Genomic DNA, 115,343 nt, shown 5'->3' on the forward strand with positions numbered 1-115,343 from the left:
GATCATTGGTTTTCTCAGCTCAGGCTGAATCTTTGACTTGAAGATCTTTTCGATCACCAAAGGAACCGTCAGGATCAGGGAAGGTTTTACTTCTTGGAAAGCACTCAGGACAACTTGTGGAGAAGGTGTCTTGGTCAGTAGGGTGATATGACAGCCCAATGTCAATGGAAACAGGAATTCGAATGCGCAGCCGTAAGTGTGTGCCAAAGGCAGGAATGAGACAATCTTGTCTTTTGGCTGCAATGGCATATTGTTCTGTGCAAACACCACATTGCCACTAAGGCTTTTGTGTTGGATCATTACACCTTTGGAGAAGCCCGTAGTACCAGAGGTATAACTGATTACTGCCAGCGCTTCAGGGTCAGCATAATGGAACATCAGGTTGGCCGCATTGACCCCTCCGGAGAAATCCGAAGCAAAGCGTGTAGCCCCGATCTCGAAGATGGATTGCCCTAAGCCTTCTTTGGTGGATTCGAGTAAGCCAAAGTCCTTGATGGAGAAGATCACCTCGATATTGGTCATCTTTTCAGGACTAAGCCCTGCAAAGATATTCTTCTCAATAAACAGCACCTTAGCATCCGAATGGTTTACAATATGGTGGGTGTCGTCTGCCTTAAAGTCAGGCAATACAGGTACGATAACCGCTCCATAAGTGACTGTAGCCAAGTAAATGGTACACCAATTGGCTGAGTTTTTTCCCATTAGGGCAATTTTGTCGCCTTGCTCAACGCCAAGCTCCCTAAATGCACTGTGAATTTTGGTGATGGTTTCCCCAAGTTCCCCATATGTATAACTCTTGCCCTTATAGTCCTCCAATGCCTTGAATTCCCAGTTGCTTTTTACAGATTCTTCCAGCAACTGTGTAAGCCTCTTTGTCATTTTGTTTATGCTATTGTTTGACTACCAATTTAACCGTATGGTAGTAGAAGTTGTTACTTTATTCGATTAGTAGTTTGCTCCGTGTTTTGTACGGAAGTATGTGGTACTGAATCATTCAGCGCGGCAATTTACTATATTTTAGTCTGAGGATGCAAATGATCGTTCATTCACTTCGATTTGTCAAGGTTAAAACATTGACAATTGATCCTGTTCAAAAGTTGAATGTTATGGAGATAGGTTTGGTTGTAAGGAGATAAAGTGGAAGGTTGATTATGAAAGATGATCTCGTATCTTTGCGGACATTTTTTGTCTAAAAGACTGATTTAATTGAGTTAACAACTGTAAATCATGCAGTTGGCAAGACGAACAAAAACCAGCGGGAAGTGAGTGAAATCAAGGATCTAACACAAGGAAATATATTAAGGCAGCTGATGCAACTAGCTATGCCAATTATGGCAACCTCTTTTGTACAGATGGCTTACACCATGGCAGATATGGCATGGCTAGGCAGGGCAGGTAGTGAAGAAGTGGCGGCTGTCGGTACAGCCAGTTTCTTTATGTGGCTGGGCCTGTCCCTGTTGCTGATGACCAAGGTAGGGGCAGAGGTAACCATTGCACAGGCACTTGGAAAAAAAGATAGAAAGAAGGCTGGGCTATTTGCTGAAAATACCGTTGCGCTATCCTTTGTACTTTCTGTACTGTATGGCGCCATTCTGTTTGTATGGGCAGAGCCTATTATCAGTTTTTTCCAGCTGAATCACCCTTTGGTGGAGCAAAAGGCAGCCAGTTACCTGAAAGTGATTGGTGTCGGGATGGTATTTATTATGGGGAACCCAACCTTCTCGGGCATATTCAATGGCGTAGGAAATAGCCGGACGCCATTTGTATTCAATGCTGTCGGGTTGGTATTGAATATCCTGTTGGACCCTCTATTGATTTTTGGATGGGGAAATACGGTTCCTGCAATGGGCGCTGAGGGAGCTGCAATAGCAACAGTCCTGACACAGGTATTTGTCGGGGCATTGTTTGTGTATCGCCTGACGGGCAGCCGCAACCCATTTGGTGGAAAACTTTGGCGTATACCGGCCAAGGCTTTTGCCAAGCCTATCTTTGATATTGGCTTGCCAGTAGCATTGTATGCATCCCTGTTTGCCATTTTTGCCATGATTATCGCAAGGCAAGTAGCACAGTGGGGAGCTGAATCGGTTGCTGTACAAAGCGTTGGAACCCATATAGAATCTATCTCATGGATGACAGCACAGGGACTGGGTACAGCCTTGGCATCATTTGTAGGGCAGAATTTTGGAGCAGGTCGATTTGACCGTATCCGAAGAGGGTTCTTTATTACCATGACCGTCATGAGTACAATCGGGCTGGTAGTCACCATCGCCTTTGAATTTTTTGGTGTACCAATATTTGGACTGTTTATACCCGAAAAAGAAGCGCAGCTATTGGGAAGTCTTTACCTGCAAATCATAGGCGTGTCACAGTTGTTTATGATCTGGGAGATCGTGTGTGAAGGGTTATTTAGCGGACTTGGGAAAAGCCGAATTCCATCAATTATCGGAATTGTTTTTACCGGTTTGCGTGTACCGGTTGCCTTGTTGTTGGTAGAAGTATTTGGGATGGGCATTGAAAGCGTATGGTGGACCATCAGTATCTCTTCTCTATTTAAGGGCGGGATTATGGTAGCCTGGAGTGTGCTGGAGATGAGAAAGCCAGTAACGGAAGCCGCACCAATTCTCGAAGTTGCTTATACCTAATCAATATCATTGGGTAGATAAATAAACGTGAGTTATGGATTAAAACATCGCTATCTCGCCCTTTCAGGGCAAAGCCCCGAAGGGACGAAATATATTGGCGATGGACTTCAGTCCTTCGTCAGGCAAATGATATTTTCAGCTCTAAAAAGGAGGTCTAGTCCATCGTTCACGTTAAATAAAGAAAAGCAGGACACTACAGTGTCCTGCTTTTTTTATCCCACAGGTCGAAATAGAATAACGATGGAATTATTAAGTTTATCTCTTTTATATTAATGAATGGCTGGATCGAAGGGGTTAAATATATCAACGATTGTTGTCTGTTTAAGTAAAGACCTCATATTGAATCACTTTCTTTTCAAAATCGAGTAGAAAAGCGTTGTCTTCTGGGTAATATTTAGCGTTATCAAAATCTTCTCCAGCAAAATTCTTGATTACTTCTAAATTTTCCCAAAATGTAATTAAGGTGAAATGAGCCGTTTCGTTTTCAATTCTCCTTAAAAAAAGTCAAGTCAATAAAGCTTTCTGTGCTTTTATAGTCGGTATTGCTTTAGCCTTCAAAAAGGTTGTATAGGCTTCATAATCCTCTACTGTTGTTCGGCCATGCCAAATTCTTGCTATCATATTTTACATTTTTAATGTAAGTTACATCCAATAGGTTTTACCTTAATCGCTTTTGTTGCTCACTTACACGAATGGTTTTTTCAAGGCGTGAGATGCTGGTTTTTTCCTGTTTAGCACTCATTATCCAGTGTATAATACTTTTTTGATAGGATGGTGCTTGTCTGACAAAAAAGTCCCAAGCAACTTTCTGTTCCTTAAATTTCATCTCATAAGCAGGACTCAGGGTAATAAATTTCTTTTCATACGAATAGGTGCTGGAGTTACTTTCTTTTCTTAAACTAAATGCCTGAAGCCCTGCTTGCGTCATTAGTCCTGCTTTGCTAAGCTCTCTTCTACTTTGTTGATATTAACTGTACTCCAAGTGCTATTTTGTTTTCTAGGGGTAAAACGGATACAGTAGGAGTCTTTGTCGATGGATTTTCTGACACCATCTACCCAGCCAAAACACAGCGCTTGGTCTACAGATTGTGACCATGTCATAGAAGGTTTGCCACTCTTTATTTTATAAAAACCTACAATTAAAGCTGTTTCACTTTGATGGTGTTGTTTTAACCATTTTCTAAATTCTTCAGGTGAGGCAAAAAAGGTAGCTGTCATAGTTTTTTTATCTATTGTCAATGGTATTACCGCAATTAACACATAATTGTTAATCAAAGAATAATACCCTTTGATTAAATCTAAATACCACAAAGTCAAAGGCTTGGTGTAGCTTCCTTTCACTGATATAATAAGCGTATTTTGAATACAGCCTTACCGCATTTGATTTCCAAATATTGAAATGCCCCCAACACCCTGTAGTTTAACAGCACAATATTTTTTGGTTTTGATAAAAGATGATTGATCTGAAGGAAAATAAAACGGCTAGACAGTCGTATTTTTTGTGTAGGCACTTAATTACAAAACTAAACAACAAGCTATGATGTCTCTCCGAAAATCGAAGCACACAACCTTGACAGTTGAAATTGATAACAGTGTAGAGGCTGTATTTGCATACTTCAAGGATATGCGTCACCATGTGGACCTATATCCGTTGGTAACGGATATTGCTATTTTAGGTCAGGATACGGATAGTCAAGGAAATGACAAGTTGAAGGTGGGGATTACAGAAAAAATCTCTATCGGACCGTTTACTTTTCCAGCTTCTGTAATGGCAGAGCAGGTTATTGCTAAGGATGCCTACCAGTTTGATACATACGTCAAGGCATCTCCCAATATGGATGTACATATCACTTGCCGCTTTACTGAGTTGGGCGCAAATCGTATGAAACTGGAAGAGACTATCGAAATCGTTGCTTATGGTTTTATGGTCAATATGGCGATCAACAAGACAGCTGAGTCACATGAAACTGCTCTTCAAAACCTAAAGGCGAAGATGGAAGCAGAGAAGTTGATAACTGCTTGATTAGGTTAGTAACGATTGAATATACAAAAGGCAGCCCCTCTTTTTTTAAGGGGCTGCCTTTTATATTGATAGATCATCTTGTTATAAAATCAATTCTAATTAATGGGAGTGATGAATAAACACCTTAAACATATATAACCCTTGCAGGGCTAAATGATGAAAACTCACATTATGCTATTGATAGTATAGCCTAATGGTCTGACTCTTCTCCAAGGTGATTTTTTCTGAGTGCATCAGGTCATCTGCTGTAGGGTAAAATAGCTGTATCTCACTACCCTGATCTGCATAGAAAGTCAGGTAGTCATTCATATCCTGTTCAGGGCTTGGGGTTTTACCTTCATATAGCAGGTTACTGTTGTGGTAAGCCTTTACTTCTACAGAGATACGGTCATCTCCCATTGAGCAGCCTTTCTTTCTGAACATAATCAGCTGTATTTTTACCTTACCGTCTTTTGTCATTTGCTCTTCCAGCTGTTGTGCTTGGTAAAGCTCAAGGTAGCGGCTTGTCACGTTTTCAGCAGAGACATACTCAATATCCATATCCCATACTAGAGGAAAGTGGATGTCTGTCTTTTGGTATGAAGAAGCATAAATCCAGTTTTCAGGTTTACTAGGGTTTGCTTGTCCTGCATCAGGCAAAAACCAACCTTGGTTCAACCCACCACTTGGGTAATATTCCGTAAAGTACCATTTGCCATCAACCCATACCTCATTCCAGTTATGGTTGCCTTCCTTGGTAGTCCAGTTAGGAGTACCCGCTATACGTGAAGGGATCCCTACAGCTCGAAATGCATCTGTCAGCAATACAGAGAGTCCGGTGCAGGAAGCAAGTCCGCACTCCATAGACTCATAAGGACTTTGGTCAGGCTTGGGGCGTGCTGTTGAATATTTGACACCCACTTCCTCCATTATACTGTGATTGATAATCCTGATCGCCTCACGGATATCCTTGGCATCTTTAACCATTGGTGCAAAACGCTTATAGAAGTCTTTTCTCCAGTTGTCTCTACGTTCGTTCAAGGTCGCATATGGGAGCACCTCATTCAGGAATACCACTTTGGGAAGCTTGACCGCCCAGTCAAACTCTTTTCTTGCCTGATAAGCCAATGCTACATTTTCCAGCAAGTAGTCTGCTGTGAGTGTATCCAGATCATGTTGTGGCATAAAAGCAATCAGGAAAGACATACCTTCAAGCTGTTCTTCAGGGACTTTTTTCAAAGCTTTTTCCAGTTCATCCCTGTTGTCGCCAGCCTTGTCCAGCGCTGCTTCTACCTGTGGCCTATATTGTATAGGTGTTCTCGATTCAAAAGCAAGGTTACAGGAGAAAAGCCCTGTTAGCAGACACATAATTGCCAAAGAATTGATATATCCAGTTTTCATGATGATCATTCGTTTATCAGGAAAAAATTAGGTGAATACTATTGTTGATCGCCTATAAGATAGGCTGATATTAACCAGTGGTTGAACTCATTCTCTTTGGTAGGTTGAGACAGCGGCATACTGATTTTGAGGGTATGCTTGCCAGCCTTCAAATTACCTAACGGTATACTTACCGGTGTTACCACAGCTCCCGGACACCAGTTGGAACGAGACAGGTCAGAAGATGCTACACGCTCCTTGATGTTCCCTTTTACATATTTGCCTTGCTCCCAGTCAATCCATTGGGCACTGTCTACTTCCACCATCCAAACACCAGAACCTGGGTTGAATCGGCGGAATGAGGCACAGTCGTCTCTCCAAGGTGTCCAGTCAAGTACCAGTTTGTCGTCTACATATACCTGATTGGGGTTTTTGACAAACTCATCTCCTTTTGAATGCCCCCCATGTCCTGTAATCAGGTATTTGATGGTAGGGTTTTGGATACCTTCAGGAATCTCAAATTCAAAAGTGGCATCCTGACGGCTTAAGTAGTCAAAAGACTTTTGAGGGCCCATATATGCAATGCTGTTGAATAGGGGCTTGGCATATGTCTTAGGCATTACATCATTGGAGAGATAAGCCTCTTCAATGTGCAGTTGTGCAGACAGTTTATATCCTGAAGGAGTCCATGTATCTATCCAAACACCAATGTAGATGTCTTTACCCATCAAGGCTGGCAGTCTATCAGTGATATCCTGTTCCCAAACCACCTCATTTTCCCATTGGGCTATATAAGCAGGTTTCCTGCCTTTGGTGGTTTCCACGGTGTCTGTCGAATAATACCCTACGCCAAAAGGCGTCATAAAACGCATCAGTTCTATATTGGGGGTATAGTCTTTTGATGCCAATACTCCTTTAAAGTCTTCTTGCAGTTTATTAGGGTTTGGAAAGGTTGTTTTACCTTCTTTGATGTTTAGCAGGTTGATGGGCTGGTCGGCAGGGAACATAAAGATCGAGCCGGACTTGTCCCAGCGGTCACCATTGGACTGTAGGGTAACATGTAAGTTGGCTGTCGCTTTTCTTTGGTAGTTTGGAATGTTGATTTTTTTGAGAGCAATGCGTCCGTTGTCCAGCAGGATGATTTCTCCTTCTTTCTGGATGTCACCTATTTGGGTGTCAAAACGGATAAGCTGGTTATCGAATACCGATAAGCTAAGGTCCCCAACGGCAGGATATTCTTTTGGACCACAGCCTTGCAGAATAGCTGTTGTCAGTAGTAAAAAAGAGAGTAGGATACTGTAAAAAATCTTCATATGATACAATTTATTATTTCATAATACCAAAAGTACTCTTGGTTAGCCGATATTTAAAAACTCTTAACTACTGTTAAATATATTCTTGTAACATTGTGGCAAGCGTCTGGGCTTTTTAGTGTGGGGGAGCTTTGGTACAGTAGTAGGGAAAAAGAAAGGTTCTGAAGGGTAAGGCGTCGGTAATCAGTCTTTTACAGAGGTGTATTTTTTAGCGAGGTAATTTACCGTCTTATTGATGACCAAGACAAATACAGTCAGGCATACCGCAAGCAGGTACATTTTTATGGCTACACAAATTCCGATACCGGCAGAGTATAGTAGGGTAGCGGCAGTGGTAAGCCCTGTGATGGTTTGGTCTTCCCTTGACTTGATGATGGTACCAGCGCCAATAAAGCTAACCCCAATTACAATTGCCTGAACAATTCGGATTGGATCTATTTCCACCATCCCGCTGCTGTGTTGCGCTACCTTGAAATACTCTTGGAGGAAGTTAGTGAGTGGTTTGATAATGGCAACGACCAGACAGGTAAAGCCCCCGACTATCATGTTGGTACGGATACCGGCGGCTTTGTCTGCTCTTTCTCGTTCTATCCCGATCAGCATGGTGAGGATGGAGGCAATAAACACATCCATAAAAATGTAAAGCTCACTAATCATAAGGTCTATTTTTACTGAAACCATCAGTATCCTATAAACAATGATTAGGAGCTTGCCATTCAATCTGCTGTTACTGTATCCGCAATGTCGTAGCGGCTACTTGAGCATCCATCTTTTCTTTGTTGTTTTGGATATAGGTATTTTTTTGATCCTCATCCAGTAGTCGGGCTTTTACATTGTCCCTCAGTTGTAGGGAAGCATATTCAAGCAGGTACTGTTGGATGTGTGGCGCCAGTACAGGTGTGATGACCTCAATCCTGCGATCAAGGTTACGGGTCATCCAATCGGCAGACCCAATAAAGATTTTCTGTTCGTCTCCTTTGCCGAAGATATAGATGCGGGAATGCTCCAAAAACCGACCAACTATGCTGGAAGCTTTGATGTGCTCACTTTGTCCTTTAACACCTGCCTTGAGTCTGCATATTCCTCTTATGACCAATTCTATTTTTACACCATGGTTGTTGGCTTCATAGAGTTTTTCTATCATATCCTTGTCCTCAAGGCTGTTCATCTTGAGGAAGATATAACCCTCTTTTCCATCCTTTGCTTTGGCAATCTCTTTTTTAATCAGTTTCTCAAATGTACTGCGGGTGTTGAAAGGGGAGACGAGTAGGTGGTTGGTCTTAGGGATTATACGCTTTCTGCTCAGTACCTGAAATACTTGATTGACTTCCTTGGTTACTTCAGGGTTAGAGGTCATAATGCCTAAGTCCCCATAGATTCCAGCGTTTTTTTCATTGAAGTTACCAGTGGAAATATAGGCATATCGGTGGTGTGTATCCGCTTCTTTCTTATCGATCAGCAAGATTTTGGAGTGGACCTTTATGTCCGGAAAACTGTAAATCACTTCTGCACCATACTGTTCAAATACTTTTCCCCAACGGATATTGTTTTCTTCATCGAAGCGGGCTTGAGCCTCTACAAATATGGTTACCTGCTTTCCGTTTTGGCAGGCTTTGAGCAATGCATCAATCAGTCTGGATTGTTTGTCTACCCTGTACAGTGAGATCTTGATGGCTGTTACTTGCTTGTCCTCAGCAGCCTGTTCCACCAGTTGATTGACTGCCTCAAAAGAATGGTAAGGGAAATGTATCAGCCTGTCTTGTTGGTCAATGGCCTTGAATATATCAGCCGTGTCAAAGGGGGATTTTCTTGTAAGCTTGGGAAACTCCAACGATGCTCCAATTGGGTTTGGAAAGCCAAAAAAGTCCTTGAAATTATGGTATACACCACCTTTTACAATATCTACATCATGGATATCCAAGGTTTCTTTCAGTTGCTTTAGCAAAATGTCTGGCACGGTACTGTCAATCAAGACTCTGGTTGCTTCACCTGTGTTCCTGTTGTCCAGTGCCTGATAAATCTTGTCTACCAGTTTACCTGAGTACTCATCATCAATGTAGAGTTCAGCGTCACGGTTGATCTTGACGGCATATGTCCTTCGAATCGTTTTATGGGGAAATACTTGATGGAGGTTTGCCTTGATGATATCGTCAAGGAAAGTGATAAAGTGCATCCCTTCCTGAGATGGCAGGGTAACAAAACGTGATGGGTAGTCGGGGAATTTGATTAGTGTGAGTGGTGTTTTTTCTTCAAATTCAACTAACAATGCCATGGTTTCATTTTCCATAAATATGGCTTCATTTCCCTTCTCATATATTTTTAGCTGTTGAAAGTGTTGATCAAAGTATCCTGCTGAAAACTCAAGCTGCTGAGGGCTGAATTGTGCGTGATCAATGATATGAATGCCTTGATCTTTTAGGGCAGGGATGATTTGTTTCCTATAGATGCTGCCGAACTGTTCCTGTTGCTGACTTACCTGTTCCTTGATGGCTTTGAGTAAGCGGTTAGGCTTGGTGATCAGCTTCTTATTGAACTGCTTGTTGATGGTCTTGAGCTGTCTGATGGAGGAAACCCTTACTTCAAAAAATTCATCAAGGTTTGAAGAAAAAATGGCGAGGAACTTAATGCGTTCATACAATGGATTTTGGTTGTCGGCAGCTTCTTGCAATACCCTATGGTTGAATTGTAGCCAACTCAGATCGCGGTTGTAAAGAGATTTCTTGCTCAAAATAGTCGTGTTTTTACCTACTAAATTTAGGATGATCTTGAAATTTGACCTGTAACCTAATGTGTTGTTCTGCCTAAGTAAACAAGCAATTGGCTATTTGGTTACTGAGATAGGTATACAATGGTCAAGTTGCGTTATACTCCTTGCAAGGAACCTTATAACCAAAGACTTTATTGGTCATTGGAATCCTTTTTCAGTTTCTGAACATAGGCTGAGCTTTTTCCATTCCAAAAACAGTTAGTACAACGCCCATTTTCAAACTGATGGTCACATTTAGGGTACCCATACAGGTAATGAGCGCACTCAGGGCATAAGGACGCCATTTCAGTGGTATTGGAATAGTAGTCACTACCGCACTCTACACATTCCTTGGTTGCTTGTTTCATCATTTGCTTTCGTGCCAAAATGGAGAGGCAATATACCAAATAGTTGAGGTTACTCCTTAACGGGCGACCATTGTTCCTTATCATAAATTTCCATAAAAACTTCCTTTCCAACGCTGACAGTCTTACCTTCACTTAAACCATGTATTGATAGTAAATAACAAAGATGGTAGCCATGTTCAGATGATGCGGCATGGTTTTGAGGTGTATTTTAATAGGATACATTCCCTCAATTTTTAAGTGTCCAAAATCTAAAATTACTAGCCTATGAACCGATATTCCATACTGTGGGCAGATGATGAGATTGATCTGCTGAAACCACATATTCTGTTCCTGCAAAAAAAAGGGTATGATGTTACACCCGTTATCAGTGGTACGGATGCACTTGACAAATGTCAGGAAGAGTCATTTGACATTATCTTTCTGGACGAAAATATGCCGGGAATGACCGGACTTGAGACGTTGGAGGAAATCAAGCAGGTACGTCCGAGTATTCCTGTTGTGATGATTACGAAGAGTGAAGAGGAGTATATAATGGAGGAGGCAATCGGCTCCAAAATAGCGGATTACCTTATCAAGCCAATCAACCCGAATCAGGTATTGCTATCTGTAAAAAAACTGCTGGACAAGAAGCGTTTGGTGACTGAGAAAACCAATCACAGTTATCAGCGGGACTTTCAGAATATCAGTATGGCATTTGGAGACAGGCTGGACCATGAGGATTGGATAGAAATCTACAAGAAGTTGGTCTACTGGGACCTGGAGATTAACCAGACGGAGAACAAGAGCATGATGGATGTGCTGGAGATGCAGAAGTCTGAGGCAAACAACAACTTTGCAGATTTTATAGAGGATAATTACAAGTACTGGCTTTCTGGTGAAGAAGAAGGACCATTGCTTTCGCACCAGTTGATGAAAGAGAAGGTCTTCCCGCTGTTGAAGCAAGATGATAAGCCTGTCTTTTTCATATTGATTGATAACCTTAGACTGGATCAGTGGAAGGTATTGGAATCGACTTTTACGGAGTACTTTGTGAAGGAAGAGGAGTCTGCTTATTATTCTATTCTTCCTACCACGACGGCTTATGCCCGTAATGCCATATTCTCAGGCATGATGCCATTGGATATGAAAAAGCACTATCCTAACCTTTGGGTTGACGAGGATTCAGAAGATGGCAAAAACAACAACGAATTTGAGTTCTTGCAGGAGCAATTAAGTCGTAACAAGTTCAATATTAAATCTTCATATAACAAAGTAATACATGTGCATCAGGGCAGACAGGTGCTAGATAACTTACATAGCCTGCTGAATAACAAACTGAATGTGATTGTGTATAACTTTGTGGATATGTTGTCACATGCCCGTACCGATACGGAAATGGTAAGGGAGCTGGCTCCTGATGAAGCGGCTTACCGTTCTCTGACACATTCATGGTTCCTGCACTCACCATTGTTGGAGACATTGAAGATGCTGGCAGAAAAGGATGTACATGTGATCGTGACGACAGATCATGGTACAGTGAGAGTGAAGCGTCCGCACAAGATCATTGGAGATAGAAATACCAATACGAACCTTCGTTATAAGCAAGGTAAAAACCTGAGCTATGACCGAAAGAATGTATTGGCTGTGGCTAAGCCAGAAGAATACATGTTGCCTAAAGTAAATGTATCAACTTCCTATGCTTTTGCAACAGAGGATTATTTCTTTGCTTATCCCAACAACTACAATCACTATGTGAAGTATTACAAGGACACCTTCCAGCATGGTGGCATTTCCTTGGAGGAAGTGATTATTCCTTATATACAGTTGAGGAGCAAGTGATATAATAACCTTTAGATATCATGTAAATGAAAACCCCCAATAGCTTTGCAGCCATTGGGGGTTTCTTTTATCTCAAGAGCTAAGTCTTATGTCTAGATACTCAGGATGTTTACCATCTTGATCAGCTCCTTGTTCAATGGCTTTTTCTTGTGAATGGCATCAGCAAATGGTGTGTAAGCTACCTGATCATTGATAATACCTACCATTTCACTTTTTCTACCTGCCAATAGGCCTTCTACAGCAGCCATGCCCATTCGGCTAGCCAATATACGGTCAAGTGCAGTAGGGGCGCCACCACGTTGGATGTGACCAAGGTTCGTAACACGAATGTCCATATGAGGCAGGGCTTCTTTCGCTTTTTGTGCAATCACGTTGGCATTGCCAAGTTCTTCACCTTCTGCTACCACTACCATGGCAGATGTTTTCTTGTTTTCTCTACCGTTTTTCAGCGTGTCGATTACGCTTTCAAAGCTGTCAGGGTTTTCAGGAACCATTACCAGTTCGGCACCACCACCGATACCACACTGGATAGCGATATAACCGGCATCACGACCCATTACTTCTACGAAGAATACACGGTCGTGCGAGTCAGCAGTGTCACGAATCTTGTCAATGGCATCCAATGCTGTGTTTACAGCAGTATCGTAACCAATTGTATAATCAGTTCCGTAAAGGTCATTGTCAATGGTACCAGGACAACCGATTGTAGGAATATTGAAGTCCTGTAGGAAAAGGTCTGCACCCGTAAAGGTACCGTTACCACCGATGGCAACCATTCCTTCGATTCCGGCATCCATTACCTTATCATAGGCTACTTGTCTCCATTCTTTGCTTCGGAATTCGTCGCATCTTGCCGATTTCAGAATAGTACCGCCTTTCTGAATGATATTGCTGACCGAATAGGAATCAAGCTTTACAAAGTCGCCTTCAATCATGCCTTTGTAACCGCGGATGATACCCATTACTTCAACCCCGTTATAAATGGCTGTTCTAACTACGGCTCTGACGCAGGCGTTCATGCCTGGTGCGTCCCCTCCTGATGTGAATACAGCTATCTTTTTCAATGTCGTATATTATTTGGTAGTGTTAAATACTAATTAATGTACAAGTGGTAATTAAAAAAATACAATATTGTCCACTTGGGGTGAAAGATAAGCAATAACCTTTCAACCTTCAACCGGCTTTACCTTCCTTTTGAAAAAATATTAGGAACGGACCTAGCCTAAACTGAAAGCAATCAGTGAATTTTCAGATAAAGGACAAAATTTTTGTGAAAATTTAAATATTCTAAGTCAAACATAGGATAAAAATAAACCCAACTAATGTTCAGCTGGGTTTTGAATATCACTTTCAGGTGAAAACAGCCATTGGCTATTTACGCTCAAACTCCTCTGCTATTCCACTTATTTTGCCATGCGAAATCTTGATGCCTTTGATTAGAGACGAGCTGAAACCCTGATGTTCCATCTCATTAAGTCCGGCTATGGTACAGCCTTTTGGCGTGGTCACCCGATCTATTTCCTGTTCTGGGTGATTGCCTGTTTCCATCAGCAGGCTGGCAGCTCCCTTGACGGTTTGTACGGCAATCTGCTGAGAAACCTCCGAGCTAAATCCGATCTCGATTCCTCCTTGAATGGCAGCCCTGATAAAGCGCATGGTATAGGCTATGCCGCAGGCTCCCAATACCGTAGAGGCTGACATCAGTCCTTCATCAATCATGATGGCATCTCCAAGTTGCTTGAACAATTCCAGAATGGATTGTTGGCTTTCCTGGTCTGCATTATTGGTGGCAATGCAGGTCATGGATTCCCGAATGGCAATTGCAGTATTAGGCATAACGCGAAAGACTGAAACATCACTACCAATTACAGACTGCATATCCTCTAGTGTAACACCAGTCACTACAGAAGCCAGTACATGTTTATTGGGATCAAGTACGGGCTTGATCTCTTCAAGGATCTCCTTGATCTGGTAGGGCTTTACAGCCAAAATAATCAGGTTGCCTCTTAGGCATGATTTTGAGTTGTTGTCAGAAGTAATAACTCCTTTAGCTGCCAAGTGATCCAGTTTTTCGATCTGACGTCTAGTAATCGTTAAGTTGGCAGGCGCTATATATTTACTGGCAATAAGCCCTTCAGCAATGGCAACCCCTAGGTTACCGCCTCCAATAATCGTAATGTGATTTGGATTCATAAGTAGTATTATTCTAAAAGTAGTAATGTTTGGTTTAAGGGCTACTTGTCAGTACAAAAGAATCATTGCAGTTTTTGGATCTATCCTAACCAAGTTTTAAAGCCAGACTCTCAGGCTGTAAAGATAGTGACACCCTTGTCAAAGATAGAGATATACCAAAATTGTTACAACTGAATATTGATAGAATCTAATAGACTTTTAAGGATTGTTAATAGATAATTAACAGAGTAAATATAATTATTTGAAGGGGTCTTCAGTAAATTGCAACCAAATTAATGCTGTAAGATGATGAAAGACTTATCAGCAAGTTAACTTACAGATATATAGCTAAACTAAACCAACTTTGGTTCGAGGTCATGAACTTTAAGATTTCACTCAAACTAACTATACTTTGTCTGTTTCTGGTCCTGTTCACCAGTATGTCGCTGTTTTACTTTGATAACAGGGAGATACAGTTGACACTAAAGGAACAAATCATCAATGAACTTACGGATGGTTCGGATGAGGCTGTCAAGAATATTGACAGGTTCTTGAACGAGCGTCAGACGGATGTCAAGATGATTTCGAAAGACCCTGTCCTTACCAGTGGTGCCAGTGCCGAAACCATTATGAAGCGATTGAAAGAGTTGTCATCTATCAACGAGATGTACTATTCTTTTTCATTCTTTAACCCTAACCGAATCAGGATGGCAGACTCCAAAGGTTTGTCAGTAGGGAAGCAACATACATTGACCAAATACTGGATTCCACTGACAGATGGAGAACAGTTTGTCATGGATATTTCTAAATCTGAATCTGTAGGGCAGCCTGTTATTCACTTTGCTTCTAGAGTGGAGAATGACCACAATGAGTTGGTTGGGTTTGTGGTGGCAAGGGTATTGATTACCCGCTTGTATGAAGTGTTTGCTTCTCACCGTGAAGGTAGCATGTGGGATTCAGACAAGCTGCATGTTGATTTGGTGGATGCTAAAGGATTATTGCTTTACTCAAACCATAACCCGAAAGGCGTATTGGTAGAAAAGTATGCTTTTCCTGAAGTGGTCAAAGAAATCAGAAGAAAGGGAAGCAGAAGCATGGAAAAGGATGAGCAGCTGTTTCTGGTGACGGATGAAAAAGGGTATGACAATTTCAACGGAAACAACTGGGCAATGATGCTGTCCTTACCTTTGGAGGAAGCTTATAAGCCATTGGTGAAAGTAAGAGAGAAGATGTTGATTGTGATGTCTCCGATTGTGTTGGTTTGTATCCTGTTGGCAGTATTGGCAGCTCGCTATTTTTCTACACCGATCGTGCGTTTGAGTAGTGCTGCAGATAGAATTGGACATGGTGACTTTGAGACGCCAATTCGTGCTGTCAGAAGAAGGGATGAGTTGGGAGTGTTAGCAACGAACCTGAGCAAGATGGCTGCAAACTTGAGAAAGCGAGAAGAACAGCAGTTGCTGTTTCAGGAAGAATTGGAAGGGCTAAATAAGTCGCTTCATGAAAAGCTGAATCAGATCAATGAGCATAAAGAGGAGATTTCATCTCAGAATATGGCACTTGAGTATGCTTACAACGAGTTGGAGCGTAAGAGCAAACAGCAGACAGCCAGTATCAATTATGCCAAGAAAATACAGGAGTCGATGTTGCCAGATAAGCAGTTGCTATATGATGCATTGCCAGACTCCTTTATCTACTTCAAGCCAAGGGATATTGTAAGTGGAGATTTCTACTGGTACGAACGTATCCAGAAAGGGGGGAATGATTTCTTGGTAGTGGCGGCAGTTGACTGTACAGGTCATGGTGTGCCTGGTGCAATTATGGCAATGTTAGGAAGTAACCTATTGACCAGTATCGTGTGTTATGGTGGTTTTACTGATCCAGCAGAAATTCTGAAGCGTCTGAACAGAGATGTACGTAATGAACTGCATCAGGATAGGGAAGAGAGCCAGGACGGTATGGAAATCGCTGTATGTACCATTAACCTGAATACACGGGAGCTGTATTTTGCCGGAGCAGGCAGACCGCTTTATATCTTTCGTGATCAGGAGCTGATCGAGTTGCAGGCAAGTAAGGTGAATATTGGAGGTAGTGCAGCCCATCAGCGTAAACGAAACCCTGAAACGTTGATTTCCCAGTATTTTGAGCTGAAGGAAAATGACATTCTATACCTGTTCTCTGATGGTTATAAGGACCAGATTGGAGGACCTAAAAAGAGAATTTTCACTTCACGCAGACTAAGGGGAATGCTGAGTGAAATCCATACCAAGTCAGCCAATGATCAGGTAAATGACCTTGACCGTGTATTTGAAGGGTGGAAAGGAGATTTGGGACAAACAGATGATATGCTGATAGTATGTCTTAAGATGATATAATACCTTGTTTGAATAATTGATTTAAAGCCTCTATACGGTGTTGGTGACAGCACAGGATAGAGGCTTTTTTGATATGGATAAGTAACAAAGTGTGGAATGGTGTTTCAACTTTTTCTATGTGGTGTTATATTTGATTATCACTAGAATGCAATTTGTTAAAAACCCAAACATGATGACTAAAACTACACTAACACTGCTGTTACTTTATGTGACACTGCTTAACCCTCTATCTATTTTTGGGCAGGATGCAGACAAACCTTCAACTTACAAGACAGTCTCTGGTGACCCAGAAATGGAAGAAGCAATCGCTTCGGCTAAAGCTACATTTGATGAGTTTGTAAAAGCGCTGGAAGAAAAGGATGAAAAGAATACTTTTTTTTCGATAAAGCTCCCTTTTAAAACTTCTACAGGACATGAGCACATCTGGTTATCCTATATTGAAAAGCGAGAAGGAGCATTTTGGGGACTGATAGATAACCTGCCTAACCATATCAGTGGATTTGAAATTGGGGATCGGGTAAAAATAGACCCTGAAGCTATTTCTGATTGGTTTTATATCAATAGGGGAAAGCTGATTGGAGGATATACCATCAGAGTCATTCGAGATAGGATGTCGCCAAAAGAGCGTGAACAGTTTGATCAGGCATACGGCTTGGTTATTGACTGATGGGTGAAATATTTTCAAACACCTTGACTAAAACTCAAGGTGTTTTTTTATGCCTTGTAAATACCTTCTTTTTATGTATATGAATTAGGTATGAAGCCTTTGAAAATGAATTGTATTGATAATGTTTCATTGATGAAATACAGGTGATGGTGTGCAAAATGGGAGATGTTTGGAGTCGGCTGTTTTACTTGCAGTATTGATTTCTCGGTCAATTCAGGTTCATACTAAATGGGTTACTTGTACATGCTTGAAAAGCAATTGTTTACAATGTAAATCCAAAAACTGACATGAATTCGACTCTACAAACCCTGCTAAAAGTAGCTGGGTTACTTTTGCTTGTGACTTTTTCAGCACAGGCAAATACTGACAAATACCGTTTGATCTTGCGGGATGATCCTGCTACTACGGCAACAATTGGCTGGAACCAGATTTCAGGTTCAAGTCCCGTTGTGTATTATGGTACTACAGACCAAGGAACCAACTGGTCGGCTTACCCGATGAGTAAGTCGGTAGACAGGTCGGTGTCTGATAGGGGCATGAGTAACCACTTTGCCCGATTGACAGGCTTACAACCTAACACTGCTTACTATTTTGTGATTAAGGATAGTGAGGGAACTAGCCAACGTTTCTGGTTTAAGACTGCCCCTAATAGTTCGGATGCCCGCTTCTCTTTTATTGCAGGAGGTGACTCACGTAACAACCGCACTCCTCGTCAGAATGCCAATAGACTGGTAGCAAAACTGCGTCCTCATGCAGTTTTGTTTGGAGGAGATATGACTGACTCTGGAACCAATACCCAATGGCAAAACTGGTTTGATGATTGGCAGTTGACCACAGGAACTGATGGTCGCATGATTCAGATTGTGGCAACCAGAGGTAATCATGAGGGGAATAATTCAATCTTGGTGAACCTGTTTGATGTACCTTCATCAGAAGTGTATTATGCGTTGACCTTTGGGGGAAACCTGATTCGTACTTATACCTTGAATACAGAAATCTCAATCAGTGGCAATCAGACCACTTGGTTGCAGAATGACCTACAGGCCAATAATAACGTAGTGTGGAAAATGGCTCAATACCATAAGCCGATGCGTCCTCACGTTAGTGGTAAGTCAGAAGGAAACAACCAGTATAATTATTGGGCACAGTTATTCTATGATTACAAAGTGAAAATGGTGGTGGAATGTGATGCTCATACAGTTAAAACAACATGGCCTGTCCGTCCTTCAACAGGTAGTGGTAGTGATGAGGGGTTTATTAGGGATGATGAAACAGGTTCTGTATATGTGGGGGAAGGCTGTTGGGGAGCTCCTCTTCGCACAAACGATGATAGTAAGAATTGGACACGGAATACTGGGGTGTTTAATCAGTTCAAGTGGATATTTGTGGATAAGGCAAGAATTGAAGCTAGAACCATTCGCGTTGATAATGCTACTTCGGTAGGTCAGGTAAGTGACAATGATATTTTTACAGCACCAGTCAACTTGGATATATGGAACCCAAGCAATGGAGCAGTGGTAACGATTGAAAACGATAATGTATCGGTACCTGAAGTTTCCCTGACAGCTCCGATAGATGGCGCATATTATGATACACCTCAGGCAATTACACTGTCTGCAAATGCTTCCGATACTGATGGGAGTATATCAAAAGTGGAGTTTGTGGTCAATGGTCAAGTTATAGCGACTGATACATCTGCTCCTTATGCGGTAAGTTATAGTATACCTGCTGATGGTGTCTACTCAGTGACAGCAAAAGCAACGGATAATGATGGTTATAGTAGCACTTCATCTGTAGCTACTTTTAATGTAGGAGTAATACAAGAGCATATCAGTATTCGAATCAATTCGGGTAATGATGATGTGGAAGAGAATACAGATGGCTCAATGTATATGAATAGCTCTGATATTGAATTGGTAAGTGATGGTAGCAGAGGGAATCAGGTAATCGGTCTAAGGTTTACAGGCTTGGCTATTCCACAAGGAGCGGTGATCAATACTGCAAATATTCAGTTTACCGTTGATGAAACTGCCAATGAAAGTGGTACTAAATATATCTATGCACACGATACAGACAATGCAAGTGCATTTACCACTTCCGCAAGCAATGTTTCGTCAAGAAGTAAGACGACAGCTTCAGTATCTTGGAGTCCTGCTACTTGGTCTTCTGTAGGAGCTTCAGGAGCTGATCAGCGTACACCTGATTTGAAAGGGGTTGTACAGGAAGTAGTAAATCGTAGCGGTTGGAATGCTGGCAATGCGATGGCTTTTGTAATTGAAGGGTCGGGTAAGAGAACGGCTGAAGCTTATGAAGGCTCATCATCATTGGCAGCTTTGCTGAATGTTACTTATACTGTAGGGGAAGGGGTATCGACTTATACGCTTTCAACAGGCGCTTCAAATGGTTCAATTGGCCGTAGCCCTGATCAGTCTACATATGAGAGTGGTACTTCTGTAATGTTGACAGCAATACCTAATAGCGGTTATGAATTTGCAGGATGGAGTGGTGATAACTCAGGTATTGCCAACCCACTTACAGTTGTGATGAATGGTAATAAGAATATTACAGCAAGCTTTACCCCTATATCTACAGGTGGAGAAGAGTTTACGGTAAGCAGCAAAGTGAGTACAGGAAATGATGATGCCGAAGAAGCGGAGTCAGGGAAGATGTACCTTACAAGTTCTGATCTTGAGTTGGTGTATGACAGTTATCAGTCGGCAGGCAATCAGCAGGTAGGAATGAGATTCACGAATATAGAAGTGCCACAAGGAGCTGTGATTACCAATGCCTATATCCAGTTTACGGTAGATGAAACCAAGAATGACTCTGGAACACTAAATGTATATGGACAGGATGTGGATAACGCTGCTACTTTTACCTCATCCAATAATAATATCTCTTCAAGAAGTAAGACAACAGCTTCAGTGTCGTGGAGTCCTGCTACTTGGTCTTCAGTAGGAGCTTCAGGGACAGCACAACATACACCTGATTTGAAAAATATAGTGCAAGAAATCGTAAATCGTAGCGGGTGGCAACAAGGAAGTGCGATGGTTATGATAGTGATAGGAAACGGTAGAAGGATCGCAGAGTCTTACAATGGTTCTAGTAATGCAGCTCCTGAACTGTATATTACCTATCAGTCTGCGTCTGGTGCGCGGGTGGCGGCTACAAGTTCATCACTTTTAGAGGTAGTAGCGCCAAGAGTGTATCCGGTTCCTTTTGACAATACATTGAACTTTGAGGTGTCATTGGCAACAGATGGAAATATTCAGGTCACTTTCCGAAATGCTAATGGGCAAGTACTGGCAACAAGGTCTGTGTATGGTATAAAAGTAGGCAAGCAAGTGGTAGCTGTAGATACAGCGGATTTGCCAGCTGGTTTTTACCTCTGTGAATTGACAGGGATAGGAATAAATGAATCCTTTAGGGTGATTAAAAAATAGATTACCTGAGTCCTAAGTGTAATGGAAGGTTCCATCGTAAAGTTTGTTATAGCGTTACTTTGGAACCTTCTTTATTATGCATTTTCAAGTATAACCTCCTCTTTTGGTTTTATTGACCTTATGATGATAAAGGCAATCATAGGAAATACGGCATGAGGTACTCTATAGATGGTTTCATGTAGCCATTGTCCAAGTGTAGCTGTGAAAAGTTGCGCATCTATATGTGCTGTAATACGGGCTAATGAAGTCAATACCCCCCAAGCAACCATATACAATAACATAGGCTGTTGAATGGCAGGGATAAATATGCCAATAGCAACAATCATGTCTATTACTCCTGCAGCAAATAGCATTGACTTGGCAAATTCTTCACTAACCCCAAGTGTATTGATCGTCATATCTACAAAGTGCCCTGGCAAAGGATAATAACCCAAGGCATATAAGCCATGACCGATAAATGTCAGGGCTATAGCGACTTTGATTGCAGTAACAGGAACTCGTTTTGTTTCGCTTTTGCTGACCCACCATAAAAGTAAAGGAGCCCCAAACTGGCTGGAGTACTCAATGAGTTGACCTAGTTGATAATACTTTTCCTTACAGTAAAGTACCGCAAGCATAAATAGTCCGACACTTCCAAGCAACAGCAAAAAGCGACTGAACTTTTCCCACTTTTTAGAGAATACCAGCCATGTAGCGAAAATGCCTAATAGATATATTATGCCTGTACTTCTGATGAGTATCTGTATAACCAAGTCAGTGGTAGGACTAGTGACATATTCAAACCAAGTGACATCAAAGGTAGATTCCACAAAGCCTTTCAGAAGTCCTTCATCCCACAGAAGTGTTCGGAATGGAGCATCCCAGAGAAGATGTTGCCAAGCACGCCCTAAAAAAACAGCCATACAGCTAACTTGGAGCAAGCGAACTGGCAACGGTAGTTGATCAGTTTTCATAATAAAAAGTTTAAGCTGAGAAATAGATATAAGGTTAGGGTAAATTTGACTGTATCAAGGGTTTGAACCAATTCTTCAGTGGATTATTTCATTGCGATAAGTAAGACTTAAAATAGTGTTCATCCTTAGTTTATATATACCGGTTAGGTGGTGGGGCTTAATACTTTTGAACGGGGCTAAACAGCTGTATTGTCCTGAGTGTTTTCTTCTTAACTTTGAGGAAAATTTTTTATACGATGATAGAGAACAAGAGCAATAGAGAAATATTCAACGAGTATCAGGCGCCAACTTCACCATACCCGTTAGGCTTAGAGATAGATTATGCCAAAGGTGTTTTCATGTACGGTACAGATGGAAAGCGCTACATGGACATGATTTCAGCAATAGCAGTCAATAACTTGGGTCATTGCCATCCAAATGTGGTTAAGGCAGTTAAGGATCAGGTGGATAAGTATATGTTTGTAATGGTATATGGTGAGTTTGTTCAGAAACCTCAAACTGACTTAACCCGTAGGTTGGTATCTGTATTACCTGAACAACTGAACTGTACATACTTCGTGAATTCTGGTACAGAGGCAAACGAGGCTGCCGTTAAATTGGCAAAAAGATATACAGGTCGTGCTGAAATCGTTAGTTTCCGCCGTTCTTATCATGGAAATACACAGGGTTCTTTAAGTATCTCGGGAAACGAGATGAAGAAGAACGCCTTCCGTCCACTATTGCCAGGTGTCCGTTTTATTGATTTCAATAAGATGGAAGACCTTGAGCAGATTACTGAAAATACGGCAGGAGTAATTATGGAGCCGATTCAGGGAGATGCTGGGGTTCGTGTTCCTGATGTTGCTTATATGAAAGCCTTGCGTAAGCGATGTGATGATGTGGGAGCTGTTTTGATCTTTGATGAAATTCAGACAGGTTTCGGAAGAACAGGTAAACTGTTTGCCTTTGAGCATTTCGGAATTGTGCCAGATGTAATAACAGTAGCCAAAGGGATTGCCGGAGGTATGCCAATGGGTGCCTTCATTGGAGAAAGGGAAATGATGAAAACGCTTTCACATGACCCAATATTAGGGCATATTACAACATTTGGTGGACACCCAGTCTCTTGTGCCGCAGCAGATGCAACGCTTAAAACGCTGATTGAGGAAAACATCATTGAGGATGTGGAGCGTAAAGGGCAACTGATTGAGGATAGACTCAGTGTGCATCCTGCTGTTCAGGAGATCAGACGTAAAGGATTGATGTTCGCGATTGATATGAAAGATTTTGACTTAGTCAATCGTATAGTGATGAAGTGTATAGAAAGGGGAGTGATTACTTATTGGTTCTTGTCCACTCCTAATGCCTTCCGCCTTGCGCCACCATTGGTGATTACTGATGAGGAGATACATTATGCTTGTGATGTGATTCTGGAGGTGATTGAAGAAGAATATAAAAAGTAAGCATAATGACAGTCCTACTTTTTCCAGATAAGGATAACCCAATTTTTTTATCATGACAAAGCAACAAATGTTGATCATCTTAGATTTAGACGAAACGCTGGTTTTTGGGACAAAAGAGCTTTTAGATAGTATGCCAAACTTTACTGCGGGTGAGTATCATATTTATGTACGACCTCACTTTGAAAGTTTTATTCGTAGCTTGTCCTCTCAATTTAGATTGGCAATCTGGTCTTCAGCAACGGATGATTATGTATTTGATGTGGTCGAAAATTTAATCTCTGAAGATATTAACTTAGAGTTTGTATGGGCAAGAAGTAATTGTAAAGTCAAGTTTAAGGTCCAAGTTGACGAATACGGTTATTATGATGCTAACCCTCGTAATCATTATTACTATGTGAAGCCTCTCAAAAAAGTAAAGAGAAGAGGCTTTCCATTAGAAAGAGTCTTGATTGTTGATGATACAGTGTCAAAGTCAGAGGAAAATTATGGGAACGTAATTTATCCAAAGCCTTATTTTGGAGATAAAGAGGATAATGAACTATTAGCCTTGTTGGAATACCTTCAGATGTTGAAAGAGGTAGATAATGTGAGAGAAATTGAGAAACGTGGTTGGAGGAATTGCTTATAGAAATCAATCAATAGGGGGCAGGGAGTCGATTCTTTCTGTCCTTTATTTTATTAGTACAGTATATGGAAGCGTTGTTAAAGGAAGTCAGTGCTTGTACGGTTTGTGAAAAACATCTGCCATTTGGAGTCAGACCTGTTGTGTCATTACAACCCGATTGCAAGATCCTGTTAATTAGTCAGGCTCCGGGAATGCGTGTACACCAATCCGGTATTCCTTGGGATGATTTGAGTGGTAATAGGTTAAGGGAATGGTTGGATGTTTCAGATGACGTGTTTTATGATACGACCAATTTTGGTGTGTTACCAATGGGGTTTTGTTATCCGGGAAAAGGTAAATCGGGTGATTTGCCTCCAAGAAAGGAGTGTGCTCCCCTTTGGCATCCTCGCTTGCTTGAGTCTCTGAAACAAGTAAAGCTGACTGTTTTGATCGGACAATATGCTCAGAAGTATTACTTGAAAGGGGGCTTTAAGTCTAACCTGACCAAAACAGTGAAAGAGTTTGATACTTTTTTACCCAACTATTTCCCATTACCTCATCCTTCTCCCAGAAATGGAATTTGGCTGAGGAAAAACAGCTGGTTCGAAGAAGATGTAATACCTTGCCTTCAATCTTTGGTAAAAGAAATTCTTGCTGTAGACAAATAAAAAAGGAATACCCTAAGTATTCCTTTTTTCATGAACTGTATATTTTTAGTTGATCATCATTCTCCAAACTTGTGTAGTACTCCATCGATCACCTTACGAGTTTCCAACCAGTTTTTTCGGTGCTTCATATCCAGCACCTTAGTGAGTTTATAGTTGACCACTTCAGATAGAGGTACCAACTCTTTTACAAGCCATTTAGGATCATACATACTTACCTCCTTGAATTCTTGGGATCTGATACCATGCGATCGCATTATTTTTTCCCGCTTTTCAAATAGTTTGATGGCAAGGTAAACTTTACCAAATACTGAAGCATAAGCGGCATTCTCTTTCTGCTGATAGGCAACCACTTCTTCAAATACCTTATATAATGGACGAAGTTGTTCAGAAAAACTATCTCTTTCCTGATAGTAAATCAGCTTCGCATTTGCATAAGTTGCAAGAAGCTGTTCTTTCCCACCTAAGTATTGCATTTCCATTTCATAAAGAGAGAGTACAATATCCTGAAGTTGCGTTTTTGTGATCGGATCACGTTCAACCTTTTCTAGGTGACTGTAATAGCGGATAGCTTTTTCATAAAGCTCATTATGCAGGTAAGGCACCTCTGTAAGTATCCAATGTAGTTGGTTTCGGATTTGCATAGAAAGGGAGTCTGAATAAGTAACCTGCGTCATCCGGTTCCTTTTTTCAAACTCTTCAATCAAGCGGTTTAAGTTGGAGTAGGCTCTCATAGTTTTGTCAGGTGACTTACCCCAGCATGCTCCATCAGAAGCACAACCGTATTTTAAAGAACCGTCAACTGCTTTTTTGTCTTCTCCAGCTCCTTCAATGTTATTTTCAGCTTTATACTTAGTGATATAAATGCTTTGTGTTTCAGAAAGTTCAAGTTGTAATTGGGTAGTGTCGGTTTTTAGCCAATCAAGTTTACTTTGTGCAATCACATTATTTATGGTGAATGCAGCTATCAGTAACAGAAAGTATTTAGTTTTAGCCATTGTTAGTATCAACTTAGGGTTGTGGTTTTCTTAATTTCTAATATGAGTATTTAATTATTTGATTTCAAGAGAATTATGATTTAGGGTTGTGTACTCCTTCAAGGGTTGATTAAAATTCCTATCAATTATTTAACCATTCTGGTAAACTATCTTGGTAGTTTTATAAAATAATACTCTTCAAAGTCAACGAGGCATGGAAAGGCTTGGTATAGTGATATTAAGAAAAAATCACCTTATAGAAACCTTATGATTTACAGGTTTAGAGTTGGTAGTCTTTTTTCGTTCGGTCAGATTGTGTTGCTTATTACAGTGTTCTTATTCAATGTTGAAGTCATAAGCATTATTTAAACTGTACATAACGATCATATATAATTTCTTTCAGGTAGCTCTACGTTAACTTTCAAGTTGAGGTTCAATCATTCTAGAGGATGGGTATAGGTTAATATGCTATAATATATAGTTAGAATGTCAATTGCCTGAAGATGATAATGGAGTTATTTTGTTGAGGTTGATTAAATGTATCCGAATGAATAATTGTTTTATATATAAGGTGACAAAGTATGGTTCATGATATTTGATACCTGTGTGTTTTAATCAACTTGATTTGAGGTGAAATAATGGAGGTTTAATCATAAAGGTGTGATGATTAAAATAGTTCTTTAAAAAGAATTAGTTGTAATTCACTTTTAATCAGTGCGTTGTGGTTAGATTAACTTTCATTATTCCCAAAATGCAATTCTAGGTCTTGCACAGCAATAACTTTTTCCTACCTTTGCACTCCGCAAAACGGGAAACACCCGCAGCGGTCAGCCACTCCAACGGGAGCGGTGATAATGCTTCCTGACAGCGACAATGGATAAGTTAAAATTAATTCACAATGTTGCTTGCAAATAACGGGGAAAAGGTTTTACCTTTGCATCCGCTTCTTTCGGGAAGGTTTTCGGGCTAACGGCTTGAAAATAAAAAATAGCGAAAAGTGCTTGCAAACAAAAAAGGTTTTCTTACCTTTGCAGCCGCTTCAAGCGAAAAGGTTCCGGAAGGATCCACGGAAAAGTCCAAGAAGTTGGATTTTGAAAAGTTCTTTGAGAGGATTTAGGACAGTGGTAAGAGATAAAGCTTTAGGGTTTTATTTCGATCACGCAAAACAAGTACGACAAGACAAGCACAAGCGTCAATTCCAACAATTGAAAAGCAGGAGACAGGTCAGAAAACACGACGACAATTGGAGCTGTTCCTTTCAAGGGGCAGCCCAAGTCAACAATCTCTTACAATGGAGAGTTTGATCCTGGCTCAGGATGAACGCTAGCGGCAGGCCTAATACATGCAAGTCGCGGGGTAGGGTTTCCTTCGGGGAGCCTGAGACCGGCGCACGGGTGCGTAACGCGTATGCAACCTGCCCGCTGCAGGGGAATAGCCCGGAGAAATCCGGATTAATGCCCCGTAGCACTGTTTACCTGCATGGGTGAATAGTTAAAGGAGCGATCCGGCAGCGGATGGGCATGCGTCTGATTAGCTAGTTGGCGGGGTAACGGCCCACCAAGGCCACGATCAGTAGGGGTTCTGAGAGGATGATCCCCCACACTGGTACTGAGACACGGACCAGACTCCTACGGGAGGCAGCAGTAGGGAATATTGGGCAATGGGCGCAAGCCTGACCCAGCCATGCCGCGTGAGCGAAGAAGGCCCTCGGGTCGTAAAGCTCTTTTATAGGGGAAGAACAAGTGGGGTGCGCCCTGCTCTGACGGTACCCTATGAATAAGCACCGGCTAACTCCGTGCCAGCAGCCGCGGTAATACGGAGGGTGCAAGCGTTGTCCGGAATTATTGGGTTTAAAGGGTACGCAGGCGGTCTGTTAAGTCAGTGGTGAAAGTTCACAGCTCAACTGTGAAAGTGCCATTGATACTGGCAGACTTGAGTACCGGAGAGGTAGGCGGAATTCCCCATGTAGCGGTGAAATGCACAGATATGGGGAGGAACACCGAAAGCGAAGGCAGCCTACTGGCCGGTAACTGACGCTCAGGTACGAAAGCGCGGGGAGCGAACAGGATTAGATACCCTGGTAGTCCGCGCCGTAAACGATGAAGACTAGGTGTCTGCCCTTCGGGGTGGGTGCCCAAGCGAAAGTGATAAGTCTTCCACCTGGGGAGTACGCTGGCAACAGTGAAACTCAAAGGAATTGACGGGGGTCCGCACAAGCGGTGGAGCATGTGGTTTAATTCGATGATACGCGAGGAACCTTACCTGGGCTCGAATCCCATTCGACAGGTCTAGAGATAGATCTTTCTTCGGACGGATGGGAAGGTGCTGCATGGCCGTCGTCAGCTCGTGCCGTGAGGTGTTGGGTTAAGTCCCGCAACGAGCGCAACCCCTACCTTCAGTTACCATCGGGTAAAGCCGGGGACTCTGGAGGAACTGCCTGCGCAAGCAGAGAGGAAGGCGGGGACGACGTCAGGTCATCATGGCCCTTACGCCCAGGGCTACACACGTGCTACAATGGTAGGGACAGAGGGCAGCGACATGGCGACATGAAGCGAATCCCAAAAACCCTATCTCAGTTCGGATCGCAGCCTGCAACTCGGCTGCGTGAAGCTGGAATCGCTAGTAATCGCGTATCAGCAATGACGCGGTGAATACGTTCCCGGACCTTGTACACACCGCCCGTCAAGCCATGGGAGTTGGGTGGGCCTGAAGAGGGTGGCCGTAACAGGAGCTCTCAAGGGCAAAACCAGCGACTGGGGCTAAGTCGTAACAAGGTAGCCGTACCGGAAGGTGCGGCTGGAACACCTCCTTTCTGGAGACCGTCCCTGCAGTTGTAGGGGAAGGCGCCTGTGCCGTTGGTTGTACGGCGTGAACACTGTCCAAGTCACTCAAAACAATCCTTGAGATTAGATGACCGGGGGATTAGCTCAGCTGGCTAGAGCGCCTGCTTTGCACGCAGGAGGTCATCGGTTCGACTCCGATATCCTCCACCTCATTTTCCGGGTATTCCCTTCAAGTTTCAGACGAGAAACAGGACAAGGGAGACCGCAAGACGGAAAAGAAAGGTTCTTTGACATACTGCCAAATTAAAAAGCAACGAGGCCTGCCTGCCGCAGTTGATGCTGATTGTTCGGTATTGACGGCAGGCGGCAAGAAGAAAAGCAAGAGAAAGTAATAAAGGGCGTACAGTGGATGCCTGGGCTTCCAGAGGCTATGAAGGACGCGACAAGCTGCGAAAAACTTCGGGGAGGTGCACATGACCCTTGATCCGAAGGTATCCGAATGGGACAACCCACCATGCTGAAGGCATGGTTTTAGAGCCAACGCGGGGAACTGAAACATCTAAGTACCCGCAGGAAGAGAAAACAAGAGTGATTCCGCAAGTAGTGGCGAGCGAACGCGGAGAAGCCCAAACCGTCGGTGTTACGGCACTGTCGGGGTTGTAGGGCTTGCATAATGTGAAGACACGGAACTGGAAGGCGCTGGAAAGCGCCGCCGCAGAGGGTGAGAGTCCCGTACAGGCAATGTGTTGATCAGGCAAGTACCCTGAGTAGGGGGGAGCCGGTGAAACTCCCTCTGAAGCAGGCAGCACCATCTGCCAAGGCTAAATACTCCTGGAAGACCGATAGCGAACAAGTACCGTGAGGGAAAGGTGAAAAGCACCGTGAATAACGGGGTGAAACAGATCCTGAAACTGTACGCCTACAAGCGGTCGGAGCCCATCAGTTGGGTGACGGCGTGCCTTTTGCATAATGAGCCTACGAGTTGCACCTCACCAGCAAGGTTAAGTTCTTCAAGGGACGGAGCCGCAGCGAAAGCGAGTCTGAATAGGGCGCCATAGTTGGTGGGGGCAGACGCGAAACCGTGTGATCTACCCATGGCCAGGGTGAAGACGGGGTAACACCCGTTGGAGGCCCGAACCAGTTGACGTTGAAAAGTCTTTGGATGAGCTGTGGGTAGGGGTGAAAGGCCAATCAAACTCGGAAATAGCTCGTACTCCCCGAAATGCCTTTAGGGGCAGCGTGGGGTGTTTTCTTGCGGAGGTAGAGCTACCGATTGGACTAGGGGGCTTCACCGCCTACCGAATCCAGACGAACTCCGAATGCCGCAAGATTAAGCCCTGCAGTGAGGGCTGGGGTGCTAAGGTCCCAGTCCGAGAGGGAAAGAACCCAGACCGCCGGCTAAGGTCCCCAAATCTGTGTTAAGTTGAACAAAGGAAGTGCAGTCGCGGAGACAGCCAGGATGTTGGCTTGGAAGCAGCCATTCATTTAAAGAGTGCGTAACAGCTCACTGGTCGAGTGACAGCGCATCGATAATAATCGGGCATTAAACACAGTACCGAAGCCGCGGACTAGCAATAGTGGTAGGGGAGCATTCTACGGGCATCGAAGCCGCATGGTGATGTGTGGTGGAGCGCGTAGAAAAGCAAATGTAGGCATAAGTAACGATAAAGAGGGTGGGAACCCCTCTCGCCGAAAGACCAAGGTTTCCCGGGCAACGCTAATCGGCCCGGGGTCAGTCGGGACCTAAGGCTAAGCCGAAGGGCGATGCCGATGGCAAGCGGGCAAATATTCCCGCACCCGCATGGCAACGAAAGTGACGGAGTGTGTGACTCCTCGCGCAGTGACGGAATACTGCGTTGAAGGACTCGTCCGACAGTACTGCAAACCCTCGGGGGCGCAGATAGCAGGGGGAGCACGCTTCCAAGAAAAGCAAGCCATGCGGCCCGTACCGCAAACCGACACAGGTGGTTGGGTTGAGCATACTAAGGCGCTCGAGTGATTCATGGCTAAGGAACTAGGCAAAATGGTCCTGTAACTTCGGGAGAAAGGACGCCTCCTCCTTCGGGAGAGGCCGCAGTGAAAAGGCCCAGGCGACTGTTTAACAAAAACACATGGCTTTGCGAAGTTGAAAGACGATGTATAAGGCCTGACACCTGCCCGGTGCCGGAAGGTTAAGGGGGGACGTTAGCGTAAGCGAAGCGTTGAACCGAAGCCCCGGTAAACGGCGGCCGTAACTATAACGGTCCTAAGGTAGCGAAATTCCTTGTCGGGTAAGTTCCGACCTGCACGAATGGTGTAACGATCTGGGCACTGTCTCGGCCATGAGCTCGGTGAAATTGTAGTCGCGGTGAAGATGCCGCGTACCCGCAACGGGACGAAAAGACCCCATGAACCTTTACTGCAGCTTAGCATTGGCTCTGGGTAAGTGATGTGTAGGATAGGCGGGAGACTGTGAACCGGGTTCGCCAGGATCCGGGGAGTCGCCCTTGAAATACCGCCCTTTGCTTGCCTGGTGTCTAACCCTTAACGGGGGACATTGCTTGGCGGGTAGTTTGACTGGGGTGGTCGCCTCCAAAAGAGTAACGGAGGCTTTCAAAGGTCCCCTCCGTACGGTCGGCAACCGTGCAGAGAGCGCAATGGCACAAGGGGGCTTGACTGTGAGGCTGACAAGCCGAGCAGGTAGGAAACTAGGACATAGTGATCCGGTGGTTCCGCATGGAAGGGCCATCGCTCAAAGGATAAAAGGTACTCTGGGGATAACAGGCTGATCTCCCCCAAGAGCTCACATCGACGGGGAGGTTTGGCACCTCGATGTCGGCTCGTCACGTCCTGGGGCTGGAGAAGGTCCCAAGGGTTGGGCTGTTCGCCCATTAAAGTGGCACGCGAGCTGGGTTCAGAACGTCGTGAGACAGTTCGGTCTCTATCTGTTGTGGGCGTAGGAAGCCTGAGGAGTTCTGACTTTAGTACGAGAGGACCGAGTTGGACGAACCTCTGGTGCACCGGTTGTTCCGCCAGGAGCATTGCCGGGTAGCTATGTTCGGATGGGATAAGCGCTGAAAGCATCTAAGCGCGAAACCCGCTCCGAGATGAGGCTTCCCTTAAAGGGGTGTTGTAGATGACAACGTCGATAGGCTGCAGGTGAAAGGGTTGAGAGACCCGGGCCGAGCAGTACTAATCCCCCGTGACTTTCCTTCGCTTTTCTTCTGCCCGCAAGGCGGGCAGGCCTCCAGGCAGTATGGTACTATAAAAATCAAAGAAACAGAAAGCCTTTCAAAAGCCTTCATGGCGGTGAGAGCGCGGGTGAACACCTCTTCCCATTCCGAACAGAGCAGTTAAGCCCCGCAGCGCCGATGGTACTGGGATAACACCCGGGAGAGTAGGTCACTGCCAGTCTTATACAAGCACAAAGCCTTGCACATATCAATATGTCGCAAGGCTTTTTTTGTATTTAATAATTGCTACTTTTCAATATGGAAACTCAAGAGCTACTATTAATCTTAACCTTATTTAGTGCAGGTCTCTTTGCTGGAATAATTAACACATTAGCTGGTGGTGGATCAGTTTTCACACTGTCAGCAATGATATTTGCTGGAATACCGGCAAATATTGCGAATGCGACAAATAGAGTGGGTGTTTTACTTCAAGGAATGGTGTCTGTTAAGAAGTTTCATGATAAAAAACTATTAGAAACTTCAGAGTGGCCATATTTGATTCCAATTACATTAGGAGCTTTAGCCGGATCATGGTTTGCAGTGGATATTGATGAGGAAGTTTTAGAGAAAGTCATTGGAGGAATAATGGTAATTCTTCTTTTGGTCACTATTTTCAAAGTAAAACCAACATTGGATGAATCTCCAAAGTCAAAGTCCCTTATAAAACAGGTATTTGCTTACTTAATGTTATTTGTATCGGGCTTTTACGGAGGCTTTATTCAGGCAGGAGTAGGTATATTACTATTGGTAACATTATCTGTAACTACAAACTGGAGTATTCTTCAAGCAAATAGTTTTAAGTTATTGGCAGTGTTAGTGTTTACTATTCCTGCATTAGCAATATTTATATACAATGATTTAATCAACTGGTATTATGCATTAATACTGTCTTTAGGACAAATGTTAGGGGCTTATTTGGCTAGCGTATTTGGAACGACTCATCCTAAGGCTGGTATATGGGTAAAAAGGTTATTAGTAGTGGTGATTATATTTACTATTATCAAAACATTTTTATTTTAAAAATAGAAATAAAGTCCTTTGATAACATCATTAAAAATGAAATCAAAGGACTCTATCTAATTAAGGAATAGATGAAGTGATTAATAGCTCATCTCAACAATTTCCCTTACTTTTTCGGGTGTAATATCAGCTTTTTCTCCTAAGCCTTTCCAACCCCTATCTTCAAATCTTTTTACAATGATATCTGAAGTTTGCTGGTAATCATCAGTGTATTCAGAAATTTTGGTTTGTATACCTAGAGAATGGAAAAACTCAACAGTTTTGATAATAGCATTCTCTGCTCGCTCATCATCTGAACCTTCAGTAATACCCCAAATTCTTTCACCATATTGGATTAACTTGTCTTTCTTATTATCAAACATGACACGGTAGAGGTTTGGAGCTATAATTGCCAATGTTCTAGCGTGGTCAATACCGTAAAGCGCCGTTAATTCATGGCCAATCATATGTGTCGCCCAGTCTGTAGGGACACCAAGTCTCAGAATGCCATTTAAAGCCATTGTACATGACCACATAAAGTTCGATGCAGCATTATAATTATTGGGGTCTTTTAATACCTTAGGACCTTCCTCAATGAGTGTATGTAAGATTCCTTCTGCAATACGGTCCTGTAGTGGTGCATTTGCAGGGTAAGTCAGGTATTGCTCCATGACATGTGTAAAAGCATCGGTAACACCGTTCGCAATTTGTCGTTCAGGTAAGGAGCTGATAACTTGAGGATCTAAAATGGAGAATTTAGGGAAACACAAAGGACTTCCAAAAGCCAGTTTTTCTTGCGTTTCTACACGTGTTACGACAGAGCCTGAGTTCATTTCTGATCCTGTAGCAGGAAGTGTCAGTATAGTGCCAAATGGGATAGCCTCAGTAAGTTGTTTGCCTAACCCTTTGCTAAGAATATCCCAAGGATTGTCTCCTTTAAATGGAACGGCTGCAGAGATGAATTTAACACCGTCAATTACAGAGCCACCACCAACGGCAAGAATAAAATCAATCCCTTCTTCGCGGATGATTTTTACTGCTTTCATTAGTGTTTCGTAATGGGGGTTGGGTTCGATACCTCCAAACTCAGTGATCTTATATTCTTTGAGAGCATTTATTACCTGATCATATACTCCATTTTTTTTAATACTACCACCGCCGTATGCCAAAAGGACTTTACTGTTAGCAGGAATTTCATTAGGGATATTACTTATTTGGTCTTTACCAAAAATCAGTTTGGTAGGATTATGAAACTCAAAGTTATTCATCTGTTTACTTTTATATATGATGTTAATGTAGATACTTCTCTATAACCGAAAGAGAAAAATAAAGTTTTTGGTAAATAAAAATAACAAAGCACAGCTTTTAAGGCTGTGCTTTGTTGTATATAAGATGTAAAGGAATCTTAGAAAATATTGTAGCTAGGGGGTGGGCATTTCACTGTGTAGAAATGTCTACTGAATATAAGAGATAGAGCAAAGAAGTTATCTTTAGTTTTATCATCATAATACTCAAATTTAGGTGTAGTCAGAGCGTTTCCTGAACGATTCACGTCTCTTAGCCCTTCTGTATAGTCAGAGAAAGAATGGGTAATGTCCAATTCAATATTCATATCCCATTTTTTACTGATTCTAGTTTTAACTCCAACACCTAAAGGTGCTACAACAGCTAGGTGTTGTGGTTCTGAACCCCCAGAAACCATTTCAGGTCGTTTGGACCATATAAAATATCCTACTCCTAATGAGGCAAAAACATATGGTGTGATTTTATCCTGATGTTTTCGGTCTGTTCTGAAAGGAAGAAAGTTATACTCTACACCAGTTGAAAACTCAGGGAATATAGTACTGAAGCTATAGTTTCGTATGTTTTGGAAGTCATTGTTGACTTCTGCATCATCACCAGTTAGCCACCTGACCATTACCCTATTTCTCCAACTTACATAATTGTTGAAATGGTATCGTGCTAGAATTTGCCCGCTTACTCTTGTGTTGGATATGACAGGGTATTGAGCAAGATCTCCTATATACATGGACCCTCCTGCTCCTAGTCCTAATTCCCATTCTTGAGAAAAGCCAACAGTAGCAGAAAGTAAAAGAAAAGTGAGAATAGATATAATACGTTTAATCATGATTGAGCAACCTTAAAAAAGCTTAGTGAAATAGCTGGTATTTCTTACATGCAAGTGGTTTTAAAGGATTCTAATTTCAAAAACTCCTCCAAAATACATAATAGGTTAAGCTAAAGCTAAAAAAATCCAGTGACTATTGATACAATCACTGGATTTTAATCATGATATATTAATAACTATTATCTGAATTTAGGTGTCTTTACACCACTGCTAAAGATATAGTTCAAAAACACACCGAAACTCATATAAACATCTTTGTTGTCAGGGTCCCCTCGAATATCTACTTGGCTTTCCGCAAATTCCTGATAGGTACTGTAATCAGGGTTGCCACCATTGTAGATGTCAATAAAGTCAGGAACATCCCTAGGATCACCATCTGCTGTAGTTTTTTCATGACCTCTAAAAGCAAATTGGTAGGCATCCTCGCTTATATTTGGGTTGTAATACTTACCACTAACATCGTCAAGGTAGTCTGTGAGTGTATAGCGGACTAGTGCTTCAACCCCAATATCCATCTTGTTACTGATTTTATAACGGATACCGATACCTACAGGAAATGCAATTGAAATAGGAGAGTAGCTCTCACCTTCAGTTTCAAGCTTTCTTAGGTTAGTCCAATCTCCATTATTAGGGTCTTGTGCTTGAGGTGCATGATGAAATACAGCAACACCAACAGACAAATATGGAATAGGGATTTTCTTTCTACGATAATAGACACCTTCATTTTTAAATACATCAATAACAGCCATTGCTGAGAGCTCAGTAATAAAGTTTCTGAAATGAAGGTTACGGTAGTATCGACCTAAGTTTTCTGAGTTTTGTTTTGCATTTGCATCGTCACCTGCAATAATAATTTCAGATAGCATTAAACGGCCAGAGACCCTTGGAGTAAATCGTTTCATTACAAAACCTCCAAAGCTTGGACGTGTTTTATCCCAGTCAAAGCTACCTGTGTTAGATTTTGGAGTAACATCACCTAAATAATGGGAAACATTCATCGTTCCACCAACACTCCAGTATCGTTTTTTACGGGTAAATTTATACCTCTGGCCATATGAAGTATAGGCCATAGAGAGCCCTACCAATAAGAGAAGAAGAATACGCAGCTTTCTCATAAATAGTGTATTTAAGCCTTAAGGCTATAAATTTGGTCTTAATTTTCTTGGCTTATTAAAGAATTAAAGAAATTTGGAATAGTGTAGTTTATTAATCAGAAATAAAAATAGTAAAATCTTCAGTCCATTTGCAATGCATTTGTATTCAGTGCAAGTTTTGGAGTACCTTTTTGAAGATTTGAATATGAAAAACAGTATATATTAAGTTTTTTTTTCAATTTCGGGCATCAATCCCCCAATTAAGTTTTATTCTCAAAGTATTTAAAAAATTATCTCCGCTGAATTTGATTAGCCTTGCTGGGTAATCATTTTTTCTTACAGCTAATTTGATACTGGCATCTACAGCTCTAGAGCGCGTATCTAATGATACCAAAAAGTTCTTACTCCTGCCTTCTATCTCAAATGAGATGACACTGTTGTCAGAAACCACTAAAGGTCTGACATTTAGATTGTGAGGGCAGACAGGTGAAATAATAAAATTATTAGAGTCTGGAATGACCACAGGTCCGCCTACACTCAAAGAATACCCAGTAGATCCTGTAGGTGTAGACACAATTAGTCCATCAGCCCAATAAGTATTCAAATATTCACCATCCAAGTAAGTGTGTACTTGAATCATTGATGAGGTATCTCTTTTCGTTATTGTAAATTCATTTAGTCCAAAATTCAGGCCATTAAAAATATCCTGATTGGACTCAAGTTTTAACATAATGCGCTCATCAATGGTGTAGTTGCCGTTTAGCATTGCATCAATTGCGGCTTCTACATTCTCTTTTGGCGTAGTTGCTAAAAAACCAAGACGCCCTGCATTCACACCAAGTACAGGAATCGGTAGATCTTTAATATATGTTAAAGCTTGGAGTAATGTTCCATCACCACCAAAGCTAATCATATAGTGTACTTTTTCTAGATCCTTATGATCTTTAAAAACGTTGAAAACAGGTAGTTTAGTATTATTTAAAGTTGAGATAAAATCACTTAATTCTGCTGAAAGCAGTAAATCGACATTTGATCTTTTAGAAAGATTGTCAATTATCTTAAATAAGAATGGTACTTTTTCTGGATCAAGCTTTCTGCTATGAATTGCAATTCTAGTCATTTGAATGTATTACCTGTTTGTTAGATAGTGACAATATTATGGAATATTGTCGAACTGTCCTTCAATTTAGGCTTACAATTCCAAGTATTTCAATAACATCTGAATACGTTCTGAACGGTTGTTTCTAACGTCTTCATCACTGAACTGACTGATTATTTGGTAGTTAAATCGTTCGAAAGTGGCGATTATGTAGGATAAGTCCTTGGTATTCACTTTCAAAGTGACTAACATTTTTTGAGGATCATCTGGAATATGTTGGATATATGTGCTGAGAATGCGTGTGTTATTGGATTCTACAAGCCTACTGATCTCAGCCAAAGAATACTGAATGGCATCTACTTGAAGGACAACAATACCACCGGGCATTTGACTGGCAAACATACTGGCAACAGCCTTTACCAAGTCTTTAATGATAATACTTCCGATATAGTGCTTTTGATCATCAAGGACAGGAAGAATATCAGTGTCGTGTTCTTCAACAGCATAAAGAACTTCATATAAGTGCATATACTGTGTCACATAGACTTCCTGATGTTTGATGAGTGCATACTCCAAGGAATTAACACCATGCGTAAGGTCTAGGTCAAAAAGATCACTTTCGGAGATGATACCATAGTATTTTCCATTTTCTACTACGGGGAGCTGTTGGACGCCGAATTCATCCATCCAATCAAAGATTTTATCGGTGGGGTCGCCTTTTTGGACAGATGGGACGAGTTGGTTAATATATTCTTGTGCAATCATAGAGGTTCCTTCTGTTATCTGATGCATACCGTACAAAATACAAAAAGTACCGAAGAAAGGATGATTGTTTAGTTAATTCTCATTCTTCGGTACTTATGTAATGTTTAATTTTTATCTACGATAAAAGATAACTTAAATTCTGTTTTGCTCCAAGAAGGAATCCAAAATATGGTTAAATGCTTCAGGTTGCTCCATCATTGGCGCATGACAACATTTATCGATAAACTTTAGTTCACTGTTAGGAATCAGGCTATTGAACTCATGTGCTACTTGAGGAGGTGTAATTGTATCATTCAATCCCCAGATTAGCAATGTAGGTACTGTAATTGCCTTGATTTCATCACGCATATTGTGGCGTTGAGCAGACCTGGCAATATACACGATACGTAGACATTTGGCATTGGAGTTTGTGATCTCAAACACCTCATCTACGAGCTCCTTGCTGGCAACTTCAGGGTCATAGAAAGTATAGGCTACTTTTTCCTTGATGAATTCGTAGCTACCTCTTTTAGGATAAGAAGCACCCATGCTGTTTTCATATAGTCCAGAGCTTCCTGTCAAGATAAGTCTTTTAACCTTGTCTTGATTTCTTAAGGTATAGATTAACCCAACATGTCCACCAAGTGAGTTACCTAGCAAAGTCATATTTTCAAGCCCTTTGAGAGCTACAAACTCTTCTACATGAGAGGTCAAACCTTCTAGTCCAGCCTGTTTTAATGGAATCTCATAGATAGGTAGCATAGGGATGATTACCCTGTATTTCTTTGAAAAATGGTCAAGTACGCCCGACCAGTTGCTCAAAGCTCCGAAAAGTCCGTGCAGGAGTAAAAGCACTTCCCCTTCGCCCTCATCAATGTACTTAAAACCGTTTTCTTCTCTAATATTCAAGCTCATCCTCTGTAAGTTTATAAAATATGCGGCAAAAATACCATATAATATATTATGATACAATCAAAAGAGATTAACATAATGTTTTGTGTGAATAATTTTGCCTTAGTGAAAAAATTTAAGTTAGTGTGCTATTGCTCAGTGGCAAGAGCGGTTATATATTGTTGGGAGGCTCTTTGTAATTCTACCATTGGTAGCTCTCCCAACTTTAAAAGGTACAAGTGAAATGTCTGTTGATTGTAGTTTGACCCCATAAGCATTCGAGTATCTTCTTCCAGCCTTGACAGTATAAGTTTACCAGGTAAATAGGCTGTGGAGGCCCCTGGAAGTGCTATGCACTCCAATATAGAGTAATGTGCCGTTCGGTCGTATGCATATGTCTTTTCTTTAAAATAGGTCATGGCCTCTTCATAGTTCCAAAGCATATAATGAATCCCTAGATCACAAGCCATTTGGGCTGCTTTACGGAGAAATTCATACTGAATGGCAATCATGAGCGCCTTGTCATTCTGAAGCCCGTTATACTGCAAAGCTTTTTCAAGTGTATAGTATCGCCACCCTTCAGTAAAGTACAGAAAGTTGGTTACTTTACGGAAATGAGGCAGTTGCTTTTGCTGTCTTTGAATGCTTTTTTGTAAGTGGGTTCCTGGCAGTAGGTACATCAGGTCCCAAAGTTTTGAAGTTGCCTTTACAGTAGTTTCTTCAGGAATGGAGTCGGGAAGGTAAAGCGTACCTGCTCTTGAGTGAAAAAAGCCTCCAGGGTAGTATTTTGCAAATGTCATCGTATTGCGTAACACACTGATTGACTTCCGGACTTCTGGGAGTGGAAAGTTAGCTTCCCCTGTAAGCTCCTGTGTAAATTTATAGATTGGCGAGATGGTATCCAATGCCAAGTTTAGCATTGTAGAAGGGAGTAGCGCCTCCTTATGCTGTTGGACATCATCTTGGTATTTTTCCCATAAAACAGCAAACTCAGCTTCATCATGAAGTTCAAGTACATCTTGCAAGAGTGGAATCAAGCTGCTTTGGCGGATTTCAATCTCTTTTTCAGCCAGCCTCATAAGACTATCAGGAGTAAGTACAAGGTCAACTGTTTGTTGATCTGTACCTAAGTATCGGGTCAGGAGGTGCTGATAGTACATGTCACCAAGAGAGAATTGTGCAATTGTAACCTCATCAGGAGCAATATCCTTCATTCTTTGGACACACTGCTTTAGCGAGTGAAAAGAAGGAATTACACTTTCTTTTACAGCCCTTCCTAACTGGTAGTAGAGTTCACTTTTGGTGTCTTCATCCAGCGATTTTTCAATTTGCTTGAGTTTTCTGCTGAAGTCAACGTAAAAAACATTGCGTGTTGGAACTGTAGACAGTAATGCATCAATCTGTTTTTCGACAGTTTCAAGCACTAAGCGAGGAGGAATGGACAAGCCGTCCTTGTAATGGAATAGGTCAAGTGCTTCTTCCAAAGATTCATTTTCCCGCCTGTGAATAATTCCTGCGGTACTGACTTGCTGTATTTCAGGAGAGGGATTCAAAGCTTTGCCTGAAATGAGAGCTGAAATTTTATCCTGTACTTGGTATAGCCTTTCGATGTACCCTTTTGCATCTGACAAGTCCCCAATTTTATGGGAATTAACCATAAACAGAGGCAGTCGTATATGAATACCATTTATATGGTCAATTGGGTATTTCAAATTGGAATAGATCAGGTCGGAAGTGAGGCGATCCTCTGTGATATATCGAAATGTGTTCGAAGATCTTTTCTCTTCCTCATCCATCAGAAATGAACGGTATCCGTTGAGCATTTCCAATTGGTTTTGGATCATTTGTGAGTCTGCTTTCAATTGCATTTCTGAAAGGTCATTCAAGTACCAGTGGTGGTCACTCTGCATGTTGTCCTTTAGGAACTGCGTATGAAAATTGAGTGCCTGTGTATCAGTCAGCAATTCAGGGTGTTCGATGGCATATTCAAAGAACATTCTTTCAAAAAATAATGCGATACTAGAGGGCTTGAAGTAGTTCAGGTTGATACCCCATCCCACGGCCAGAAGTAGGCAAATGCCAAAACTCCAATACAGAATTTTGGATATTTGCTGGCTGAACATACGTTTCCCTTCAAGCAAATAATATCGTATGATAGGCTTGTTTAGTCTCACCTTGATTCTCCCTGTTTAGTTTTAGCAACAACAAATACAGGAAAGCCTACTGAAACACTTTCCTGTATGTATTTTGTATTATTGATAGTACTCTTTAAATATGTCCAATATTGTAGTGCCATTATTCAAATGGATTGTTTGTAATCCTGTTTTTTGAGCACCTTCAATATGTTGGACTGTATCATCAATAAACAGTGTCTTGGCAGGATCAAGTTTCTGCTCTTCTATAACTGTCTGGAAAATACTTGGGTGGGGTTTTCTATCGCCCATTTCATGTGAATAGTAAGCTTTTTCAAATACGTTGTCAATTCCTCCGTATTCAGCTCCCATAACAGTATCAAACGTTTTACAGAATTCTGTTTTATGTATTTCGTTTGTATTGCTGAGCAGGAAAACACGTTTATCTTTTCTGATTTGTTCAATCAGGTGAATACGCTCGGCAGGAAGGTCAAGTAGCATCGCATTCCATGCTTGATCAATTTGGTTGTCAGACAGGTCTGTCTCTAGTAGCTCACGTAGCCCCTGACGGAATTGTGCTGAAGTAGTTTTTCCAGTCTCATAATCATCGAACAAAGAGGTTTGATGATGCTGGGTATAAAGCGTCTGGACATCCTTTCCACTTAGTTTGCTTAAGGCTTCGATTGAGTTCTGGTAGCGAATGTTTAGGATGACTCCGCCAAGGTCAAATATAATATTGTCGATGTGCTTCATATTCAAGTTTGCTTTTTCCGAGCGCTAAGATAAATAATAAGACAATAGTTTACAGATTGCCGTCAGACATTTGAGAGAAGCTTATGTTATGTGCTCTAACGTGATAGGTCTTGATTTAGCAGTGATTGATCAGTAGAAATCATCATGATAAATGCTTACTTTTGCACACCTCTAGGAAACATTAACACTTTTCATAGCCAAAACCTTTTTCAGATCAGTTATATGATATAAGAAATAATACTGTTTTTGAGCCAGATTATCTTTTGATAAGACATATAGCATATATTTTAACTAAGCATATTTTATACTTTGAAGAAAGAATTTCAATATACAAGTGAGACCAAAGAACCTACCGCTGTATTGGTAGCTGTGTCTCCAAAAGCACAAACTACCCAAAAGGCTGAAGAGTATCTGGATGAGTTAGCGTTTTTGGCAGAAACGCTGGGAATCAAGACACTGAAAACTTTTGTTCAGCGACTGGACATGCCTGACCCTAAAACTTTTGTCGGAAAAGGAAAGTTGGAGGAGATTGTAGCCTATGTCAAGCACTATGATGTGGATATGATCATTTTTGATGATGACCTGACAATGGCACATTCCAGAAACCTTGACCGTGAACTTCAGGATGTGATGGTCATTGACCGAAGCTTACTGATTTTACAGATTTTTTCTAAGCGTGCGCAAACGGCACAATCTAAATTGCAGGTAGAGCTTGCTCAATATCAATACATGTTGCCAAGACTGACCAACCTTTGGTCTCACCACTCCAGACAGCGTGGTGGTATTGGTATGAAAGGTCCTGGTGAGACAGAACTTGAAACAGATAAGCGTATTATCCGAGACAAGATTGCCTTGTTGAAGCAGAAGCTTTCAAAGATTGATAAGCAGAGTACACTGAGGAGAAAGTCCCGAGACCGTCAGGTGCGTGTAGCATTGGTTGGTTATACCAACGTGGGTAAGTCTACAATCATGAATAGCATTGGTAAAGCGGATGTATTTGCTGAGAACAAGCTATTCGCAACGGTAGACTCTACAGTGAGAAAGATGGTGCTGAACAATGTACCTTTCTTGTTGACAGATACGGTAGGTTTTATCCGTAAGCTACCTCACATGCTGATTGAAGGTTTTAAGTCTACCTTGGATGATATTGTGGATGCGGACATCCTGCTTCATGTGGTGGATATTTCACATGAATCTTTTGAGGAGCATATTCAGGTAGTGAATGAAACCTTGAATGAGATTGGTGCTGGAGACAAGCCAACCTTATTGGTGTTCAATAAAATCGATACTTTCGAGGATAAAGAGTATCCTCCATTTGAGGAGCATCCACCGTCAACGATAGAAGAGTGGAAGCAAAGTTACTTTGCCAAAGGAACAAATTGTGTGTTTATTTCGGCAGCCAAAAAGCAGAACATAGAGGAGTTGCGTGAAAAGCTCTTCAAAATGGTCACAGACAAGTTCTATGCTATTTACCCAAACCATGAGAGCTATGATTACAATAAGCTTTGGTTGGAAAGTGGTGAAAACTTTGAAGCTGAATAATGAATAAATAGAAAAAGCCCTGTCGTCATGCAGGGCTTTTTTTATCAATATTGTCTAGGACTTTCATAGACATCAGACTCTTCCATGGGAACCAAATATCCGCTAAAGCGCAAACGACCACTTTTTGTTTGTTGTGCCACATGTGCCTGAGCAAGATTACTGCCTGCATTTAATGTGATGACTATTTGAGAGTTCACCATCGGTCCTATAACATTCATACTCATTGTCAAGGCTCCTTTTTTTGACTCTCGTATCTCAACAGCTGAAGCTTTTCCGGTTACTGTAATACCTCCTATACCATTTGGACCAATAACACCACCAGGAAAAGCGAGCTGAATCACTACATTTTCACCATTCATACCCACAAAGTTGGTATTGGGGCTGACATTTACAGGATACCCTCTTTTGTTGTAAAGGGTATGTGTTTCCAATATAAACTGTTTACTCTTTATCGCATTTACAGCATTGTTGTGCAACTCAGTGCTCTCATCACTCTTCTGTTTTTTTCGTTCGAGCTTTTGCTGCTTTTTCAGTTCCTTTTTTTCCTGCTTCGTCAGCTGCTTTTCGTCTTGTGTTTTGCCTTCATTCAACTCTTGTGCGTATAGCTGACTGAAGCACGTAAGGGTGAATAAACAGCTTACGAATACAATTAGTTTTTTCATATTACTGGTTTGGTAGTCAGTGAGTTGATTTGTACAGTGTCTTGAAAATATTATACGATATAGTGAAGGAGGAAGATGTTGTAATTAATGTTAAATACTTAGTGTATATATGTGTAGTTGAAGTTATAATGATAAAAGGAGTTGCTGAATCTGCTGAAAGGGAGAAGTGCAACAATAAATTATGTAAATTAGGATTAGCACTTCATTTATACTGCATTGCTTATGAATAAGCTTTTCTTCCATTTGATATTTCCACTATTAATTTGTCTGTCTTTAGCTTCTGAAACGGCAGCCCAAGGGGTACAAGTAGTATTACCTATGGGGGTTGAGTGTCGAAAGGTGTTGTTTACTCCTGACGGTGAATATGTAGGTGTATCCAGAAAAGATCAGATAACACTATGGCTTTCAGGTAGTAGAGGTAAGTACTTAGAGATCAATACTGAATTCAGTAAGGTTAATAGCTTCTCTTATACCCCTGACAGCAAGTATATTCTCTATACAGGAGAAACAAACCCATTAAAAAGATTTTTTAATAAACGGCCGGAATTCGCTCCGACAGAGTCTCATAATATTGTAATGAGGGACCTTGAAACCTTGAGTAAGGTTCTTGAATTTAAAGGGCATACCAATGATGTGACGGCAATTTTTGTATTGTGGAAAGGGGAGATAATGGCTAGTGGAGGAAAAGACAAAACGGTGAGGTTATGGGATATTAAGACAGGGAAACAACTGAAGGTATTCAAGGATCATGACCAGAAAGTGCTGGAAGTGGCCATTAGTCCTGACAGTAAATACTTGGTTAGCGCAGGTGCAGATAGAAAGATTGTAGTAAGAAAACTACCAGAGGGAGATTTACTGACCATAATACCCAATCATACAGACTGGGTGAGGGCTTTGGGATTCAGTCCTGATGGAAAGCTTTTGGCAACAGGGTCCGATGATGGTACTGTACTGCTTGTCAAATTCAATATTGGAAACCTTGAGTGGCAAAGTATGGAAGGAGGACACCATACTGGATGGGTGTATGACTTGTCGTTCAGCCCTGATGGACGTTTTCTGGCATCATGCAGTCAGGATGAAAGCTTTATTATTTGGGATGTTGAAAACAAGGTTTTTAAAAGTAGGAATGTGATTAAAAATGGAGGCTCGATTACCTCAATACATTTTGATCCCAAAGGGAAATATCTAGCCACAACACCTTTTATGAGTGAAGATATGTACCTATGGGAGGTTTCCAACCTTGATATTTCTCCTCCGATTCATTATCGAGATACGACCGATGTGAACCCTCCTATGATTACCATTATTTCTCCGGTAGTTCGGGGGGAAGGTTGCTGATAGCAGATGACCAGATTTTGATTAAAGGTGCAGTAGTGGATGAGTATGGTGTACAAGCAGTGTATATCAACGGGATTAAGATGAGGTTGAATGAAGGAAATGTGTTTGAGGTGTTACTCAATATTGCAATAGGAGAAAACAGGGTGAGGATAAAGGCGTCTGATATCAATGGAAATATTGCAGAGCGAGAACTGGTCATTACAAGGAGGGAGAATGATGAATTGATTGTCAAGGATGAGGAAGGTGTCAATTATTTATTGACGATAGGGATAGATAAATATGCGGAAGGAAACCGTTTTCCGGAATTGTTTAATGCCGTTTATGATGTACAGGCATTCTCTAAGTTGCTGGTAAAGAAATACCAGTTTGACAAGGAGAATGTGATAAGGCTTTATAACCAGCAAGCCACAAAAGAGTCTATTATAGAAACGCTTACCGGGTTGGTGGACAAACTGCAATGGAATGATAACCTGATCATCTATTATTCAGGACATGGTATTTATAACCAGATATTGAGGGAAGGTTTTTGGATTCCTTATGATGGTAAAAAGTCAACCAGTAACCAGTATCAATGGGATACTTATATCTCAAATAGTTTCTTGTTGAAGATTGTCAAGGAAATGAAGGCAAAGCACATTTTCATTATTGCTGATGCCTGTTTTGCAGGAACCATTTTCGAAGATTCATATAGGGGCGGAAGTTTTGAAGACGCTATCTCAAAATACCGTTCAAGATGGGGATTTACATCAGGTATGTTGGAACCAGTGTCTGATGGAATCATGGGGGCACACAGTCCATTCAATCAGGCAATGCTCAAATTCTTTAAAAATAATGAAGAGAATAAGGTAGCCATATCAGACTTGATACAGTTTGTGAAAAAGGATGTCGGGCGCCTCAATGGACAGATTCCGAGAGGAGCTCCCCTAAAGAATGTAGGGGATGAAGGTGGTGAGTTTATCTTTGAACTTAAGGACGACAATAAAAGTGAATCTGATAGTACACAGAAAATACAGGATGAAAAGCCTCAACCTGTAGAAGAAAAGAGTGAATCTGGAAATTGAATCATTTCACTTGTTTAATATTATGACGACTTAATGACTAGGTTCACTGACAATTTGAATTCTTTCCAATTGCCAATTGGTTGGAGTGGTAACCTCATCAGAAGCGCCTCGTGTGCCTATCAAATTGTTTTTAAATAGTTTGAGAAGGGGATTGTCTGTTGAAACAGTACGCATCTGTCTGTAATCTTCCAATATTTGAGGATCATCGATCGGTTCTGCACTACTCAAGAGAATATAGGTGTCGATACCAAAAGGAGGAGAAACCTGAAACGTTTTAACAGGACCAAGCTGTATCTCATCTAGAAATGACCTGTTTTGGTAAACCAGTGTTTTGGTGTTGTTTTCAATACTGGTATACCTTGGATAGAATAATTTCATATTCCCATCATTGTCAATTCCGAATACATATAAAAAGCGGTGTCGCCTGTTCCATTCATGGAAAAGAATACGATCCTTTTGCAGAACAAAACCATAAATATCTCCATCCTGTACTGCACCGCCATCTTCTACAATCTCACCAGTATCAGCATTTTTCAATGCAAGCTTGTATGGGAAGCTTGCAACATTTGGAGGAGACTCCAATGTAAGCCAAGCACTGATGCGGCTCAGGCGCTCAGCTTCAGCATATAGGTTCGCAAAAGTGATGTCAGTATCACCAAGTTGTTGCACCCAGCTGGTTCGAGGAGGGAATGGAGAGTCAGGAGATGATTCGGTCTGTACCCACGAGTAGTAGAGTTTCCCGTTGTCATCAGCTTTTCCTGCCAGTAAGTAATTTGCTCCTTTTGGAGACGATAACAGCTCTATAGTACTTGCTTCCATTGTTAGAGAGCGGGTCAGCAGTTGCTTAAGGTCACTTTCAGGAGGTAGGAAAATAAATAGCCCCGGCTTCTCATCAGCGCATTCCTTTTCCTGTTCAGATAGCAGTTTCCACTGGTTCTTGAATTCTGACTCTGTGAAATTATCGGGCAGTTCAATGATTTTACCACAGAAGCCCCTTAGCTTCCATGAGTCATTTGTATAGACCAATACGTGTGTAGTGGTTTCTGCTTTAGGGTCTTGAACAAATTCAACATCAATGTCCTTACAAGCCCTTTTGACCCTTTGGTATAGAGATAGTAACTCGTCTTTGGAAAAATCTCTTGTAGGGTACCACAATTGTAAATTGGGGGAGTTTTCTTCCGACCAACCATCCAGTCTGAAGAAGTTACCAATCTTGATATCTCCATCTGACCCTTGAATCACCTTGGCTATACTTCGGTTAACGGAGGGCATTTTGGTAACTTTAATTCTAACTTCACCTCTGCTACCATCTTTGTTTAGCATGACAAGCTCTGCCCCAACTCTGATGCCGTTCGCATAACCACCATCCAAGTAAATATCATCCTTACCATCTTTCTTAAAGACAATCACTTCCAAGTTCCTCATGGCAGGTCTGTTCACCTCTCCAAAAATAGGATTGCTCTTACGTTGCTCGTTTCCTTCAATGGTAGGGTTTTGCTTTGGAACATCATTATAAAGCATGATGGACTTAGCCTTCTTGAATATATTAAAGGCAGATTCTTCAGGAGAGGAGTTTCGGAGAGCTCTCAGTAGGCAGAAAGTAAAAGCACCATGTTTGTTGCCTTTGGAATCTGTATATTCTTTGGCTAATTGATAATCTTGAGCTGAGGAAATAAACAGTGCTCCTTCACCTGCCAAGTCGTGAATGTCTACCTCAGAGTATGGATCTCTTAGATCAATATCAAGCAAAGGCGAAACCATTCTGACTTTAGGAGAACTGAGGTTGAGGTCAGAACGAGTACCGGAACCACTATTACAACTATCAAAAATTACAGTGAGCTTGACACCTTTTTTGATAAACTGATTAAATATTTGGTTGAGTTCTTTGTCGCGAATATCGGGAGAACCATTGTAAGCGTCAGATGGAACAATGGTTTCGTCCCTCTTATCTGGTTCAGGAGAAAGGGAGTTTCTTATTTGGGATCCATGTCCTGCATAGTAGATAAAGACAATGTCTCCTTTTTCTGACTGTTGCAATAATTGATCGAAGTGAGACAGGATAGATGCTCGGGTAGTCTCATCTTTACTGATTAACATTCGGATATTTTCCGCTTCAAACCCATATCGGCTTTGAATGGCGTCCTTAATGCCCATGGCATCGTTTACTGTTCCATCCAGGTTTATCCAAACCCGTCCATTTTCGGCAATTTCCTCACCCTTACGAGGTTCATACTCGTTTATGCCTATCAACAAAGCTCTTTTTGTGACGGCTAATAAAGGAGAAGAAAGCAGGAGCAGTACAGAAAGTATAAATGCCAAAAGCCGCATACACGATGATGTTTTGGTTGAACGGAACCGATATTTTAGTATGCAATATCGGTAGGCAAAAGCTTTAAGAAGGCTTCTTGCCTATCATTCGTAACATCATACGTTTTTCAAAGTTCCAGAAAAAACGAAATTGTCCTAGTAAAGCTCCCCAAATCAATAAAAGTACCTGATAAACAGGCAAACCAATAAATACAAAGGCAATTATTCTTATGAATACGGAGCTGCTTTGGTCGATGCCAAAAATACTGTAGATAGGAGCTTTGACATATAAAAAGCTGGTGCCTGTCAAGGCAAAGGTGAGCAGGATGATTCCAACTTGCCAACCTGATTTTACTTGCCATCTATCCTTGAGTTTGTCTATCCAGTTCATAAGTATATTGTTTGGGCAGTCTAGTCTATCTTCTAACTTACATAAGAGATGAAGTCTTCCTGCAAATCATCCAAGCCATTCATTTTTAGGTATACCCTTGCCGTAGTGGCAACATCTTTATTGCAATAGTGTCCAATTCTGACAAGGTTGTCCTCTTCATAATAAACACTACTCACCTGACTTCCATCTATATCATCTTTTGGTGTAGGAATGTCAAATGCTGCTGAAAGTAAATCAAGGGATGTGAAACTTTTAAAGTCGCCAAATTTCCATAACTCCATTGTATCAATGTGCTGTATTTCCCAAGGCTTCTTACCTGAGAGTTGTAAGCTGGAAGGAATCTGTACCCCATTGATTAGCATACGTCGGCAGATGTAAGGAAAGTCAAATTCCTTTCCGTTGTGGGCTACGTACTTGAGTTTTCTTTCATCAAATTTATCAGTCACCAATGATTTGAACGTCTCCAACAATGCTTTTTCATCATCATTAGTAATTGCCTTGACCCTTAAGGCAAGCTGCTCACCTTTCAAATAAAAGACCCCTATACTGATACAAACGATCTTGCCAAACTCTGCATAAATACCCGCTTTGTCATAATAGAGTTCTTCAGCATTTACTTCATTGTTTAGCTGTAGCGCTTTCTTTTGCCAAAGCTGTTGCATTCGTTCACTCAATTCATTGAATGAGGCTTTACCTCGTACGGTTTCAATATCCAGAAATACAAGGTGTTTTAATGTATCGAAGTTCAATGGGGTAAATTGTTAGGTTGATGCTGTAAATTTTTTCTAAATTACTACGTATAATCCAATTCGGAAGGGAAGATATGAAATTTTAGAGAATCGACACATTTGCTGTCAGGCAGAAATTTTTTGATGAATATGGAAAACAAATTATATAAAGTAATAGGATTGATGTCGGGAACAAGTCTGGATGGCTTGGATTTGGCGTATTGTGAATTCAGATTTGAGAATGGTAAATGGCATTACAAGATGCCTTTTACTGAGACAATAGAATATGATATCCGTTGGCGAAAAAACCTTGAATCGGTGGAAGCGCAATCAGCACTGGCTTATGCGCTTCTGGATATGAATTTGGGTCGCTATATCGGCAATCAGATAAAAGAGTTTATAGCAAGACATCACCTGACGGTTGATTTTGTGAGCAGTCATGGACATACGATTTTCCATCAGCCTGATATTGGACTGACTGCACAGATAGGAAGTGGCGCTGCTATTGCAGCTGCTTGTGGACTTCCCGTGATCAATGATTTTAGAGCTGCTGATGTAGCGCTTGGAGGGCAGGGTGCACCATTAGTTCCAGCAGGAGACAGGTTATTGTTTGAGGAATTTGACTTTTGTCTGAACCTAGGCGGAATTGCAAATGTATCCTATGAAGAAGAAGGAAAAATGGCAGCCTTTGATATTTGTCCTGCCAATATGCCTCTGAATCACTTTATGCGTGAAAGGCTTGACAAGGAGTATGATGAGAATGGAGAAGTGGCACGTAGTGGTAAAGTCAATCAGGAGCTGTTCGAAGCTTTTAATAAGTTGCCATTCTTCAGTCAAGAAGGACCTAAATCACTTGGTAAGGAGTGGGTCTTTGAACAGATGATCGTCAAATTGCATCATTTGCCTGCAGTGGAAGACATCTTGGCAACTTCAATAGAACATACTGCTTATCAGATTGGACAACATATGAACCCAATAGCTGAAAAGAGAGGGGGGGCGAAAATGTTGTGTACCGGCGGGGGAGCATTTAATACTTTTCTGATGGAACGCATCAGGGCACATGCAAATGGTATTGAAGTTGTAGTACCTGATGAGCAAACTGTATCCTTCAAGGAGGCTTTGATTTTTGCTTTCCTTGGTGTTCTTAGGTTGGAATCAGAAGCCAATTGTCTCAGCTCGGTTACTGGGGCAAGAATAGACAATTGTGGTGGAGCGATTCATCATCCGTTTCCAGCAAAAGGAAATGAGCATCCGTCTTCAGACAGTGATGTCGATGCTGAAGGGTATAGTCCATTGGACAGTGGTAGCTTCAACAGGTTGATTGGTTGTGGAGGGTAAGTGATGAAGTGACTGACTTATTTGATTGTTTAAAATCTAATAAACTTATAAAGTGTCATTCAATAAATAAACGACTAATTAGCAATTATGAGATTACAGTATAATGCCCCTGTGGTACTTACATTTACACTATTGTGTACAGCAGTGATGGCAATGAAGAGCTTTTTGTTCATTGACCTGACACCCTATTTTTTCATAGGTGGAACAATGGACCCAACCAACATTATTGATTATTTCAGGCTAGTGTCTCACACGATTGGACATGGTAACTGGGAGCATCTGGTAGCGAATATGAGTTATATTCTGTTGTTGGGACCTATACTGGAAGAAAAGTACGGTTCAAAGCCATTGCTTATGATGATGCTGTTGACAGCATTGATTACAGGCTTACTGAATGTAATCGTATTTGATGATGGGTTGCTTGGTGCAAGTGGTATTGTATTCATGTTTATACTGCTAAGCTCAGTCGTAAATGTACAGAAGGGTAGAATTCCGATGACTTTTGTTTTGGTGTTGATGCTCTTCTTAGGACAAGAAATCATCAGCATTTTTAGGGATGACAATATTTCGCAGTTTGCTCATATCCTTGGAGGTATTTGCGGAGCCATTTTTGGATTCAATTCTTCTTTAGGAAAGCCAGGGAAAAAGCGTTCAAAAGTGAAGATCTTGAGCTGAGAAAAAATATGGTATATCAAACAAAAGAAAAGAGGTGTCCAAAGGATACCTCTTTTTTACTTAAAGCAAACTAATTAGTAGGGTAGTCAAAGTTTTTTCATAGGCTATTTTTCAATAACAATATGTACTTCACTTATAATTAACTAAAAAGAATTGATAAGTAGGTGACTTTCAATTTGGTAATGAGTTAATAATCTTTAATAAATATCTACTTATATAACAATCTAAATGGGCAGGTGGACAAAAAGAAAAGGCCAGCTAAAACAGCTGACCTCTCTAAATGAATTATGAAAATGAATATGCTCGAAATTCAATATTTAAAAACCAATACCATAAAAGCCTTTTTCACCATCAGCAGGGTATAAGCCTTCGATCAATACACCACCTTTTTTGCCTTTTAGAGCAGCACCCAAATCTTCAGGTGAAGCTATAGGAGATTTATCTACATGTGTAATGACAAAGCCTGGCTGCATACCACTATCACCCAACTTGCCTGAACCGATTTTGGTTACAATTACACCTCTACTTACTCCAAATTGAGACTTTTCTTCGTCTGTTAGGCTTCTTACCTCGGCGTTTAGAGCCTTAACAGCTTCGTTCATAGTCCTAGGGGCTTTGACAATAGCTGTTGTATTGTTGGTGTTTTTTAGTGTTATATTGTAGTCTTTGATACTGTTACCTCTTTTAATTTTTACTGTAACTTCTTCACCTGGACGTTTTCTGGCAATCATCTCCTGAAGCTCTGATACTGAGTTGACAGGAGTGTCTGATACACCCAAAATCACGTCACCTTTTTCAATACCTGCATCGTCAGCACCACCATTAGGGGCTATACCCGCAACGTATACACCTTCAATCGCATCCAGTCCTTCTTTTTCTTGTAAATCAGAATCAATGTCTGTGATTTGTACACCAATAACAGCCCTCTGTACTGTACCGTATTCTTTTAGGTCATCCGTTACCTTTTTAACCAAGTCAGCCGGTACAGCAAAAGAGTAACCTGCAAATGAGCCTGTATTGGAAGCGATTGCTGTATTGATCCCAACCAAGTTTCCTTGAAGGTCAACCAGTGCACCACCACTGTTTCCTGGATTTACAGCCGCATCTGTTTGAATGAAGGATTCAATAGCCAAGTTTGACTTTCTTCTAAGAATGTTGATGTTTCTGGCTTTAGCACTGACAATACCAGCCGTTACTGTTGATGTCAAGTCAAAAGGATTACCAACAGCCAATACCCATTGTCCGACTTTCACATTGTCAGAGTGACCAAATGGGATATATGACAGGTTCTTCTCTTTGATTTTCAACAGTGCAAGGTCTGTAGTAGGATCTGTTCCAATCAGTTCGGCTTCATAGGAACGCTTATCTTCCAATACAACCTCAATACTTTCTGAATTTTCCACTACGTGGTTATTAGTGGCAATATATCCATCAGGAGAAATAACTACACCTGAGCCAGATGCCATACTTTTACCATTTGGAGCTCCACCACCACCGTATGGCTCGCCGAAGAAGTCTCTAAAGAAATCAGGGTAGCGTTGTGTAGAACCTGCTCGTGAGATAGTCTTGATATGTACTACAGCAGGGGTAACCCTTTCAGCAGCAGTAATGAAATTAAGTCCCTCTGGAACGATAAAGTTTTTAGGTACCTCAACAGGTTTAGTGTAGTTGGTGGGGTATGCCACATTTGATTCAGATACTACAGCCTGATCAGGAGCCAGCATTTTAAAAGCTGAAACGGAGACCAATCCTCCCATCACAGCAGCTAGCAAAGCGGTTAGAATAAGTTTAGTGTTACTCATATCCTTTAAATGTTTGTTTTATTAATTTAACCTAGAAGCGTATAAGGGTTGTTAGTATATCAATCCTTATTCTTGAAATCTTTATATGAATTGATGATGATTGTACAAATTTCTTTGTGATTACAGTTCTAAAATACGAGAATAGCTTATTAGAAGGTACACTAAAGGTGCCCAATTTTATATTATTTAACGCATTTTAGAGTGTTTTAAAAACTTGAATGGAAATCGGGCGAGATTAATAAGAAAATGTTAAAATGAGAGTATTTAGTGCTGAAAAACAGCTACTTATTTGATAAATGAGAAAAGCACTTTGGATACTATATACAGTTTCCAAAGTGCTTTTAATGTATAGGACTAATACAGTCCAATGGGCAATCCTGACGATTTACAGGTTTGCTTTGATATAGTCTGTCATCATAGTAAACAGGTGCAGACGTGTGTTACCACCATAGATTCCGTGATTACGGTTAGGGTAGTAGAATACATCAAACTGCTTACCCGCTTTGATTAGGGCATCTTGCAGTTCAATAGCATTTTGAACGTGTACGTTATCGTCCCCTGTACCGTGGATCAATAGGAATTTACCATTCAGTCCTTCTACGTGAGAGATAGGAGAGTTGTCATCGTAACCTGCAGGGTTGTCCTGAGGACGCTTTAGGTAACGCTCAGTGTAGATAGAATCATAGAATCTCCATGTTGTCACTGGTGCTACAGCAATAGCCATTTTGAAGGCATCACCACCTGTAAACATACACAGTGAAGACATGTAGCCACCAAAGCTCCATCCCCAGATACCGATTCTGCCACCATCTACGTAATTCAGCGTCTTCAGGTATTTAGCTGTCTCAATTTGGTCAATTGACTCCAGTTTACCTAGTTGCGCATATGTTTGGTGCTTGAACTTGCGACCTCTGTTACCAGTACCTCTACCATCTACAACAACTACAATGTAGCCTTCCTGTGTCAGCATTTGGTGCCATGCATAGTTGCCACCACCCCAGCTGTTCGCTACTTGGTTTGAGCCAGGTCCACTGTATTGGAACATCAGTACAGGATACTGCTTGTTTTCATCAAAATCAGCAGGCTTCAACATGTAACCGAACAGCTCTACATCTTGATTAGTCTTGAATGTAAAGTGCTCTTTCTCTACAAAACCATAGTTGTTTACTTTCTCGGCGTATTCACCGTTTTCCTGAAGCTTTTTGATCAGCTTGTTGCCGTTAGTTTGGTAAAGGGCAACAGTAGGGACATGTGCAGAGCTGCTGAAGTTTTCAATGTAGTACTTGAAGTCATTACTCATATTGACACCCGTAGTACCTTTCTCGTGGCTCAGTTTCGTCTTGTTTTTGCCATCAACTCTTACTGAGTAGAAATCTTTGTCAAGAGGAGAAACTTCAGTAGAGATGTAGTAAAGAACAGGCTTTTTAGAAGACTCATCGATACCTACCAATTCTGTAACTTCCCAGTTACCTTTTGTGATTTGTCTTACCAATGAGCCATCCATTTTGTAAAGATAGATATGCTTGAAGCCATCTTTTTCTGAAGTATAGATAAACTCTTTACCGTTTTCTAGGTAAGTAAGGTCGTCACAATAATCGATATCAACATATGTTTGGCTCTCCTCTGTTAGCACTACATTGCTTTCTCCTGTAGTAGCATTGGCATGCAGGATCTCCAACTTGTTTTGCAGGCGGTTCAGTCTGATAACAGAGAGCAGGTTTGAGTCTTGAGTCCATTGTACACGAGGGATATAAATATCTCTGTTTTGACCAATGTTCACTGGCTGTACTTTAGCACCTGCTACATCATAAATAGAAATCTTGATTTCAGAATTGTCTTCACCAGCTTTAGGGTACTTGAAGCGGTAATCAAGCGGATATGGATCTGCACCATTCCACATTTGCATGTTGTATTCTTTTACATGCGCTTCATTGAAAGTGTAGAAGGCAATTTTTTTGCTGTCAGGTGACCAGAAGAAAGCTTTAGCCATTGAAAATTCTTCTTCGTAAACCCAGTCAGCACTACCATTGATAATGTGGTTGAACTGACCATCAGTAGTTACCTGAGTTTCGCTCATCGAAGCTAAGTCAACTACGAAAAGGTTGTTGTTACGTGCAAATGCCACTTTTGTGCCGTCAGGAGAGAAAGTAGCGTAAGACTGCTTACCGTTTTCTGACAGTTTCTTCAGAGACTTGTTTGCAAGGTCATAAACGTAGTAGTCTGCCTTGAATGATCTTCTGTAGATAGACTGCTTCTGCGTCATCAAAAGGATCTTTTGCTCATCCGCAGAGAAACTGTAATCTTCAATTTTGATGACAGGCTGGAGTGTATTGCCACTTAGGATAGTGCTAACAGCTTCTCCATTTGTTACATCATACTTAACGATGTTGTTCTCTGTAAGTGATGAATAGAACTGACCGTCTTTCATCCATCTGATACCATGAACAGATTTCGGATAAAATTTGTAGTCTTTCCAAATGTCTTCCAGTGTGATTTTTTCGGCAGATGGTTGTGCATAAAGCTGTGTCATCATGCCACAAAGCATCAGGATTAAGAATAAGGGTTTCTTCATAATTCCTCTAAAAGTTATTGAATGGTATATGTGATGTTTTTCTTTGAAATAAATACAGCACAGCCTACCTCATCAGTAGAAAATACTGACAACAGGAAAGTGCTAAGAAATTTATACAGGCCGCAAAATAAGGTAACTTGAAGATCATTTGAAGTTTTTAAAGAATTAATTTCATTATGATCAATTATTCATCTGATCTTCTAATAATTGGATACTCGCTACTCTCTTGTGGATTAGATATCGACCTTTCGCTATATTCTTTGTATATTTATATGTAAGGAAACAATCATTGACTGCTTAGATGTCATTTAGTCGGTGAATATATGTGAATGTTCCTATCGGTAATACTTATGTCCCCACGTTGCTTCAGCCCGAAGTTTTACACAGCTTACCTCAACCTTGCTGACTCAAAAATATCAACACATATGAAAAAAGTACTTTATGATTACCTGACAGACCGTTTTAAAAAACCTGCTGCAATTGGATTGGAGAAAGGACCTCTTGTGACGATTTCGCGTGAATTTGGTTGTCAGGCAAAAGATATAGCCCAAATATTGGTGGATGAATTGGCTCAGAAAAAGGCCTCACTAAAAAATCCTTTTCCATGGATAACGATTAATAAGGAAGTCTTAAGTGATGTAGCCAAGGAGCTTGAAATGGATCCTGAGTTTTTGAACCGTGTAGATACTGACAACCAACGAGGCATATTTGGAACATTGGTTTTTTCTTTCTCCCATACTTATAATGTGGTGGATATCAAGATGCATCGTATTTTGAGAGAAGTTATCACGACTTATGCAGAGCGTGGGAATGTGGTAATTGTTGGTAGGGGAGGAGCCATATTTGCCAAGGATTATCCAGATGCATTACATGTACAGCTTCAGGCACCCATTGAGTGGAGGATGAAACAGATTGCAAGCAGCAGAGGTATATCCAAGACAGAAGCTGAAAAATTGATAAAAGATATGGATGACAAAAGGCATAAGTTTATGCAATACCTGATGGGGCAACATCATCCATTTACCAACCATATATTTGATATAGTCATTAACAGGGCCACAATGTCAACGGGTGGGATTGTTCAGACAATAATGAAGGCATTGGAATGTAAAATGATTAATCATAACAATGATCACCATAATAAGTAAATACAAAAGCGGTTTGTGAGTTCTATACACAAACCGCTTTTTTGTAGCATTGATTTGATATCAGATTTCAAAGATGACTTCTTCGTTTGCCACTCTGAAACGCTCACTGTAAATACCTTCAGGAGCTGCTGGTCCGCATCCGATAATCATGGTGATTTCGGCTGCTGTTGGAAGCCCCAAAATATTTTTGACAATTTTGGAGTCAAACCCTTCCATTGGACAGGTATTATATCCTTCAGCTTGCATGCTGTACATAAAAGTCATGGCGGCCAACGAAACACTTTTGTGAATGGTGATGCGTACGTCATGTCTACCAACTTGCCTTACAACAGGTCGTTTTAAGCCTTCAAACCAGATATAAGCTTTTTTCCAAAGGTCTGAAAAACCGAAACGGTCACTTTTACCATAAAGCATAGGCATCAGTTTGGTATAATAGCTAATGGCCCGTTTAGCCTTTTTGTCTGTACGACCTTCGTAGACTTTTTTCATTTCATCCAGCAGTACCTTTTGCCTTTTTTTCCATAGGTCAGGACGAGCGACAAATACGACAAGTTCGTGAGCTGTACTAGCAGCCTGTTGACCTAAACAAGCCTTGGATAGTTGTTGGAGCGTTTGCTTATCCTTGATGCGGTAAAACTCCCATAGCTGCATATTGGAACTGTTAGGAGCTAATACAGCATTTTCAAGGCTTCTTTTGACTGCATTTTGGTCAAATTCGGCATTTTGGTCATAGATTCGGACAGAACGTCTTTCCCTTACGACATCTTCAAATACGGATGCCTTGCTTTTTGTTTCGATCATCTTGGTTACGGATTAGTTAGTGATAATAGCACAGGGTACAATAAACCATTAATAAGTTTGATTCTTTTTAGAAAGATTAATAGGAGGACAAATATCAATATTTATTAAGAGCATTTTACCGAAAAGAAGTGTAAATTTCAATTAAGCCAATCTCAAAAAAAGTTGATTAGACTAAAGCTCATCACACTTACAGTACAGTTTTAAAACCAAATATTAACCAGCATTTACTCAAACATAGTTTGTGATATAAAACACCTGTCGATGCAGTCGCGGGTGCAGCCAGCCGTTTCCGATTCTCTGTCATTGCACATGGTATACAAGGATAAAAGAACTATAGCCAGCTCAGTGGATCTATTGTGTATTTGAATGAGATTAACCGTCAATCATTTTATTCATACCGACTGTCATACCACACATGTAAACCAATTTCTTTTCTATGAAGTTTCTTCTGCTATTACTCTCATTACTATCATTTGTCGCATTTTCATTTGCTCAGGAGCAGCGTCCTTTGGAGATTCCATATGTAGCGGATTTACATTGCCATTCAAGTTTGAAGCCATTTAGGCAGGAAGCACATACAAGTATTTTTGATGGGGTAGGCTGTAGTGGGGATTGTTTCAATCGTAAACGTCTGCCATTACTGATGAAAGCCAAAAACTTTCCGATAGGGTCTCAAGCTTCCTTTTCCCAGTGTCAGCAAGGAAAAAATAAGGTGGTATTTCTCTCAATGCATATTCCTGAAGTCCAGATGATGGACATTCGGAATATTTGGGACTTTTTCACCAGTGATAACCGTATGGAAAACTTCTGGACAAGGATTACAGGTTTTCATAAGGACTTTATCCGCTATCAGTTGATGATGTATGATGAAAATGAGCCTATCAATTATTTCAAAGAATTGGAAAGGGAGTATGCTTACTTGTTGACACAGGAGCAACATGATACAGGAGGGAAGTTTGTCATTGCACGCAACTACCAGCATATGAAGGAAGTTTTGGAGAATGAGCCAGGTACCATAATTGGCATTATGAACCTTGAAGGGATGCATAACCTGATTAATTACCAAAGACAAAAAGACTTTTGGCTGGATAGCAAAGCTTTGAATGACCCGACTAACCCTGAGTATATAAAGTATCATAAGATGCTTGAGGAAAACATCAAGAAAGTGAAAAGTTGGGGAGGAGGAGAACATGCTCCTGTATATGCGACCATGACCCACTCATTTTGGAATATGGTGGCAGGGCAAGCTCCTGTGGTTCCCAAAACGGTCAGGGCTCTTGGACTGAAACAACGTCCAGGTTTGCATGAGGGGTTTACGGAACTGGGAAGAAGTGTTTTAGAGATGTTGCTCAGTAAAGAGAATGGCAGAAGGGTATTACCTGATGTAAAGCACCTTAGCCGTGAAGCAAGAAAAGAATATTATAGTATATGGGAGTCGTATAGGGCTAAAGGAGATACATTTCCAATAATATTTAGTCATGCGGCGGTGAGTGGCATCAAACATTTGGATAAGAAAGATAAAGAGGAAGAATTGGTAGCAATGGACAAGTTACATAAGCCTTATCACGGATATTTTAACCGTACACCGCTGAATTTATGTGATGAAGATATATGGAACATATTCCGTTCGAGGGGGATTATCGGGATGATGATGGATGAGAAAAGGCTTTTGGGAAGAAGGTCAAAAACAGATATCAACAAGGTAAAAAAGGCAGGTGATGAGAAAGCCTTACAGATGGAATATATGAAAGCATGGATGGCTCATGTATTCTACATCATAGAGCAGTGCCAAAGTAAAGAGGCTTGGAGTATGATCTGTATCGGGTCTGACTTTGATGGAGTGATAGATAGTATGAAAGCTTTCCCAAATGCAGAGAGTTTTCCTGAGATGGCAGAAGTGATGGTAGAGTTTCTGAGAAGCCATGAAAACTTGGCTGTTGGATTGGACCGGAAAAAAATTGAAAAATTAATGTACGGTTATGAACCAGAAGAACTTGTAGAGATGGTTATGTACAAAAATATAGATCGTTTTCTTGAAAAGAACTTTGCTCCTGATAAATCTCTTGTTGAGAGTTTATCTAACTGATTATGAGTAAAAATAAAAAGGCACTGGTTACGAACCAGTGCTTTTTTAATAGCATTTATTGTGAGGTCTAGTCATTATTCTTTTGTAGGATCAAATACCACACCATTAAATAAAATAGTGTTGGTATGTTTCTCCCGAATAAGGAATAAAAATGTTCGATTGATCATATTTGTTAATGGAATACTTTCAATCCCAACGCCTACTGATGTAGCCGCCGCTGCCTCAGTTCCTTCCTCTGTTACTTTTATATAAGCTTTTTGAAATACTTCTGTGAGGTAGTAATCATTTCGTTGCTCCTCAAACAGGTTATTAAAGTCTGCCTGACCAGGTGTAAAGACCTTTTCCATTCCCATTTGAGCCAGTGCATCCTTAAATTCTTTTTTAAATTCTATCTCAAATGATGGCATCTGCAACTCAATATCAGACTCTTCAGCATTGTCAAGCCATTCCGCCAATTTAGCAGCGTTAGTACTTTCCATAACTTCACTGATGGATACGCCTTCATTTGGTAAGAGAATAGTCATACTGAATTGTCCATTACCATATGGAAGGTCAAAAAGCACAGCATTTTCAGTGTAAGACTTTTTATAAACACCATCTTTCAATACCATCATATCGGTATTGATTGTGCCTTCTCCTTCAACATTAAATTCGCCTTGATAGGTTAAGTCTTTATCAAACTCATATTCCCAAGGAGCATTAAAGTAAATGGCATTGATCAGGAACATTACATGCTTGTCTTCAATTTTTTGGATTAGGTTCTGAATCTTGTTATTCGTTTTTTCTTTCACCCAATCATTGATAGTGTTTTTAGCCCCTTCCGTATCTGTAAAATCAAGTCCCTGTACATTCGCATCAAAGTATGCACTAACTGTTTCCTCAAATGTTGGCTGCACATGAAAACTGTCTCTATACCAAACGCTATTGGCATTTAGCATCGTGATTTTACTGTCAGCAGTTCCCAATATGTCAATTAACCCACGGTAAGATTGGTTGGCTGCATCTTGATCTAGATCGCTTAGTCCTAAAGCTTCAAGCATAACAGACTTGGTGGAGTCTTTAGCGCCGTTGGTAGTCATACCCAAAGCCATACTGGCACTGAAGGGGGAGATAACAATGTTTTTGTTCGGTTCACTTTTTAAAACCTCTTGTAGGAGTTGAAATGAAAAATCATTTGAAGCAGATGATACCGTCCTTTCATTGGCATTAAGAGGTCTTAAAGGTTCTGGTTCGTGTGCCTTATCAGAAGAGCAAGAAAATAACCCAAAAATAGAAGGCAACACGATACAAGCAGTTAAGAATAAGTTTTTCATACAAAGTTAGTTATAGGGTGGTTATTTCAATACTAAGTTCGGTATAAGGACACAGAACATAAAACATTCGTTGGGAGTAAAGGTCATAGTCTGAGGTTATTTGAGCATAAAAACAAACGATTGGACATTCTTGTGTTATAGATAAAAATTACAGAAGTAGATTATTTCATCACTTTTTATGATACGACTATGAACCGAAACATAAAGCTCTTGCTGGGAAGCAACATGCTCAGCCATATAGGTACAGGTATTTCTATGATAGCACTGCCTTGGATATTGATAAAGGAATTTGAAGGAGAGCAATCATATGCCATTACCATCGTATTACTCAACCTTTTTAATATACTGATACTGCCATATGCAGGAACCCTTATTGACCGGTTTTCAAGAAAAAGTATCATGCTTTTAGTTGAAGGGGTAGGTCTGACACTGAATTTACTTTTCATTGTTTTGGCAGTTATGTTGGATGAAGCTAGCTGGCAATTAATGGCCTTGATTTTCTTGAATGGAACCCTATACTCTTTCCATTATCCATCACGCTTTGCATTGGCACAGGAAGTAACACCTACCGCCTATTATAAGCAGATCAATAGTTGGCTGGAAATTCAGGGACAAACTGCTTTTATACTGGCAGGGGGGCTTACTGGGGTATTGCTTGAGTATACCTCTTTGCCTATGGTACTTCTGATTGATGCCTTATCTTACTTTTTTGGTTTTTTGATGCTGGCGAATATCAAAGTGGAGAAAAAAGAGGTCACTACAATTGCCCATATACCTGCCGAAACAGTTGGAAATAAAATAAGAGAGGGGATTATTTTTTTTAAGCAGTCTCCGAGGTTGGCAGCACTTTTCTTAGGGGGAGCAATACCATTTTCTATCGTGATGACTCTACACTATGTGGTTCCAATTCATGTTGCTAAAACATTGGAGGAAAGCGCACAGATTATGGGGTGGCATGAAGGGATTTGGGCGATAGGTGCTATGCTTGCTGGAGTGTTTGTTCCGGTAATGATCAGGAAAATGGGTGCTTCCGAAACGTTGGTTTATCCTTTTGCTTCTTTTGTAATTGCTTTGGTTGTGATAGCTTTATCTCCTTCAGTAATCACTTTTTTAGCCATAAGTATTATGTTAGGGTGGGGAAACTCGGGCGTAAGAGTGGCTCGTAACACTTTGATGATGGAAGAGGTAGACAATCAGATGATGGGAAGACTTGGGTCTTTGACAATGACATTCAGTAAAGGAATGCAGATGTTATTGGTTGGTTTAAGTGCACTGGCAATAGGGTATTTCAATACTTATATGGTATTGGGTGCTTTGGCTTCTACAGCAGGAGTTGCTTTGATAGTGGTGTGGAGAGCAAGAAAAGAAGAAAGTGTTGATTTACCACCTTGTACCTGTGAGCGTCAATTGTCACATTGTGCCTGTGCATAAGCTAAAACCCCCTCCTTCAAGGACTATTGAAGGAGGGGGTTCGATTAATATATGCTACTGATACGTTCAGCTTCCATATCTTTTAGGAAAAGGTCAATTTGTTCTTTATTACAGTTAGGCATCAGGATCACATGTGCGATATCATCTTCTATTGCCAGCTGCCATTTTTGAACCAGTTCCATACTTGGTTTAGGGAATACAACCGTAATGGCATTTGGATTTCTCCATGCCTTAATCCCCATATTTTGAAGTTGCTCCAATGTGTATGCTGCCAGTGAAAGGCTATACTCAATTCGTTGTTTGAAACCTTCATGTCCCATCGTCTTGATAGCATACCACCAAATTAGTGGCGTAAAACCATTTCGGGAGCCCGGTATCGTTGTATCTTCACTACCGATATAAGCAATGTCTCTTGCGATCCTGTTCTTATGGGTTTTCTTGGTTAGCAGTACGCCACATGGAATTGGTGAGCCAATAAATTTATGTCCACTGATTGAAACACTGTCAGCCCCATCAGCAAAGTCAAAGGCTGGTTTGGGAGTTAGATAAGGTGCAAACATACCAGCCAGAGCGCCATCCGCATGAATGTAATAATCATCCATTCCCAATTCGTATAGAATTTCCTTGATCTTTCTGATGTCATCTTTAGCCTCTTTCATGGTAGTCCCGATATTGGCAAAAATGATTGCTGGCTTTTCTCTGTTTGCACTGATTTTATCTTTCAGTACAGTGTAATCAATTTCTCCGTTGGTTTGGGTACTAACCTCTGTATGTGGCATGTTTAGGATGCGCAGGTTTTTACCAACACTGTAATGTGTAGCATTAGAATAATAAACCATGCCATGAGGGTAAAGCTCACGAGCTACATATAGCCCATACATATTGCTTTCCGAACCACCGTGTGTGACATATCCCCACCAGTTATCTTCAGGAGCTCGAAGTAGCGCTGCCATAAAAGAGACAACTTCTCTCTCCATAGGACGGGTATCTACCTGATAGAGGCTTGGTACAAACGGATCCCCTAGGTTATTCATAGAAAACTGGAGGAACTTGTACAGCTCAGTATAGTCAAAGTCTTTGGCAGTTGGGTAGCCTAGGGCTGTAGCATTCTTTTCCTGAAGTTTGTGCAAAAGCAGGTCAAGTTGTTGTTGTTCCTCAAAGGGAAGCTGTCTGCGCTGTGTCATGGTTTTGTTTGTAGGTGTTTGGTCTTTTTTGTGGTTGAAATGTAGGTTAATGATCTATTAAATAAAATATATGTAGTTTATAAAACTACATATTTAATTTTAAATAGATAAATATTCTAAATTGTGTTATTAAGTAAGCCGCTAGAAGAATTTTTAGCTAAAACACCTATCATATAAACTAAATACAACCTCTATGAGTAAGCTTGATCAGATAGATAAAAAAATACTGAACCGATTGCAGGAAGATTCTCGAACCACGACAAAAGAGTTGTCTTCAGAAGTAGGAATTTCTACTACACCTGTTTATGAAAGGGTAAAAAGGTTAGAAAAAGATGGCTATATCAAGAAGTATGTAGCATTGGTTGATAAAGATAAAGTAGAAAGGGAATTGACCGTTTTCTGTCAGGTTTCTCTTAAAAGCCATTTAAAGAAAAATATTCAGCAGTTTCAGGAGCATATGCTTGGGTTGCCTGAAGTAATGGAGTGTTACCATATGGCGGGTAACTTTGATTACCTGATTAAAGTAATGGTCAGAAACATGAAAGAGTATCAAAAGTTTGTAGTGGAAAAACTGACTACAACAGATGTGATTGACCATGTACAAAGCCTTTTTGTAATGGGAGAAGTAAAGCAAGAAACCAAGTTTCCATTAAAATAGTTGGCGCGTGTGAAGGTTGTAAATTTGACTTTAACAAGAAATAATATCACCTTAAAGGTGAATAAGAAGATGAATCTGAAAGATCTCTAACCAATTCTACTTCTTCTATAGTTTCAACTAAATAACTAACAAATCATGGTTTTGAAAAAGACATTACTGATTGGTACTACTGCTGCGGTACTTTTCGGTTGCTCTCCGCAAGATGTTAAGAATGAAGGACAACAAACAGTGCAATCTGTTCAAAATGCTGAATCAGCAAAGGCTAATGCGTTCTTTGAGCGTGTATATGAAGCTTCAGTAGACCGTAGTCCAATGCAACAGACTTATTTGGGAATCAAAAAGGACTATGGCAAATGGGATGATATCTCGGAAAAAGCAGAGCTGGCAGAATTGGATATCGCTAAGCAAGACTTGGCATTCCTGATGGACTCTATTGATGCATCAAAACTGGATAAGCAGACAAAGCTTAGCTATGAATTGATGAAAATGAAGCTGGAAGAGGAAATCGCAGGATATGAATATCGCCATATTAGTTATCCGGTAAACCAGATGCATGGAATGCAGGCAGAGGTTCCGGCTTTCTTGATTGGTTTTCATGCGGTCACTTCTAAGAGTGATGCAGAAGCCTATATTGAAAGGCTGAATGGCATGGATACATTGGTGAGTCAGCTGATTGACCAACTGAAAGTGCGTGAAGATAAGGGTATATTGTTGCCAAAGTTTCTTTATGTAAAGGTATTGCAGGACGCTCGTAATGTGTTGAAAGGAGGACCATTTGAAGATGGGGCAGAAGAGTCAAGCGTGATTTTGAGTGATTTCCAAACAAAGGTTGAAAAGATCGAAGGTATTAGTGAAGAAGAGAAAAAGCAATTGTTGGCAGCAGCATCAGAAGCATTAGAAAAGCATGTACAACCTGCTTATGAATCCCTGATCACTGTTTTGGAAGCTCAGGAGAAAAAGGCGACAGATGATGCAGGTGTGTGGAGATTTGAAAATGGAGATAAGTTCTATGCTTATGCACTGAAAAAGACAACGACTACCGACCTTACGGCTGAAGATATCCACAAAATTGGTTTGGAAGAGGTAGCTCGAATTCATGGAGAAATGAAGGAAATCATGAAGAAGGTTGGCTTCGAAGGTTCCCTGAAAGAGTTCTTCAAGTTTATGAAAGAGGATGATCAGTTTTACTACCCTAATACGGAAGAAGGAAAGCAAGCTTACCTTGATTCAGCAACCTCATTAGTCAATGAAGTCAAGGGTAGGTTGGATGAGTTGTTCCTTACCAAACCTAAAGCTGATATGGTAGTGAAGCGTGTAGAAGCATTCCGTGAAAAGACAGCCGGAAAAGCATTCTACAACCAGCCTGCCATGGATGGCTCACGTCCTGGCTACTACTATGCTAACCTTTATGATATGAAACAGATGCCAAAGTATGAAATGGAGGCATTGGCATTTCATGAGGGAATTCCTGGTCACCATATGCAGATTGCGATTGCTCAGGAACTGGAGGGAATCCCTGAATTCAGAAAGCATATGTTCTTTACAGCATATGTAGAAGGCTGGGGATTGTACAGTGAGTTGGTACCAAAAGAAATTGGTTTCTACAAAGACCCATATGCTGATTTCGGTCGTTTAGCAATGGAGCTTTGGAGAGCGTGCCGCTTGGTAGTGGACACTGGCATCCATAGTAAGAAATGGACACGTGAAGAAGGTATTAAATATTACATGGACAATACACCTGCTGCATATGGTGCTTGTGAGAAGATGGTTGATAGACATATCGTGATGCCATCTCAGGCAACAGCTTACAAAGTAGGTATGTTGAAAATTCTAGAGCTTCGTAAGCAGGCGAAAGAGCAATTAGGTGACGCATTTGATATTCGTGAATTCCACGATGTAGTGCTAACCAATGGCGCATTGCCTCTGAATATTTTGGAGCAGCTTGTCAATGAGTGGGTTGCATCCAAGAAAGCTTAAGATTTATAAAAAGTCAGTTTAACTACTGATTTGAAAAGTCACTGCCCTATGGTAGTGGCTTTTTTTGTGCCATATTATAAAAGTGTAACCATTTAAAAGAATAACGTTATACGAGTATGTAGCTAATGTAAATGAGTTCTAAGCTTTTTTAGCTTGACAATGAGTAGGTTTGACGACTTCTTTGAAAAAGATCGTGATAAAAACCATCCAAGCTGGATATAAACTCAAAAACTGACCGCCAAATTATATAACTATGAAAGCACTAATGTTATTCGTGTTGCTGGTAAGTGGTTTTTCATTCTTTATAACACCCAACGACGACATGCAGAAAGAAAAAATTAAACTAGAAGCAAAACCTGACAACAGGTATTTGCTCAAAGGACAAAAATCCCTTTACCTACTTGTAAATGTTCAGGCAGGGAAAATAGAAGCGCCCAAAAACCGTCCGATGATGAATATCGGATTGGTACTTGACAGAAGTGGTTCAATGGATGGAGATAAAATCCGCTATGCCAAAGAAGCTTGTAAGTTTGTCGCAAATAACCTAAGTGAAAATGACCTCCTTTCTCTTACTATTTATGATGATGTAGTGGAGGTAATCAGCGAAGCAGGAAAGCTCTCCAACAAGGAAGTGTTCAGACAAAAAGTAGATGGTATCTTTAGCCGTAACACGACTAACTTGAGCGGCGGAATGTTGGAAGGGTACAATCAAACACAAAAACTATATGACCGTAACAAAGTCAACAGGATATTTCTACTGTCTGATGGATTAGCTAATAGAGGTGTTACAGAACCTGAGCAGCTCAACAAGATGGCAGAAACCAAAAACCTTGAACACGGAATAGGGATCTCCACTTTTGGTGTTGGGGCAGACTTTAATGAAATCCTGATGACGGACTTGGCAGAAAGTGGAAGCGGCAATTATTACTTTATTGATTCTCCTGAAAAAATTCCTGAAATCTTCAGCCAAGAACTGAAAGGATTGTTGGCTGTAGTGGCTCAAAATGCAGTTTTGGATGTGGAGTTTCCTGAAGAATACCTGTCAGTAGGAGAAGTTTATGGTTATAAATACCGTACTGAAAATGGTAAAATGGAAGTGAACTTCAAGGATGTTATCTCTGAAGAGTTGAAGTCAGTATTGATCCGTTTTGATATCAAAAAAGATATACCAAGTGATATTGCACTCAAAACGTTACTTCAGTTTGATGATGCTGAAACATTCCAACGCAAGGAGCTTGCAGAGACTGTAACCCTTAAGCCAACAGACGATATTGAACTATACAAGGCATCAAAAGATCCGAATGTATTGCAGCTGAAGAGCATGTTTGAAGCCAATAAGGAGTATGAGAGAGTGATGGAATTGGTAGACAAAGGACAATACAGAGAAGCCAAAGAGAAATTGGAGGGTGACCTTAGAAAGATGAAAGCTTCGATGGATTCGTTACCTCCAAGTGAGGAGTTGGCAGAGCAGTACAAGGATATGGATGATTACCTGATGAAAATAGATGAAGTAAAAGAACTCTCTGAAAGAGAGAAGAAAATGTATCAGAAGAGTAGTCGAAGTGATAACTATTCCAAGAGAAAAAGAAAATAATCCACGGTCTTTTCGAAAGGGCTTCCATTAAAAGGAAGTCCTTTTTTTATTCTCAAACCGAATGCTTACTTTCTAATAAACCCAAAAGAAAAGTAGTCCCAATTACTTCTTAAATAAGAAAGCTATATAGAGAATCTTAACCTAAGTGTGTACAGTGGCTTTCCCATAAATTCACCTCAAACTATCTACTATCTAAGATGAAATTGAACATTGCTACAGTTTTACTGCTAACCCTTTCTGCGTTTGTTAGTACTTATTCGGGTTTTGCCCAAATAGCTAAGAATAGTAAGCAGGATTTTCTGGAGTTAACCAATCAGCCATCTACTCAGGCAGAAGCAGATGACTATTACTACCTGATTGGTGAGTGGATGCCAGGTCGTATTTCGATGCATGGAGGTATGGCTATGGATGTGAAAAAAATGCGCTACGATCTTGATCTCCAACAGGTAGAGATTATGAGAGTGGAGGAAGAGTATGGCGGTATAGAGGTATTCAACCTTTGGGATATAGATAGCCTGGTATTTAAGTTTGACAATAACCTTTCTTCAGTCAAATACAAACGCTATGTAAGCGGTAGTACCTTTAGGGTGGAAGGAATTCCTTTGGTCGGTTTATTTGAAATTGTAAGTGAAGGGCCTTATCAACTTTATGCCAAGGCAGGAATAGAATTTAAAAATAAACCTCAGAAAACCATTAAGAAAAATAAGAATAAAGAAGAAGAGGTTTCGATCAGGCACGAAATAAAGAAGATCTTCTATTATTTCGGAAATGGTACCCGTAACCTTCAGCCAGTAGATGTCGATAACAAGGATATGCTATCTTATTTTGATAAGCATGAAAAGAGAATAGCGACCTATATTAAGAAAAATCGCTTCTCACTGAATAGAAGAAGAGACCTGATTAAGATTGTTGATTTTGCAAATGGACTAAGTAAATAATATAAAACTCTACTCAAGCAAGTAGAAAGAATTTATATGAGGTGATAAACCGGATTAGCTATCAGGTTTATCACTTTTTTTGTTTTCTCTTAATTTAAGCAAGTATTGAATTGGAATAGAGATTTCCTACTCTAATCCTTTCTCATATTATGAGGTACTAAATGATGTTATCCTGTTCAACCCTTTCAGGGTTATGATATATTGATTGCTGTAAAATCCAGATTGCCATCTGGAGCTAATATGGTTTGTTTCCTTCGGAAACGGTGTTTTCTGTATGAAAAATAATCCCGAAGGGATTGAACAAAAGTAGCCTTAGGCGTAAGCCTGAGGTGTAAGTAAATTACATTTATCCAACTCCAAAGGAGTTGAACCTATAAACCATCGATGAATTTAAAACTTCCGATTTCAATTATACCTCTGCTTAAGAAAGCATTTAAAACTCAACCGTTCTGGTTTTATTGAGCTCGCTCTTTAGCTTGATAAAATCAGCATGATGTGATTTGGCTTTCTCATACCCAATCTTTACAATCTCCCTCAGTATATCTTCATCTGTATCAAAAGTGGCAAATTCTTGCAACTCATCCATATAGATCATCACATCGCAGAGTACAAACTTTGATTTTTCCGCCAAATGCCCTTTCAGTTCCAGTGAACGCTCCAATATATTCTTGACGCTACGCATCTGTTGTGTATTGACCTCTTTCAGCGGGCTCACATATACACCGATCAGGTATTCACACTCACGCCTGATAGCATCAGCAGGGAAGTGGTTAATAATACCGCCATCAGCATAAGATGTACCGTTAGCTTCTACAGGTGCAAAAAACAGCGGGAAAGCAGAAGATGCTAAGATAGCCCTTATAACAGATCCTTCTGTAAACATGGTTTCCTTGGCTTTGACCATGTCCGTAGCAATTACTCTCAGCTTTTTTTCCAAGGAAGTGAAGTCATCATTGGGAATATAAGGCTCAAAGTATTTGTAAAGCTTTTCGGGGTCAACCAAGCCACGCCAACCTTGTGTGAGTGACAGGAAGTTGGAGAAAGAAAACAGTGGAGTTTTTACAAAGAAGTCGATAATGGCATCAGGTCGGTGACCTGCAGCATACAGCGCCCCAACTATTGCACCTGCACTTGTACCAGCTACAATATTGGTGTTGATTCCGATTTCTTCCAGATACATCAGAACACCCACATGGGCAAGTCCTTTAGCTCCACCACCAGACATTGCAATGCCTACAGACTGATTGGATAATTGCATATTAAGCTTTTATGGCTTGAATGAACTATTTACTTGTTAGAGATAATAAAACTAAGCCAAAAGAAAGGCATATCATTAAGAATGCAATAGTATTGACATTTGTTAATGAATACCTTTCCTGTAAATGAGTTTAAAACTAGTAGAGTTTTAAGTACGCTTTCAAGGCTTCCAGACTTTCTGATTCATTCGGGCTTAAGTCTTCACCTTCCATATCGTCCAGTGTTATTTTCACATGTCTAAGTCCATAGTTCTGAATCATCCAAGCAGGAAATTCGAGGATATTATTGTTCCAGCTTTCCAAGGTTCTGTATAAAATATCTTGCAGTTCCATATCAGTTCGGGGTTGAACGGAAGAAAGAATTTTACCACAAAATTGCTGGGCTAAATAATGGGTACGGTTAGACTCTAAAACTTTTACAACTCCTTCCACGATAATATCATCTGATACTGTAGGAAGAATGTTGATGAGTTGGCGCAATCTTAAATGTCCGACTTTAGGAAAAACATTAAGTGAATTCAAGACCTCATTTTGAATGTCGATTGCAGTTTGGGGAAACTTCATTAGTTACGATGGTTAAAGTTCTATTTATGTAATTTGGTCATCACCTCCCTCATCTCTTCAGGAGTATTGACATTGGTTTGTTCTTCAATGAATGGGTTTTCAATCACGTAAATATCAGAATTAATTAGGACTTTTCTTGGACAAGAGTAGCCCCATCCTAAAAATTGAAGCATTTCATTGTATGCTTTCGGTTCCCAAACCGTGATCAAAGGCTCAGGAAACTGATTGAATGGGCTGATAAAAGCAGTTGCTACTTTTGATGGGTTACGGTTAGCAACTAGATAGTCTAAACTCTTTTCGGATAGTAATGGCAAGTCTACTGCAACAACCAACCAGGCTGCGTTTGGATCTTGTTGAAATGCACTTAAAATTCCTCCAAAAGGTCCCAATCCAACAAATTTATCTTCTATAAACGGGTAATTTTCTTTTAATGAATGCTGATCCGACCTACCTGAAAGGTAAACCTCATCTGTATATTGTTGAAGCAGCTCAAAAATATGTTGGGTTTGTGGCTTACCATGATAGTTGATAGCGCCTTTATCTTGCTGCATCCTTTCACTTTTTCCTCCAGCCAATACCAATGCTTTTAGTTTTGGACCACGTTGTGTCAAGTAATCCCTAACTAGTTGGGCAATCTGTTGTGTTTCGCTTAGCTGAATTTGTGGAAGTTTTTCAATAGAAGGATAATGCTTTTTTAAGGCATCCGGAATAATACTTTCCCCATCCTGAAAAATGAGGGCTAACGGATTTGTAACCTTAGGTAGGTGCTTATCCAGTTTTTTTCTGGAATCAATGACAATTAATTGGGCAGCAGCTTCCATATGGTTGCCATTGACCAATAACAAATCGGTATGATTGAAAAACTTTCTTAGCTCAAATTCATTGAAACTTCTTTGAAAATCAAATCTTCTGAAATCAATTTTATCAGTGTACATCTGAGAAAACCCCTGAAAAATTTTAGTTTTTTCAGCTGCGTCTGAATGATGGTCCATATCCAGGTATGCCACAGATTTCCCTTCCAGTGTAGCGGTGATATCTAAAGCCAACTTTTTGATTTCACCACAAGGTGTTCCCAAAATAGCGATCTCATTGCGGGCATATTTTCCAATTTCAGTTCTTGAAAGCTTTGCGTGTTTCTGGTGTTTTTTAGTAGTCACTTTTCCCTCCTGTTTTACTAACCAACTTAGTTTCTTTAATAATGATATCGTGTGAAAAAGCTTTGCACATATCATATACGGTAAGGGCGGCTACAGATGCCCCAGTAAGTGCTTCCATTTCTACTCCTGTTTTGCTGTTTACCTTTGCCGTACAGCGGATCACAACCTCATGCTGATCGTTGACCTTGATAGAAAGCTGACAGTTATCCATACCGATAGGATGACAAAGAGGAATAAGCTCAGAAGTTTTTTTGGCTCCCATAATTCCTGCAATGATAGCGGTTTGAAAAACGGGGCCTTTTTTGGTTGTGATCTCATCACCAGTCAACAACTCAATGACTTCATCAGGAAGTACTACAATACTCTCAGCTACAGCTACACGTTCAGTAACTTTTTTTTCACTTATATCTACCATCGAAGGGTTGTTATCCTTGTCAAGATGGGTGAATTTCTTTTCCATTTATGAATATTTATTCTGTACCTATAATAGGTTCAATTTTTATTAATCACCTTAAAATAAAAAAATTATTTCATTGGATTATTTTTATATAACTTGAAAGAGAATTTAATGACTCAAATCCTGATTAACCCACAAACAAATGATACACGCACTCGAAGCGGAGAAATTTATCATGGAAAGTGCAGCATTGCTGCCTATTGTTCAGTTACCACTATCAGAAGTAAACGGGAAAGTATTACGTGAAAATATTTATGCAGATCGTGCATTTCCTCCTTTTGATCGGGTGACCATGGATGGTATCGCCATTCAGTCTGAAGCATACCTTGCTGGAAAAAGGAGCTTTAAGGTGGAAGGCTTGCAGGCTGCAGGAATGCCGCAACTTACACTGGACGAATCAGAAAACTGTCTGGAAGTAATGACGGGAGCGGTTTTGCCTTGCAATGCAGATGCTGTAATTCCTTATGAATACACCAAAAAGGAAGGGGATGCGATCGTGGTTGAAGAATACCCTGTAGCAAAAGGAAAAAATGTCCATAACAAAGCGACAGATAGAAAAGAAGGAGAGTGTTTGCTGAAATCAGGACAGGTGATAACAGCTGCAGAAATAGGTGTATTGGCATCAGTAGGCAAGACAGATGTAATGGTTTCACGTATTCCTAAGTTTGCCATTATCTCAACGGGTGATGAACTGGTTGATGTAGGAGAAACGCCAATGCCTTACCAGATAAGACGTTCGAATATTTACAGCATCTGTAGTTTGTTACAACAATATGGTGTTAAAGGACTTCCATTCCATTTAGAAGATGACAAAGCCATTATTCATGATAAGCTGGACCGTATTTTACAGCTTTTTGATGTGGTTGTTTTAAGTGGTGGTGTATCAAAGGGGAAACTGGATTTTATTCCGGAAGTACTGGAAGAGTTGGGCGTAGAAAAGCATTTCCATAAAGTAAAACAGCGACCGGGAAAACCATTTTGGTTTGGCAGTCATAAGGAGACGAGTACAACTATTTTTGCATTGCCTGGAAATCCTGTTTCCACCTTTATGTGCATATTCCGATACGTAGTGCCATGGCTTAAGAAAAGTTTGGGAATGGATTTGCTGCCTATATTGAAAGCAACACTGACAGAGGATTTTACATTTGACAAGCCACTTACCTATTTTTTGCAAGTCAAGGTTTCAATCAGTGAAAAAGGGCAATGGGAAGCGACGCCAATGACTGGAAATGGTTCTGGAGATTTTGCCAACCTGACCGATGCAGATGCCTTTATGGAATTGCCTATGGAAAAAGATATTTTCAAAAAAGGAGAGGTGTTTCCCATTTGGTTATTTAAACCAATATTATAGTCCATAACTCACGTTATGGTATAAATCCCTTTCAGCATAAAATATAGAAAACAGAAAGAGCAGCCTTTATAAGGGCTGCTCTTTGTATATAACCAGAAGGATTATTCAGATTAGTTGTTGATAAAAAGAAGAAAAACATCTCCGAAATCACTTCTTAGATATTTGTCAAAAGCTTCTTTTCTCCAGTTGAAACTATACTCATTGATTGCTGTAAATTCCTCATGAGAAGCATTTGATCTTGAGCTACCTCTCAATGTTTCAGAAGTAGTTAGGATGCTCTCATTAGCAAGGGACAACAACCTGTTGTTTTCGTCCTGAATAGAGCCAATTTTAATCAGGGCTTTGTACAGGTCTTTCAGCTTTTCAATTTGGTTTTTATCAACATCAATGCTGTAAGAGTTGTTACCAAGTTCAAACTTGATCTCTACATCACGGTCAATATTACCAGCTGTTTCCAGTCTTACATGGCTAATATGATTGTCCTTGTATGTGTAACGCTTCAGCATACGTCTTTTGTCCATTGCTGAGTTACCATCCAAGTGAATCAGTGCCTGGTTTGTAAAGCAGTATTCATCAGATTTTGATCTAATCAGGAAAAAAATCTTTTCTCCATCCTCATGCAATACATAGTCATCAGAGTCTACTGAACCGTACTGTTCAGGTGGTACGATAGTACCAATGTCACTGAGTCCCATTACATCGGAAGCGAGTTTTTTAAACATAATTTTTGGTTTAGTGTGAAGGTTAATTCAAATGAAAAAATATGATTTAATATACTCAAATGATTTAGAAAGGTTTCGATAGATTTTAATATTACACAGAACTGATTGGTTATTAGGTAGATCAAATTTCACAACTCATCCTGTGGAGGGGGTAAACAAATTGCCTTATTATTTTTTGAGCGTCAATGTGGCAGTCAACCCAACACTGAAATTTCTGGGCAGCTTGTGAACACCAAAAATTGCCCTTGAATGTTCTCCCTTGTCTTCCAAAACCTTCACAAACAAATCAGAAGCACCATTGACTATCTTGGGAGCATCATCCCATTCTTCTCCAGATTGGTAGTAAGCATCAATATGATTCAGCCCAACGATTTGGTCAAAGCCGATTTTCTTATTTACCTGAGACAAAACATTCAAGGCACATAGCTCCATTGCTTTATAGCCATCAGCTGTTGAAATATTTTCTCCCAACCGACCTTGGTAAAAATATTCGCCATTTAGTATGGGAAATTGGATAGCGATATAGGCTATATTTTCTCTGATGTTGACAGAAACATAACTTCCGCCCGGTGTAGAAACATCAGGAAGTTGATAGCCGTGTTTTGATAGGTTTTCAATAGGGGACATACTTTTTTATTTAGCTTCAGTTTATGTATACAATCGACTAATGTATATAACTTACATGGCTATAATTGTTCACAAAAAAAGGAAGCTGTATCACAAATTGTTTTGTGAAATATGATACACCTTGATAAATCATGGCATAAATACCAGCGCTGAAAAAAATAAAAGACGAAAAGTATGTTTGATATTTTTAAAAACATAGATAAAAAAGGCTACAGGCCAAAACCGGGGAAACTAGATATTTTCAGGTTTATAGGGCCAGGGCTTTTAATAACAGTCGGATTTATTGATCCCGGTAATTGGGCATCAAACCTGGCGGCAGGAGCGGATTTTGGTTATGCACTTTTATGGGTTGTGACGCTTTCCACAATCACGCTGATACTGATGCAGCATAACGTAGCACAGTTGGGAATTACAACAGGCTATTGTTTGTCTGAAGCGGCTGTGATTTATATGAAGCCGCTCTACTCAAAAGTTTTACTGATTTCAGCCATGATGGCTTCCGTGTCGACTTCATTGGCAGAAATCCTGGGAGGGGCAATAGCACTTGAACTTTTGTTTGGAGTACCTATCAAAATAGGAGCACTGTTGGTGACCATTTTTGTGGTGATTATGCTTTTTACCAATTCTTATCGCCTGATAGAGCGTTGGATTATCTCCTTTGTTTCTGTAATAGGATTGTCTTTTCTCTACGAACTCTCACTGGTGGAGATCGATTGGAATACGGCGGCATGGAGTTGGGTACAGCCTACTTTTCCGAAAGGCTCTATGATTATTGTAATGAGTGTATTGGGTGCCGTTGTAATGCCGCATAACCTTTTTTTGCATTCGGAAATTATTCAAAGCAGAAAGTGGAACCTGAAAGATGAGACAGAACTTAAGAAACAATTTAAGTATGAGCTAGCCGATACGATACTGTCCATGACAATTGGGTGGGCAATCAACAGTGCGATGATTATTCTGGCGGCAGCAACATTTTTCAAGAATCACAATTCTGTTTCAGAACTGGAGCAGGCTGAAAACCTTTTGGAGCCTTTGCTTGGGCCACATGCTGCTATCGCATTTGGTGTAGCGTTGTTATTTTCGGGTATTTCTTCTACTGTAACTTCTGGAATGGCAGCAGGAAGTATTTTTGCCGGAATGTACAAGGAGCCTTACGATATCAAAGATAACCACTCAAAATTGGGAGTGTTGATTTCATTGGTGCTGGCATTGATAATTATCTTTTTGATCAGGGATCCTTTTCAAGGGCTGATTATTTCGCAAATGATACTGAGTATTCAGTTACCGCTTACCATCTTTTCACAAGTTTACCTGACATCATCCGAAAAAGTGATGGGCAGCTACAAGAATTCACCACTATTGAAAGGTGTCCTTTATTTTCTGGGGGTAATCATATCCGTCCTGAATATAGTGTTGTTTATCAGTTTCTTCTTTGATGTATAGCCTACATATTACACATTTATCAATGTAGGGTCTTGTGGATTATTGAATACAGATCTTGTTGCTTTTTTTCTATTTTAAATGAGATGAAGCACCTTACCATTCAACAGCGAAAACAAATTGCATCAGGCATCAGTAAAAATAAATCTGATGCGGCCATTGCACGCGAAATAGGTGTACACCGTAGTACAGTAGGGCGTGAAATAAAAAGATGTGGCGGAAGGGAATTCTATAAGGCAATGCTGGCTGAAAAAATGGCTATACATAACCAGTTTTTTGCAACAGAGATGTTTCGTTGCCCTGAAGGTAAAGGAAGTCAATTTGGAAAGACTTGGGGCGTTTTAGATGTTTTTGTACACACAGGTGACGCATCGTATGACTTTACAAGACTAAACCTGTTTTTAGGAAGTACCGACAAAAACTATAACAACCTGAAGGAAAACTATTTTTCGTTTTCCTATTACAGGAAACAACGGTTTATTCTTTTTCACCCAATCCGTGTATCACGAGACCATAGTGATAGTACATCATACAGCTATCAATCAGTAACTTTTACAGTCACACCTTCAAACCAGATACTGACAGAGAATATTATGGTCGCTACCAGTAGTCAGCACAATGCTAATGGGGATACAGAAATATTCCACAAGCGAATTGATATGCCTATAGTAGCCTTTTGTGGAAAAGTCCGTAAGGTAAACCTGAAAAATTGCTATAAAAGGTTGGTAGCATGACTTTGTTCAGTAAGAAAACCGACCATAAACGAAGTTATTTAGCCAACCAAATGATTAATAAAAGCCTAGACAATTCAGTTTGTCTAGGCTTTTTTGTGCTTGTTGCATTTTAGTTGAAGTTTTTTCTTATGGATGGTAATTTTTTGAAAAGATTATAACTCAGAAAAACTTTTGTTTTCAGCAACCCATTCCCATTCTGATTTGCCAAAATTGCCGGAGTCCTCAATTACTTTTAAATGCGTGTCATCAATTATTTCAATTGTAATGGAACCGTATAACTGATCTTTGCCTACAGGAATATCAGACCATTCCAGAAAAATATGATTGCCATTCAGTTCACCATGCCCCACATGACACCATTGTGTCGCTAATTGGGAAGTGGCAGTTTTGTTGTTCATACCTAACCAGAAAACCTTCTCACCTACAACATTCAGCCAAAACGGATTTTTGTCGGCAGAATACCAGAACCCTGATTTAACGATACATGCTTTTTGATTTTCCATTCGTTGGGATGGCTAAAGGTTTGTTCAACTGCTTGATTTTAAAAGTCGTTTATGGTGTTAATCCAAAACACACGTTGGTATTACAGCGCATTTACCGAAAAACTTCTCGAACTGGATTTGTCTTTGGTTGGGAAATCAGCTGGAATTTTTTGGGTCACATCTCCAGTAGCAGCCCATTCCGCACCTCGCTGCAAAGTGGTGATAAAACCGATGCATTCCATAGAGTAATCAAAATGCCCAAGGGTAGAATGAAATACACGACCCTTTCCATAATTGATGGCCATCAGCATTGGAACATGTTTTCCCGAACCGGACAATGTAGGCTCCCAAGGTTGTTTGTTTTTCTCCACATCCGAATAGGCAGTAGCCAAAACAGTAGCATTTTCAAAAGGCCCCCTCATTCTGTCATACATTTCATCCTTTGCGTGCAGCCATTCTGTCGGCAATCCTTTCATGATTGGGTGCTCGGGAGCCCTTGCTGTAACCACAAATTCCTGTTCCATTCCGTGTGAACCGCAGATTCCTTCCACATGATCAGTATGAAGATTTCCGGCATCATCATAAAAAGCATACGGGCCAGTAGTGCTGTCACGTCCGCCCCATGCACCCAGTCCAATCATTTTGTTGAAAGCTTTCCAGTCTCCCCAAGCATTGTTGGCTGCATGTACCACAATAAGCCCACCGCCATTCAGCATATATTGCTCAAATTTTTCTCTGGTTTCTTTGGGCCACTCAGGCGTTTGAGCACCCAGATTGGAAATAATCACATCGTACTGACTGAAGTCGACAGAAAAATCAGACGTGTGCAGCGGATTGGTGGAAATATTTTGCAGAGATAAGTTGACGGGATACTCCTTGATAAAACTTTCATAAGCCTCCGGACGGTTAGGGTTGTACTTAACACCAAGCCAAACGGAATCATACCTGCTGATTTCAACCTCAAAAAGTCCTGTCTGCTCAAGATAACTTTTCATCATAAAGCTGGTTTTAGGCCAGACATAATGATTGTTGGAGCCGTCAATAATCAGTGCTTTCAGTTTTGACGGTGTATTTTTTTGTCTTTCCATAGAAGAGCAGGATAGGCAAGCAAAAGTAAGTAGCAGTAGCCAAGCGTATTGCTTTAGTTTGTTCATCGGTTTGAGTGTAAATTGGTTGATTTGAAAATCGAGTGAAATTATTTTGTACCTGTTTTCCCAATATCGATTTTAATTTTATTACATCTTGCGGTTAGTGTATCATAGTTATCATCCCACCCGTCTTCACCACTGGTCGTAGCGTTCTCTACATCCTATTAAATTGTGAGCGTCCGCTCATCAAAGCGAGATGCTTCAAAAAAAAGGAAAGTCTTAGTGAGATACTAAGACTAGTTAGGGTTTTTGTTTTTATAAGCTTCACTTTCAAACTCTTGCATCAACTCTTTTAGATCATGCTCTTTATATTTTCGGGAAAAGTGTACAGGGATTGGCTCATCAACTTCAGTTTCCGACATGATCTTTCCTGATTGCGTAGAGAAACTGTGAAAGTTTAATGCCGCGAGTTCTTGATCAGCTTCTTTGTAGAAGCTCTCAATAAATACTTGCCTGCATTTCCAAAAGTGGTCTTTAATCTTTGAGTGATTCTCATGATTTGCCGCATGATCCATTATTACACCAACCGAATCGCCTTCTTGAATATGGAGTAAATGATAGAGTTCATGTGCTTGATAATCTTTTTCGTCAATTGAGATGACAGCGTTATTATCTTTATTGATAAAGGCATCTTTAAGCCCTTTGACCCATTTTCCACCTTTGAATCCACTTTTTTGAATATCAATTTTTAAGGTTTCATTCTCTTTAAACTTGTATGCCAAAGTTGGTGTCTTATGATCAAGTATTACTGAAGAAACTGTAAATGACTTCTCCTCAAAGAGGATGTTATTATCCTGCTCACCGATTTTGATTAATTCCCAAAAAGGAGGTTCAATCTCGTAAACCACAATTTTATTTTCACTGACTACCTCCCTTATCTCATAAATTATAGAACCCTTCTGGATCAAGTTCCATGTATAGCTTTTAAGCCTTGCTTGTACATGCTTTGAAATATTTTCAGGACCACAAATAACAACCCTTCTTTCTATGCCTATCTGGTGACGGATGACAGCATCAAAATTTACAAAATGGTCAATATGGGTATGGCTAATAAAGATGGCATTGCAATCTTGAATCTCTTTGATGGTAAGATCACTGGCATCTCCACATTCACACAAATAATTCCAAGGGTGATTGTCCAGCTTTACCAAAATTGAGATATCCTCATTTACACTGCTCTTAATCTGTGCATTAAATATTCTATATATATTTTTTAGGAGTAATTTAAAGCTCCTTGAATTTAAAACTACCACTGGTCGTAGCGTCCGCTACGCCTATTAAATTGTGAGTGTCCGCTCACCAAAGCGAGACGCCCAATGCTGTCAACTTAACAACACGAACCACTGTAGGAACACGGCCTTGCCGTGTTCAATCGTGTCACAAATGTCCCACGGGCATGTGATTCGTGGTGCTTCGCAAGAACAGAGCCTTGCTCTGTTCCCACACTTTTGCTTAAGTTGACAGCATTGAGCGAGATGCTTCAAAAAATAGGAAAGCATTAGTGAGACACTAAGACTAGTTAGGTTAGCGTAATAAAATTTACGCTCCGATTTCTTTCCATTCACCTTTTCTGAAAAAGACATTCCTGAATTTTGGTGAGTGAAATTCCATATAAAAGCCCCAGATTTCTCTGTATATCGTTGGATTTCCGCTCATAATGTGATGAGTAGGTTGATCCATGTCTAAAATTAATCGATGGGAGTTGTATGGTTTTACAGTAGAAATAATGCCTTTGTAAGTTTTGATAATGCGGTCTTTATCCGTTACATGGAAAAAAATGCTATCGTCTTCAGTGATTTCAAACCTGTAACGGTTGTACTGCCAGTTAGTTTGTTCACCCTTAAAAAAGTCTCTATCAATAATATATTCACCATAAAAATCTTGCTTGTTCAATTCAATCTTTTCAACAAAAGGGGCGCTTATAATAACAAGTAGCACCAATAATCCTATAGTTATCCATATACTCTTTAAGATTTTCATTGCTAATTTACTTTTGGTAAATGCCCAGGTAATGAACAGTATTATGCTGAATGGCATTAAGATAAAAGCAAAGAGTAAATTAAATCCAAAGCCCATAGTAAAAAGTATTAGGTAAAGTAAAAAAATCAAGGAGCCCAATTTTCTAGGACTTCATTCGAAAGCCTCAATTTGAAAATTAAATAATTGTTTCCCAATTACAGTTTAATGCACCACATTTTGGGCATGATACATATTCTCCGTCAAGATTGTTGAAGTTACATCTGTTACATTTTCCATATTCGTTATTAATGTGAAAGGTTAAATATTTTGAATCGAGAAGGTTAAGTTTAAAGGTTTCTCTCAATGTTTTGATCATGAGAAGTGGCGATTTTCTATACAGCTCTAACAGGTTTTGTTTGTCATGCAGAGACAAGTCAGGCACTTCTATTCCTTCTTTTGGTACGCAGTGATTACACTTGACTTTCATATTTGTAAAGGCATTATGAATAGGTATTATTTTTAATCACTCAAAAACTATTGTTGAGCTTGAATATCATAAGAAGTTTGTAGCAATGCAGGTCTAAACTGGATTTGGGCATCAACTTTTCTGGTGATATATATTTTCCCGTTCTTATTTAAAGATGTATTAAGGTCTTTTGATGAGGTTGATTTTTCACTGTATCCACTTCGAATTAGCTGATGCTTTTCATTGAAGGTATTCTTGACTTGAGTAAAGCTGTTGTCTTTTTGGAAAGTGTAATTCAAGTTTAATTCTGAAAACCTACGGCCAATAAAACTTTCATCAGACTGTTTGTATAAGCTGTCTAAAACAAATGGTTCAGAAGGTCTCGATAGCATTTTTCCGAATATGGCAAGCAGGTCATCTGCATCCAAATGCATTTGGATACTGGCAGCCGGATCATATTCATTTTCTACCGTTATTTTCTTTAGAGGAAGATCGAAAGAAGGATAGAAATAGTAGCTGTCGTTATGGATGATGGAAAATTTGAATCCTTTTATTTGCTTAAGCTTTTCCAAAGCAAGCTCCTGCTTTCGCTTGGTCTTTTGACCAAAACCTATCTCTCCCGGAAGTTGACTGAGTAAGGGAACGCTATCCATTTCTGTATCAAAAAGAAAGGATACGATGGGCGTTGGAATCAGGTAGCGAATATCAATCAACTCAAAAGTGTAAAGACTATCTGCTTTGATCAGTTTCCACTTGCTGACACTCAGTGTCTCACGGTCTTGCATTTGTACATGGAAGGAGTTTTTTTGTGAGACGAGTATATTCTTTTCCAACTCAAAATAAGTGGTGTCATTATTTTGTGGCAGCATCTGGAAACTTTTGATATTATTGGCTTCTTGTGCGGATTGACTGTTGGTGCATGCGCTGATAAAAACCAGAAAAAGTAAAGGGTATACGGTTCCTTTAAGTGAAGTGAAGTTCATACGTTATTTGATTTATTTGTTGTTAAGTTTAAAAACCACTTTTGTGGAGATCAAAAAGTAATGTTGCTGAGTATTTTAACGTGAATTATACCGCCCTTTCAGGACTAAAAATTGGTGTAAGCCAACGATGGGCGACGCCCATCGCTAATATATTTTGTCTCTTCAGGACTTTTGCCCGAAAGGGCTTTATAAAACAGCGATGGGTACACCCATCGTAAAGAAAGACCTATAAATCAGCCCTGAAAGAGCGAAATAGCGATATTTTTAATCCATAACTAACGTTATTTTAAACAGTGTAGCTGGTTATTGTATTGTTTGGGATTTTATAATTCCTTAAACATGATGTAGGTGTCTACAAATCCCAATGTTGCATGCCTAAACCCATTTGGTGTAGTTCCAATGATTTGAAAGCCATACCTTTTCCATAATTCAACCGCTTTTTTATTGGAGCTAACCACAATATTGAACTGGATTCCCTTGTAGCCACTTTCTTTGGCAAACTGGATGGAATGTTCACAGAGCAATTTTCCTATTCCCTTTCCCTGTGCCTTAGGACTTACCATATAGCTGCAATTAGCAATATGGTTGCCCAAATCAATCTGATTAGGTTTTATAATATAGGTGCCTAATACCTGACCATCTTCTTCCGCGACAAATGTTGTCATATAATCAGCAAACCAATGTTTTGCCAGTTCTGATTTCGGTGTGTCAGGATAAAAAACATAAGTGTCGCCAGTCTGAATTACTGCTGAAAAAATATCCCAAACCTGATTGTAGTCTGATGCTGTAGCATGTCTTATTTTCATGGTTGATTTATTTGAACTGTAGTTGGTTTGATTATACTGTTTTTGTATTTAATGGTTGCTTGGAAACGTTATTTTAAATATTTCCTCCGCCTTTTTATAATCAACTCCCAATTCACCATTCCATCCAGCCAGTGGCATTACAATATCAGACCTGACGTGTTGGTTATCAAGCTTATTTTTATTTGGCAGTATTCCCGTAACAGCTAAAGTTTGAAGGATACCATATCGTTTGTACTTATCTGTTTTGGGAAGGAGTTTTTCTTTTCCAATCCTGTTAGCCAGTTGACTGGGTGTTTCATCTTTTGGTGCATTATTTATGGCAGCCAATAAATTTATCAGTAGATCAGAATCTTCTTGCGTAACCTGTACAGGGTGGCATGTCAAAATTTCTTCAAGTTCAAAAAGAAAGGAAATTGGAGATTCATTCCAGGAATGTCCGAGGTGGTAAGTGAAAAGTGTATGAGTCCGGTCTACAGACTTACTTTTTGGCAACCCACAAGTGCAAAAATTTTCATTTTCAAAATTGCTTGCTGGATTGAACTCGTGTTTAACCAAGTTCTTCACAAACCAGTAACTCATCAAGGTTTGTCGAAACCTTAATTCTCCTGAAAGTCCTTTTAGAAATAATGAGGCTGCAAACTCCAGTGTTATTTTTTGCTTGATTTCCAGTAATCGGTCTACTATCTGGTCATGCGTGTAATGTTGTATGTCATTTGGCAGAAGGTCTGCGTTTTTCAGCGTTTGGTAATCCTGATCAGATAGGAAACCCGTCTTGTATGGAACAATCCCAAATGTTTTAAAAACCTCGTGATTGTCATGATCCGAGTTACTGTAATGGTAAACCTTCTTTAGTAATTTGGTTGCTTTGTCTTTGTTCATTAGGAGCTGGTATTCTAAAAAGTCAGATGTTAATTTTATAGGATAAACAATTACTGCATACTGGTACAAGTTGTCCACACTATCGTTTTAAACGTGCATAGCGAATACAGTAAGGCGGTACTTATACTAGTGTGGTTATAGTTCTATTTCTGTATTTCTTTGCCAACAGTCAATACACAATACTATTTCACTTTCACCCAGTCTTTTCATTTCTTTTGGGTGATATTCCATTCCACATTGTTCATAATATTCATAAAGCAGCCAAAAAGATATATTATCTCTAGTAATCTCCATTTTTTCAAGATCAGAGAATTTTGGTTCTAATATATCTAGAAATTGATTTATGAAATCGAAATAAGGATCTTCGTCAGCTATATCAACTGAGTAAATCCAAATATCAAATGGATTATTATCAAATTTACTTTCAGGGAATTCTGTTGGTTGAACCCCTAGCAGTTTTGAGATTGCATTGTAGTTGTCTTGCGAGCCGTTAGTGTAGATTTGTAGTCTGTGATATTTCATTTTTTTGAGATTTGTTTACGAATATTATCCTCGCTGGCGCGATACAGTGCCTTACGCTAGTGGGTAATTATATAAAGTTTATGCTTCCTTTTTGTGCTTTCTTATTTTAATGAAATTAAGCATTACGTTTAATAGTGATGATATAGAGATAATTGTTGCGAAATAAAGTGAAATGATTGAAGAAATTTCTTCCTCCCCGTTGAGGATTGGCGTATTGTTTATGATTATATTACTTGAGTGATACGTGAAATTATTAAAGTGGGAAATGTAAGCCCCTATAATAAATGATATAATCGATGAGATAATTGTTTTTTTGTAATTAGCTGGTTGTGTGTATTTCTTGTTTACGAAGTAGTAGGGTGTCGTGAAAATTAATGATATACCAATTGTATAACCTATTAGAGTTGTTGAAATTGAAAATTCGCTTACATCTATTGATGCTATTCCTAATATCCCAAAGTTGACAAATAGAAGTGAAAAAAATAATTTTAATGCTTTATCCATTTTTTACTTATTAAGCCTAACGATTAAATCATTGTGTAGAGAGTGCCGTAATACGGTACTTGTGCCTAAACTATTTTGGAAGTATTTACTTCATTTACCCCGAAAGTATTAATTTCTTCCATGTCAAGAAAATTTAGGGTTAACGGCATTAGAAGCTATTCCCTGAATACTATTACAATGGACATATTTTTAGAGAGAAGAATTTTAAGCTTGTGACTTTATGTTGAATCGTGGGAAATAAATGCTTTTTCTAAAAAATTAAGCACAAGTACCGCCTTACTGCATTCGCTTCGCTCACTTGTTAGGCTAATACTCATATAATTGCACATCATATAAAAGTACAATTTCTTTATTTACTTGGGGTATGTTCAGCAGGGAAGAGTAAGGGCTCAAATACTAAGTATACATTTTGTAATACAGTGCGCAAGGGACTCCCTTCCCTGTATATTCTTTCAGAACCTGAACAGTACCTAAGGACACAGGCTTATACCTGTGATCCAGCATCAAAAATGAGTAAAGGTGAGCAAAGAATAGGAACATTTCAGATGTATAATACCAAACTCTCTCTACTATGGCGGTTAAGTATTCCCTCGGTATCGACATGTCCAAACAAAACTTCAAGGTATGTTTCCTATCCAAGGATCTTGATGGACATTGCAAGGTGAAAGGCAGCAAAGGATTTGAAAACTCTTTGGCAGGCTTTACCAGATTCAAGGAGTGGTATGAGCAGCGGCAAAGGGAAAAGTTACCTTGCAGTTTTGTACTGGAGGCAACCGGCAACTACCATGAGCAGCTGGCTTGGTTTCTTTTTAGAGAAGGGCAGACTGTTCATGTAGTATTGGCCAACCGGGCGAAAAACTACCTGAAGAGTTTGGGGTTGAAGAGTAAAAATGATCACATCGATGCAAAGGGATTAGCCCAAATGGGGGCAGATCAGCAACTATCGGTTTGGCAGCCATTGTCTGAAAACCTGTATGTGCTTCGAAGCATGACCCGTTACCATGAGGACCTGTGCAAAGTACTGGTACAATTCAAGAACCAGTCCAAGCAACTGACATACAGCATGTACCCACTCCGAGAAGTTGCTGAGGGGCTTCAAGTTGCATTGGAGGCAATAGAAAAACAGCTTCAGGAAATAGAGCAACAGATCGGGTTATTGATTGAAAAAGATGAGGCTTTGCGTAAAAAAGTAGCATACATGACTTCAGTCAAGGGAGTCGGTCTGATGACAGCTGCTGTAGTAGTGGCTGAGACCAATGGGTTTTCACTGGTTCATAACGGAAAGCAACTCACTAGTTATGCCGGCTATGATGTACGGGAAAACCAGTCAGGTCAGCGGCGGGGTACTACTAGTATCTCCAAGAAAGGGAACAGTCATATACGCCGGATCATGCACATGGCCGCTTTGAATGTAGTGCGCTATAAAGTGGGAAATTTCAGCAACCTTCAGCAACGGGTCTATGAGCGCTCGGGCTATAAAATGAAAGGCTATGTGGCTGTACAGTCCAAGCTTTTGAGATTACTCTATACTTTATGGAAAACAGAGCAATGTTTTGAACCTAGGCGGTCAGAAAAGAATACAAAAGGTCTAATCAATGAAACTAAAAGTCAGGAAAGAGATATGAATCGCTCTTAAGGGCGGGAAATGACAGCGTGTGAGTGAAACGAGCTAAGCGAAAATTTCCGCCTGAAAAGGCGATACTAGTCTGCTTTTGCCAAATAAAAAGTAGCCACACGATGGTGGCTACACGGGGTAGATACAGAAAATGTTTTTCTATGATCTCCTCTCAAAGAGCAATCTACAAAAAATACAAAAATTTTTCTTGCATTTAATCACAGTACCTTGCGCCAGTGGGGAAAAGTTAGAAGGTAACCATTTTAAAGCTTATATTCTTCAATCCCAACATCACACATTCGATCTTTTACCCAAAGATCAACAGATTGAAATTAAACGTAGGATTAAAGAGTATATACAAGTAGAAAATCCAATACTTTATGAGAAATATTATTTGAAAAGATGAGAGTATTATTATTATTATTGTTATTATTATTAACTTCTTGTAAAGAAAGAAATAATGATCATTATATAATGACGCTAAAATCAGTTAATTTTGAATGTAATGGAGATGTAAATGATAGTATTCCTTATTTCCCCTATAATGCATTTTTAATTTTTGAAGTAGTTAATTTAGGATATGATACATTGTACTTTGTTTCAAACTTTAATAAATATGGACAAGAAATTGTTGGCCATAAAAATTATGGTGTTTTTAGTATTTGTGCTTATAGTGACACTATAAACCTTAGAACTAATGATGATGTAATTGTTGAAATTGTAAAAGGCAATACTGTAGAGTGTATAGCAGAATTAGATAGTATTGATTTTTTTAATAAATACTCTTTTCCTTCCTTGAAGGAAGAATTATTTGACTTATTCACTAATAATGAGATTTACTATATTCCTTACGTTGAAGATTATAAGAGTGAAAATATAGTTTCGAATTATCCAGCAGATATCAGAAGAGTTTTAATATCTGAAGATATTGCTTTGTTTTTTATTGTTAATGGAAAAGTGGTCGATACTTATACAAAGTGATTAATACATATCTTATTGTTATATATATTTACAATACTCCCCGACTGGCGCAAGAATGTGGGTTGATTAGCGCAATAGCTTTCTTGTGCCTAAACTATTTTGGAAGTATTTACTTCTTATATCCCGAAAGTATTAATTTCTTCCATGCCAAGAAAATTTAGGATTAACGGCTTTAGAAGCTATTCCCTGAATACTATTACAATGGACATTTTTTTAGAGAGAAGAATTTTAGGCTTGTGACTTTATGTTGAATTGCGGGAAATAAATGCTTTTTCTAAAAAATTAAGTACAAGTGCCACCTTACTGCATTCGCTTCGCTCACTTGTTAGGCTAATACTCATATAATTGCACATCATATAAAAGTACAATTTCTTTATTTACTTGGGGTATGTTCAGCAGGGAAGAGTAAGGGCTCAAATACTAAGTATACATTTTGTAATACAGTGCGCAAGGGACTCCCTTCCCTGTATATTCTTTCAGAACCTGAACAGTACCTAAGGACACAGGCTTATACCTGTGATCCAGCATCAAAAATGAGTAAAGGTGAGCAAAGAATAGGAACATTTCAGATGTATAATACCAAACTCTCTCTACTATGGCGGTTAAGTATTCCCTCGGTATCGACATGTCCAAACAAAACTTCAAGGTATGTTTCCTATCCAAGGATCTTGATGGACATTGCAAGGTGAAAGGCAGCAAAGGATTTGAAAACTCTTTGGCAGGCTTTACCAGATTCAAGGAGTGGTATGAGCAGCGGCAAAGGGAAAAGTTACCTTGCAGTTTTGTACTGGAGGCAACCGGCAACTACCATGAGCAGCTGGCTTGGTTTCTTTTTAGAGAAGGGCAGACTGTTCATGTAGTATTGGCCAACCGGGCGAAAAACTACCTGAAGAGTTTGGGGTTGAAGAGTAAAAATGATCACATCGATGCAAAGGGATTAGCCCAAATGGGGGCAGATCAGCAACTATCGGTTTGGCAGCCATTGTCTGAAAACCTGTATGTGCTTCGAAGCATGACCCGTTACCATGAGGACCTGTGCAAAGTACTGGTACAATTCAAGAACCAGTCCAAGCAACTGACATACAGCATGTACCCACTCCGAGAAGTTGCTGAGGGGCTTCAAGTTGCATTGGAGGCAATAGAAAAACAGCTTCAGGAAATAGAGCAACAGATCGGGTTATTGATTGAAAAAGATGAGGCTTTGCGTAAAAAAGTAGCATACATGACTTCTGTCAAGGGAGTCGGTCTGATGACAGCTGCTGTAGTAGTGGCTGAGACCAATGGGTTTTCACTGGTTCATAACGGAAAGCAACTCACTAGTTATGCCGGCTATGATGTACGGGAAAACCAGTCAGGTCAGCGGCGGGGTACTACTAGTATCTCCAAGAAAGGGAACAGTCATATACGCCGGATCATACACATGGCCGCTTTGAATGTAGTGCGCTATAAAGTGGGAAATTTCAGCAACCTTCAGCAACGGGTCTATGAGCGCTCGGGCTATAAAATGAAAGGCTATGTGGCTGTACAGTCCAAGCTTTTGAGATTACTCTATACTTTATGGAAAACAGAGCAATGTTTTGAACCTAGGCGGTCAGAAAAGAATACAAAAGGTCTAATCAATGAAACTAAAAGTCAGGAAAGAGATATGAATCGCTCTTAAGGGCGGGAAATGACAGCGTGTGAGTGAAACGAGCTAAGCGAAAATTTCCGCCTGAAAAGGCGATACTAGTCTGCTTTTGCCAAATAAAAAGTAGCCACACGATGGTGGCTACACGGGGTAGATACAGAAAATGTTTTTCTATGATCTCCTCTCAAAGAGCAATCTACAAAAAATACAAAAATTTTTCTTGCATTTAATCACAGTACCTTGCGCTAGTGGGGGTTATCTTGTATATACTCAAGAGCATCAAGTAACTTTTCTTTTTTGAGGTAAATTTTATAGTCGTAATCTAATCCCATATACTCCTATTAATGCCAATCATGTTTACAATATCTACATTGTTTAGCTGTTGGTGTTCTTGCGATTCCATCACATTTAGGGCATTTATTTAATGTTAATTCGTCTAAATGTTCATTAAACACTCTTTCTGCTACTCTTTGGTGAAACTTCTGGATTCCACCTTTTAATAGCTTTAAAACTTCAGGGTCATTCGAGCTGTCTCTTTTATAAGCGATAGCTATTTTTTCAACTCGCTCCTTATATGGTAAGAATTTAATCTGAGCAATGTGATGTTTAAAAGCAGCTTTTTCTAACTCATTGTAAAAGTCAGTGCAATAGATTGAAATGTATTCTATGATATCTTGCTTATGCTTCATTTTAATTACAGATATTAACTACCTAAAAAAAACATGGCGTTTATCCTCTAAAAGCAGAAAGATAAAACGTCATTGCGATTACTTTATATTTATCAGTCTAGTATCCATTTTTTTCAAGCAGCTGGAGTGTGTGCTCAAGCCCTGATTTATTATCCCATCCTTGGTGACCGGGGATTATATATTTTCTCTTGGGATATTTCTTGATGACATTCTTGATGCTGTGTGCCCATTCCTGAAGGTTGGCATCGGCGGTGTTGCCTAGTCCTGTGCTTTCTGTACTTTTGATCAGGCAGCCACCGTATAGGATTTTTTCTTTTCCGAACCAGATCACAATATTGTCTGGGGTGTGTCCTTCGCCTGCGTAGTAAGTTTCAAACTGATGGTTTCCGACTGTGAATACTGTGTCTTTTGAAAATGTAAACTCAGGCAAGTCATTCCCTTCCTTTTTACAGAGCTCTAATGTTTGCTCGGTTGCGTAGGTGCGTACCCCTTTTTTCTTTAGTGTTTCTACCCCTGCGGTTCTGTCGTCATGGTAGTGTGTAGAAACTGAAAGTACCACTTCTTTTCCGTGTCGGTTTTTGATACTGTCCAACAATGGCTGAAGTTGTGTTTTGTCCCACGGTGTATCAATCAGTACGACTCCTTCTGAAGTGACTACATACATGCTGTTGGAGGGGAATGCTACTCCATTAAATGTATTGTAGGTGGTATAAACATAAAAGTCTCCAGTAAGCGGTGTAATTTCCAGGGGTTTTTCAGATTGTGCGCTTGCAAAAAAAAGAGCGCCAAAAAACAGTAAAAAAGTGAAGAGTGTTTTTTTCATGTTACAGGTATTATTGGCTTTGTACAAAATTTGAAGTACAATTTATTTATTTTCGTGAATGATGTAACTGTAAAAGTGAAAAATCCATTTATCATGAATATTCAATTATTACTGTTTGGGATTGCCCGTGAAATTGTAGGGGAACAGCAGTTGGAAGTCAGTGTTTCTGAGGAGGGAGTCACGGTTGGAAAACTTAAAGAGGATCTTTACCAAAAATATCCTGAACTGGAAGCGTTGACCTCTTTGGCATTGGCCGTAAATCAGTCTTATGCAGAGGATGACCAGCTTATTAAAGACAGAGATGAGGTGGCTTTGATTCCTCCGGTAAGTGGAGGGTGATTTTTTTTAATTAGAAACAATGATGATAGCAATTAAGGAACAGATCAATATAGAAGAAGCGATACAGAGTGTATATGCCGATAATGCAGGAGGGGTAGATGTTTTTATCGGGAAAGTCCGTGACCAGACAAAAGGCAAGCAGGTGCTGGAGTTGGTTTTTGAAGCGTATGAACCGATGGCCATTTCTGAGATGAAAAAGATTGCTGAGCTAGCCAAGCAAAAATTTGAGATTAGCCATATAAGTATTGTCCATACGGTTGGTGTGAAAAAAGTTGGAGATACAGCTGTTGTTATTGCAGTGTCAGCTCCGCATCGTAAGGCAGCCTTTGCTGCCTGTGAATTTGCTATTGATACTTTAAAAGAGACCGTTCCAATCTGGAAAAGAGAGGTGTTTGAGGATGGGGATGTGTGGGTAGCTGCCCACCCGTAAAAAGAAAAGTTCGGATGATAAGGCAATTTTTTAGATGAAATAAGAAATTGGGTGGTTATCCGATGTCTATAAATATTGAAATTTGTCACGAAACTGATAACTTAAGTATTCAGGACTGAAAACTGAAACAATCATTACTTCATTGACAGATCAGAAACAGCTATGAACTACTGTTCTGACAGAATATCCAAAGCACTATTTTAACCGAATTACCGCATGGTAGATCTTATAACTGAATACTCTCCCTGCTTTTTGCCGCTTTGTGTACTTGCCGGAACCGGCTTGGCATACCTGCTATATACGCAGAAAAATGTGCCTTGGAACATGACCTTAAACAAGGTGCTTTTTGCAGTTAGAGCCATCTTGCTTTCCCTGTTATTAATCCTGTTGTTGGGACCTTATGTAAAAAGCCGAAGAAATATCTATGAAAAACCTTCTGTGGTAATTGCTGTGGATAACTCCATGTCAATTCCATTGGTGACGGACTCTGCCGTGGTAGACAAAGCCTTGACGCAGCTGAAGTCTTTAGGTGAAAGCTTAAAAGGGGAAGACTATAATGTTGAGCTGAGGACTTTTGATGGTTTTGTAGAGGAAAAGGATTTCGGCTTGAACCTATTTGATAAGCAAACCTCTGACTTGAGTGGCATGCTTGGGCAAATACAGTCGCAATACGAAAACAAAAATCTGGCAGGTGTTGTACTGTTGACTGATGGTATTTACAATCAGGGCTTTTCTCCTTCTTATACACCATACAGCATGAATATTTATCCTGTTGGTATTGGTGATACACTCCCACAGACGGATGTCAACCTGAAGGCTGTTTATAGCAATAAGATTACCTATACGGGGAATAAGTTTCCGATGGTGGCAGAGATTGCCAATACAGGTTTTGAAGGGAAAAAAGCGGAGGTAGAACTATTGCACAATGGGAAAATACTGGACCGTAAGTCTATCAGCTTTACGAAAAGAACAGATTTGCAGCAGGTGAAATTTTTGGCGGAGGCTAAAAAGAAAGGCATGCAACGTTTCCTTATCCGAATCAAGCCTTTGGAAGGGGAGTTTACTTCTGAGAACAACCAAAAGAATGTCTATATAGATGTTTTGGAGGGTAAAGAGAAAATCTTGCTGGTGGCGGCTTCTCCACATCCAGATATCAAGACCATCCGTAGTGCTGTAGAGAAAAACAAGAACTATGAGTTGCATGTCCATATTCCGGGCATGAAAGGAGAGGGCTTGGAAGGATACAGCAAGAAAGAGAAATACGGACTGGCAATTATGCATCAGGTACCCGACAAAAGGGCTGTTGGAACACAGGTAATGCGAGAGCTGAAAAAACGAGGTATCCCAATGTGGTTTATCGTAGGAGGGCAGTCTGATATCAATACCTTCAATCAGGAAAACAAACTACTGACCTTACAGACTTCAGGCAATCAGAAAGATAATGTAACAGGTGTATTCAATACAGGATTTGACCTTTTTACTTTTGAGGATGAGAAAAAAGAAGTGGTCAGTAAACTGCCTCCTGTTTCGGTGCCTTTCGGTGAAGTGAAAGTTGGTGGTGGTGCGGACGTTATGATTTACCAGCGCGTGGGGAATATCAAAACCAAGAAACCTCTTTTGGTAGCAGGTGAGCAGAATGGATATAAAAGTGCTGTGATGTTGGGCGATGGTTTGTGGCTTTGGAGATTGCAGGAGTTTCTGTTTGATAAAAATCAGGAAGCGGTGGATGAGCTGATTGGCAAAATGGTACAGTATCTTGCGACAAAGGAAGACCGACGCAGGTTTAGGGTGTATCCTGTTGCTGAAGAGTTTTCGGATGCCGAAAGTGTGTTGTTCCAATCAGAGGTCTATAATGATATCTACGAACGTATCTTCGGACAGAAAATAGAATTGCAGATTACGAGTGAAGATGGGGAGACCAAGGCATATACTTTTGAAAATATCAGTGCCAACTTCAAGTATCCGGTTAATGACCTGAAGGAAGGTATCTATTCATATAAGGCTTCTACTGTTTTGAATGGAAAAACGGAAACTTCTGAAGGACAGTTTACTGTAAAAGCAGTTCAGTTGGAAGCACTGAATACCACCGCAGATTTTAACCTGTTGCGCAATCTGGCAAACCAGTCAGGTGGTAAGTTTTATCAGGAGGGAGATCTTGCCGGTTTACAAAACCATTTGAAAAACGCAAAACCTGCTGATATTATCCATACACAGGAAAAGTATGAGGAGCTGAGTAGCCTTGAGTGGATTTTGGCGCTGTTGCTCGTTTTGGCAACTGTGGAGTGGGTAGTAAGAAAAGTAAAAGGAAGTTATTAGTGTGATATTTATTGATATAAGACAAGAGCCATACCGAGAGGTTATTTCGGAATGGCTCTTGTTTTTGTTTATGATTATTCTGTCAGTTTGTTTGGCTATTGCTGTGCTGTATCCATTCCGTATAAGCCCTTTCCCCAAAATAGCTATAGCCATCTTCTTCATGCTTGGTGGCTGAGAGCATTCCTTGTATAAACCCATTCCGTTCTACCTGAACAGTGTGGAGGATTTCTCGTTTAGGGTTTTTCTTTAGCAAAATTTCTATTCTCTTGTCAAGTGCATAATATCGGATAAACTCATCATCCTCTTCTTTGCTGAAACTGAAATGAGCCGACAGGTACTGTTGCATCATTTTGCTTCTGTACCATGTGCCTCCAGTCGCACTTACAATAGGTTTGTTGTTGTAAAGCGCCACACTGTCATTGTAAGCGATTACGGACAGTACATTTTCGTCTGAAGCGTTCAGCCAGCGGACGATTTTTTTACCGTACGCCTCTTCGTAGCCATAGTTGCTGTCCAGAAAAGAGATTCTTTTTACATATGTGGGTATTTCAGAGACACCGTCCAGATAGCTGAAGGTAAACCTGCCACCACCACTGTGTCCTGTCAGGACTACTGTAGTTTCATATTCATGGAAGATATTTCTGACCGTGTCCACCATCTCTCCTATAAGTTGTGCGTGCTTTGGTTGGGAGGCTTTCCATACTGGCCAACTTTTTTGCGTGTTTTCCAGATAAACAATAACAAGGTTATACGCATCTGTATGTTGCCTGATAAACCTTGTTTGGGCACCAATATGTTGGATGTCAAAGTGCCAGTCATCCTCAGGAGTGGTCAGCTTTCCGATGGTTTGTGCAGTAGTATTGCCATTTGGAAGTGCGAACATGGCAATATGGACAGGCAATGCTTTATCAAACTGTTCAGGTGAAGGAGCATTGATATGGATGCTTACTTCGGGATCAAAGCCAAATGTCAAGACCTGTTCACCAAAATGCGGACTGATGGTGAAGCCTGTCAGTTTTGTTTCTTGGGCAGAGAGGTTACTCAAAACCAGTAAGAAAACAAGGCAGGTAAATAAGGTGTGTGATCTTAGTTTTCCTTTCATGTTACAGTAGCAGTGTGAGAATAAGTTTTTGAAAAATATCATTATGTATAGAAACTTAGAAGCAGAAACATAAAAAAAGGTCTTGCCATTGCTGGAAGACCTTTTAATATAATTTGAATCAAATCTTATTCTACATACAATACCAAACCCTTCAGGTATTCATTCTCAGGGTGGTAAATGTTGATTGGGTGACAGTTTGGTTGCGTAGTTTGGTGTAGGATTCTGATATTTCTGTGAGCATCAGCCGCCGCACCAAATACAATTTTTCTGAAAAGGTCACGGTCAATTTTCTGTGAGCAGGAGAATGTAAATACAATTCCCCCCGGCTTGATCCTTCTGAATGCCTGTAGGTTTAGTTGTTTATAACCTTGTGCCGCTTTGGGTACTGCACGTGCATTTTTGGCAAATGCAGGAGGATCAAGAATGATTACATCATAATCCGTTTCCATATTTTTCAGGAAGTTGAAAACATCATCAGCAAAGCCCTCGTGCTTTTCAGGAGCAAATCCATTTAGCGCCACATTCTCATCACAAAGGTCAACAGCCTTTTGAGAAACATCTACAGAATGTACCAATTCAGCGCCTTCTTTCAGTGCATACATACTGAAACCACCGCTATAGCTAAAAGTGTTTAGCACTTTTGCATCTTTACTGTAATGTCCTACTAAGTCTCTGGCATCACGTTGGTCAAGGAAAAAGCCTGTTTTCTGTCCTTCCTCAACATTGACCCAAAACTTCACCCCATTTTCAAGAACAGGTATCCTAACATCCCCTTCTTTTTGGGAAATCCATCCTTTTTTAATGGAAACATCCTCAAGTCTGTGAGCAACTTCTTTGCTCTTGTTGTAAACATATGGGAAGCCCAGTTTTTCAAGCCCTTCCACAATAAAGTCAGCAATACGCTCAGTTCCTTTGATCAGTAATTGTACAGCAACAGTCTTGTCATATACATCAGCGATCAACCCTGGAAAGAAATCCCCTTCAGCGTGTATAAGGCGGTAGCAGTTGGTCTGTTCATTGATGACAAACTTTTGTCTCATAGCAAAAGCGGAGGCAATCTTGTTATGCCAGTAAGCCTTGTCTGTAACCGGCATTTCATCACGGGTATATTCAAATACACGGCAAATGATCTGGTTACCTGGCGCATAGAATCCATAACCGATCAGTCCACCATCCTGATTGCGGACTTCTACGATTTCACCATTCTCTACATCATGAGGCATTTTGGCTACTGCACCTGAGAAAATCCATGGGTGGCGATTGTTCATCGCTCTTTCCTTACCCTTCTTTATGATTATCTGTTTCAACATATTGCTCTGAATTTAACCGCGCAAAGGTACAAAAAAGACATGAGAGATTATTGAATGGCTCAGTCAGTAAATCTGTTCTTAGATTATTAGGAACATTCTAGGGGTAGAAAGTAAACCGAAATCTGCAGTGAAGCCCCTTTATCTATGAAACATGTAATGTTATTGTAATCAGATTGCATATGATTTTTATTATCTTGCGAGGACTTTAATAATCCTAACAAATATGAAAAACTTTCTGACCGTACTGATCTGTACCCTTATTTCTTTCGGTCAATTACTTGCTCAGTCCAACTTGACTAAAGAACTGAATACAGAAGAACAACTGTCAGCCTATTTTAAAGAGTTGGATGCAAAAGTATTTGAATATATCTATCACGATTATGATAGTGCAGCTCATTATGCAGAAGAGTTGGTGTCTTCCGCTATTACTTTCAATAAACCCTTGATCGAAGCCAACGGCTATAACATCATATCCTCTATTTACAATCAGAAAGGTGACTATATCAAAAGTCTTGAGTTTAAGTTCAAGGCGCTCAATCGCTACAAAGAGATATCATACCATAGTGGTCGTGCCATTATGCACAATAATATAGGGGTGTATTATTTTAGGCAAGAGCAGTACGATCAGGCCAAGACCCATTATAGGGAAGCAATAGCCCTGCTGAACCAGTACAAAGGGGATTCCAGCTTTAGAAGCGTTGCGACTTGGGAGGCATTTATGTCAGATTATTCACTGAATCTTGGCGAGGTATTGACTGTCCAAAAACAGTATAAAGAAGCAAGGGAGTATGAAATGGAAGCCTTGCGATTTGCCGAAAAACACGACCTGCAAATAAATAAAGCCTATATCTATGGAATTCTAGGGCAAATAGATGCAGCTGAAGAAAGTTATCCCGAAGCATTGAGTATGATGGATTCAGCCATTATGATGTTTGAACAGGAGGGAGACTTGTATGCTGTTGCAGAATACCAACTGAAAAAAGGGGATGTGTTGCAGCAAGATGGGAAAATCATTTCTGCTATTGCTTCATATGAAAAGGGACTGGAATTGGCTCAACAGGTAGGCGCATTGGAGTGGGAAAAAACAGCTAACGCGCAACTGGCTATTTTGCATGCTGCCCGTAAAGATTTTGAAAAAGCCTACTATGCCCACAATGCTTATATGACTGCCAAAGACTCATTGTTGAATGAGTCTACCATGCATCGTTTGTCTGAGTTGGAGACCAAGTATGAAAGTGAGAAAAAGGAAGCCCAGATTCTACTTCTTGAAAAAGACAAGGAGCAGCAGTTTTATATGTTATGTGCTGGAGCTGGCTTTTTGTTGTTGGTGATTCTTTCAGCTGCGTTTATCCTGAAAGCCAACCGTCGGATCCGTTTGGCTTATTGGCAGATCCATGAAAAGAATATGGAAATTGAGCAGCAGGCTGAAGAAATTACAATGCAGCGAGATGCTATTGAGGAAAAAAGTGATTTGCTGGAGCAGCAGAATAACAGCATTAAGGCTAGTATCAGTTATGCGCAACGAATACAGCAGGCGATGTTGGTCTCTTTAGAGGAGATGCAGCGAAAAGTCAATGACTGTTTTGTGCTGTTCAAACCTAAAGATGTCGTTAGTGGAGACTTTTATTACTTTACGGAGTTGCATAAGGAAGGACGTCCACTGCGTATTGTTGCAGCTGTAGACTGTACAGGACATGGAGTTCCGGGAGCGTTTATGTCATTGATCAGTAACAGTTTGCTTAACGAGATTATCCATAGTAAACATATAACCTCTCCTGCTGAAATTCTGACTGAGTTGGACCGAAGTATTCGCCAAACCTTGAAACAAAGTGATTCGGGTAACCGTGATGGAATGGACATCGCACTCTGTTGTATTGATGAGCAGAATAAGGTCCTGACTTATGCAGGCGCTAAAAATCCTTTGCTGTACTTTAAGCATGGAATTCTGCATCAGGTGAAGGGAGACCGCAATACGATCGGTGGGCATTATATGAAAACAAGGCCAGTGAGGTTTACCAATCACATTATTTCATTGGATGCTCCGGTTAAGTTTTACTTGTTTTCTGATGGTTACCAAGACCAGTTTGGAGGTAGCATGCAGAAGAAGTTTATGCTTTGTAAGTTCAAGCAGTTGCTTGAGGAAGTATGTGATAAACCTTTTATGGAGCAGCAGCAGGTATTACAAGAAACGCTTGAATACTGGATGGAGGAAGGTAACGAGAAGCAGATTGATGATATATTGGTTATGGGACTTGTAGTTGGAGCATAAGCTTTGAAACAAGAGATAACTCCTTAAGCCACCTCTTTTTAAGTGAAGAGGTGGTTTTTTATTTCCAAATTATTTGAATGAATTTTACTATTTGTTTAAAAATGTTACCAATTTATAGTATATGTAATTAAAATAATTCAAATTAAACACGAAATAATTATAAGCTAAAAACTTATTATCTTGCACCCGATAAACTAACTATAGGTGATGAGGAGAATAGTAATTTCAATAGCAATAGTTTTTGCCCATATTTCTTTGCTGCAAGCACAAAATGTTGACAGCCTTTTGAACTTATATCCTAAGCAGCAGGGAGTTGAGCAAGTAAAGACTATTAATGAGGCTATTGGGATATTAAAAAGAAAAGATAGCAAAACCGGAATTGAACTGGCCTCAGTAGCAATAGAAACGGCTGAGGGAGTAGAGGATTTAAATGGTTTGTGTGAGACTTATAAGCTGCTAGGAGACTGTTATTTTCGGGAAGCCAATTACAGTTCAGCAATTGAAAGTTATCAAAAAGCCATCAGTACCGCTAAAAGTGTTGGGAATGGTACGATCGAAGGAAAGGCTGCCAATAACATGGCAGTGGTGTATTATAGGCAAGGAGCTTATGAAAAGGCGCTAAAGTATTATCATGTCAGCTTGGCCACCAAGGAGAATGATAAGTCCTCTCAAATTTCCACTTTCAATAACATAGCTTTGATACATAACAGCCTTGGTCAGTATGACAAGGCAAAGGAAATCTATAATAAGGCATTAAAGGTTGTAAGGGAGCTACAGAATAAACAACTGGAAGGTGACTTGCTCAGTAACCTTGGGTTGATATCTCAGAATCAGGGAGATTATATAAAAGCATTGGAAGAACACCTTCAAAGTCTTCGTATCCGAAAGGAATTGGGAGATGAAGAGGGAATGGGAATCAGTTATCATAATGTCGCACTTGTCCATCAAGTGATGGAAAACTTTGAAGATGCGATTTTCAATTTTGACAGAAGTATCTCACTGAAGCGTAAAAGTAATGATGAGAATGGACTTGCCCAATCCTACATTGGGTTAGCAGCTATCCATATGCAGGTGAAGGACTTTGAAAAGGCAATCAATTACTTTGAGAAAGGAAAGGAGATTGATCTTAGGTTGGGGAATAAGCCGCTTTACGCTAACGACCTGATGTATTTGGGTAACTGTTACCTTGAAAAGGGAGAGTTGGATAAAGCACTTGTACTGTTGGATAGCAGTATTACGCTTTCTTCGAGCATACATGACAAGCTGGTATATGCAAAGGCTATGGATCTTAAATCCAAGGTCATGATGAAAAACGGAAATGTCGGTACGGCACTTCAGTTGAGTAACGTGGTATTGGATAGGGCAGAAGAGATGAACGCACTGGAGTTAATTGTTTCTTCATCCTTTATATTGAGTGAGGCTTATAGCAGCCAAAAAAATTATAAGCAGGCTTATTTGCACCACCATAGGTTCAAGGAGTTAAGTGATTCACTTTTCAATGCCGAAAACACTAAGAAGTTCACGCAAAAGGCAATGCAATACGAGTTTGATGCCCAACAGCGTATCCAGCAGGTGAAACAGGAAAAGAAAGAGGCCGAGCAGCGTAAGGAGTTGGAGTTCAAACAGAAGTTGCTCTATTTGGCTATGGCAGTAGTGGTTATTGTAACAATACTGATGCTGTTATTGGTCAAGGCTAACAGAAGAATCAAAAGTGCTTTTTTCCAGATCAAGGAAAAGAATATAGAAATCGAGCAGCAGGCTGAAGAGATTATGATGCAGCGGGATGCCATAGAAGAGAAAAGTAACCTGCTGGAATATCATAATAATAGCATCAAGGCCAGTATCAATTATGCACGTCGTATTCAGCGTGCGATGTTGGTGTCTCTTGAAGAAATGCAAAGCAAACTGGAGGCATGTTTTGTACTGTTCCGTCCGAAAGATATTGTCAGTGGAGATTTTTATTATTTCACCGAGGTGGAGAAAGATGGACGGGTACTACAGGTAGTGGCAGCCGTAGATTGTACAGGTCATGGAGTGCCGGGAGCATTTATGTCAATTATCAGTAACAGTTTGCTTAATGAAATTATTCATGGTAAAAAAATCACTGCTCCTGCTGAAATCCTGAATGAGCTTGATAGCAGTATCAAGCAAACTTTGAAGCAGCATGATAGCGGTAACCGTGATGGCATGGATATTTCTATCTGCTGTATCGATGAAGAGAGACAGGCAATGACCTTTGCAGGTGCCAAAAACCCATTACTATACTTTAAGAATGGCGTGTTGCATCAGGTGAAGGCAGACCGTATGTCAGTAGGTGGACATTACATCTATGAGGATGCTAAGTTTACAGAACATACAGTTTTGTTAGACTCTCCTGTCATGTTCTACTTATTCTCCGATGGTTATCAGGATCAGTTTGGAGGAGCTGGCAATAGGAAGTTTATGTTGCATCGTTTTAAGAAGCTACTTGATGCAATCAAGGAAAAGTCCTGCGAAGAGCAGCATGATACCTTGAAGCATGTATTGGAAGACTGGATGGTGCAGGGAGGTGAAAAACAGATAGATGATGTATTGGTAGTAGGTGCCTTGGTTGGGGTGAAAAAGTCTACTTCTGTATAACAGATTCATTCTTAGGAATAAAGTGGAAAAGCACTTTCTTTAGTTTTAAATCAAAACTAAAAAAGGTGCTTTTTTCTATGTATGAAACAGCCTTATTTTGAAAAGCTGAAAAGAGACTTCTTGCTGATAGACTTAATTTCATCCATAATACCATCCCAAAGAATGATTCTGTGCTCAAGTACCTCTTTGGCTACTTCTTCACAGTCTTTCCACTTCTGATCATCATTGCCGCAAAGCGCTGAAATCATTTGTAGTGCCATTGGACCATGCTCATCACCATCAAGCTCGATATGGCGCTGCATATAGTACTCCATATCATCCAGATCATAATCCTGATTCTTGTTAAGCTTTTTGACGATTTCAGAGAACATATCAGGAATCAAATCTTCCCTGCCAAAAGTAAAGGCTGCAGCAATTTTATGAGGCTCACCAGAGTCGATAATCTCAAATGTATTTTTAAGAAATTGCTTTACATTACCTGGCAAAACAGTCTCATCCAGTGAAGTGAAGATATCCATAAACTGCGTCAGTGTAAGCAGTTCTGTAATTATACTGGTGTTGGCGCCACTTCTTTGCATCGCCTCCAAGTACATTTCATAATGGCTCTTGATTTGACCATGACGATCAACGTCTGTCTCCTCTCCAAGAACAATTTCATTAACCAGCTTACGAGCTACAGGATCACCTTTTGGTATCCACGGAACAGTTGTACAAGTCAGTTGTTGTTGAAGGCTCTTTAGCAAAGACATAAAGTCCCAAACTGCATACACGTGGTGCTCCATAAAAATATTGAGCGTCTTTAGTGTATTGATCTGACCATATACACGGTGCTGTAGCAGTCTTTGTCTCAGAGGCTCAATAGCTGATTGTATATTCTGAATTCTTTGGTCCATTCTTAAGGAAGTTAATATTGTTTGTAGTTTTCTATTTGGCAAAAAATATCCTGTTGATGAAGATTGTTTACACACAGATTCTTATTAGTGGAGACAAAAATGACTGAACAATCTAAAAGCGCCAAATGGATGAATGTTTAAACAATCAATGAATTAATTTAATTATTTGTATATCAGTGTTTTACGTGTGAATTATTAAGTATTAATACTTGTGAATAAATGTAATTATGACAACTTTTCTGATGTGGGTAATTCACTTAGGTCAGAAATGCCCGTATAAGTAAAATACCTATATGAAGGAGGTGTCATAAGGGAGAATAGGTACTGTTTTCCCTATTAGTATATTCAAAAACCCAAAAAACTTAATAATTATGAGACGTTCAGGATGTGGCAACAAAGATGAGTGGAGAGAATGGAGAGGCAGAGGTCGAGGCAGAGGTCCAATCATGGAAATTCTAAAACAACTGAGTAAGGAATGGCAGGGAGGAGGCTCTTTTGAGGATTTTATGGAACAGCGAATGGGTGGAAAACCGGCTGTCAATATCCGTGAGATGAAATCAGGATATAAAGTGGAAGTATATGCGGCAGGCTATAGTAAAAGTGATTTTAAGGTAGAGTGGAGTGAGGAAGGGTTAAAGGTTTCTTCTGAAGGAAATCCTGATATTTTGCAGGAAGGGGAACGCTACAAGAAGCATGAATATAAAAAAGAGGGCTTTAAAAGAATGCTTCACTTTTCTGAAGAAGTAGACGAGGATGGTATCAGTGCCAGTTATGAAAATGGAGTACTGACCATATTGCTTCCTAAGGTAAAGCAGGAAGAAGAAGAGGAGAGTGGTCCAGTGATTGATATTCCAATCGAATAAAAAAGAAAAAGGTCAGAAGCTAAAATCAATTGCTTCTGACCTTTTTTCTTGATCACTATTTCGCATTTTCATCCGAACAGAAGAAAGTATAGCGCCATAGTGTTCCATTTTGTTCGCCCATAATTCTGAGGGTGACGTAATGGTTTTTGTTCTCCCTGTCTAGCTGATATGGAATGCTGACATCATCCTTGCCTGAGACAGGTTGGTGCGTACTCCAGATCAATCGGGCAGTTCCAGCCCTTACCTCATCTTCAGTACCTTCATAGATGTCCAGCTGGTCAGGAACATTCTGCATATCATAGGCAATTCGGAAGGTTCCTTCAATGGTCGGGAGCTGGAAGGTATTGTAAGTGGTACCCATACCTCCTGATGACTGGGAAGTGTCGCATGGCAATACCCTTACTTCTTCTTCCATCTCAAGGCTGACTTCCAGAATCTGTCCGTCTTCCAATTGGACAGGTTTTTCGATTGGGTAATAGCCTTCTTTCTTGAGGCTGATTTCAGCATTGTTGTTATCGCTGATTGGCAATTCCTCAAACAGTACTTCCCCTCTGTCTTCTGTGATATCCTTGTATTGGGAACCGTTACTCAGTTTCAGTTCAATGTCTACGCCGTGCAGTCTTTTGCCAGTTGCCTTGTCAATGACAATGATGTTCAAGGCAGGAGGATCAATGGCTTCCAGTTCAACTAGTTTGAACTCCTTACGGTTTTCCATGACAAAGACAGCTTCTTTGTGTTTATACTTTTTGCGATTGACCAAAAGCTTGAGTGTATCGCCTTGAAGTCCTTCTACTTCTTCCCGTTCGAAAAATACTTCACCGTCCTCTTCAGTCAATTTGGACAGAATTTTGTCTTTGGTAACGAGTGTTACCTCTGCATCCTGAAGTGGAATATGTTTCGCAATGTCCTGTACCGCAACTGTCAGTCCTGCATTAAGCCACCACCATAGCCATAACGCCAACCCTATCAGAAGCAGCGGAATAAGCCACAGCCACCACATGGGCCTTTTGCTGACCAAAATCTCATAGCGGTCTGTTTCGGGTAAGTAAACAAACGAATGTGCTTTCTTCTCTGATTGCTTTGCCCACCAAGCTTTCACATTGCTGCCGTAGGCGACTTCAGGCATAATGGTTCTACCTATTTCGTCTGTACGAAGCTTGTCGGCAGCCAGTCCGCTGACAGCAATTTTCACATCCTGATTGACCAATGGCTTGCGGTTCTTTTTCCATAGCCAATAGACATTCATATTACCGGCAGGAACTTCCACAACCGGAATCTCAATTGGTGTTTCAATAGGAGGTACTACAATGATAGGTTTCTCGACCTGTATCAGGTGCAATGAACGTGAGGTATGTTCGTACTGGAAAGACTGCCCGTCCTTGTTTTTGGCTGTAATCTTTGCAAACGGTCTGATCTCAGGCAGGGTAATATTGCCGGAGGGGTCAGACACTTTTAACCATGATTTTCCATCATAAAAGAATTCTACTTCTTCGTTAGCTACAGTGGTTCCATCAGGGTATTGTACCTGAAAGCGCATTGGCTCTGTGACCTTGTCCAAAATGATTTCATATTCTGTCTGCTCATCGCTGAAAAGGGTTCCTGCATTATAGGTTTCCCCTCCCAAGCCATTTTGCATATATTGAACTTTGGTAAAGAAAGGAACATCCTCAAGAAGAAGTGCGCCGCCTTCGCCCACATACTTGGTGACGGTTTGTCCTTCAAAAGCGAATTGCATTCTTTCTCCAGCTGCTGAAGAGCCATCTTTGTAACGTACCTTGATGTACATGGAGGTAACGCCCAATGGAATCAGTTTTCTCAGAATCCCTCTTTCCGCATTGTGTTCGTCGAGTACGAAACCCCAACGGATCAGGGCAAACTCAGGGCCTTCCACAGGACCGCAAACATAGATGTCGCTGTAATCTGGAATTTCAAGACTTGTATCGAGCATCTGAAACAGCTGCTTATACTGTTCGCTGAGCTGACCATTGCCGCTTCGCATCAGTCTAAGGCAACGACGGTAAAGGTTGTTGGCTTTCCGCTTGAATACCTGTTTCAGTTTTTCCTGCTCATCTTCCGAAAAGGAAGTGAGAGGCTGGAAAGGACCTTCAAAAGTGGTGTACCAGTCAATGGCATCTCTGCCGGCTTCAGCTACTACTGGGCGGGCAAACAGGCGGTAGTCGCCAGCATCATCCTGTCCGATAGTACGCTTAAGCTGTTCATATCTTCTTACATTCTCCCCTTCTGTAAAGCGTACCGACCGGATGCCTTTCAGGGGAGTCGTTTTAATCAGTTTTTCTTCCATCTCCAGATAGTTTTGCTGAGCAACAATAGGAATCGGGTTCCTAAGCCTAGTTCAATAACTGTACATTTCCGTTACTGTAGCGGAAAGAAATTACCTTAACAGATTTGATATCCTTTTCAAGGTTACCTTTGAATTCTTGTCTGCCACTGCTTGAGAGCAGAGAGACGTTGAAGGGTAAAAGTTCCTGTTGGGTACGGTTGACATACCGTTCTACCCAAACATGGTAAGTGCCATGTGGTGCACTATCCCAAAAGATATTTTCCTGTGGTGTTTCTGTAAGGTCATCGGCAGCTGCATTGGCATCTACATCCAAATAGCCTTCACAGCCTTGACATGTTGCTTTTGGGGCATTGTAGTGGATGCGGTTACCGTCAGGATCTTCCACATGTAGGTCTAGGTCATCGATTGTACTCCATTGCAGGTTGACACTCAACTCGCCTCTTTGCCCTTGCAAGCCACCTCTTTCCAGAGCTGTCATCCTTAAGGTTAAGTTTCCTAATTGAGAGATAGGCACTGTCATTCGTTCGTCACCATACGCTTCTGCTTTTGCATAAACGGTGATGTTTTCCAATGTATCTGCGGCATCAATGGTGGAGAAGGAAATCAAGCCTTGTACGTTGGTATAACCAGTATACAGGTATTCCCCTGCTGTCAGTTTGACTTTTGCATTTACAATTGGTTTTGTGGTATGGGCATCGATAACAGTCAGTGAAAAAGTATCCAGTACAGGCAAAGAACCGAATTCGGCTAGAAACTTTCTCAGAATGCCTTTTTCAGCATTGAAATCTTCCTTGACAAATCCCCACTCTGTCAGGATGACTTCTCCATTGATAATATAGATACAATTCAGGGATGGGATCTCCAGACACTGCTCAAAGAAGGACAAGTACTGACCACCACCTGCTGTTTTGAGTAAAGCCGTATAGCTGCTAAGCTTCTGTTGAATTTGTTGAATGTATTGCGCTTGCTCTGTTGCAGGCAATGACGTCAACGCCTTAGGATTGCCTTCTAGTGCAGAAAGCCAATGAATCTGTCCTCCTTCCATCACAGGTTTTGAAAACAGGTGCACATTTTTGAGTAGGCTTTGCAAAGTGCGGTAAGCACTGAGCACATACATATGATTGCTTGTGACCGGTCTGAGTCCGTTTAATGGAGACCTTTTGACCGTATTCTGAAAAATCTGTTCCATAAAATGACCCATCCTCTTCAGGATAGGTGAATTGTTGAAAAATTTATCTTTTCAAAAGGGAAAAAGAGATAATCCTTTCTTTCTCATTGTCTTCTTGCATGCAGCTGCATTGGGCTGTTTCCCCATCAGGTGATTCGCAACGGAAGATGTACTTCGCATAGAAGCCACCATGTTCGCATTGGGTGGCATCATCCTGCTTGATTTCCAAGACATCGTCATTGAGTGACACAGTAATATCTGCTTCACAGCGTTGCCCGTTTTCTTCTACCAGTATCAGTTTTCCTTTGCCATCTGCTTCAATTTCAAACAGCAGAGAAATTTGTTCCCCAGTTCTGGTATTGTGTAGTTCATCACTGCTGATCCATTTACCAGCTGCAAAACTTAGGTCTTCAGGGTTTTCTGGAATAACTAGTTGCTGTGTGCTGTCTCCCACCAACATTTTTAACCTTTCAATTTCCTTCTGAAGGCTGTCTACTAGAATATCACAGCTAGAAAGCGTAGTGCGTTCAACCACCAGTTCCAAGAAAGTGTCCAATTGAATCATAGGAGGCATTTCCTTCTTGCTGTTCACTTTGACTGCAGTTTGAAGAAGCAGCTTTTTGACCTGTGGCAAGGTGATCTGTGGATCAATGCATTTTGCCAATGCGACTCCTGCTGATACCATCGGTGATGCCATACTAGTACCTTGCATGTATTCAAACTTTCCGTCTGGAACTGCACTGTAAATATCTACGCCTGGGGCACTGATAGTCGTGTATTTATGACCGTAGTTACTGAAAGTTGCTTTTCCGATACTACTTGTTGTTGCAGCGACTGTAATTACATTTTGAGAACGTTTTTGAGGATCAAGACCTGCCAGTACATTACTGTTTCCTGCAGCCTGTACAATGATGACATTTTCCTCTCTTGCTACCTGAAAGATTTCATCCCAAAGGCGGGCATGATCCAGCATATTCTGACGGATGATGCCTTCCTGTTCCTGATCACTCATTTTATTGGCGATATCAGGATCGAAAGCCATTCCCAACGACATATTAATGACATTTGCCCCGTGGTTTAAGGCATAAAAAATTCCATCTACAATAGCAGTCGATGGAATATTGCCCTCATCATCACCTACTTGTATTGGCATAATTTTACACAAAGGAGCGACGCCAGCCATTCCAAGTTGGTTATCAGCCAATCCCGCAACCGTAGCAGCTACATGCGTACCGTGGCGCATATTTTTAGTCCCCGTGTTGACATTTGTATCGTGTGTAATCACGTTCCAAGGAGATACTACATTGTCTTCAATTTCAGGATGGGTAATGTCAAAACCATTGTCAATCACAGCAATCACCACATTGGGGTTGCCCTCTGTAATATCCCAAGCATTGAAGACCCCAATCATTTCATAAGGCTGTTTCTTTTTTCCTTGAGAAAATGCGACATCGTTAGGGACTTTATCTGTTTGGAATACCTGTTCGTCAAGGACAAACTTTACCTCTTGCATTTTTCTGAATTCCCTTTGTAGCCTGACTCTTTCGCTAGTTGGGACCTTCAGCTGAATTTTTTTGTATTGAGTGTTGTAGTAGGTAATGCTAATCTGAGGGTACTGCTCTACCAATACTTCTGCAAAATCCCCTAAGTCTGTTTGTGATGCCAGGTACAGGTTTAGTCTGTCAGAGACGATTCTTGTCCTTAGCGGATTATCAGGATCCTGAATTATTTTACGAGGGTCTATAGGTTCCATGACACCTTCCTTTGGAGGTAAAACCGTTTGGAGACTTCCCAATAGCATCCATAGCGCCAAACCTGTGCAAAGAATAAGCAGCAGCAAACTTATCCACTTCCACCTATTATTGGATTTCTTGGGTGTGGAAGGAGGGTACTTGTGTATTACTTCCTTGGCAGGAGCAGCTGTGACCACTGGCTCGGGAGCTGTACGTGTATGGGAAGGAGTTGGTGTTTCGATAGGTTGTGGCTCATCTACTTTTTCAGGTTCTTCTACTTCGTCTTTCAGAACTTTAGCTACACGGAAGGAGGTTTGATCAGCTTCATCGGAGGTGAAGCCCCAAAGAATAAGCGCTAACTGCTGTCCATCCGTCATAACGCAATCCATATTGGGAATCTCGGTAGCCTTGAGTACAATTTCCCCAATCTCACGTTGCCCTTCGTTGATCAATTGCTGACCCAATTTCTGAATATGATCCAGCATCGCCTTGAGGCGGCGCATCAGAATTTCCTTGCGCTGTTCGGGTTGATGACTGAGTGGTGTGCCCTTTTTTAATTTGTCTGAAAACCAGCTTCCTTCTGTACTACCACTTGAGTTGGCAGACATACGAGGTTCGGTAAACAAGGTAGCGTGTTCCTCATCAAGCCTTTTTGTCACAATACTGCGTATCTGCTGATAGCGGTGGTGGACGGGCTGAGAATACCAGATTACAGGACGGTAGCCATCAAGCTTGCAGCGGTAAATTAAATATAGAGACATAGGCGTTTTTGATTTTAAATGCTAGACACTAGATGCCAGATGATCAGGTAAAAAATCGCATCAGGCATTTACTTGAAAGCCTGATGCGGATTTATTTAAAAGCTAGAATGACCGATTCATTTCTTCCAATGACTTCAAAATATTACCCAAGCCTGCATTGGCAGCTACATGCTGACTGTCTGCCATATTATGAGATGCCATCACATTGGCTTCAAACATTTTCTGAATAGCGAATACCCATTCGTTGAAGAAGTCCTGCCCAGGGAAGTTTTGTCCTAGTTTCAGTTCCTGCTTGTCAGGGGTTGGTTTTTCTTCAGCTGAGAATAAGGTACGTTCCGAATTTGGTCGCTTCAGGTGCTGCTTTTCCTGATCAGGTACATACGCCCAGCCTGCAGTTGTGACATAACGGTTCAAGATAGAAGAGGCGATCCTTGGCACGATATCGTAATTGTTACTGATCGGGAAGCTATTAATCTCATCCCTTGTAGCCTGTATTAAGGTATCCTTGATACGTAAGCGGTAGATGCCTTTCAGCAGCTCATCAATGATGTACTCTGCTACTTCTTTTGGCAAACTGATCTTGCTCAAAACCGCATCCTCTTTCACCATTTGGAGTTGATCAACCCAACGGGTCAACAGCTTGTCTGCAAATACCTGCGCACGGTCTTTATAATTGCTGCCTGCGATACCTTCCTTGGCTTTTTCCTCCAACAAGCTTTCAATGTCGATGTCCATGGCTTTCAGTTCCTCTCGAATATCTTCCATTGGCAAACCGAAATACTGTTGTAGTTTATCCAGTACCACTTCAGGGCTGTCATCTACATGGACATCCACACCTTGTCCTTTCAATAGCTCAATCAAGTCAATTGGGACGGTAGGAGAGGGTTGTGCCTGCGGTCCTAGTTCATCCACCTCAAATGAGTTGTGAAGGCTGAAATATACCGTCCACGCTAAGTCATATGACATGACAAGCCTGTCCATAAAGTGACCAAAGGTGTTGTTGTTGGTCTGCATATTATTGAGTCGCATAGCAACCCGAAGGGCTTTCTTGCGGGCTTTCTGCAGTTGCTCATCAATGCCACCACCTTCATAATAGGCTTCCAGCTCAGTGTTGACTTCAGCCAGACATTGCTGCATAGCACCATTTACCTGTTCCTTTTTGACGGCAGGGTGGCATGTCGGTTTCAGGTGTTCAATGATATAGTTGGCACCATCATGCTCAGGAGTGGAAGACGCATCCCAAGCCTCTTCAGGTTCTCGGATATGTTTCCTGACATAAGAGTGACTTAGGAAAGAAGTCTTCATGTCCTGCAGCTTTTGCATATAGGACGGACGAACACTCGTCTCCTTTTTCTTTTCATCCCAGCCTTCAAAGACGTTTTGTGACCATTCGGGATCTCTCAGGAAAAAGACATTCTTGAAGGTATCATGGGCTGTCCATTTCTCTGTCCATTTATCAGAAACCGAAGTGCCGAAAAAGTCATGGAAATTGGCTTGCAGGCGGGCATCCCATTTGGCATTGTGTGTGGCAGGTTCGCCTACTTTCTCAATGGTTGGGTTACCGTCCAGATCAAGGTTGTACATGGTCTGTACTACCAAAAATGGATTGTAGCTTTGCAACCCGTTTTCACCTGTCAGTTCCTTAATGGTATTTTCCCTTTTCTCTCTTTCCTGTGGCGTGCCACCATGTGTATTTCTGATCCATTTGTAAATCAGGTGTGGCAGGTCTGAGACTTCGAGTTGCTTGTTGTTCATGGCATAGACCAGCGTATTGATCACAAGGTCATTGCAGTAAGTGTCAAACAGGAATGCCACTTTTCCCCTCAGAAAGATTTCCAGTTTTTCTTCCTGACTGTTTTCCTGAAAAGTCTGCTCGGGGACTTTCTTTCTTGATCTTGCACCAGGGAAATCCAGTACATCGGCATACTGCAGGAAGCTACGGGATGAATCTTGGGCGGTTTGAGGCAAAATAGGCAGTACCACTTCAGCCAATACCGCTGTCAGGGCGCTGCGATTCAGCGAGCGGGAGGAACCGTCAGGCAGATGAACAGAAACCGCACTTGTGATTTCCGTTTCTCCCTGATACATCTCTCTCAATCGTTCAATATCCAATACAGTCGTGGTATTAGGAGCCAATGCTTCTACGCCACAACGCAGTACAGTCGCAAATTGCACTTGCTCCAGTGTCTCGGATACTTTGCGGAAAAGATCAGTGAAGAATGGTTGCTTACCCCAAAGGCATTCAAACAGTTTGACCCTTTCTTTTGGATTGATGTAAGGGGCAATTCTGACAGCCTTGTCCCAGAAACCGATGTCCGAAAGCTTTCCGACAAAGATGTGTTCGCTGAAATTCTGCTCAAGGTATTCCTTGATTTCATAGACATCATCTTCGGTCATGCCCGGAACTTGATAGCCAGTTTGCTGTACCTGAAGCGCAATTTGCTGCAGGCTGCCATTGATGGTTTCAGGGTCTAAAGTATAATGGTACTGATTGATATCTGCCAGATAACCGTTGGTGATGATCTTGACCATATCGGCTTGGCTGAACAATTTCAGTGTATAAGGTTGTTCTCCCGCCTGATGATTATCAGCGATAGTAAATCTTGTGACTACCCCAGTGGATTCCTTGCCACCACCCGGAGGGTTGATATCACGGATAAAGTCCAATGTGTTGCCTTCCTGACCGGGAATTCGAATTGTCAGCTTGTCTTCACCGGGTAGGCGTACAAGATTGGATACCAGATAGGATTTACCTACCTGACTTGCGCCAAATACGCCAATGCCCGGACGGGTACCTGAAGCCTTGACAAGTCCTTTCAGCTTGCGCTTGGATTTCTTCAGGTTGTAAAGGGTTGCTTTTTGTTTTTCGGACTTTACGTTGGCAGCAACCCAGTTGAGTCCTTTATCTATTTCAGTTTGTATATTTTCTGCCTGTTTGATGAGGTCTTGCATATCTACTTTGGCAGTGAATGTATCTTGTGTCATATTTTAAGATGCTAGAAGTTAGAGTCAAGAAACTAGAATGAGAACACGCCGTTGGCGTGATCCTACGTTACGCCGTGCTGACCGAGGCATATTTGACGGTTGAGCGGGTATCCTTTCGAATGACGGCAAAAGAGTATCCTTCCTTAATGGCACTGCCACCAACACCGACCGCATCGTGAATGCTTGGGTCAATCTGTGTGGAGCGTTCAGGGGATACAAACTGAAAGTCCTTGGATGCTGCTGAGGCAAAATCCGCCACTTCGTCCAGCAAGGAACGGCGTGCAGTACAGGTCAGTCCCTTGAGTCTTGTCAAGAGGAATGAAAGTGCCTGATAGAGCAACTCCATTTTCTCTTCTTCGCTTCCTTGCGCTGCAAAGTGAGCGCCCTTTACATAATGCCAACCATTCAGAAAATGGAATACAAATGCTGCCAGTTGATCATCAGGCTCTTCCAAAGCATCTTCCAGTATCGTCTTGATGGCTTGGTCTTCTGTTGCTGTCAGTGCTTTTAGCATTTCCTTGACAGGATAGCGGCTTTCCAGCTCCTTTTTGTTTCGGAACAGCGCCACTTCAGCATCATCTACACGGGCTTGTGCTGCTTTCAGCTCCTGTTGCGCTTTCAGCATCTCCGCTTCTGCCTTGTCCAAAGCATTTTGCAGGGAAAGTTTTTCTTTATCCTTGGTAGATTCCTCTTTCTCGATATTCTTGATCACCGAATCAAGATTGGAGGAAGGAAGGATAGTTTTCAGTGATTTCACCAGCCATTCTTCCAACGGCATTTCCTTTTCTTCAAAAGGCAAGGTCAGGTTCGGGTTTTCCTTAATCTGTTGCAAAATGTCTTTCCCGAAGTGGCGGATAAACCATTCGGGAAGTTGCAGCGTCTCCTTTTTCTTGTCCTTCTTTCCTTCCTTTTGTATTGGATCACCTTCCTTGGTCATAGAAAGGCGTTTGGTCTCTTCTGTTTCTTCCTGCTTTTCCTGCCCTTCTTTCACCACGCTGATTCGGGACGTCTTCTCAGGCGTCTTGTTCTCCTCAGGTGACTTTTCGCCTTCTATTTTCTTTGATATATGCATAGCGTAACTCGGTTGTCTGACGGATAAAATTGGTTCAATTGTGAATAGTTTATTGGTTGAAAATATTCAGGTTATAGGCGCCTGTATCCAACCAATAGCCATATTCATCCGACAATGTCTGAAGGCTCAAGGTCAGGCTTTCTGACGGTACAGGTTTTCCCTCGTGATCCGTGATTTTCTTGATGCGAATATTCTCAAGGTCAGGGCTACGTCGGAAGATTTCCACTGTCAGTGGTACACGGTTTCCTACTTCTGCAGCGGCTTGGTTGTTGGCATAATCCAGCTTACACATCGGTGTACCAATCCAATGATCTGAGTTCATTTGTCTCATACCCAAGTGCATTGGTCCGTAGAACTTCAGTTCATAATCATCCTGTCCTGTAGGACCATCCAGATAGGTTTCAGGTACTTTTCCTTCCCCTTTGCGGTAAAGCCCGATATAGTCGGCAGTGGATTTGATTTCCTGTTTCAGGTAGTGGGTATCGATTCGGAAGCCATTCAACCTGTTAAGTGTACCCGCCATCAGAGCTACTGTCGCACCTACTGCTACACAGGTTTTGGCGTCTTTGATTACGCCATTCGGAGCAGCAAACGGATACCATTTTCCTACACGATATTCATCCATCGTTACGATCTTGTCAGGCGTAACAGGCAGTTGTTTCAGGAACATATCCCTGACAACAGGCAGGGAAGAAGGTCTACCCGCCAGCAATACCACATCACAATCATATTGGGCGATAATGCCGCAAATATCACGGATCATGCCTTCGGTTACGTTGCGAACCACCTCGTTGACCTTGCGGGTATCGAGTGTCCAAGTCACATCACGCAGGCGGAATCCTTCAGCTCCATATTTCTCGAATTGCTTGTTGATAAAGTTTTCTAACTCTGGTCTTGGCATCGGGTGGTTACGGAAGAATGACGCAAAGTCACGTTCCTCAATCGAGTTTTGGGTATTGGCAGCGAAGCCCATTACACCTTGTGCCAATGGTACAGCCACTTGTAGTGTAAATTGGCGTCGCATTTCCCTGCCTTTGGCATCGACCATTCCGAGGTTTGGACCAAACAGGATATTCATCACATCAGCTGATGCCGTACAGCCAAGGTTTACAGCGAAACGTTCGATCTCAGGTAGAATAATCGTCTCTACCACCCGTTTCATCATATCGTCACCAGCTAGGTTGAAGCCTTCCCAGAAGTTGGGTTTCGGAACCACCACAGGAATATTGGCATCAGGCTCCAGTTCGTAGGTAGCCACCATGACGTCAGTAGTACCTCCTCCGATATCTACACTAGCTACTCTGACAGAAGGGAGGGTGTATTTTTTATTTCGTTCCCTGTCTAGCTTTTCATACTGCTCATCCTGACGGAATTTGCCTTGTGTCTCGAAGTACAGCCTAGCATTGCCACGGAAGTGATGCACAATTTCACCGTACATAAAGACCAGTTGGCTACAGGTTGCCTCATCATAACCCCATTCCACAGAACCTTGTCCCATCGTGGCGTTTTTAACCTGACCTGAATCAGGGATGACTTCCAGCTGACCGTCCAAGAACATATCGGCATTGATGCCATGCTCATTAAAATAGCGTTTGAGGGCTTCTACAGCATCTTCGGCTCTTTTACGCAGTAGTTCTTTTTCCTTGCCCAACATAGCAGTCGGACAGCTTAGGACAATGCGCTTAAGTTTTCGGGGCACTTCCTGTTGACCTCTTTCCTTACGGAACTCATAACTGTTGACCTGTGTAATGGCTTGGGTGATGATTTCCGCAATGGCGAACGTCATCAGCGAGCTACGGGAGAACTTTGGTGTAATGGCAGGCAGCAGTTGTGGACCTGTATAATATGGATCTTCCTCAGCCCAAAGCGGCACGCCATCATTGGTGAAATAAACTGCAATGCCATCCAATACCACATTGCCCAAAGGTCCTTGTGAACCATTCAGGTCTTTGTTGATAAAAGTCCAAGGGAACAACCCACCATCCTCATTCCAGAGGTAGCGTTTCGGACTAGACATGGTAGCATTCTCGTTTGGCTTGCCATTGACAATCGTCAGACGGGTTGCTTCTTCGCCAATTCGAACGATACTTGGGTTGGTAAAAGCCCTTGGGTTGCCCGACCTTGCTGTTGCCGCCTCATCTCCGTAACTCACTCTTGAGAAAGCTACCCGCATATCAAAGGCATCGCTGTAAACCTTATTCGGGTACGTCATGTCACGAATCTTGAGTGGCGTGGCATTGTTCAGGCTGACAGGTGCATTGATGGCAGATGTTTCCAGCAAGACGCCACATGAGCGTGAGTTACCAATATCCAATACCAGATCGACATCAATACTATGGTTGTCGGTACGGAGCGTTACGGCAGGGAATGATTTGGCTTCCTGCAAGGCTTCCAGCAAGACCATGTAGGCAACTAGGTAGCCAAGGTGCTCACCTGCATTC

Annotated in this window: 89 protein-coding genes, 1 tRNA gene and 3 rRNA genes (2 of these 93 only partly in view); 38 read left to right on the top strand and 55 right to left on the bottom strand. The window is 40.7% G+C overall.

Annotated elements, in window-relative coordinates:
* A protein-coding gene (locus V6R21_RS08565; protein ID WP_334242728.1) for an AMP-binding protein crosses the window boundary here: on the bottom strand, positions 1 to 879 show its 5' portion. The gene continues 774 nt to the left of window position 1, outside the view; the window shows 879 of its 1,653 coding nt (coding positions 1-879); the start codon lies at positions 877 to 879; the stop codon falls past the left edge of the window.
* 383 nt (positions 880 to 1,262) lie between these two features.
* Here V6R21_RS08565 and V6R21_RS08570 point away from each other — a divergent pair, with 383 nt between their 5' ends.
* A complete protein-coding gene (locus V6R21_RS08570) occupies positions 1,263 to 2,642 on the top strand; it encodes an MATE family efflux transporter (protein ID WP_334242730.1) in 1,380 nt (459 codons plus the stop codon).
* Between the two features lie 658 nt (positions 2,643 to 3,300).
* Here the strand turns inward: V6R21_RS08570 and V6R21_RS08575 are convergent.
* Positions 3,301 to 3,570, bottom strand: coding sequence for a YdeI/OmpD-associated family protein (locus V6R21_RS08575; RefSeq protein WP_334242731.1), 270 nt, complete (start codon positions 3,568 to 3,570; stop codon positions 3,301 to 3,303).
* Positions 3,570 to 3,983 (bottom strand): YdeI/OmpD-associated family protein, encoded by a 414-nt coding sequence (locus V6R21_RS08580; RefSeq protein ID WP_334242733.1) that lies wholly within the window; start codon positions 3,981 to 3,983, stop codon positions 3,570 to 3,572. Before V6R21_RS08580 ends, V6R21_RS08575 begins: the two co-directional genes overlap by 1 nt.
* A 199-nt stretch (positions 3,984 to 4,182) precedes the next feature.
* Between V6R21_RS08580 and V6R21_RS08585 the strand changes: the two genes are divergently transcribed.
* Positions 4,183 to 4,665 carry an SRPBCC family protein gene (locus V6R21_RS08585; RefSeq protein ID WP_334242735.1) on the top strand — a complete coding sequence of 161 codons (483 nt, stop codon included), beginning with the start codon at positions 4,183 to 4,185 and terminating at the stop codon, positions 4,663 to 4,665.
* Positions 4,666 to 4,839: 174 nt separating this feature from the next.
* Here the strand turns inward: V6R21_RS08585 and V6R21_RS08590 are convergent, their stop codons facing one another.
* The 5 genes from V6R21_RS08590 to V6R21_RS08610 form a co-directional block, all read right to left on the bottom strand.
* A complete protein-coding gene (locus V6R21_RS08590) occupies positions 4,840 to 6,045 on the bottom strand; it encodes a transglutaminase-like domain-containing protein (protein ID WP_334242737.1) in 1,206 nt (401 codons plus the stop codon).
* Positions 6,046 to 6,083: 38 nt separating this feature from the next.
* On the bottom strand, positions 6,084 to 7,337 hold the full coding sequence (locus V6R21_RS08595; protein ID WP_334242739.1) for a PNGase F N-terminal domain-containing protein: 1,254 nt from the start codon (positions 7,335 to 7,337) through the stop codon (positions 6,084 to 6,086).
* A 183-nt stretch (positions 7,338 to 7,520) separates the two neighbouring features.
* On the bottom strand, positions 7,521 to 7,994 hold the full coding sequence (locus V6R21_RS08600; protein ID WP_334242741.1) for an MgtC/SapB family protein: 474 nt from the start codon (positions 7,992 to 7,994) through the stop codon (positions 7,521 to 7,523).
* A gap of 70 nt (positions 7,995 to 8,064) precedes the next feature.
* The gene (gene ppk1 / locus V6R21_RS08605; RefSeq protein WP_334242742.1) at positions 8,065 to 10,065 is read right to left on the bottom strand and encodes a polyphosphate kinase 1; all 2,001 of its coding nucleotides are present in this window, start codon (positions 10,063 to 10,065) and stop codon (positions 8,065 to 8,067) included.
* A gap of 170 nt (positions 10,066 to 10,235) precedes the next feature.
* A complete protein-coding gene (locus V6R21_RS08610) occupies positions 10,236 to 10,454 on the bottom strand; it encodes a hypothetical protein (RefSeq protein WP_334242744.1) in 219 nt (72 codons plus the stop codon).
* Between the two features lie 261 nt (positions 10,455 to 10,715).
* Between V6R21_RS08610 and porX the strand changes: the two genes are divergently transcribed.
* Complete coding sequence (gene porX, locus V6R21_RS08615; protein ID WP_334242747.1) at positions 10,716 to 12,269, top strand: T9SS response regulator signal transducer PorX; 1,554 nt, start codon at positions 10,716 to 10,718, stop codon at positions 12,267 to 12,269.
* Between the two features lie 92 nt (positions 12,270 to 12,361).
* Here porX and pfkA read toward each other — a convergent pair whose 3' ends face one another.
* Both pfkA and proC read right to left on the bottom strand, forming a co-directional pair.
* Positions 12,362 to 13,333 carry a 6-phosphofructokinase gene (gene pfkA / locus V6R21_RS08620; protein ID WP_334242749.1) on the bottom strand — a complete coding sequence of 324 codons (972 nt, stop codon included), beginning with the start codon at positions 13,331 to 13,333 and terminating at the stop codon, positions 12,362 to 12,364.
* A gap of 307 nt (positions 13,334 to 13,640) precedes the next feature.
* Complete coding sequence (proC, locus tag V6R21_RS08625; protein WP_334242751.1) at positions 13,641 to 14,462, bottom strand: pyrroline-5-carboxylate reductase; 822 nt, start codon at positions 14,460 to 14,462, stop codon at positions 13,641 to 13,643.
* A 356-nt stretch (positions 14,463 to 14,818) separates the two neighbouring features.
* Here proC and V6R21_RS08630 point away from each other — a divergent pair, with 356 nt between their 5' ends.
* The 3 genes from V6R21_RS08630 to V6R21_RS08640 all read left to right on the top strand — a co-directional run bounded on the left by V6R21_RS08630 (position 14,819) and on the right by V6R21_RS08640 (position 20,926).
* On the top strand, positions 14,819 to 16,816 hold the full coding sequence (locus tag V6R21_RS08630; protein ID WP_334242754.1) for a SpoIIE family protein phosphatase: 1,998 nt from the start codon (positions 14,819 to 14,821) through the stop codon (positions 16,814 to 16,816).
* A gap of 169 nt (positions 16,817 to 16,985) precedes the next feature.
* Positions 16,986 to 17,483 (top strand): YegJ family protein, encoded by a 498-nt coding sequence (locus V6R21_RS08635; RefSeq protein WP_334242755.1) that lies wholly within the window; start codon positions 16,986 to 16,988, stop codon positions 17,481 to 17,483.
* A gap of 287 nt (positions 17,484 to 17,770) precedes the next feature.
* Positions 17,771 to 20,926, top strand: a complete 3,156-nt coding sequence (locus tag V6R21_RS08640) for an Ig-like domain-containing protein (protein ID WP_334242757.1) — start codon at positions 17,771 to 17,773, stop codon at positions 20,924 to 20,926.
* Positions 20,927 to 21,000: 74 nt separating this feature from the next.
* On the opposite strand, the gene V6R21_RS08645 is transcribed toward V6R21_RS08640, so the two are convergent.
* Positions 21,001 to 21,879, bottom strand: coding sequence for a hypothetical protein (locus V6R21_RS08645; protein WP_334242759.1), 879 nt, complete (start codon positions 21,877 to 21,879; stop codon positions 21,001 to 21,003).
* A 236-nt stretch (positions 21,880 to 22,115) separates the two neighbouring features.
* Between V6R21_RS08645 and V6R21_RS08650 the strand changes: the two genes are divergently transcribed.
* The 3 genes from V6R21_RS08650 (at position 22,116) to V6R21_RS08660 (ending at position 24,593) form a co-directional block, all read left to right on the top strand.
* A complete protein-coding gene (locus tag V6R21_RS08650; RefSeq protein WP_334242762.1) occupies positions 22,116 to 23,321 on the top strand; it encodes an aspartate aminotransferase family protein in 1,206 nt (401 codons plus the stop codon).
* 52 nt (positions 23,322 to 23,373) lie between these two features.
* A complete protein-coding gene (locus V6R21_RS08655) occupies positions 23,374 to 23,949 on the top strand; it encodes an HAD family hydrolase (protein ID WP_334242765.1) in 576 nt (191 codons plus the stop codon).
* 62 nt (positions 23,950 to 24,011) lie between these two features.
* Positions 24,012 to 24,593: a uracil-DNA glycosylase family protein gene (locus V6R21_RS08660; RefSeq protein WP_334242767.1), complete on the top strand. Its 582-nt coding sequence runs from the start codon at positions 24,012 to 24,014 to the stop codon at positions 24,591 to 24,593.
* Positions 24,594 to 24,649: 56 nt separating this feature from the next.
* On the opposite strand, the gene V6R21_RS08665 is transcribed toward V6R21_RS08660, so the two are convergent.
* Positions 24,650 to 25,588 (bottom strand): hypothetical protein, encoded by a 939-nt coding sequence (locus V6R21_RS08665; protein WP_334242769.1) that lies wholly within the window; start codon positions 25,586 to 25,588, stop codon positions 24,650 to 24,652.
* Between the two features lie 1,267 nt (positions 25,589 to 26,855).
* On the opposite strand from V6R21_RS08665, the gene V6R21_RS08670 reads away from it, so the two are divergent.
* The 5 genes from V6R21_RS08670 to V6R21_RS08690 all read left to right on the top strand — a co-directional run bounded on the left by V6R21_RS08670 (position 26,856) and on the right by V6R21_RS08690 (position 32,582).
* Positions 26,856 to 28,379, top strand: a 16S ribosomal RNA gene (locus V6R21_RS08670).
* A 104-nt stretch (positions 28,380 to 28,483) separates the two neighbouring features.
* Positions 28,484 to 28,557: transfer RNA gene (locus V6R21_RS08675), tRNA-Ala, on the top strand.
* Positions 28,558 to 28,732: 175 nt separating this feature from the next.
* Positions 28,733 to 31,544: ribosomal RNA gene (locus tag V6R21_RS08680) — 23S ribosomal RNA — on the top strand.
* Between the two features lie 87 nt (positions 31,545 to 31,631).
* Positions 31,632 to 31,743 (top strand): 5S ribosomal RNA (rrf, locus tag V6R21_RS08685).
* Together the 16S, 23S and 5S rRNA genes with 1 tRNA gene alongside form the textbook arrangement of a ribosomal RNA operon.
* A gap of 77 nt (positions 31,744 to 31,820) precedes the next feature.
* Entirely contained in the window at positions 31,821 to 32,582 is a 762-nt protein-coding gene (locus V6R21_RS08690) for a sulfite exporter TauE/SafE family protein (RefSeq protein WP_334242771.1), read from the top strand.
* A gap of 80 nt (positions 32,583 to 32,662) precedes the next feature.
* On the opposite strand, the gene V6R21_RS08695 is transcribed toward V6R21_RS08690, so the two are convergent.
* The 8 genes from V6R21_RS08695 to V6R21_RS08730 all read right to left on the bottom strand — a co-directional run bounded on the left by V6R21_RS08695 (position 32,663) and on the right by V6R21_RS08730 (position 41,402).
* Positions 32,663 to 33,829 (bottom strand): iron-containing alcohol dehydrogenase, encoded by a 1,167-nt coding sequence (locus V6R21_RS08695; protein WP_334242773.1) that lies wholly within the window; start codon positions 33,827 to 33,829, stop codon positions 32,663 to 32,665.
* A 137-nt stretch (positions 33,830 to 33,966) separates the two neighbouring features.
* Entirely contained in the window at positions 33,967 to 34,689 is a 723-nt protein-coding gene (gene porG, locus V6R21_RS08700) for a type IX secretion system protein PorG (RefSeq protein ID WP_334242775.1), read from the bottom strand.
* 179 nt (positions 34,690 to 34,868) lie between these two features.
* Positions 34,869 to 35,804, bottom strand: a complete 936-nt coding sequence (locus V6R21_RS08705) for a DUF6089 family protein (protein WP_334242778.1) — start codon at positions 35,802 to 35,804, stop codon at positions 34,869 to 34,871.
* A gap of 214 nt (positions 35,805 to 36,018) precedes the next feature.
* Positions 36,019 to 36,903 carry an NAD kinase gene (locus V6R21_RS08710; protein WP_334242780.1) on the bottom strand — a complete coding sequence of 295 codons (885 nt, stop codon included), beginning with the start codon at positions 36,901 to 36,903 and terminating at the stop codon, positions 36,019 to 36,021.
* A gap of 72 nt (positions 36,904 to 36,975) precedes the next feature.
* Complete coding sequence (locus V6R21_RS08715; RefSeq protein ID WP_334242782.1) at positions 36,976 to 37,674, bottom strand: CBS domain-containing protein; 699 nt, start codon at positions 37,672 to 37,674, stop codon at positions 36,976 to 36,978.
* Positions 37,675 to 37,779: 105 nt separating this feature from the next.
* Positions 37,780 to 38,541, bottom strand: a complete 762-nt coding sequence (locus V6R21_RS08720; protein WP_334242784.1) for an alpha/beta fold hydrolase — start codon at positions 38,539 to 38,541, stop codon at positions 37,780 to 37,782.
* A 125-nt stretch (positions 38,542 to 38,666) separates the two neighbouring features.
* Positions 38,667 to 40,691, bottom strand: coding sequence for a DUF885 family protein (locus V6R21_RS08725; RefSeq protein ID WP_334242786.1), 2,025 nt, complete (start codon positions 40,689 to 40,691; stop codon positions 38,667 to 38,669).
* 78 nt (positions 40,692 to 40,769) lie between these two features.
* Entirely contained in the window at positions 40,770 to 41,402 is a 633-nt protein-coding gene (locus V6R21_RS08730) for an HAD family hydrolase (protein ID WP_334242788.1), read from the bottom strand.
* Between the two features lie 309 nt (positions 41,403 to 41,711).
* On the opposite strand from V6R21_RS08730, the gene hflX reads away from it, so the two are divergent.
* On the top strand, positions 41,712 to 42,944 hold the full coding sequence (hflX, locus tag V6R21_RS08735; RefSeq protein WP_334242790.1) for a GTPase HflX: 1,233 nt from the start codon (positions 41,712 to 41,714) through the stop codon (positions 42,942 to 42,944).
* Positions 42,945 to 42,988: 44 nt separating this feature from the next.
* Here the strand turns inward: hflX and V6R21_RS08740 are convergent, their stop codons facing one another.
* Positions 42,989 to 43,606, bottom strand: a complete 618-nt coding sequence (locus V6R21_RS08740; RefSeq protein ID WP_334242792.1) for a DUF4251 domain-containing protein — start codon at positions 43,604 to 43,606, stop codon at positions 42,989 to 42,991.
* Between the two features lie 222 nt (positions 43,607 to 43,828).
* Between V6R21_RS08740 and V6R21_RS08745 the strand changes: the two genes are divergently transcribed.
* Both V6R21_RS08745 and V6R21_RS08750 read left to right on the top strand, forming a co-directional pair.
* Complete coding sequence (locus V6R21_RS08745; RefSeq protein ID WP_334242794.1) at positions 43,829 to 44,944, top strand: WD40 repeat domain-containing protein; 1,116 nt, start codon at positions 43,829 to 43,831, stop codon at positions 44,942 to 44,944.
* Positions 44,945 to 44,961: 17 nt separating this feature from the next.
* Positions 44,962 to 46,005 carry a caspase family protein gene (locus tag V6R21_RS08750; RefSeq protein ID WP_334242797.1) on the top strand — a complete coding sequence of 348 codons (1,044 nt, stop codon included), beginning with the start codon at positions 44,962 to 44,964 and terminating at the stop codon, positions 46,003 to 46,005.
* A 30-nt stretch (positions 46,006 to 46,035) separates the two neighbouring features.
* On the opposite strand, the gene V6R21_RS08755 is transcribed toward V6R21_RS08750, so the two are convergent.
* The 3 genes from V6R21_RS08755 to V6R21_RS08765 form a co-directional block, all read right to left on the bottom strand.
* Positions 46,036 to 48,333, bottom strand: a complete 2,298-nt coding sequence (locus V6R21_RS08755; RefSeq protein ID WP_334242799.1) for a caspase family protein — start codon at positions 48,331 to 48,333, stop codon at positions 46,036 to 46,038.
* A gap of 64 nt (positions 48,334 to 48,397) precedes the next feature.
* Complete coding sequence (locus V6R21_RS08760) at positions 48,398 to 48,703, bottom strand: DUF6787 family protein (RefSeq protein WP_334242803.1); 306 nt, start codon at positions 48,701 to 48,703, stop codon at positions 48,398 to 48,400.
* Positions 48,704 to 48,735: 32 nt separating this feature from the next.
* Positions 48,736 to 49,452, bottom strand: coding sequence for a 3'-5' exonuclease (locus V6R21_RS08765; protein ID WP_334242805.1), 717 nt, complete (start codon positions 49,450 to 49,452; stop codon positions 48,736 to 48,738).
* Between the two features lie 129 nt (positions 49,453 to 49,581).
* Between V6R21_RS08765 and V6R21_RS08770 the strand changes: the two genes are divergently transcribed.
* Positions 49,582 to 50,769 carry an anhydro-N-acetylmuramic acid kinase gene (locus V6R21_RS08770; protein ID WP_334242808.1) on the top strand — a complete coding sequence of 396 codons (1,188 nt, stop codon included), beginning with the start codon at positions 49,582 to 49,584 and terminating at the stop codon, positions 50,767 to 50,769.
* Positions 50,770 to 50,856: 87 nt separating this feature from the next.
* Positions 50,857 to 51,444 carry a rhomboid family intramembrane serine protease gene (locus tag V6R21_RS08775; protein ID WP_334242809.1) on the top strand — a complete coding sequence of 196 codons (588 nt, stop codon included), beginning with the start codon at positions 50,857 to 50,859 and terminating at the stop codon, positions 51,442 to 51,444.
* Between the two features lie 317 nt (positions 51,445 to 51,761).
* Here the strand turns inward: V6R21_RS08775 and V6R21_RS08780 are convergent, their stop codons facing one another.
* A complete protein-coding gene (locus V6R21_RS08780) occupies positions 51,762 to 53,246 on the bottom strand; it encodes a Do family serine endopeptidase (RefSeq protein WP_334242811.1) in 1,485 nt (494 codons plus the stop codon).
* Between the two features lie 385 nt (positions 53,247 to 53,631).
* A complete protein-coding gene (locus V6R21_RS08785) occupies positions 53,632 to 55,818 on the bottom strand; it encodes a S9 family peptidase (RefSeq protein WP_334242814.1) in 2,187 nt (728 codons plus the stop codon).
* Positions 55,819 to 56,243: 425 nt separating this feature from the next.
* Between V6R21_RS08785 and V6R21_RS08790 the strand changes: the two genes are divergently transcribed.
* Positions 56,244 to 56,966 (top strand): cytidylate kinase-like family protein, encoded by a 723-nt coding sequence (locus tag V6R21_RS08790; protein ID WP_334242815.1) that lies wholly within the window; start codon positions 56,244 to 56,246, stop codon positions 56,964 to 56,966.
* Between the two features lie 60 nt (positions 56,967 to 57,026).
* On the opposite strand, the gene V6R21_RS08795 is transcribed toward V6R21_RS08790, so the two are convergent.
* Positions 57,027 to 57,767, bottom strand: coding sequence for a nitroreductase family protein (locus V6R21_RS08795; RefSeq protein WP_334242817.1), 741 nt, complete (start codon positions 57,765 to 57,767; stop codon positions 57,027 to 57,029).
* Positions 57,768 to 58,203: 436 nt separating this feature from the next.
* Here V6R21_RS08795 and V6R21_RS08800 point away from each other — a divergent pair, with 436 nt between their 5' ends.
* On the top strand, positions 58,204 to 59,853 hold the full coding sequence (locus V6R21_RS08800; protein ID WP_334242820.1) for a hypothetical protein: 1,650 nt from the start codon (positions 58,204 to 58,206) through the stop codon (positions 59,851 to 59,853).
* A 74-nt stretch (positions 59,854 to 59,927) separates the two neighbouring features.
* On the opposite strand, the gene V6R21_RS08805 is transcribed toward V6R21_RS08800, so the two are convergent.
* Positions 59,928 to 61,166, bottom strand: coding sequence for a serpin family protein (locus tag V6R21_RS08805; RefSeq protein WP_334242821.1), 1,239 nt, complete (start codon positions 61,164 to 61,166; stop codon positions 59,928 to 59,930).
* A gap of 189 nt (positions 61,167 to 61,355) precedes the next feature.
* On the opposite strand from V6R21_RS08805, the gene V6R21_RS08810 reads away from it, so the two are divergent.
* Positions 61,356 to 62,597, top strand: a complete 1,242-nt coding sequence (locus tag V6R21_RS08810; protein WP_334242823.1) for an MFS transporter — start codon at positions 61,356 to 61,358, stop codon at positions 62,595 to 62,597.
* A 44-nt stretch (positions 62,598 to 62,641) separates the two neighbouring features.
* On the opposite strand, the gene V6R21_RS08815 is transcribed toward V6R21_RS08810, so the two are convergent.
* On the bottom strand, positions 62,642 to 63,781 hold the full coding sequence (locus tag V6R21_RS08815) for a histidine decarboxylase (protein ID WP_334242825.1): 1,140 nt from the start codon (positions 63,779 to 63,781) through the stop codon (positions 62,642 to 62,644).
* Between the two features lie 193 nt (positions 63,782 to 63,974).
* Here V6R21_RS08815 and V6R21_RS08820 point away from each other — a divergent pair, with 193 nt between their 5' ends.
* From V6R21_RS08820 to V6R21_RS08835, 4 genes are all read left to right on the top strand, one after another.
* Positions 63,975 to 64,439 carry an Lrp/AsnC family transcriptional regulator gene (locus V6R21_RS08820; protein WP_334242827.1) on the top strand — a complete coding sequence of 155 codons (465 nt, stop codon included), beginning with the start codon at positions 63,975 to 63,977 and terminating at the stop codon, positions 64,437 to 64,439.
* A gap of 141 nt (positions 64,440 to 64,580) precedes the next feature.
* The gene (locus V6R21_RS08825; RefSeq protein ID WP_334242830.1) at positions 64,581 to 66,416 is read left to right on the top strand and encodes a DUF885 domain-containing protein; all 1,836 of its coding nucleotides are present in this window, start codon (positions 64,581 to 64,583) and stop codon (positions 66,414 to 66,416) included.
* A 253-nt stretch (positions 66,417 to 66,669) separates the two neighbouring features.
* The gene (locus tag V6R21_RS08830) at positions 66,670 to 68,010 is read left to right on the top strand and encodes a VWA domain-containing protein (protein WP_334242833.1); all 1,341 of its coding nucleotides are present in this window, start codon (positions 66,670 to 66,672) and stop codon (positions 68,008 to 68,010) included.
* A 197-nt stretch (positions 68,011 to 68,207) separates the two neighbouring features.
* Positions 68,208 to 68,948 carry a hypothetical protein gene (locus tag V6R21_RS08835; protein WP_334242835.1) on the top strand — a complete coding sequence of 247 codons (741 nt, stop codon included), beginning with the start codon at positions 68,208 to 68,210 and terminating at the stop codon, positions 68,946 to 68,948.
* Between the two features lie 433 nt (positions 68,949 to 69,381).
* On the opposite strand, the gene V6R21_RS08840 is transcribed toward V6R21_RS08835, so the two are convergent.
* The 4 genes from V6R21_RS08840 to moaC all read right to left on the bottom strand — a co-directional run bounded on the left by V6R21_RS08840 (position 69,382) and on the right by moaC (position 72,385).
* The gene (locus tag V6R21_RS08840; RefSeq protein WP_334242837.1) at positions 69,382 to 70,206 is read right to left on the bottom strand and encodes a patatin-like phospholipase family protein; all 825 of its coding nucleotides are present in this window, start codon (positions 70,204 to 70,206) and stop codon (positions 69,382 to 69,384) included.
* 136 nt (positions 70,207 to 70,342) lie between these two features.
* A complete protein-coding gene (locus tag V6R21_RS08845; RefSeq protein WP_334242839.1) occupies positions 70,343 to 70,768 on the bottom strand; it encodes a hypothetical protein in 426 nt (141 codons plus the stop codon).
* A 20-nt stretch (positions 70,769 to 70,788) separates the two neighbouring features.
* A complete protein-coding gene (locus V6R21_RS08850) occupies positions 70,789 to 71,925 on the bottom strand; it encodes an NTP transferase domain-containing protein (RefSeq protein ID WP_334242841.1) in 1,137 nt (378 codons plus the stop codon).
* Positions 71,915 to 72,385: a cyclic pyranopterin monophosphate synthase MoaC gene (gene moaC, locus V6R21_RS08855; protein WP_334242843.1), complete on the bottom strand. Its 471-nt coding sequence runs from the start codon at positions 72,383 to 72,385 to the stop codon at positions 71,915 to 71,917. The genes V6R21_RS08850 and moaC overlap by 11 nt, the downstream gene beginning before the upstream one ends.
* A 139-nt stretch (positions 72,386 to 72,524) precedes the next feature.
* Here moaC and V6R21_RS08860 point away from each other — a divergent pair, with 139 nt between their 5' ends.
* Entirely contained in the window at positions 72,525 to 73,733 is a 1,209-nt protein-coding gene (locus tag V6R21_RS08860; protein WP_334242845.1) for a molybdopterin molybdotransferase MoeA, read from the top strand.
* Between the two features lie 110 nt (positions 73,734 to 73,843).
* Here V6R21_RS08860 and V6R21_RS08865 read toward each other — a convergent pair whose 3' ends face one another.
* Positions 73,844 to 74,455: a PH domain-containing protein gene (locus V6R21_RS08865; RefSeq protein WP_334242847.1), complete on the bottom strand. Its 612-nt coding sequence runs from the start codon at positions 74,453 to 74,455 to the stop codon at positions 73,844 to 73,846.
* Between the two features lie 168 nt (positions 74,456 to 74,623).
* A complete protein-coding gene (locus V6R21_RS08870) occupies positions 74,624 to 75,082 on the bottom strand; it encodes a RidA family protein (protein WP_334242849.1) in 459 nt (152 codons plus the stop codon).
* A 174-nt stretch (positions 75,083 to 75,256) separates the two neighbouring features.
* Between V6R21_RS08870 and V6R21_RS08875 the strand changes: the two genes are divergently transcribed.
* Positions 75,257 to 76,525, top strand: coding sequence for an Nramp family divalent metal transporter (locus V6R21_RS08875; RefSeq protein WP_334242851.1), 1,269 nt, complete (start codon positions 75,257 to 75,259; stop codon positions 76,523 to 76,525).
* Between the two features lie 83 nt (positions 76,526 to 76,608).
* Entirely contained in the window at positions 76,609 to 77,256 is a 648-nt protein-coding gene (locus V6R21_RS08880) for a helix-turn-helix domain-containing protein (protein WP_334242853.1), read from the top strand.
* A gap of 152 nt (positions 77,257 to 77,408) precedes the next feature.
* Here V6R21_RS08880 and V6R21_RS08885 read toward each other — a convergent pair whose 3' ends face one another.
* The 9 genes from V6R21_RS08885 to V6R21_RS08925 all read right to left on the bottom strand — a co-directional run bounded on the left by V6R21_RS08885 (position 77,409) and on the right by V6R21_RS08925 (position 85,005).
* The gene (locus tag V6R21_RS08885; protein WP_334242856.1) at positions 77,409 to 77,759 is read right to left on the bottom strand and encodes a hypothetical protein; all 351 of its coding nucleotides are present in this window, start codon (positions 77,757 to 77,759) and stop codon (positions 77,409 to 77,411) included.
* Between the two features lie 80 nt (positions 77,760 to 77,839).
* Positions 77,840 to 78,892, bottom strand: coding sequence for a ThuA domain-containing protein (locus tag V6R21_RS08890; RefSeq protein ID WP_334242857.1), 1,053 nt, complete (start codon positions 78,890 to 78,892; stop codon positions 77,840 to 77,842).
* Between the two features lie 230 nt (positions 78,893 to 79,122).
* Complete coding sequence (locus V6R21_RS08895; RefSeq protein WP_334242859.1) at positions 79,123 to 80,139, bottom strand: MBL fold metallo-hydrolase; 1,017 nt, start codon at positions 80,137 to 80,139, stop codon at positions 79,123 to 79,125.
* Positions 80,140 to 80,425: 286 nt separating this feature from the next.
* Positions 80,426 to 80,962, bottom strand: coding sequence for a hypothetical protein (locus V6R21_RS08900; RefSeq protein WP_334242861.1), 537 nt, complete (start codon positions 80,960 to 80,962; stop codon positions 80,426 to 80,428).
* Between the two features lie 417 nt (positions 80,963 to 81,379).
* Positions 81,380 to 82,294 (bottom strand): hypothetical protein, encoded by a 915-nt coding sequence (locus V6R21_RS08905; RefSeq protein WP_334242863.1) that lies wholly within the window; start codon positions 82,292 to 82,294, stop codon positions 81,380 to 81,382.
* A 323-nt stretch (positions 82,295 to 82,617) separates the two neighbouring features.
* On the bottom strand, positions 82,618 to 83,100 hold the full coding sequence (locus V6R21_RS08910) for a GNAT family N-acetyltransferase (RefSeq protein ID WP_334242865.1): 483 nt from the start codon (positions 83,098 to 83,100) through the stop codon (positions 82,618 to 82,620).
* A gap of 48 nt (positions 83,101 to 83,148) precedes the next feature.
* A complete protein-coding gene (locus V6R21_RS08915) occupies positions 83,149 to 83,979 on the bottom strand; it encodes a hypothetical protein (protein ID WP_334242867.1) in 831 nt (276 codons plus the stop codon).
* Positions 83,980 to 84,114: 135 nt separating this feature from the next.
* Complete coding sequence (locus V6R21_RS08920) at positions 84,115 to 84,501, bottom strand: hypothetical protein (RefSeq protein WP_334242868.1); 387 nt, start codon at positions 84,499 to 84,501, stop codon at positions 84,115 to 84,117.
* 78 nt (positions 84,502 to 84,579) lie between these two features.
* Complete coding sequence (locus tag V6R21_RS08925; protein WP_334242870.1) at positions 84,580 to 85,005, bottom strand: hypothetical protein; 426 nt, start codon at positions 85,003 to 85,005, stop codon at positions 84,580 to 84,582.
* A 571-nt stretch (positions 85,006 to 85,576) separates the two neighbouring features.
* Here V6R21_RS08925 and V6R21_RS08930 point away from each other — a divergent pair.
* The 3 genes from V6R21_RS08930 (at position 85,577) to V6R21_RS08940 (ending at position 89,261) form a co-directional block, all read left to right on the top strand.
* Entirely contained in the window at positions 85,577 to 86,641 is a 1,065-nt protein-coding gene (locus tag V6R21_RS08930; protein WP_334242872.1) for an IS110 family RNA-guided transposase, read from the top strand.
* Between the two features lie 381 nt (positions 86,642 to 87,022).
* A complete protein-coding gene (locus tag V6R21_RS08935; protein ID WP_334242874.1) occupies positions 87,023 to 87,601 on the top strand; it encodes a hypothetical protein in 579 nt (192 codons plus the stop codon).
* 595 nt (positions 87,602 to 88,196) lie between these two features.
* Complete coding sequence (locus V6R21_RS08940) at positions 88,197 to 89,261, top strand: IS110 family RNA-guided transposase (RefSeq protein ID WP_334242876.1); 1,065 nt, start codon at positions 88,197 to 88,199, stop codon at positions 89,259 to 89,261.
* 308 nt (positions 89,262 to 89,569) lie between these two features.
* On the opposite strand, the gene V6R21_RS08945 is transcribed toward V6R21_RS08940, so the two are convergent.
* Complete coding sequence (locus V6R21_RS08945) at positions 89,570 to 89,917, bottom strand: hypothetical protein (RefSeq protein ID WP_334242878.1); 348 nt, start codon at positions 89,915 to 89,917, stop codon at positions 89,570 to 89,572.
* Positions 89,918 to 90,014: 97 nt separating this feature from the next.
* Entirely contained in the window at positions 90,015 to 90,740 is a 726-nt protein-coding gene (bla, locus tag V6R21_RS08950) for a BlaB/IND/MUS family subclass B1 metallo-beta-lactamase (protein ID WP_334242880.1), read from the bottom strand.
* Positions 90,741 to 90,833: 93 nt separating this feature from the next.
* Here bla and moaD point away from each other — a divergent pair, with 93 nt between their 5' ends.
* From moaD to V6R21_RS08965, 3 genes are all read left to right on the top strand, one after another.
* On the top strand, positions 90,834 to 91,079 hold the full coding sequence (moaD, locus tag V6R21_RS08955) for a molybdopterin converting factor subunit 1 (RefSeq protein WP_334242882.1): 246 nt from the start codon (positions 90,834 to 90,836) through the stop codon (positions 91,077 to 91,079).
* Between the two features lie 19 nt (positions 91,080 to 91,098).
* Positions 91,099 to 91,509 (top strand): molybdenum cofactor biosynthesis protein MoaE, encoded by a 411-nt coding sequence (locus V6R21_RS08960; RefSeq protein ID WP_334242884.1) that lies wholly within the window; start codon positions 91,099 to 91,101, stop codon positions 91,507 to 91,509.
* 216 nt (positions 91,510 to 91,725) lie between these two features.
* Positions 91,726 to 93,825, top strand: a complete 2,100-nt coding sequence (locus V6R21_RS08965; RefSeq protein ID WP_334242886.1) for a VWA domain-containing protein — start codon at positions 91,726 to 91,728, stop codon at positions 93,823 to 93,825.
* An 82-nt stretch (positions 93,826 to 93,907) separates the two neighbouring features.
* Here the strand turns inward: V6R21_RS08965 and V6R21_RS08970 are convergent, their stop codons facing one another.
* A complete protein-coding gene (locus V6R21_RS08970) occupies positions 93,908 to 94,927 on the bottom strand; it encodes a hypothetical protein (protein ID WP_334242888.1) in 1,020 nt (339 codons plus the stop codon).
* A gap of 125 nt (positions 94,928 to 95,052) precedes the next feature.
* Positions 95,053 to 96,237: a class I SAM-dependent rRNA methyltransferase gene (locus V6R21_RS08975; protein ID WP_334242892.1), complete on the bottom strand. Its 1,185-nt coding sequence runs from the start codon at positions 96,235 to 96,237 to the stop codon at positions 95,053 to 95,055.
* A gap of 223 nt (positions 96,238 to 96,460) precedes the next feature.
* Between V6R21_RS08975 and V6R21_RS08980 the strand changes: the two genes are divergently transcribed.
* Both V6R21_RS08980 and V6R21_RS08985 read left to right on the top strand, forming a co-directional pair.
* Entirely contained in the window at positions 96,461 to 98,506 is a 2,046-nt protein-coding gene (locus tag V6R21_RS08980; RefSeq protein ID WP_334242894.1) for a tetratricopeptide repeat protein, read from the top strand.
* Between the two features lie 207 nt (positions 98,507 to 98,713).
* Positions 98,714 to 101,125 carry a tetratricopeptide repeat protein gene (locus V6R21_RS08985; protein WP_334242897.1) on the top strand — a complete coding sequence of 804 codons (2,412 nt, stop codon included), beginning with the start codon at positions 98,714 to 98,716 and terminating at the stop codon, positions 101,123 to 101,125.
* A 92-nt stretch (positions 101,126 to 101,217) separates the two neighbouring features.
* Here V6R21_RS08985 and V6R21_RS08990 read toward each other — a convergent pair whose 3' ends face one another.
* Positions 101,218 to 102,018 carry a DUF3050 domain-containing protein gene (locus tag V6R21_RS08990; protein WP_334242899.1) on the bottom strand — a complete coding sequence of 267 codons (801 nt, stop codon included), beginning with the start codon at positions 102,016 to 102,018 and terminating at the stop codon, positions 101,218 to 101,220.
* A gap of 371 nt (positions 102,019 to 102,389) precedes the next feature.
* Between V6R21_RS08990 and V6R21_RS08995 the strand changes: the two genes are divergently transcribed.
* Positions 102,390 to 102,881: an Hsp20/alpha crystallin family protein gene (locus V6R21_RS08995; protein ID WP_334242900.1), complete on the top strand. Its 492-nt coding sequence runs from the start codon at positions 102,390 to 102,392 to the stop codon at positions 102,879 to 102,881.
* A 55-nt stretch (positions 102,882 to 102,936) separates the two neighbouring features.
* Here the strand turns inward: V6R21_RS08995 and V6R21_RS09000 are convergent, their stop codons facing one another.
* The 6 genes from V6R21_RS09000 to V6R21_RS09025 all read right to left on the bottom strand — a co-directional run.
* The gene (locus V6R21_RS09000; RefSeq protein ID WP_334242902.1) at positions 102,937 to 105,183 is read right to left on the bottom strand and encodes a hypothetical protein; all 2,247 of its coding nucleotides are present in this window, start codon (positions 105,181 to 105,183) and stop codon (positions 102,937 to 102,939) included.
* 46 nt (positions 105,184 to 105,229) lie between these two features.
* Positions 105,230 to 106,372 carry a hypothetical protein gene (locus V6R21_RS09005; protein ID WP_334242904.1) on the bottom strand — a complete coding sequence of 381 codons (1,143 nt, stop codon included), beginning with the start codon at positions 106,370 to 106,372 and terminating at the stop codon, positions 105,230 to 105,232.
* A gap of 43 nt (positions 106,373 to 106,415) precedes the next feature.
* Positions 106,416 to 108,845, bottom strand: a complete 2,430-nt coding sequence (locus V6R21_RS09010) for a S8 family serine peptidase (RefSeq protein ID WP_334242906.1) — start codon at positions 108,843 to 108,845, stop codon at positions 106,416 to 106,418.
* Between the two features lie 102 nt (positions 108,846 to 108,947).
* The gene (locus V6R21_RS09015) at positions 108,948 to 111,830 is read right to left on the bottom strand and encodes a virulence factor SrfC family protein (protein WP_334242908.1); all 2,883 of its coding nucleotides are present in this window, start codon (positions 111,828 to 111,830) and stop codon (positions 108,948 to 108,950) included.
* 67 nt (positions 111,831 to 111,897) lie between these two features.
* Positions 111,898 to 112,902 (bottom strand): coiled-coil domain-containing protein, encoded by a 1,005-nt coding sequence (locus V6R21_RS09020; protein ID WP_334242910.1) that lies wholly within the window; start codon positions 112,900 to 112,902, stop codon positions 111,898 to 111,900.
* Positions 112,903 to 112,951: 49 nt separating this feature from the next.
* Positions 112,952 to 115,343: the 3' portion of a virulence factor SrfB gene (locus V6R21_RS09025; protein WP_334242912.1), read on the bottom strand. The gene runs 662 nt beyond the window's last position; the window shows 2,392 of its 3,054 coding nt (coding positions 663-3,054); its start codon lies off the right edge, out of view; the stop codon is at positions 112,952 to 112,954.

It is taken from the genome of Limibacter armeniacum (assembly GCF_036880985.1).
In the GTDB taxonomy this organism is placed as follows: Bacteria; Bacteroidota; Bacteroidia; order Cytophagales; family Flammeovirgaceae; genus Limibacter; species Limibacter armeniacum.

Bases quoted from the DNA above. Each gene is read 5' to 3' on its own strand.
- V6R21_RS08575 (WP_334242731.1), bottom strand. From the start codon at position 3,570: ATGACGCAAGCAGGGCTTCAGGCATTTAGTTTAAGAAAAGAAAGTAAC.
- V6R21_RS08585 (WP_334242735.1), top strand. From the start codon at position 4,183: ATGTCTCTCCGAAAATCGAAGCACACAACCTTGACAGTTGAAATTGAT.
- V6R21_RS08590 (WP_334242737.1), bottom strand. From the start codon at position 6,045: ATGAAAACTGGATATATCAATTCTTTGGCAATTATGTGTCTGCTAACA.
- V6R21_RS08595 (WP_334242739.1), bottom strand. From the start codon at position 7,337: ATGAAGATTTTTTACAGTATCCTACTCTCTTTTTTACTACTGACAACA.
- V6R21_RS08600 (WP_334242741.1), bottom strand. From the start codon at position 7,994: ATGATTAGTGAGCTTTACATTTTTATGGATGTGTTTATTGCCTCCATC.
- V6R21_RS08610 (WP_334242744.1), bottom strand. From the start codon at position 10,454: ATGATGAAACAAGCAACCAAGGAATGTGTAGAGTGCGGTAGTGACTAC.
- porX (WP_334242747.1), top strand. From the start codon at position 10,716: ATGAACCGATATTCCATACTGTGGGCAGATGATGAGATTGATCTGCTG.
- proC (WP_334242751.1), bottom strand. From the start codon at position 14,462: ATGAATCCAAATCACATTACGATTATTGGAGGCGGTAACCTAGGGGTT.
- V6R21_RS08630 (WP_334242754.1), top strand. From the start codon at position 14,819: ATGAACTTTAAGATTTCACTCAAACTAACTATACTTTGTCTGTTTCTG.
- V6R21_RS08635 (WP_334242755.1), top strand. From the start codon at position 16,986: ATGATGACTAAAACTACACTAACACTGCTGTTACTTTATGTGACACTG.
- V6R21_RS08640 (WP_334242757.1), top strand. From the start codon at position 17,771: ATGAATTCGACTCTACAAACCCTGCTAAAAGTAGCTGGGTTACTTTTG.
- V6R21_RS08645 (WP_334242759.1), bottom strand. From the start codon at position 21,879: ATGAAAACTGATCAACTACCGTTGCCAGTTCGCTTGCTCCAAGTTAGC.
- V6R21_RS08650 (WP_334242762.1), top strand. From the start codon at position 22,116: ATGATAGAGAACAAGAGCAATAGAGAAATATTCAACGAGTATCAGGCG.
- V6R21_RS08655 (WP_334242765.1), top strand. From the start codon at position 23,374: ATGACAAAGCAACAAATGTTGATCATCTTAGATTTAGACGAAACGCTG.
- V6R21_RS08660 (WP_334242767.1), top strand. From the start codon at position 24,012: ATGGAAGCGTTGTTAAAGGAAGTCAGTGCTTGTACGGTTTGTGAAAAA.
- V6R21_RS08665 (WP_334242769.1), bottom strand. From the start codon at position 25,588: ATGGCTAAAACTAAATACTTTCTGTTACTGATAGCTGCATTCACCATA.
- V6R21_RS08690 (WP_334242771.1), top strand. From the start codon at position 31,821: ATGGAAACTCAAGAGCTACTATTAATCTTAACCTTATTTAGTGCAGGT.
- V6R21_RS08695 (WP_334242773.1), bottom strand. From the start codon at position 33,829: ATGAATAACTTTGAGTTTCATAATCCTACCAAACTGATTTTTGGTAAA.
- porG (WP_334242775.1), bottom strand. From the start codon at position 34,689: ATGATTAAACGTATTATATCTATTCTCACTTTTCTTTTACTTTCTGCT.
- V6R21_RS08705 (WP_334242778.1), bottom strand. From the start codon at position 35,804: ATGAGAAAGCTGCGTATTCTTCTTCTCTTATTGGTAGGGCTCTCTATG.
- V6R21_RS08710 (WP_334242780.1), bottom strand. From the start codon at position 36,903: ATGACTAGAATTGCAATTCATAGCAGAAAGCTTGATCCAGAAAAAGTA.
- V6R21_RS08715 (WP_334242782.1), bottom strand. From the start codon at position 37,674: ATGCATCAGATAACAGAAGGAACCTCTATGATTGCACAAGAATATATT.
- V6R21_RS08720 (WP_334242784.1), bottom strand. From the start codon at position 38,541: ATGAGCTTGAATATTAGAGAAGAAAACGGTTTTAAGTACATTGATGAG.
- V6R21_RS08730 (WP_334242788.1), bottom strand. From the start codon at position 41,402: ATGAAGCACATCGACAATATTATATTTGACCTTGGCGGAGTCATCCTA.
- V6R21_RS08740 (WP_334242792.1), bottom strand. From the start codon at position 43,606: ATGAAAAAACTAATTGTATTCGTAAGCTGTTTATTCACCCTTACGTGC.
- V6R21_RS08745 (WP_334242794.1), top strand. From the start codon at position 43,829: ATGAATAAGCTTTTCTTCCATTTGATATTTCCACTATTAATTTGTCTG.
- V6R21_RS08755 (WP_334242799.1), bottom strand. From the start codon at position 48,333: ATGCGGCTTTTGGCATTTATACTTTCTGTACTGCTCCTGCTTTCTTCT.
- V6R21_RS08760 (WP_334242803.1), bottom strand. From the start codon at position 48,703: ATGAACTGGATAGACAAACTCAAGGATAGATGGCAAGTAAAATCAGGT.
- V6R21_RS08770 (WP_334242808.1), top strand. From the start codon at position 49,582: ATGGAAAACAAATTATATAAAGTAATAGGATTGATGTCGGGAACAAGT.
- V6R21_RS08775 (WP_334242809.1), top strand. From the start codon at position 50,857: ATGAGATTACAGTATAATGCCCCTGTGGTACTTACATTTACACTATTG.
- V6R21_RS08780 (WP_334242811.1), bottom strand. From the start codon at position 53,246: ATGAGTAACACTAAACTTATTCTAACCGCTTTGCTAGCTGCTGTGATG.
- V6R21_RS08785 (WP_334242814.1), bottom strand. From the start codon at position 55,818: ATGAAGAAACCCTTATTCTTAATCCTGATGCTTTGTGGCATGATGACA.
- V6R21_RS08790 (WP_334242815.1), top strand. From the start codon at position 56,244: ATGAAAAAAGTACTTTATGATTACCTGACAGACCGTTTTAAAAAACCT.
- V6R21_RS08795 (WP_334242817.1), bottom strand. From the start codon at position 57,767: ATGATCGAAACAAAAAGCAAGGCATCCGTATTTGAAGATGTCGTAAGG.
- V6R21_RS08800 (WP_334242820.1), top strand. From the start codon at position 58,204: ATGAAGTTTCTTCTGCTATTACTCTCATTACTATCATTTGTCGCATTT.
- V6R21_RS08805 (WP_334242821.1), bottom strand. From the start codon at position 61,166: ATGAAAAACTTATTCTTAACTGCTTGTATCGTGTTGCCTTCTATTTTT.
- V6R21_RS08810 (WP_334242823.1), top strand. From the start codon at position 61,356: ATGAACCGAAACATAAAGCTCTTGCTGGGAAGCAACATGCTCAGCCAT.
- V6R21_RS08815 (WP_334242825.1), bottom strand. From the start codon at position 63,781: ATGACACAGCGCAGACAGCTTCCCTTTGAGGAACAACAACAACTTGAC.
- V6R21_RS08820 (WP_334242827.1), top strand. From the start codon at position 63,975: ATGAGTAAGCTTGATCAGATAGATAAAAAAATACTGAACCGATTGCAG.
- V6R21_RS08830 (WP_334242833.1), top strand. From the start codon at position 66,670: ATGAAAGCACTAATGTTATTCGTGTTGCTGGTAAGTGGTTTTTCATTC.
- V6R21_RS08835 (WP_334242835.1), top strand. From the start codon at position 68,208: ATGAAATTGAACATTGCTACAGTTTTACTGCTAACCCTTTCTGCGTTT.
- V6R21_RS08840 (WP_334242837.1), bottom strand. From the start codon at position 70,206: ATGCAATTATCCAATCAGTCTGTAGGCATTGCAATGTCTGGTGGTGGA.
- V6R21_RS08845 (WP_334242839.1), bottom strand. From the start codon at position 70,768: ATGAAGTTTCCCCAAACTGCAATCGACATTCAAAATGAGGTCTTGAAT.
- moaC (WP_334242843.1), bottom strand. From the start codon at position 72,385: ATGGAAAAGAAATTCACCCATCTTGACAAGGATAACAACCCTTCGATG.
- V6R21_RS08860 (WP_334242845.1), top strand. From the start codon at position 72,525: ATGATACACGCACTCGAAGCGGAGAAATTTATCATGGAAAGTGCAGCA.
- V6R21_RS08865 (WP_334242847.1), bottom strand. From the start codon at position 74,455: ATGTTTAAAAAACTCGCTTCCGATGTAATGGGACTCAGTGACATTGGT.
- V6R21_RS08870 (WP_334242849.1), bottom strand. From the start codon at position 75,082: ATGTCCCCTATTGAAAACCTATCAAAACACGGCTATCAACTTCCTGAT.
- V6R21_RS08875 (WP_334242851.1), top strand. From the start codon at position 75,257: ATGTTTGATATTTTTAAAAACATAGATAAAAAAGGCTACAGGCCAAAA.
- V6R21_RS08880 (WP_334242853.1), top strand. From the start codon at position 76,609: ATGAAGCACCTTACCATTCAACAGCGAAAACAAATTGCATCAGGCATC.
- V6R21_RS08885 (WP_334242856.1), bottom strand. From the start codon at position 77,759: ATGGAAAATCAAAAAGCATGTATCGTTAAATCAGGGTTCTGGTATTCT.
- V6R21_RS08890 (WP_334242857.1), bottom strand. From the start codon at position 78,892: ATGAACAAACTAAAGCAATACGCTTGGCTACTGCTACTTACTTTTGCT.
- V6R21_RS08900 (WP_334242861.1), bottom strand. From the start codon at position 80,962: ATGGGCTTTGGATTTAATTTACTCTTTGCTTTTATCTTAATGCCATTC.
- V6R21_RS08905 (WP_334242863.1), bottom strand. From the start codon at position 82,294: ATGAACTTCACTTCACTTAAAGGAACCGTATACCCTTTACTTTTTCTG.
- V6R21_RS08910 (WP_334242865.1), bottom strand. From the start codon at position 83,100: ATGAAAATAAGACATGCTACAGCATCAGACTACAATCAGGTTTGGGAT.
- V6R21_RS08915 (WP_334242867.1), bottom strand. From the start codon at position 83,979: ATGAACAAAGACAAAGCAACCAAATTACTAAAGAAGGTTTACCATTAC.
- V6R21_RS08920 (WP_334242868.1), bottom strand. From the start codon at position 84,501: ATGAAATATCACAGACTACAAATCTACACTAACGGCTCGCAAGACAAC.
- V6R21_RS08925 (WP_334242870.1), bottom strand. From the start codon at position 85,005: ATGGATAAAGCATTAAAATTATTTTTTTCACTTCTATTTGTCAACTTT.
- V6R21_RS08930 (WP_334242872.1), top strand. From the start codon at position 85,577: ATGGCGGTTAAGTATTCCCTCGGTATCGACATGTCCAAACAAAACTTC.
- V6R21_RS08935 (WP_334242874.1), top strand. From the start codon at position 87,023: ATGAGAGTATTATTATTATTATTGTTATTATTATTAACTTCTTGTAAA.
- V6R21_RS08940 (WP_334242876.1), top strand. From the start codon at position 88,197: ATGGCGGTTAAGTATTCCCTCGGTATCGACATGTCCAAACAAAACTTC.
- V6R21_RS08945 (WP_334242878.1), bottom strand. From the start codon at position 89,917: ATGAAGCATAAGCAAGATATCATAGAATACATTTCAATCTATTGCACT.
- bla (WP_334242880.1), bottom strand. From the start codon at position 90,740: ATGAAAAAAACACTCTTCACTTTTTTACTGTTTTTTGGCGCTCTTTTT.
- moaD (WP_334242882.1), top strand. From the start codon at position 90,834: ATGAATATTCAATTATTACTGTTTGGGATTGCCCGTGAAATTGTAGGG.
- V6R21_RS08960 (WP_334242884.1), top strand. From the start codon at position 91,099: ATGATGATAGCAATTAAGGAACAGATCAATATAGAAGAAGCGATACAG.
- V6R21_RS08965 (WP_334242886.1), top strand. From the start codon at position 91,726: ATGGTAGATCTTATAACTGAATACTCTCCCTGCTTTTTGCCGCTTTGT.
- V6R21_RS08970 (WP_334242888.1), bottom strand. From the start codon at position 94,927: ATGAAAGGAAAACTAAGATCACACACCTTATTTACCTGCCTTGTTTTC.
- V6R21_RS08975 (WP_334242892.1), bottom strand. From the start codon at position 96,237: ATGTTGAAACAGATAATCATAAAGAAGGGTAAGGAAAGAGCGATGAAC.
- V6R21_RS08980 (WP_334242894.1), top strand. From the start codon at position 96,461: ATGAAAAACTTTCTGACCGTACTGATCTGTACCCTTATTTCTTTCGGT.
- V6R21_RS08985 (WP_334242897.1), top strand. From the start codon at position 98,714: ATGAGGAGAATAGTAATTTCAATAGCAATAGTTTTTGCCCATATTTCT.
- V6R21_RS08990 (WP_334242899.1), bottom strand. From the start codon at position 102,018: ATGGACCAAAGAATTCAGAATATACAATCAGCTATTGAGCCTCTGAGA.
- V6R21_RS08995 (WP_334242900.1), top strand. From the start codon at position 102,390: ATGAGACGTTCAGGATGTGGCAACAAAGATGAGTGGAGAGAATGGAGA.
- V6R21_RS09000 (WP_334242902.1), bottom strand. From the start codon at position 105,183: ATGGAAGAAAAACTGATTAAAACGACTCCCCTGAAAGGCATCCGGTCG.
- V6R21_RS09005 (WP_334242904.1), bottom strand. From the start codon at position 106,372: ATGGAACAGATTTTTCAGAATACGGTCAAAAGGTCTCCATTAAACGGA.
- V6R21_RS09010 (WP_334242906.1), bottom strand. From the start codon at position 108,845: ATGTCTCTATATTTAATTTACCGCTGCAAGCTTGATGGCTACCGTCCT.
- V6R21_RS09015 (WP_334242908.1), bottom strand. From the start codon at position 111,830: ATGACACAAGATACATTCACTGCCAAAGTAGATATGCAAGACCTCATC.
- V6R21_RS09020 (WP_334242910.1), bottom strand. From the start codon at position 112,902: ATGCATATATCAAAGAAAATAGAAGGCGAAAAGTCACCTGAGGAGAAC.